Annotated in this window: 79 protein-coding genes and 3 tRNA genes; 40 read left to right on the top strand and 42 right to left on the bottom strand. The window is 68.9% G+C overall.

Going from position 1 to position 86,013, the window contains the following annotated elements; all coding sequences use genetic code 11:
* Positions 1–346: hypothetical protein (locus A5648_RS06985; RefSeq protein ID WP_065023821.1), on the top strand; the 346-nt coding region annotated here is incomplete at its 5' end.
* Positions 347–364: 18 nt separating this feature from the next.
* Here the strand turns inward: A5648_RS06985 and A5648_RS06980 are convergent.
* Complete coding sequence (locus A5648_RS06980; RefSeq protein WP_064854029.1) at positions 365–970, bottom strand: YqgE/AlgH family protein; 606 nt, start codon at positions 968–970, stop codon at positions 365–367.
* Between the two features lie 131 nt (positions 971–1,101).
* Between A5648_RS06980 and A5648_RS06975 the strand changes: the two genes are divergently transcribed.
* Both A5648_RS06975 and A5648_RS06970 read left to right on the top strand, forming a co-directional pair.
* Positions 1,102–2,412: an MFS transporter gene (locus tag A5648_RS06975; protein ID WP_065023820.1), complete on the top strand. Its 1,311-nt coding sequence runs from the start codon at positions 1,102–1,104 to the stop codon at positions 2,410–2,412.
* Positions 2,399–3,172 (top strand): TIGR03084 family metal-binding protein, encoded by a 774-nt coding sequence (locus A5648_RS06970; RefSeq protein ID WP_065023819.1) that lies wholly within the window; start codon positions 2,399–2,401, stop codon positions 3,170–3,172. The genes A5648_RS06975 and A5648_RS06970 overlap by 14 nt, the downstream gene beginning before the upstream one ends.
* Positions 3,173–3,206: 34 nt before the next feature.
* Here A5648_RS06970 and A5648_RS06965 read toward each other — a convergent pair whose 3' ends face one another.
* The 3 genes from A5648_RS06965 to A5648_RS06955 all read right to left on the bottom strand — a co-directional run bounded on the left by A5648_RS06965 (position 3,207) and on the right by A5648_RS06955 (position 6,407).
* The gene (locus A5648_RS06965; RefSeq protein WP_065023818.1) at positions 3,207–4,061 is read right to left on the bottom strand and encodes a PE-PPE domain-containing protein; all 855 of its coding nucleotides are present in this window, start codon (positions 4,059–4,061) and stop codon (positions 3,207–3,209) included.
* Positions 4,062–4,393: 332 nt separating this feature from the next.
* On the bottom strand, positions 4,394–4,933 hold the full coding sequence (locus A5648_RS06960; RefSeq protein WP_065023817.1) for a pullulanase: 540 nt from the start codon (positions 4,931–4,933) through the stop codon (positions 4,394–4,396).
* Positions 4,934–4,958: 25 nt separating this feature from the next.
* The gene (locus A5648_RS06955) at positions 4,959–6,407 is read right to left on the bottom strand and encodes a CCA tRNA nucleotidyltransferase (protein ID WP_065023816.1); all 1,449 of its coding nucleotides are present in this window, start codon (positions 6,405–6,407) and stop codon (positions 4,959–4,961) included.
* Between the two features lie 142 nt (positions 6,408–6,549).
* On the opposite strand from A5648_RS06955, the gene A5648_RS06950 reads away from it, so the two are divergent.
* The 8 genes from A5648_RS06950 (at position 6,550) to A5648_RS06915 (ending at position 17,141) form a co-directional block, all read left to right on the top strand.
* A complete protein-coding gene (locus A5648_RS06950) occupies positions 6,550–7,314 on the top strand; it encodes an NUDIX hydrolase (protein ID WP_234787315.1) in 765 nt (254 codons plus the stop codon).
* Between the two features lie 86 nt (positions 7,315–7,400).
* Complete coding sequence (locus A5648_RS06945; protein ID WP_065023849.1) at positions 7,401–9,737, top strand: hypothetical protein; 2,337 nt, start codon at positions 7,401–7,403, stop codon at positions 9,735–9,737.
* Positions 9,734–13,132 (top strand): murein biosynthesis integral membrane protein MurJ, encoded by a 3,399-nt coding sequence (murJ, locus tag A5648_RS06940; RefSeq protein WP_065023848.1) that lies wholly within the window; start codon positions 9,734–9,736, stop codon positions 13,130–13,132. Before A5648_RS06945 ends, murJ begins: the two co-directional genes overlap by 4 nt.
* A 54-nt stretch (positions 13,133–13,186) precedes the next feature.
* On the top strand, positions 13,187–13,807 hold the full coding sequence (gene sigM, locus A5648_RS06935) for an RNA polymerase sigma factor SigM (RefSeq protein WP_065023815.1): 621 nt from the start codon (positions 13,187–13,189) through the stop codon (positions 13,805–13,807).
* Between the two features lie 30 nt (positions 13,808–13,837).
* Positions 13,838–14,344: a hypothetical protein gene (locus tag A5648_RS06930; RefSeq protein WP_065023814.1), complete on the top strand. Its 507-nt coding sequence runs from the start codon at positions 13,838–13,840 to the stop codon at positions 14,342–14,344.
* 82 nt (positions 14,345–14,426) lie between these two features.
* The gene (gene trxB / locus A5648_RS06925) at positions 14,427–15,419 is read left to right on the top strand and encodes a thioredoxin-disulfide reductase (RefSeq protein ID WP_234787314.1); all 993 of its coding nucleotides are present in this window, start codon (positions 14,427–14,429) and stop codon (positions 15,417–15,419) included.
* Complete coding sequence (trxA, locus tag A5648_RS06920) at positions 15,416–15,751, top strand: thioredoxin (protein ID WP_065023812.1); 336 nt, start codon at positions 15,416–15,418, stop codon at positions 15,749–15,751. The genes trxB and trxA overlap by 4 nt, the downstream gene beginning before the upstream one ends.
* 169 nt (positions 15,752–15,920) lie before the next feature.
* Positions 15,921–17,141 (top strand): N-acetylmuramoyl-L-alanine amidase, encoded by a 1,221-nt coding sequence (locus A5648_RS06915; RefSeq protein WP_065023811.1) that lies wholly within the window; start codon positions 15,921–15,923, stop codon positions 17,139–17,141.
* A gap of 39 nt (positions 17,142–17,180) precedes the next feature.
* On the opposite strand, the gene A5648_RS06910 is transcribed toward A5648_RS06915, so the two are convergent.
* The 9 genes from A5648_RS06910 to rpmH all read right to left on the bottom strand — a co-directional run bounded on the left by A5648_RS06910 (position 17,181) and on the right by rpmH (position 23,623).
* On the bottom strand, positions 17,181–17,996 hold the full coding sequence (locus tag A5648_RS06910; RefSeq protein WP_065023810.1) for an acetyltransferase: 816 nt from the start codon (positions 17,994–17,996) through the stop codon (positions 17,181–17,183).
* Between the two features lie 224 nt (positions 17,997–18,220).
* Positions 18,221–19,237 (bottom strand): ParB/RepB/Spo0J family partition protein, encoded by a 1,017-nt coding sequence (locus A5648_RS06905; RefSeq protein WP_065023809.1) that lies wholly within the window; start codon positions 19,235–19,237, stop codon positions 18,221–18,223.
* A gap of 31 nt (positions 19,238–19,268) precedes the next feature.
* Positions 19,269–20,267 (bottom strand): ParA family protein, encoded by a 999-nt coding sequence (locus A5648_RS06900; protein ID WP_082966350.1) that lies wholly within the window; start codon positions 20,265–20,267, stop codon positions 19,269–19,271.
* Positions 20,264–20,992 (bottom strand): 16S rRNA (guanine(527)-N(7))-methyltransferase RsmG, encoded by a 729-nt coding sequence (rsmG, locus tag A5648_RS06895; RefSeq protein ID WP_109470703.1) that lies wholly within the window; start codon positions 20,990–20,992, stop codon positions 20,264–20,266. Before rsmG ends, A5648_RS06900 begins: the two co-directional genes overlap by 4 nt.
* A 66-nt stretch (positions 20,993–21,058) precedes the next feature.
* Positions 21,059–21,601, bottom strand: a complete 543-nt coding sequence (locus tag A5648_RS06890) for a protein jag (RefSeq protein ID WP_065023846.1) — start codon at positions 21,599–21,601, stop codon at positions 21,059–21,061.
* A gap of 73 nt (positions 21,602–21,674) precedes the next feature.
* Positions 21,675–22,721: a membrane protein insertase YidC gene (gene yidC / locus A5648_RS06885; RefSeq protein ID WP_065023845.1), complete on the bottom strand. Its 1,047-nt coding sequence runs from the start codon at positions 22,719–22,721 to the stop codon at positions 21,675–21,677.
* Between the two features lie 43 nt (positions 22,722–22,764).
* Positions 22,765–23,082 (bottom strand): membrane protein insertion efficiency factor YidD, encoded by a 318-nt coding sequence (gene yidD, locus A5648_RS22490; protein ID WP_082966347.1) that lies wholly within the window; start codon positions 23,080–23,082, stop codon positions 22,765–22,767.
* Positions 23,079–23,462 (bottom strand): ribonuclease P protein component, encoded by a 384-nt coding sequence (gene rnpA / locus A5648_RS06880; RefSeq protein ID WP_065023808.1) that lies wholly within the window; start codon positions 23,460–23,462, stop codon positions 23,079–23,081. The genes yidD and rnpA overlap by 4 nt, the downstream gene beginning before the upstream one ends.
* A gap of 17 nt (positions 23,463–23,479) precedes the next feature.
* Positions 23,480–23,623 (bottom strand): 50S ribosomal protein L34, encoded by a 144-nt coding sequence (gene rpmH, locus A5648_RS22485; RefSeq protein ID WP_005142265.1) that lies wholly within the window; start codon positions 23,621–23,623, stop codon positions 23,480–23,482.
* A gap of 603 nt (positions 23,624–24,226) precedes the next feature.
* Here rpmH and dnaA point away from each other — a divergent pair.
* From dnaA to A5648_RS06835, 9 genes are all read left to right on the top strand, one after another.
* On the top strand, positions 24,227–25,696 hold the full coding sequence (dnaA, locus tag A5648_RS06875) for a chromosomal replication initiator protein DnaA (protein ID WP_065023807.1): 1,470 nt from the start codon (positions 24,227–24,229) through the stop codon (positions 25,694–25,696).
* Between the two features lie 531 nt (positions 25,697–26,227).
* A complete protein-coding gene (gene dnaN, locus A5648_RS06870; protein ID WP_065023806.1) occupies positions 26,228–27,424 on the top strand; it encodes a DNA polymerase III subunit beta in 1,197 nt (398 codons plus the stop codon).
* A gap of 37 nt (positions 27,425–27,461) precedes the next feature.
* A complete protein-coding gene (gene recF, locus A5648_RS06865) occupies positions 27,462–28,622 on the top strand; it encodes a DNA replication/repair protein RecF (protein WP_065023805.1) in 1,161 nt (386 codons plus the stop codon).
* A complete protein-coding gene (locus A5648_RS06860; RefSeq protein WP_065023804.1) occupies positions 28,619–29,176 on the top strand; it encodes a DUF721 family protein in 558 nt (185 codons plus the stop codon). Before recF ends, A5648_RS06860 begins: the two co-directional genes overlap by 4 nt.
* A 246-nt stretch (positions 29,177–29,422) precedes the next feature.
* Positions 29,423–31,438 carry a DNA topoisomerase (ATP-hydrolyzing) subunit B gene (gyrB, locus tag A5648_RS06855; RefSeq protein ID WP_065023803.1) on the top strand — a complete coding sequence of 672 codons (2,016 nt, stop codon included), beginning with the start codon at positions 29,423–29,425 and terminating at the stop codon, positions 31,436–31,438.
* Between the two features lie 41 nt (positions 31,439–31,479).
* Positions 31,480–33,975 carry a DNA gyrase subunit A gene (gene gyrA / locus A5648_RS06850; RefSeq protein ID WP_065023802.1) on the top strand — a complete coding sequence of 832 codons (2,496 nt, stop codon included), beginning with the start codon at positions 31,480–31,482 and terminating at the stop codon, positions 33,973–33,975.
* Between the two features lie 55 nt (positions 33,976–34,030).
* Positions 34,031–34,861, top strand: a complete 831-nt coding sequence (locus A5648_RS06845) for a DUF3566 domain-containing protein (protein WP_065023801.1) — start codon at positions 34,031–34,033, stop codon at positions 34,859–34,861.
* A 62-nt stretch (positions 34,862–34,923) separates the two neighbouring features.
* Positions 34,924–34,997, top strand: a tRNA-Ile gene (locus tag A5648_RS06840).
* Positions 34,998–35,009: 12 nt separating this feature from the next.
* Positions 35,010–35,082 (top strand) — tRNA-Ala (locus A5648_RS06835).
* 8 nt (positions 35,083–35,090) lie between these two features.
* Here A5648_RS06835 and cwsA read toward each other — a convergent pair.
* A complete protein-coding gene (gene cwsA / locus A5648_RS06830) occupies positions 35,091–35,516 on the bottom strand; it encodes a cell wall synthesis protein CwsA (protein WP_065023844.1) in 426 nt (141 codons plus the stop codon).
* 40 nt (positions 35,517–35,556) lie between these two features.
* Here cwsA and A5648_RS06825 point away from each other — a divergent pair, with 40 nt between their 5' ends.
* The gene (locus tag A5648_RS06825; protein WP_109470706.1) at positions 35,557–36,111 is read left to right on the top strand and encodes a peptidylprolyl isomerase; all 555 of its coding nucleotides are present in this window, start codon (positions 35,557–35,559) and stop codon (positions 36,109–36,111) included.
* A gap of 10 nt (positions 36,112–36,121) precedes the next feature.
* Here A5648_RS06825 and A5648_RS06820 read toward each other — a convergent pair whose 3' ends face one another.
* Together A5648_RS06820 and crgA are read right to left on the bottom strand one after the other, a co-directional pair.
* Positions 36,122–36,553, bottom strand: a complete 432-nt coding sequence (locus tag A5648_RS06820) for a PH domain-containing protein (protein WP_065023799.1) — start codon at positions 36,551–36,553, stop codon at positions 36,122–36,124.
* A gap of 140 nt (positions 36,554–36,693) precedes the next feature.
* Positions 36,694–36,975, bottom strand: coding sequence for a cell division protein CrgA (gene crgA / locus A5648_RS06815; RefSeq protein ID WP_065023798.1), 282 nt, complete (start codon positions 36,973–36,975; stop codon positions 36,694–36,696).
* Positions 36,976–37,067: 92 nt separating this feature from the next.
* Between crgA and A5648_RS06810 the strand changes: the two genes are divergently transcribed.
* A complete protein-coding gene (locus A5648_RS06810) occupies positions 37,068–37,820 on the top strand; it encodes a DUF881 domain-containing protein (protein WP_065023797.1) in 753 nt (250 codons plus the stop codon).
* A gap of 20 nt (positions 37,821–37,840) precedes the next feature.
* Positions 37,841–38,521, top strand: coding sequence for an aminodeoxychorismate/anthranilate synthase component II (locus A5648_RS06805; RefSeq protein WP_065023843.1), 681 nt, complete (start codon positions 37,841–37,843; stop codon positions 38,519–38,521).
* A 4-nt stretch (positions 38,522–38,525) separates the two neighbouring features.
* Here the strand turns inward: A5648_RS06805 and pknB are convergent, their stop codons facing one another.
* The 7 genes from pknB to A5648_RS06770 form a co-directional block, all read right to left on the bottom strand.
* A complete protein-coding gene (gene pknB, locus A5648_RS06800; protein WP_065023796.1) occupies positions 38,526–40,400 on the bottom strand; it encodes a Stk1 family PASTA domain-containing Ser/Thr kinase in 1,875 nt (624 codons plus the stop codon).
* Positions 40,397–41,632, bottom strand: coding sequence for a protein kinase domain-containing protein (locus tag A5648_RS06795; RefSeq protein ID WP_065023795.1), 1,236 nt, complete (start codon positions 41,630–41,632; stop codon positions 40,397–40,399). Before A5648_RS06795 ends, pknB begins: the two co-directional genes overlap by 4 nt.
* Positions 41,629–43,107: a D,D-transpeptidase PbpA gene (pbpA, locus tag A5648_RS06790; protein WP_065023794.1), complete on the bottom strand. Its 1,479-nt coding sequence runs from the start codon at positions 43,105–43,107 to the stop codon at positions 41,629–41,631. The genes A5648_RS06795 and pbpA overlap by 4 nt, the downstream gene beginning before the upstream one ends.
* A complete protein-coding gene (locus A5648_RS06785) occupies positions 43,104–44,513 on the bottom strand; it encodes an FtsW/RodA/SpoVE family cell cycle protein (RefSeq protein ID WP_065023793.1) in 1,410 nt (469 codons plus the stop codon). Before A5648_RS06785 ends, pbpA begins: the two co-directional genes overlap by 4 nt.
* Complete coding sequence (locus tag A5648_RS06780) at positions 44,510–45,976, bottom strand: PP2C family protein-serine/threonine phosphatase (RefSeq protein ID WP_065023792.1); 1,467 nt, start codon at positions 45,974–45,976, stop codon at positions 44,510–44,512. The genes A5648_RS06785 and A5648_RS06780 overlap by 4 nt, the downstream gene beginning before the upstream one ends.
* Complete coding sequence (locus tag A5648_RS06775) at positions 45,973–46,440, bottom strand: FHA domain-containing protein FhaB/FipA (RefSeq protein ID WP_065023791.1); 468 nt, start codon at positions 46,438–46,440, stop codon at positions 45,973–45,975. Before A5648_RS06775 ends, A5648_RS06780 begins: the two co-directional genes overlap by 4 nt.
* 141 nt (positions 46,441–46,581) lie before the next feature.
* Entirely contained in the window at positions 46,582–48,168 is a 1,587-nt protein-coding gene (locus A5648_RS06770; RefSeq protein WP_065023790.1) for an FhaA domain-containing protein, read from the bottom strand.
* A gap of 249 nt (positions 48,169–48,417) precedes the next feature.
* Between A5648_RS06770 and A5648_RS06765 the strand changes: the two genes are divergently transcribed.
* Positions 48,418–48,500, top strand: a tRNA-Leu gene (locus A5648_RS06765).
* A gap of 95 nt (positions 48,501–48,595) precedes the next feature.
* On the opposite strand, the gene A5648_RS06760 is transcribed toward A5648_RS06765, so the two are convergent.
* Positions 48,596–49,204 (bottom strand): TetR/AcrR family transcriptional regulator, encoded by a 609-nt coding sequence (locus A5648_RS06760; RefSeq protein ID WP_065023789.1) that lies wholly within the window; start codon positions 49,202–49,204, stop codon positions 48,596–48,598.
* A 128-nt stretch (positions 49,205–49,332) separates the two neighbouring features.
* Here A5648_RS06760 and A5648_RS06755 point away from each other — a divergent pair, with 128 nt between their 5' ends.
* From A5648_RS06755 to A5648_RS06735, 5 genes are read left to right on the top strand one after another with little or no spacing between them, the layout of a single operon-like run.
* Positions 49,333–50,697 carry a flavin-containing monooxygenase gene (locus A5648_RS06755; RefSeq protein WP_065023788.1) on the top strand — a complete coding sequence of 455 codons (1,365 nt, stop codon included), beginning with the start codon at positions 49,333–49,335 and terminating at the stop codon, positions 50,695–50,697.
* Complete coding sequence (locus tag A5648_RS06750) at positions 50,688–51,614, top strand: alpha/beta hydrolase (RefSeq protein WP_428844314.1); 927 nt, start codon at positions 50,688–50,690, stop codon at positions 51,612–51,614. Before A5648_RS06755 ends, A5648_RS06750 begins: the two co-directional genes overlap by 10 nt.
* A 9-nt stretch (positions 51,615–51,623) precedes the next feature.
* On the top strand, positions 51,624–53,228 hold the full coding sequence (gene fadD1 / locus A5648_RS06745; RefSeq protein WP_065023786.1) for a fatty-acid--CoA ligase FadD1: 1,605 nt from the start codon (positions 51,624–51,626) through the stop codon (positions 53,226–53,228).
* Entirely contained in the window at positions 53,225–53,995 is a 771-nt protein-coding gene (locus A5648_RS06740) for an SDR family NAD(P)-dependent oxidoreductase (RefSeq protein WP_207511610.1), read from the top strand. Before fadD1 ends, A5648_RS06740 begins: the two co-directional genes overlap by 4 nt.
* Before the next feature lie 4 nt (positions 53,996–53,999).
* Positions 54,000–55,025, top strand: a complete 1,026-nt coding sequence (locus A5648_RS06735; protein ID WP_065023785.1) for a zinc-binding dehydrogenase — start codon at positions 54,000–54,002, stop codon at positions 55,023–55,025.
* 128 nt (positions 55,026–55,153) lie between these two features.
* On the opposite strand, the gene A5648_RS06730 is transcribed toward A5648_RS06735, so the two are convergent.
* Positions 55,154–56,131: a pirin family protein gene (locus tag A5648_RS06730; RefSeq protein ID WP_065023784.1), complete on the bottom strand. Its 978-nt coding sequence runs from the start codon at positions 56,129–56,131 to the stop codon at positions 55,154–55,156.
* A gap of 48 nt (positions 56,132–56,179) precedes the next feature.
* Positions 56,180–56,596, bottom strand: a complete 417-nt coding sequence (locus A5648_RS06725) for a WhiB family transcriptional regulator (protein ID WP_065023783.1) — start codon at positions 56,594–56,596, stop codon at positions 56,180–56,182.
* A gap of 153 nt (positions 56,597–56,749) precedes the next feature.
* Between A5648_RS06725 and A5648_RS06720 the strand changes: the two genes are divergently transcribed.
* From A5648_RS06720 to A5648_RS06690, 7 genes are all read left to right on the top strand, one after another.
* Positions 56,750–57,538 carry a helix-turn-helix domain-containing protein gene (locus A5648_RS06720; protein ID WP_065023782.1) on the top strand — a complete coding sequence of 263 codons (789 nt, stop codon included), beginning with the start codon at positions 56,750–56,752 and terminating at the stop codon, positions 57,536–57,538.
* Positions 57,535–58,365 (top strand): C40 family peptidase, encoded by an 831-nt coding sequence (locus tag A5648_RS06715; RefSeq protein ID WP_065023781.1) that lies wholly within the window; start codon positions 57,535–57,537, stop codon positions 58,363–58,365. The genes A5648_RS06720 and A5648_RS06715 overlap by 4 nt, the downstream gene beginning before the upstream one ends.
* 123 nt (positions 58,366–58,488) lie before the next feature.
* Entirely contained in the window at positions 58,489–59,727 is a 1,239-nt protein-coding gene (locus A5648_RS06710; protein WP_082966345.1) for a DUF4226 domain-containing protein, read from the top strand.
* 15 nt (positions 59,728–59,742) lie between these two features.
* On the top strand, positions 59,743–60,057 hold the full coding sequence (locus A5648_RS06705) for a type VII secretion target (protein ID WP_065023780.1): 315 nt from the start codon (positions 59,743–59,745) through the stop codon (positions 60,055–60,057).
* Positions 60,057–60,383: a DUF2694 family protein gene (locus tag A5648_RS06700; protein WP_065023779.1), complete on the top strand. Its 327-nt coding sequence runs from the start codon at positions 60,057–60,059 to the stop codon at positions 60,381–60,383. The genes A5648_RS06705 and A5648_RS06700 overlap by 1 nt, the downstream gene beginning before the upstream one ends.
* 405 nt (positions 60,384–60,788) lie before the next feature.
* Complete coding sequence (locus A5648_RS06695; RefSeq protein WP_234787312.1) at positions 60,789–62,348, top strand: DUF5631 domain-containing protein; 1,560 nt, start codon at positions 60,789–60,791, stop codon at positions 62,346–62,348.
* 49 nt (positions 62,349–62,397) lie between these two features.
* Positions 62,398–62,715, top strand: coding sequence for a DUF2710 family protein (locus A5648_RS06690; protein ID WP_065023777.1), 318 nt, complete (start codon positions 62,398–62,400; stop codon positions 62,713–62,715).
* Between the two features lie 7 nt (positions 62,716–62,722).
* On the opposite strand, the gene eccA is transcribed toward A5648_RS06690, so the two are convergent.
* The 12 genes from eccA to eccB all read right to left on the bottom strand — a co-directional run bounded on the left by eccA (position 62,723) and on the right by eccB (position 79,602).
* Positions 62,723–64,522: a type VII secretion AAA-ATPase EccA gene (gene eccA / locus A5648_RS06685; protein WP_065023776.1), complete on the bottom strand. Its 1,800-nt coding sequence runs from the start codon at positions 64,520–64,522 to the stop codon at positions 62,723–62,725.
* 73 nt (positions 64,523–64,595) lie between these two features.
* Complete coding sequence (gene eccE / locus A5648_RS06680) at positions 64,596–66,155, bottom strand: type VII secretion protein EccE (protein ID WP_065023775.1); 1,560 nt, start codon at positions 66,153–66,155, stop codon at positions 64,596–64,598.
* Positions 66,152–67,855, bottom strand: a complete 1,704-nt coding sequence (mycP, locus tag A5648_RS06675) for a type VII secretion-associated serine protease mycosin (protein ID WP_065023774.1) — start codon at positions 67,853–67,855, stop codon at positions 66,152–66,154. Before mycP ends, eccE begins: the two co-directional genes overlap by 4 nt.
* The gene (gene eccD / locus A5648_RS06670) at positions 67,819–69,417 is read right to left on the bottom strand and encodes a type VII secretion integral membrane protein EccD (RefSeq protein ID WP_082966344.1); all 1,599 of its coding nucleotides are present in this window, start codon (positions 69,415–69,417) and stop codon (positions 67,819–67,821) included. The genes mycP and eccD overlap by 37 nt, the downstream gene beginning before the upstream one ends.
* A gap of 5 nt (positions 69,418–69,422) precedes the next feature.
* Positions 69,423–70,439 carry a MinD/ParA family ATP-binding protein gene (locus A5648_RS06665; protein WP_109470700.1) on the bottom strand — a complete coding sequence of 339 codons (1,017 nt, stop codon included), beginning with the start codon at positions 70,437–70,439 and terminating at the stop codon, positions 69,423–69,425.
* 94 nt (positions 70,440–70,533) lie between these two features.
* The gene (locus tag A5648_RS06660; protein WP_065023772.1) at positions 70,534–71,382 is read right to left on the bottom strand and encodes an ESX secretion-associated protein EspG; all 849 of its coding nucleotides are present in this window, start codon (positions 71,380–71,382) and stop codon (positions 70,534–70,536) included.
* 144 nt (positions 71,383–71,526) lie between these two features.
* Positions 71,527–71,814: a WXG100 family type VII secretion target gene (locus A5648_RS06655; RefSeq protein WP_064854434.1), complete on the bottom strand. Its 288-nt coding sequence runs from the start codon at positions 71,812–71,814 to the stop codon at positions 71,527–71,529.
* A 40-nt stretch (positions 71,815–71,854) separates the two neighbouring features.
* Positions 71,855–72,172 (bottom strand): WXG100 family type VII secretion target, encoded by a 318-nt coding sequence (locus A5648_RS06650; protein WP_064854433.1) that lies wholly within the window; start codon positions 72,170–72,172, stop codon positions 71,855–71,857.
* A 114-nt stretch (positions 72,173–72,286) separates the two neighbouring features.
* On the bottom strand, positions 72,287–73,477 hold the full coding sequence (locus A5648_RS06645) for a PPE family protein (RefSeq protein ID WP_065023771.1): 1,191 nt from the start codon (positions 73,475–73,477) through the stop codon (positions 72,287–72,289).
* 3 nt (positions 73,478–73,480) lie between these two features.
* Complete coding sequence (locus A5648_RS06640) at positions 73,481–73,783, bottom strand: PE domain-containing protein (RefSeq protein ID WP_064854431.1); 303 nt, start codon at positions 73,781–73,783, stop codon at positions 73,481–73,483.
* Positions 73,784–73,887: 104 nt separating this feature from the next.
* A complete protein-coding gene (eccCa, locus tag A5648_RS06635) occupies positions 73,888–78,099 on the bottom strand; it encodes a type VII secretion protein EccCa (RefSeq protein WP_065023770.1) in 4,212 nt (1,403 codons plus the stop codon).
* 3 nt (positions 78,100–78,102) lie between these two features.
* Positions 78,103–79,602, bottom strand: coding sequence for a type VII secretion protein EccB (eccB, locus tag A5648_RS06630; protein ID WP_065023769.1), 1,500 nt, complete (start codon positions 79,600–79,602; stop codon positions 78,103–78,105).
* 121 nt (positions 79,603–79,723) lie between these two features.
* Here eccB and A5648_RS22480 point away from each other — a divergent pair, with 121 nt between their 5' ends.
* The 4 genes from A5648_RS22480 (at position 79,724) to A5648_RS24400 (ending at position 82,493) form a co-directional block, all read left to right on the top strand.
* Complete coding sequence (locus A5648_RS22480) at positions 79,724–80,794, top strand: DUF4226 domain-containing protein (RefSeq protein WP_082966343.1); 1,071 nt, start codon at positions 79,724–79,726, stop codon at positions 80,792–80,794.
* A 92-nt stretch (positions 80,795–80,886) separates the two neighbouring features.
* On the top strand, positions 80,887–81,252 hold the full coding sequence (locus A5648_RS06620) for a hypothetical protein (RefSeq protein ID WP_065023768.1): 366 nt from the start codon (positions 80,887–80,889) through the stop codon (positions 81,250–81,252).
* A 37-nt stretch (positions 81,253–81,289) separates the two neighbouring features.
* A complete protein-coding gene (locus tag A5648_RS06615) occupies positions 81,290–81,556 on the top strand; it encodes a hypothetical protein (protein ID WP_065023767.1) in 267 nt (88 codons plus the stop codon).
* Between the two features lie 496 nt (positions 81,557–82,052).
* Entirely contained in the window at positions 82,053–82,493 is a 441-nt protein-coding gene (locus A5648_RS24400) for a hypothetical protein (RefSeq protein WP_234787310.1), read from the top strand.
* A gap of 24 nt (positions 82,494–82,517) precedes the next feature.
* Here A5648_RS24400 and A5648_RS06605 read toward each other — a convergent pair whose 3' ends face one another.
* Genes A5648_RS06605 through A5648_RS24395 form a run of 4 tightly spaced genes read right to left on the bottom strand, consistent with a single transcriptional unit; the run spans position 82,518 to position 84,867 of the window.
* Entirely contained in the window at positions 82,518–82,931 is a 414-nt protein-coding gene (locus tag A5648_RS06605) for a type II toxin-antitoxin system VapC family toxin (RefSeq protein ID WP_267887785.1), read from the bottom strand.
* The gene (locus tag A5648_RS06600) at positions 82,928–83,152 is read right to left on the bottom strand and encodes a type II toxin-antitoxin system CcdA family antitoxin (protein ID WP_234787308.1); all 225 of its coding nucleotides are present in this window, start codon (positions 83,150–83,152) and stop codon (positions 82,928–82,930) included. The genes A5648_RS06605 and A5648_RS06600 overlap by 4 nt, the downstream gene beginning before the upstream one ends.
* Positions 83,153–83,197: 45 nt before the next feature.
* The gene (locus tag A5648_RS06595) at positions 83,198–84,163 is read right to left on the bottom strand and encodes a hypothetical protein (RefSeq protein WP_065023763.1); all 966 of its coding nucleotides are present in this window, start codon (positions 84,161–84,163) and stop codon (positions 83,198–83,200) included.
* Positions 84,160–84,867: a DUF5631 domain-containing protein gene (locus A5648_RS24395; protein WP_065023762.1), complete on the bottom strand. Its 708-nt coding sequence runs from the start codon at positions 84,865–84,867 to the stop codon at positions 84,160–84,162. The genes A5648_RS06595 and A5648_RS24395 overlap by 4 nt, the downstream gene beginning before the upstream one ends.
* Positions 84,868–86,013 lie beyond the last annotated feature (1,146 nt).

Raw genomic sequence — 86,013 nt, 5'->3', positions numbered from 1 at the left:
CGAACAGCTGGTGCTGCGGGCGGTCGCTCCCGCGCAGGTCGCCGTCGGGGTGATTCTGGCGGTAGGCGGTGCGCTGGTGCTGGCCGGCCCGCCGGCGGTGGCGCTGCTGGCGCTGATCATCTCGGTCAGCGGCGCGCTGGCCATCCTGGCCGCCGGTGCCTGGCAGGGGGCGCGCTATGCGGCACGCCAGTCCGAGGCGGCCGGCTCGGGTGGCTGCGGGTCCGGCTGCGGTTGTGGCGACAGCGCCCCCAGCGAGGACGTCGGTTGCGGTCCCGGCTGCGGTTGCGCGGCCAGCGCACCGCCGGAGCCGGCATCGGGCTGCGGCAGCGGTTGCGGCTGCTCGTAACCGTCGTGATGAGGCCGCTCAGTTGCGGCTGATGTCAATCGGGTGGGTGGCCAGCAGTGCGGTGGGCCAGGGCTGGCGGCGCAGCGCCCGGCCCCATAGATCCACCCGCGGCGGCACCAGCACGTCGGACGGCAACGCCGACAGCACGATCCAGTCGTCTCGCTCGATCTCGCCCTCGAGCTGGCCGATGGTCCAGCCGGCATAACCGGCGAAGATCCGCACGCCCTCCACGTGGGGCGCGATCGACTCCGGCTCGGCGTCCAGATCGACCATCACCAGCCGGCCGTCGATGTGCCGCAGGCCCGGCACGCCATCGGGTTCCGCTCCGACACGCAACAACCCGACGCACAATGCCGCGTCGCGTTTCACCGGCCCGCCGATGAACATCGTCTTGGGCTTGGCGGCCAGGTCGGACCACTGCGGCAGCACGTTGTAGACCGCGGTCTCGCTGGGGCGGTTGAGCACCACGCCCAGTGTGCCGCCGTCGTTGTGTTCGACCACGTAGATCACCGTGCGGCGAAAGGTGGGTTCGAGCAGGTCGGTGTTGGCCAGCAGCAGCGTGCCGGCCCTGACCCGATGCGCAGCGGGCGCGACGTAGTCCTCGGGGTCTTCGGGATGCGCCACCCTCCCATAATGGCACCCGAGTCCGGTGTTCGTAGCCGAGCTGTGCCGAACGCCAAGCGACCTCGAAGATTTGTACTCTGGTTTGGGGCCGACGCCGCAGTGTCAGCCGCCCGCGTCCGGAGGTAGGTCTTGTGGTGGACACCCGCGCACCCGTATCGCTATGGCGGTCGGCGCGCAGCCTGCCGGAATTCTGGCGGCTGCTGGAACTTCGGGCCGCAAGCCAATTCGGCGACGGCTTGTTTCAGGCCGGCCTGGCCGGCGCGCTGTTGTTCAACCCGGACCGGGCCGCCGCACCGTGGGCGATCGCCGGGGCCTTCGCCGTGCTGTTCCTGCCGTATTCGGTGCTGGGGCCGTTCGCCGGCGCGCTACTGGACCGCTGGGATCGGCGGCTGGTGCTGGTGGTGGCCAACCTGGCCCGGCTGTTGCTGGTGCTGGGGATCGCCGCGCTGTTGGCCACCGGCGCCGGTGAGCTGCCGGTGCTGTGTGCGGCGCTGATCGCCAACGGGTTCACCCGGTTCATCGCCTCGGGGCTATCGGCAGCGCTGCCGCACGTGGTGCCGCGCGACCAGGTCGTCACGATGAACGCGCTCGCGATCGCCACCGGTGCGGTGGCGGCGTTCCTGGGCGCCAACTTCATGCTGCTGCCGCGCTGGCTGGTGGGCGCCGACGATCGCGGTGCGGCGTCCATCATCGCCGCGGTGGCGGTCCCGGTCACGATCGCGCTGGTGCTCGCGCTGCGCTTCGGCGCCCACGTGCTCGGGCCCGACGACACCAAGCGCGCCATCCACGGCTCGGTGTTCTACGCGGTGACGACGGGCTGGCTGCACGGCATCCGGACGGTGCGGGCCAGGCCCACCGTCGCGGCGACCCTGTCCGGGCTGGTCGCACACCGGATGGCGTTCGGGGTCAACACTTTGCTGGTGCTGGTGCTGGTGCGCCACGTCGGCGAACATACGGTTTCCGGTCTGGGGACCACGGCGTTGTTCGTCGCCTCGGCCGGCGTCGGATCATTTCTGGCCACGCTGCTCACCCCGCCGGCGGTGCACCGCTGGGGCCGGTACGCCACCGCCAACGGGGCGCTGGCGGCGGCGGCGGTGATACAGCTCGCTGGGCTCGGGCTGTACCTGCCGGTGTTGGTGCTGTGCGGTTTCCTGCTCGGGATGGCCGGGCAGGTGGTCAAGCTGTGCGCCGACACCGCCATGCAGATCGACGTCGACGACGCCCTGCGCGGGCATGTGTTCGCGGTACAGGACTCGCTGTTCTGGGCGGCGTTCATTCTCGCGGTGGCCGGCACCGCGGCGGTGATTCCGCCCGACGGGCACGCGCCGGCGCTGATCGTGGCCGGGACGCTGCTGTATCTGGCCGGTCTGGCCGGGCACAGCCTGATCGGGCGGCAGCGGGATCCGGTGGGCGGCATACAGTACGGGCATGGCCGAAACTGAACCGATCGTCGCCGACCTGAGCGCCGAGAGCGACGACCTGGACACCCTGGTGGCCCCGCTCACCGACGGTCAGTGGGGTGCTCCCACGCCGGCGGCGGGCTGGACCATCGCCCATCAGATCGCGCATCTGCTGTGGACCGATCGGCTCTCGCTGATCGCCATCACCGATGAGGCAGGCTTCGCCGATGAGCTCGCGGCGGCGATGGGCGATCCGACCGGTTTCGTCGACGCCGGTGCCGCCGAGCTGGCGACGCTGCCGCCGGCTGAGCTGCTGGCGGAGTGGCGCTCGACCCGGTCGCGGCTGCACGCGGCGCTGCGCGACGTGCCCGACGGTCGCAAGCTGCCGTGGTTCGGTCCACCCATGAGCGCGGCGTCGATGGCCACCGCCCGGCTGATGGAGACGTGGGCGCACGGCCTGGATGTCGCTGATGCACTGGGGATTCGCCGGACCCCCACCGCGCGGTTGCGGTCGATCGCGCACCTGGGGGTGCGAACCCGCGACTATGCGTTCACCGTCAACAACCTGGCCCCGCCGGCAGAGCCGTTTCACGTGGAACTGCACGCACCCGGCGGCGGAGTCTGGGCGTGGGGACCGGTCAATGCCGAGCAGCGGGTGACCGGATCGGCCGAGCATTTCTGTTTCCTGGTCACGCAACGTCGTGCGCTGGCTGATCTGGACGTCGCGGCGCACGGGGACGACGCGCAGCGCTGGCTGGAGATCGCTCAAGCATTCGCGGGGCCTCCCGGCACCGGTCGATGAGCGCGCCAGCGCGAAGCGAGACCCGGCCGCCGGGTCAGAACCAGGCGATGATCCCGCCCAGGATCATGTCGAAGGAGTTCATCAACGCCTGGAACATGTTCACGTCGGCGGTGTCGATCATGTGATAGGTCGTGTTCCCGATTGTCTCGTCGGTCGCGGAGGCGATCTCCGCCGGCGACAAGCCCAGGTAGGCCAGGTGGTCGCTGAACATGCCGCCCATCTGGTTGCCGTTGTCCCAGTTAGCGAACCCGTCACTGGACAGGGTGTAGACATCGGTCGGGTACAGATCGTCCGGCGTCACCAGCCCGATGACCGAGTCGATGTGCATCATCTCGGCGAACTGATAAACCATCTTGGTGATGTCGTCGTGCCACGATTCCGGGAACCAGGACAGCAGCGTGGGCAGGAACCCGCTCAGGAACCCGCCCTGCGCCGCGCTGTCCCCCACCATGACGAAATGCAGTGCGTCCAGGGGCATGTCGGGATACTGCTGGTGGAGTTGTTCGGCAGCCAGTCCCGCTGCGACGTTGGCCTGCGAGTAGCCGAAGATGTACAGCGGGTCTTCAGAGCTGAAGTCGCCAGTTTGCCACCGCTCCGCGATTGCATCGACCAGGATCTTGGTGCCTCCGCTGATGCTCGCGTTCAGGTCGGAGGTCTCGGGCACCTGCAGGAACGTCGCGGTGCCGTCGGTGGGGAATCCGTTCGGTTCCAGATACAGGCTCTTGCTCAGGTCGAGCCAGTTCTGGTTCATCGCCGGGATCATCACGAGGGCTTCACTGAGCAGGTCGAGGTCGAAGTGCACAGCGCTGGCGGCCGATACCGGAGAAGCCGTCACTCCCGCCACGATTACCGGGGCAGCCAACAGCGCCCCCACGGTCGTCTTGTTCACTGACCCTCCCGACATTGCGGCTTTGATTCCCAGCCATTCCCAAAAGCGAACAGGAAGTGCCGACGCGTCATTAACTTAGTCGGTTCGTGGCTCAGAGTCCACTTAAGCGCCCCTACGCCGCTGGGATTAGCCGAACTCCCACAAAAATGGGGATAAGTCTCGTATGCGCGCTCGTGCGCCCCGACTGGCGTCGGGTCGAAGCCGCCAGCCGCCGGGCCGAACCGGCGTTGTGGAGTTGTTTCGCGTCGGCTACGTAAAGCCGGCCGCGCGACCAAGTATCCATCCCTGAAGCGCTGCTATCAACCGTTGCGGCGAAGAGGCGGCTCCCGGTCTCACAAGAGCGCGGCCCCATCGGCGGCACCGTCACCGTCGGTATCGGTGAGCTTGAGATCCCACCGTCCGTCGCCGTCGGTGTCGACGTAAGCCGCGCTGTAGCCGCCGGGCCCTTCCAGTGCCGTGCCGATCAGTACCCGATCGGCGCGCCCGTTCCCGTCAGCGTCGAGCAACAGGTCGTTGATGCGGCCATCGCCGTCGAAGTCCACCAGCGGCCCACCGGTGTGCTCGACATCGTCGAGGCCCATCCAGCGCAGCCCACCGGATCGGTCTGCTGAGCCCGCCGCGACACCGTGGCCCCAGGTACCGGAGCCGTCGTCGGTGAAAGAGGCTTCCGGGGTTCCGTCGTCGTCGAGGTCGAGCATCAGGTGGTCGGCGGCACCGTCGCCGTCGAGGTCGACCAAGGCGTCGTCGCGCAGACCGTCGCCGTCGAAATCGAGGCCGATCGCATCGGCGAGCCCGTCGCCGTCGAGATCGAGATCGGGCGGACCGGTCCACATCGTGGCCGCGCCGTCCCCATCGCCCAGGCAGTAGTCCATACCCGTATCAGACGAGGCGGCGGCGCTATTGGTTCCCCTGGGTCTGCCACCACGCCAGCAGCTCGGCGGTGGCCTCCTCACGCGTCAACGGTCCCCGCTCCAGGCGCAGCTCCTTGAGATAGCTCCAGGCGCGACCCACCTGCGGGCCGGCCGGGATTCCCAGCAGCGTCATGATCTCGTTGCCGTCCAGGTCCGGCCGCACCCGTTGCAGATCCTCCTGCTCGGCCAGCACGGCGATCCGCTCTTCCAGCTGGTCGTAGCTGGCCTGCAGGCGCGCCGCGCGCCGCTTGTTGCGGGTCGTGCAATCCGCGCGGACCAGCTTGTGCAGCCGGCCCAGCAGCGGTCCGGCATCGGTGACGTAGCGCCGCACCGCCGAATCGGTCCACTTGCCGTCGCCGTACCCGTGGAAACGCAGATGCAGATAGACCAGCTGCGAGACGTCGTCGACCATCTGCTTGGAGTAGCGCAGCGCGCGCATCCGCTTGCGGACCATCTTCGCGCCGACCACCTCATGATGGTGGAAACTCACCCTGCCGTCGGCCTCGTGGCGCCGGGTGTCCGGCTTGCCGATGTCGTGCAGCAGCGCCGCCCAGCGCAAAACCAAATCGGGACCACCCTCGGGCCCGGGATCCTCGAGGTCGATCGCCTGGCGCAGCACCGTCAGGGAATGCTGGTAGACGTCCTTGTGCTGGTGGTGCTCGTCGATCGCCATCTGCATGGCACCGACCTCGGGCAGCACCACCTCGCCCATCCCGGTGGCCACCATCAGGTCGATGCCGGCGGCCGGGTCGGCGCCCACCAGCAGCTTGTCCAGTTCGGCGGCAACGCGCTCGGCGGTGATGCGGGACAGCTCCTGGGCCATCTCCTCGATCGCGGCGCGTACCCGCGGCGCCACGGTGAACCCGAGTTGGGAGACGAACCGGGCAGCGCGCAGCATCCGCAACGGATCGTCGCCGAATGAGTCCTGCGGCGCGGTCGGCGTGTCCAGCACCCCGGCTTGCAACGCCGCCAGGCCGCCCAGCGGGTCGAGGAACTCCCCCGGCCCAGCGGGGGTGATGCGGACCGCCATCGCGTTGGCGGTGAAATCGCGACGGACCAGGTCCTCGTCGAGCGAATCACCGAAGCGCACTTCGGGATTGCGCGAGACCCGGTCGTACTGGTCGGCGCGGAAGGTGGTGATCTCCAGCCGTTGGCCGCCCAGGGCGGCGCCGACGGTGCCGAACTCGATCCCGGTGTCCCACATCGCCTCGGCCCGGCCCCGCAGGATGCGTTGCACCTGCTCGGGGCGGGCGTCGGTGGTGAAGTCCAGGTCCGGGCCAGGCCGGCCCAGCAAGGCGTCGCGGACTGATCCGCCGACCAGGTAGAGCTGATGGCCGGCCGCGTCGAACATGGCGCCGAGTTCACTCAGCAGCTCGGCGTGCCGGTTCAGCACGACGGCGGCCGAGGTCAGCAAGTCCTGGTGGGCTTCGGGCACGTTCGATGAGCTTAGCGGCGGTCGCAAGCGCAGCGGAGCCGGGCGCAGCGGGCCACCGCCATCGGCGCAGCGGTCGGCGCGGCCAGGCCCGGCCCGGCGAGGGAGGCGGGTCGGCCCGCCGGTGCCAGCTACTATCACATGGGTGTCGGCCGACGGCGGAGAAGCCAATTCGGGACGGCGCCGCAGGCGGCGCCGTGGTCGACGCACGTCAGGTCCGAAAACCAGCCACACCGAAGCCGCGGCCCCCGACAACACCGCCGGTACGGCGGCGACACCCGTCCGCTCGGCGCAACGCCGTCCCCGCAGCGCCCGGCACGGACCGGAGCGGCTGCGCACGGTGCACGAGACGTCGGCCGGCGGACTGGTCGTCGACGGCATCGACGGGCCTCGGGAGGATCAGGTCGCCGCATTGATCGGGCGCATCGACCGCCGGGGCAGGATGCTGTGGTCGCTGCCCAAGGGGCACATCGAGGTCGGTGAGACCGCCGAGCAGACCGCGATCCGCGAGGTCGCCGAGGAAACCGGCGTCCAGGGCGACGTGCTGGCCGCCCTGGGCAGCATCGACTACTGGTTCGTCACCGACGGCCGCCGGGTGCACAAGACCGTGCATCACTACCTGTTGCGGTTCTCCAGCGGAGAACTGTGCGATGACGACGTGGAGGTCACCGAGGTGGCTTGGGTGCCGATCCGGGAGCTGCCGTCCCGGTTGGCCTACGCCGACGAGCGCCGCCTGGCCGTGGTCGCCGACGAATTGATCGACCGACTGAAGGCCGACGGCCCGGCCGCGCTGCCGCCGCTGCCGGTAAGCGCGCCCTGGCGGCGCCCACAGACCCATTCCCGCACCCGTCACTCTCGCCCCGACGAGCAAGATCCGCACCGGAAGAACGGTCGCGGGCTGGACCCGTGACCCGCACCCGACGAAGCGGTGGGGGCCGCGTACCCACCTTGTCGCGGCCCCGCACGGCCCCTCTGGCGGTGGTTGCCGCCGTCCTGATGGCGCTCGGCATGGCTCTGGGCGCTGCCGCCGCCCCGCCCGCAACGGCCGGCGAGCCCGGCGCGGCGCAGTTCGTCCAGGTCCGCATCGACCGGGTCACCCCGGAGGTCGTCACCACCTCCAGCGTGCCGGTCGTCACCGTCGCCGGCACCGTGAGCAACGTCGGCGACCGGCCGGTGCGCGACGTGATGGTGCGCCTCGAACAGGCCGGTGCCGTCGCATCATCGGCCGGACTGCGCACCAACCTCAGCGGCGCCAACGACCAGTACCGGCCGGTGGGCACCTTCAGCACGGTCGCCACCGAACTGCAGCGCGGGCAGGACGCCCGCTTTACGCTGTCGGCCCCGTTGCGCGCGACCAGCCCACCGGCGCTGAACGTCGACCGTCCCGGCGTGTATCCGTTGCTGGTCAATGTCAACGGCACCCCGGACTATGGCGAACCGGCCCGCCTCGACGACGCCCGCTTCCTGCTGCCGGTAGCCGGGCTGCCGAAGACCGAGGCCGACTCCGATCCACTGGCCGGCGCCGTTGCGCCCGACACCTCCCAACCGGTGCAGCTCACCATGCTGTGGCCGCTGGCCGATCGTCCCCGGCTGACTCCGGGAGCGCCCGGTGGCACCCTGCCGGTGCGGCTCACCGACGATGACCTGGCCACTTCGTTGGCCCCGGGGGGCCGGCTCGACGCCCTGCTGTCGGCCGCCGAATTCGCCACCAGCCCGACCGTCGACGGCGACGGGGTCGTCAACCGGGCGCTGTGCCTGGCAATCGACCCCGACCTGTTGGTTACGGTCAACGCGATGACCGGCGGCTACGTCGTCGCCGACTCCCCCGAGGGCGCCACCTCCCACCCGGGCGCCGGTCGCGCGGCGGCCACCACGTGGCTGGAGCGGCTGCGCCGGCTGGCAGGCCACACCTGTGTCACGGCAACCCCTTACGCGCAGGCCGACCTCGACGCGCTGGCCCGCGTCGGCGACCCGAAGCTCAACGCGATCGCGGTGAGCCGGCCCGCCGACATCGTCGACCGCATCCTGCAGGTGTCGTCGACCCGCGGCGCCCTGGTGCTCGGCGACGGGAAACTCACGGCCGGTGCCGCCAAACTGATCAGCGCACAGGGCGCAGAGGGCGTAGCGGTGGTGATCACCGCCGGCGACTGTTCGGCTCAGGACTCGGTCACCGGTGCGTCGGCCACCGCCGACCTCACCCCGCGGCGACTGTCCCCGCAACTGGTGGCCGCTCCCTACGATCCCGCCGTCGGCGCGGCGCTGGCGGCGATGGGCACCGATCCGGTGGCCCCGACCTACCTCGACGGCTCCCTGGCGATCCGGCTGCACCACGACTCCGCCCTGGCCCGCCGGCAGGACGCCCTCGGATCGATGCTGTGGCGGGGGCTGGAATCCCCGGACAGTCCCGGCGGACCGCGCGTCGAGATCCTGGTGCCGCCGGCGTACTGGAAGCCGCGGGCCGACGACGCCCAGGCCGTGCTGACCACGTTGGCCACCGCGCTGCGCTCCGGGCTGGCCGAACCCCGGTCGCTGGGCGCGGTGATCGCCGACGCCCAGGGCGTCACCACCGCACCGGCGCATCCGCTGCCCGCCGAGCAGTCAGCGGGCGGCTTCGCACCGGACATCATCGCCGCGGTCACCGGCGACATCGGCCGGCTGTGGGGACTGACGTCGGCGCTGACCACCGATGTCCGCACCGGCCTGACCGGCGAGGCCTACACCGCCCCGCTCGCCGAGGACATGCTCCGCGCGCTGAGCCAGTCCGAGCCGCTCGCCGTGCGCGGCGGCGTGGCGGGACAGCGGCTGGCGATCGTCGGCGACACCGTCGCGGATCTGATCGCCGCGGTCACCATCGTCAACCCGGCCGGCTCCTACACGCTGGCCACCGAGCACAGCCCGCTGCCGCTGGCCCTGCGTAACGATCTGGCGGTGCCGATCCGGGTCCGCCTGCACGTCGACGCACCCCCCGGGATGACGGTGGACGATATGGGGGATCTGGAGCTGCCGCCGGGTTACTTGCCGCTGCGGGTGCCGGTGGAGGTACGGGTCAACCAGCACTTCGTCGTCGACGTCGCCCTGCAGACTCCCGACGGGCTGCCGCTGGGCGAGTCCGCCCGGTTGGCAGTGCATGCGAACGCCTACGGCCTGGTGCTGTTCATGATCACCATGACGGCGGCGGCGGCGCTGACGGTGCTGACCGGGCGGCGGCTGTGGCACCGTTTCCGCGGACAGCCCGACCGCGCCGACTTGGACCGGCCGCCCCCACCCGGCCGGGAGCACCCGGCTCCGCCCGCGGCGACCGCCGGCCGGCCCGACCGGGGTGCGGGCCGGTGAACGCACCGGCGCCGCAGCCCGCGCGCCCGGAGCTGACCGACGCCGCGGTGGTGTCGCGATCGTGGGGCATGGCGCTGGCCACCTTGGTCAGCCGACTCACCGGGTTCGTCCGCATCGTGCTGCTGGCCGCGATCCTGGGGGCCGCGTTGTCCAGCGCCTTCTCGGTGGCCAACCAGCTGCCCAACCAGATCGCCGCGCTGGTGCTCGAGGCGACATTCACCGCGATCTTCGTGCCGGTGCTGGCCCGCGCCGAACGCGACGACCCCGACGGCGGCACCGCCTTCGTGCGGCGCCTGGTCACGCTGGCCACCGCGCTGCTGTTGGCCACCACCGTGGTCTCGGTGGCGGCGGCGCCACTGCTGGTCAAGCTGATGCTGGGCGGCGACCCGCAGGTCAACGAGCCACTGACCACCGCGTTCGCCTATCTGTTGCTGCCGCAGGTGATCTGCTACGGGCTGTCCTCGGTGTTCATGGCAATCCTGAACACCCGCAACATCTTCGGGGCGCCGGCCTGGGCGCCGGTGGTCAACAACGTCGTCGCGATCGCCACGCTGGTGGTCTATTTGCTGGTTCCCGGCGAACTGTCGGTCGACCCGGTGCGGATGGGCAACGCCAAGCTGCTGGTGCTGGGCCTCGGCACCACCGCGGGGGTGGTCGCCCAGACCGCGGTACTGCTGGTGGCGATCCGGCGGGAGCGGATCAGCCTACGCCCGCTGTGGGGAATCGACGACCGGCTCAAGCGCTTCGGAGCGATGGCCGCCGCGATGGTGCTCTACGTCCTGATCAGCCAGATCGGCCTGGTGGTGACCAACCAGATCGCGGCCACCTCCGCTGCGTCCGGCCCGGCGATCTACTACTACGCCTGGCTGTTGTTGCAGCTGCCGTTCGGGATCATCGGGGTGACAGTGCTGACGGTGGTGATGCCGCGGCTGAGCCGTAACGCCGCCGCCGGCGACGACCCCGCGGTGCTCGCCGACCTGTCGCTGGCAACCCGGCTGATGATGATCACGCTGATCCCGGTGGTGGCGCTGATGACCGTCGGCGGCCCAGCGATCGGCAGCGCCCTGTTCGCCTACGGCAACTTCGGCGACGTCGACGCCGGGTATCTCGGCATCACAGTCGCCATGTCGGCGTTCACGTTGATTCCCTACGCCATGGTGCTGCTGCAGCTGCGGGTCTTCTACGCCCGGGAGCAGCCCTGGATCCCGATCGCGATGATCGTGGTGATCACCGGGGTGAAGATCATCGCCTCTCTGGCCGCCCCGCACCTGACCGACAACCCCGATCTGGTGGCCGCCTACCTCGGCTTTGCCAACGGCCTGGGCTTTTTGGCCGGCGCAGCCGTCGGTCACCTCCTGTTGCGGCGCGCGCTGCGCCCGGTCAGCGGGCACCTGCTCGGGCCGACCGTGGTCCGCACCGTGCTGGTCACCGTGACGGCGTCGTTGCTGGCCGGTCTGGTCGCCGAGATCCTCGACCGGGTGCTCGGCCTGCGCGGGTTGACCGATCACGGCGCGGCCGGGTCGATGCTGCGGCTGTTCGTGCTCGCCATGGTGATGCTGCCGATCATCGCGGCGGTCATGGTGGGCGCCCAGGTCCCCGAAGCCACCGCGGCACTGGACACGGTGCGCCGCAGGCTCGGTGCGCAGCGCGCACATATCAGCCCGGCAAACCCGCCGTCTCCCGCTCCCCCCGTCCCGTACGCTGAGCACAACCGTTTGCCCACACTGGGCGGGGACGTGACGAACGGCTCCGCCCGGCACATGCCACCGGAGCACATCGCCGGTGGCTGGACACCGAAAGGTATGGGGGTGACCAACAAACCTTCGGAGAGTCCCGGGGCTCGCGCGGCGTCGCGATCGGTTGCTCCGCCGCCATCCCAGCGCCCCGCCGGCGGCTCGGCCTCCCCCGAGCCCACCGCCGATGCCCAGGCCGGGGATCAGCTGACACCAGGCCTGAGCATCGCCGGCGGACGCTACCGGCTGCTGGTGCGCCACGGCGGCACCCCGGTGCTGCAGTTCTGGCAAGCCCTGGACACCGCGCTGGACCGGCAGGTGGCGCTGACGTTCGTCGACCCGGACCAGACCATGCCCGAGGAGCAGCTCACCGGCGTCCTGTCGCGCACTCAGCGGCTCAGCCAGATCGACCTCCCCGGGATCGCCCGGGTGCTCGACGTGGTGCGGATCGGCGCCGGCGGGCTCGTCGTCTCCGAATGGGTCCGCGGCGCCTCCCTGCAGGAGGTAGCCGGCACGGCACCGTCGCCGATCGGCGCAGCCCGCGCGATGCGGGCCCTGACCGCCGCCGCCGAGGCCGCCCACCACACCGGCGTCGCCCTGTCGATCGACCACCCCGCCCGGGTCCGGGTCAGCATCGACGGCGACGTCACCTTGGCGTTCCCCGCGACGCTGCCCGACGCCCAGCCCGAGGACGACATCCGGGGCATCGGCGCCACCTTGTACGCGCTGCTGGTCAACCGATGGCCGCTGGATGCCGGTGCCGACGGCGGACTCGCCCCGGCCGACCGGGACGCCGCCGGTAATCCGGTCAAACCGGACGCGGTCAATCCGGAGATCCCGTTCCAGATCTCCGCGGCCGCCAGCCACGCGATCCAGTCGGACGGCGGGATCCGCGGCGCCTCCACGTTGTCGAACCTGCTGCAGCAGGCCACGGCGCTACACGAACAGACCGAGCTGCTGGGTCCGGTCGACGACGAGCGGCCCGCGCCGCGTCGCGAACCGGCACCATTGGATGAGGAGATGCGCGCGGAGCGGCGCCGCCGGCTGCTGATCGGTGCCGGAATCGGCGGCGCCGTCATCCTGGTCGCCCTGCTGGTGCTGGCCTCAGTGCTCAACCGGATCTTCGGCGACGTCAACGGGCTGGACAAGACGGAGCTGGGCTTGAGCAGCCCCTCGGCGTCGTCCTCCCAGTCGGCCTCCGCCACGCCCGGCAGCACGGTGAAACCGGTGCAGGCGACGGTCTTCTCCCCCGGCGGCGAGGCCGACCGGCCCCAGGACGCCGGGCTGGCCATCGACGGGAACCCGGCCACCTTCTGGTCGACGGACACCTACTCGGATGCGGTGCCGTTCCCCAATTTCAAGAGTGGTGTCGGGTTGGTACTGCAGTTGCCCAAGCCGACGGTGATCGGCAGCGTCGGGATCAACGTCTCCAGCACCGGTACCCGGGTGGAGCTGCGTTCGGCCTCGACACCGAAGCCCACCCGGCTCGAGGACACCACGCTGCTGGCGCCCGCCAAGGCGCTGCAGCCCGGTGCCAACAAGATCTCGGCCGACTCGTCGTCGCCGACATCCAACCTGCTGGTGTGGATCACCACGATGGGCAGCACCGGCGGCGAGAGCCGCGCCCAGATCTCCGAGATCACCGTGCAGGCGGCGTCCTAACCTCCTGTGCATAACTGAAGTGCCGTGCGGCCGCGGGCTGGTTAATGTCCGCCCATGGGGCACCCGAACCGCAGCGACGCCGAGCTGCTGGCCGCGCATGTCGCCGGTGACCGCTTCGCCTTCGGGGAGCTCTACGGCCGCCACCAGCGCCGGCTACGCCGGCTGGCCCGGCTCACCACCGGCTGCCCCGAAGACGCCGAAGATGCCCTGCAGGAGGCGATGCTCTCGGCACACCGGGGTGCGGGGGCGTTTCGCTACAACGCCGCCGTCGGCAGCTGGCTGCACCGCATCGTGGTCAATGCCTGTCTGGATCGGTTGCGCCACAGCAGGATTCAACCCACCGAACCGCTCGGCGAGTATTCTGCCGTCGGTGACCGTACCGCCGAGGTAGAGACCGCGCTGGAAGTGCATGCCGCGCTGCGCCGGTTGCCGGCCGAACAGCGTGCCGCAGTGGTGGCCGTCGACCTGCACGGCTACTCGGTCGCCGATGCCGCCGACGCTCTCGGGGTGCCCCAGGGCACGGTGAAAAGCCGCTGCGCCCGCGGCCGGGCCCGGCTCGCGGTACTGCTGGGCCGAGACCACACCGGTCCCGCCGGCAGCGTCGCGCCGGGCGGGCGACGGATAACCTTGGCACCCGACGGTGCCATGCGAAGTCGGGTCGACGACTGCGCATAGCCAGGATGTGAGCGGAAGCAGCGCACTGCGATGGATGCGGGTGATCGGGACGAAGACCGGGACGGCGCTGGACGCCCGGCCCATTCGAGCCGGCCGCTGCCCCGGCTCAACCGGATCGCCCTGGTGGCCGGCAGCGCGGCCGCGCTGCTGGCGATCGCGTTGGGCACGGCGGCGCTGATTCGCTCCCCCGGCGACACCACCAGCGGCCCGCGGTCCTTCGACGCCATCACGGTGGCCTCCGAGCCGGCGCCGGCGCTGCCGCTGACCGAATCGGAGCTCCTCGAGCTATTGGACCGCAGCCCCGAATACGGTGCGCTGGCCGACCCCGGGCGCCGGACCGGCTGCCTGGCCGGACTGGGCTATCCCGCCTCCACCCGCGTCCTGGGTGCGCGCGAGATCACCGTCAACGGTCATCGCGGGGTGGTGCTGCTGCTGCCCGGCGACTCGACCGGCACAATCGTCGCGCTGGCGGTGGCCCCCACCTGCAATTCCGCCGATACCGGGCTGCTGGCCGACACGACCGTTCGCCGTCCGTAGTGCTTCTCCGGAACAATCGCCGCCTACGCTGACGTTGATAGCCCTGTTACCGATCCGAGCGGAAAGGCTCTCGATGTCCTCGATGCCTGAGACACCGACCATCCACGATGTGATCGTCATCGGTTCCGGCCCGGCCGGGTACACCGCCGCGATCTACGCCGCCCGGGCGCAACTGGCGCCGCTGGTATTCGAAGGGACCTCGTTCGGCGGGGCGCTGATGACCACCACCGAGGTGGAGAACTACCCCGGCTTCCGCAACGGCATCATGGGGCCCGACCTGATGGACGAGATGCGCGAGCAGGCGCTGCGCTTCGGCGCCGACCTGCGCATGGAAGACGTCGAATCGGTCGATCTGGACGGCCCGGTCAAGTCCGTCGTCACCGCCGAAGGCGAGACGCACCGGGCGCGGGCGGTCATCCTGGCCATGGGTGCTGCCGCCCGCTACCTACACATCCCCGGCGAGCAGGAACTGCTGGGCCGGGGGGTGAGCTCGTGTGCCACCTGCGACGGATTCTTCTTCCGCGACCAGGACATCGCCGTCATCGGCGGCGGCGACTCGGCGATGGAGGAAGCCACCTTCTTGACCCGATTCGCCCGCAGCGTGACCCTGGTGCACCGCCGCGAAGAGTTCCGCGCCTCCAAGATCATGCTCAACCGCGCGCGCGAGAACGACAAGATCCGCTTCCTGACCAATACCGTCCCCGTCGCGGTGGAGGGTGAGAACACGGTGACCGGCCTGCGGGTGCGCGACACCGTGACCGGCGAGGAGACCACTCTGCCGGTGACCGGAGTGTTCGTCGCGATCGGCCACGACCCCCGCTCGGAGCTGGTGCGCGAAACGGTCCAGCTGGACTCCGATGGCTACGTGCTGGTCCAGCAGCCGAGCTCGCGCACCTCCGTGGCCGGGGTGTTCGCCGCCGGCGACCTGGTGGACCGCAGTTACCGGCAGGCGATCACCGCCGCCGGCACCGGATGTACGGCCGCGATCGACGCCGAACGCTGGCTGGCCGAATCGGCCGAGATCGCCTACCCGCAGGAAACCACCACCGAAACCTTGATGGGAGCACCCCAGTGACAGACAACGGCCACCACACCGTCACCGTCTCCGACGCCACCTTCGCCACCGACGTCCTGGCCAACAGCACGCCGGTGCTGGTGGACTTCTGGGCGACCTGGTGCGGCCCCTGCAAGATGGTCGCCCCGGTACTCGAGGAGATCGCCGCCGAGCAGGCCGGGCAACTCACCGTCGCCAAGCTCGACGTGGACGCCAACCCCGAGACCGCCCGCGAGTTCAACGTGGTCTCGATCCCGACACTGATCCTGTTCAAGGACGGTCAGCCGGTCAAGCGGATCGTCGGCGCCAAGGGCAAGGCGGCCCTGCTACGAGAGCTCTCCGACGTCAGCTAGTCGTCAGCTGGCCCTCCGCTGGTGATCGTGTCGGCCCGGCTCGATCACCCATCGTTCTCGCCTTGTCGTTTTCAATAATTCGGGCAGCATCTGAGACAATGCTGGGTAATCAGCTGGTGACCGCCAGCGACGTTTTCGCTGCCAACACCAACGACCGGAGGGCTCAGTGATGTCGGGTCGGCACCGCGGCGCAGACGACGCGCTGCGCCGCGGCGACCGCAACAGTGCCGTTGTCGAGATCCGTGCGGCGCTGGCCGCGCTGGGTCTGGTGGACAGCCCCGACGCCGATCTGACCACCGGCAAACACGTCGCGCTGGATGTGTTCGACGACGACCTCGACCAGGCGGTGCGCGCCTTTCAGCAGCAGCGCGGACTGCTCGTCGACGGCATCATCGGCGAGGCCACCTACCGCGCACTCAAAGAGGCGTCCTACCGGCTGGGCGCGCGCATCCTCAATCACCAGTTCGGCGCACCGATGTACGGCGACGACGTGGCCACTTTGCAAGCCCGCCTGCAGGATCTGGGCTTCTACACCGGAATGGTCGACGGCTACTTCGGCATTCAGACCCACAATGCGCTGATGTCCTATCAGCGGGAGTACGGCCTGTACGCCGACGGCATCTGCGGCCCGGAAACGTTGCGCTCGTTGAACTTCCTGGCCTCGCGGGTGACCGGCGGCTCACCGCATGCGATCCGCGAAGAAGAGTTGGTGCGGCGCTCGGGACCGCGGTTGTCCGGCAAGCGCATCGTCATCGATCCGGGCCGGGGCGGCAGTGACCACGGGCTGATCACCCAGACACCGTCGGGCCCGATCAGCGAAGCAGACATCTTGTGGGACTTGGCAAGTCGTCTCGAGGGCCGGATGACGGCTATCGGGATGGAGACCTTCCTGTCCCGACCGAACGGCCGCAGCCCGTCGGATGCCGAACGCGCGGCCACCGCGAACGCCGTCGGCGCCGACTTGATGATCAGCCTGCGCTGCGCGACCCACACCAGTCCGGCGGCCAACGGGGTGGCGTCATTTCACTTCGGGAACTCCCACGGATCGGTGTCCACCATCGGCCGCAACCTCGCTGACTTCATTCAACGAGAAATCGTGGCGCGCAGCGGTTTACAGGACTGCCGCGCCCACGGCCGGACGTGGGACCTGCTGCGCCTGACCCGGATGCCCACCGTCGAGGTCGACGTCGGCTACATCACCAGCCCGCGTGATCGCGGCATGCTGGTCTCCCCGGCCACGCGCGACGCCATCGCCGAGGGGATGCTGGCCGCGGTCAAGCGGCTGTACCTGCTCGGCAAGAACGACCGGCCCACCGGCACATTCACGTTCGCGGAATTGCTGGCCCATGAGCTGTCGGTTGAGCGGACCGGCCGGCTCGGCGGCGGTTAGCAAGGCTCGACGAAGGAGAGCCGAAGCTGAACCGCCGCATCAAACCCCGCGGTTAGCAAGGCTCGACGAAGGAGAGCCGAAGCTGGACCGCCGCATGAAACCCGGTTCCGGACCCTCAATCGCAGACGCTGAGCCCGACGCCGCCGGGGAACCCGCCCCCACCGGCTGCTCCAGCTGCGAGGTTTCCAGCAGCCGCTCCAGCGCCGCCTCCACCTCCGCCTTCCATCCCAGCCCCTTGTCGAGCTCCAGGCGCAGCCGGGGGAAGTACCGGTGCGGTGCCACCACGGTGAACCCGGCGTCGGTCAAGAAGTCCGCCCCGATGATGCAGTGCTCCACCGAGCAGTCACCGAGGGCGTCGAGTACCGGTGCGACATCGGGCTGCACGTTGACCGGATCCAGCAGCTCCCCGACCGCCGCGGTCCGCCCGAATGCCTCCAGGGCCCGGACGCCGCGGCGGACCAACTCGTCGACCGCACTGGCGATCAGTTCTCGCGGCAGCCCGTCGGCCAGCGGCGCCGGTTCGACACCCATAGAGGTCAGCAGCACCGCGTCGGCCGATACCGGTGCCGTCGGGAACCGGTGCGCCCGCGGCACCGCTCGGGGCGGGGCGTACAGCACGTAGCCGACACAGGGCGGATCCCCCGCGACAGGGGACGTTGGTGTGGCGACCTGGCCGCAGCACCCCCACTCCAGCATCACCATCGACAGCCAAGCTTCTTTCTCGAACTCCGGATCCGAGAGGTGATCGTCGCGGCCGAGGGTCGCCGGATCGACTTCCCAGAAGACGCACCGGCGCGCGTGCTTGGGAAGCTGCTCGAATCCCTCGAGCTTCAGCGGTGCGATTCGGACAGACACTGAACTCCCGGTCTCAACCCGTGCTGCCACCGGCGACAGCCCTTTAAGGATAGGAGGGTTGAGCCGCCGGATGCCACCATCGGCGCCAGCCGGCGTCCTCGTCCCCCGGAAATCCGAAAAGCGTTGCCGGTCAGCATGTTTCGCACCGATCCTGGCCGCAGGCAGGCCCTAGCGTCACAGTGACGTAATTGCCGCTTGTCATAGGTCGTGGCTGAACGCCGGTGTCAGGTGGCCGTGGAGTCCATCAGCGCGATGATGCGCTGCAGGTCGTCGACGGACCCGAACTCGACCACGATCTTGCCCTTACGCTTGCCGAGACTGACCGTCACGCGGGTGTCGAAGGCCGTCGACAGCCGCTCCGCGACGTCCTGGAGACCGGGCATCTGGATCGGCTTGCGCCGGGGCGCCACGGGAGTCGAGGTGCCCTCGCGGTTGGCCAGCGTGACCGCCTCCTCGGTCGCCCGCACCGACAGCCCCTCCGCGACGATGCGCGCCGCCAGCTCCTCCTGCGCCTCGGAGCCGCCCTCCAGGGACAGCAGCGCGCGAGCATGGCCGGCGGACAAGACCCCGGCGGCCACTCGGCGTTGGACCGCGATCGGCAGCCGCAGCAACCGGATCATGTTGGTCACCAGCGGCCGGGACCGACCGAGCCGGGTAGCCAGCTCGTCGTGCGTGACGCCGAACTCGTCGAGCAGCTGTTGATAGGCCGCCGCCTCTTCCAGCGGGTTCAGCTGCACCCGGTGGATGTTTTCCAGCAGCGCATCGCGCAGCAGATTGTCGTCCTCGGTCTCCCGCACGATCGCCGGGATCGTCTCCAGGCCGGCCTGTTGGGAAGCCCGCCAGCGCCGCTCCCCCATCACCAACTGGTAGCGCGGCGCCCCGGGTGCGGCCCCCGAAAGCTCCCGCACCACGATCGGCTGCATCAGCCCGAACTCGCGGATCGAGTGCACCAGCTCGGCCAGCGCCTCATCGTCGAAGACCTGGCGGGGCTGGCGCGGGTTCGGCTCGATGGCGGCCGGACTGATCTCCCGGTAGACCGCGCCCACATCGGCGGCGGAATCAACCGGCGGGACACTGACCCGGCTTCCGCCGAGCACCACGTCTGCCGCGGCGTCGCCCATCCGCGGCCCGATGCCGGCTCCACGCTCAGCGGCGGACCCCGAGCCCTCGCCGGGCCCGGTCGGGATGAGCGATGCCAGGCCGCGGCCCAAGCCGCCCTTCTTACGCGACGGTCCGGTCATGTGCGTCGTTCCTTCTCACTCACGGCGGTCATCAACGCCGCCCCTCCTGGGCGCTGGCCGCGTCCCGCTCGACGAGTTCGCGGCTGGCGTCCAAGTAGCTCATCGCGCCGCGCGAACCCGGGTCGTAGTCGATGATCGTCATGCTGTAGCCCGGGGCCTCCGACACCTTGACGCTGCGCGGGATCACCGTCCGCAGCACCCGGTCACCGAAGTACCGCCGGACTTCGTCGGCGACTTGGTCGGCGAGCTTGGTGCGCCCGTCATACATCGTCAGCAGCACCGTCGTCACCTCCAGGCGCGGGTTGAGGTGCGCCTTCACCATCTCGATGTTGCGCATCAGCTGGGACACGCCCTCCAGCGCGTAGTACTCGCACTGGATCGGGATCATCACCTCCGGCGCCGCGACCAACGCGTTCACGGTGAGCAAGCCGAGCGACGGCGGACAGTCGATGAAGACGTAGTCGAAGTCGGAGTCGTCAAGCTCTGCCAGCGCGTTGCGCAGCCGGTTCTCCCGCGCCACCATGCTTACCAATTCGATCTCGGCGCCGGCCAGGTCGATGGTGGCCGGGATGCAGAACAGACGTTCATTGTGCGGGCTCTGCTGGAGCGCGGCGTGCACCGGCATCTCCCCGATCAACACTTCGTACGACGACGGGGTGCCGGATTGGCGATCGGCGATCCCCAGCGCGGTGCTGGCGTTGCCTTGGGGGTCGAGGTCGATCACCAAGGTCTTGATGCCCTGGACCGCGAGGGCGGCCGCAAGGTTGACCGCGGTGGTGGTCTTGCCGACACCACCCTTCTGGTTGGCGACGGTGAACACCCGGCGCCGCTTCGGGCGTGGCAGGCGGTTGTGGGTGTGCAGCACCTGCATGGCGCGTTCGGCCGCCGCACCGATCGGAGTATCGAACTCCGAGGATGTTTCACGTGAAACCGAACGGGTCGATGTTTCACGTGAAACTGCGCCGCGGGACCGGTCGGCATGCTTCGCCGACGCCGGTGGGGAGGCGGCCGGGCCGGCTGGTCTGCTCATGTTGGCCTCCTGGTGGTCCGTCGCGCCGGGCCTGCCGCGCGACGCGGGCGCGCCGTCTTGGGCTCTGCCCGCAGTGCCCGCACCACGGTCGCGGGCGGGGTTAAATAGTTCACGCCACATCTCACCACCCTTACGTCGGTCGCGCCTAGTCGGATCATCACACGCCGGTGCTCGTCGACCTCGGCCTGTGCCCGCTCACCCTTCATCGCCACCATTCGGCCGCCCGCCCGCAGCAGCGGCAGGCTCCATCGGCTGATCTTGTCGAGGCTGGCGACCGCTCGGGAGACGACGACATCGCGCTCCCCTGCCTCGGCGCGCACCGACGGATCTTCGGCGCGCCCGCGGATCACCGTCACATCGTCGAGGCCCAACTCTTCGACCGCCTCGCGCAGAAACTCGCTGCGGCGCAGCAGCGGCTCCACGAGCACCAGGTGCAGATCCGGCCGAGCGAGGGCCAGCGGTATCCCCGGTAGGCCGGCGCCGCTGCCGATATCGGCAACCCGCTCGGCCGGGTCCAGAAGTTCGCCGACTGCCGCGCAGTTGAGCAGATGCCGCTCCCAGAGCCGGTCGACTTCCCTTGGCCCCAGCAGGCCGCGCTCCACGCCGGGACCCGCCAAGAGTTCCGCGTAGCGCCGAGCGGTCGAGAGCCGGTCGCCGAAGACGTCGGCTGCCGCCTGTGGCGGCGCGGGCGCCGGTGCTCCCTCGACATGTTTCACGTGAAACATTCCTCCGGCTGTAGAACGGGCCGCCGTGAGGAATTACCTTGATGTAATTCCGCGCGGTGAATCCGGTTAGTCCCGCCGAACCACGACGCGGCGCGACGGCTCGACGCCCTGGCTCTCGCTGTGCACGCCGGCGACGGCGGCCACCGCATCGTGGACGATCTTACGTTCGAAGGGGCTCATCGGGGCCAGTTCCTCATCGGCCCCGCTCTCCAGTACCCGGCGGGCCACCTCGTCGCCCAGCGCGGTGAGATCGTCCCTACGCCGGCGCCGCCAGCCAGCGATGTCCAGCATCAGGCGGCTGCGCTCACCGGTCTTCTGGTGCACCGCCAACCGCGTCAGCTCCTGCAGGGCGTCGAGCACCTCGCCCTTGCGGCCGACCAGCTTGGTGAGGTCGTTGCCGCCGTCAATGCTGACGACCGCGCGCCGGCCTTCGACGTCCAGGTCGATGTCACCGTCGAAGTCCAACAGGTCGAGCAACTCCTCCAGATAGTCGCCTGCGATCTCCCCCTCGGCGACCAGTCGCTCTTCGAGGTCGGCCGCCGGCGTAGTAGCGCCCTGGCCCTCCGGCTGCTCCCCAGCTTCCCGCTCGCTGGTCTCTGCGTCGTTCATCTCTGTCATGTCGGTCATGTCGTCTCCCTCTGTGCCCGGCAGCTGACGCGCCGGTTGGCTTGGTGGCGGTGGGTCACCGCTTGCGTTTCTTCGGCTTCGCCCCGGCGCCGGAACGGCCACCTCGGGGCGCGGGCCGGCCCGGGTTCCGCTTGGCCGACTCGGCCTTCGGGGGCTGGTCCGCTTCGGGCGCAGACGCGTCGGTCACCGGCGCCTCGGTTTCGTCGGTCTCGGAGACGTCGGCGTCCGCGGTCGCCGTGCGGCTGGCTCGCTTGGGCTTGGCGCCGGGCGCCGGTGCGTTGGCCGATCGCCGGCGCAGCGCCTCCTCCTTCTTCGCCTCCTCCTCCTTGGCGATCAGGCCGAAGACATAGTGCTGCTGGGCGAAGGTCCAGATGTTGTTGGAGAACCAGTACAAGATGATCGCCAGTGGCAGGAACGGTCCGCCGACGACCACGCCGAGCGGGAACACATACAGCGCCAGCTTGTTCATCATCGCGGTCTGCGGGTTGGCCGCCGCCTCCGGGCTCTGGCGTGCCACTGACGCCCGGCTGTTGAAGTAGGTCGCGATACCGGCCGCGATCATGATCGGTACGCCGACCGCGATCACCGAGAACCGGTTGAATTCAGCGAAGGCGTCCAGCCCGGTCCGCTGGATCATCGTCGCGCCCAGCGGCGCACCGAACAGGTTGGCGTCCAGGAAGTTACCCACATCGGCGGCGCTGAAGAAGTAGTTGCCCAGTTGCCGGTTCAGGTCCGGCGACAGCCCCAGTTGACCGATCCCGGAGCTGGTGCGGTTGAACGAACGCAACACATGGAACAGGCCCAGGAACACCGGGATCTGCGCCAGCATCGGCAGGCAGCCCAGGATCGGGTTGAAGCCGTGCTCACGCTGCAGCTTCTGCATCTCCAGGGCCATCCGCTGACGGTCCTTGCCGTACTTCTTCTGCAGCGCCTTGATCTGGGGCTGCAGCTCCTGCATCTGCCGGGTGGTCCGGATCTGCTTGACGAACGGCTTGTAGAGCAGGGCCCGCAGCGTGAAGACCAGGAACGTCACCGACAACGCCCAGGTGAAGAAGCTCGCCGGGCCGAGTAGAAGGCCAAATGCCTTGTACCACAACCACATAATGCCCGACACCGGGTAGTACACGTAGTCCAGACTCCGGGGATCAAAGGACACGTCGTTTACCCTCCGCTCGGTTGTCCGAGGCGTTCCCGGACGGACAATCGCATCCAGCGCCACCCTGGGACCGCTCGGGTATCGGGTCCCAGCCGCCCTGATGCCACGGCCCACACTTTGCCAGGCGCACCGCTGCCAGCCAGGCGCCCCGGATCAGTCCATATTCACTTAAGGCATCCACCGCGTACTGGCTGCAGGTCGGCATGAAGCGGCAACTGGGCAGACGCAACGGCGAGATCATGTGCCGGTAGAGCTGGATGACGAAGATCAGCCCGCGAACCGGGGCCGCCGCGACAGCGTGGGTCACCGCGCCGCACCTCCGGGTCTCTGGACCGCGCGCAGCCCGGCCCGCAACTGGGCGCGCAGGGTCTCCGACTTCGCGCGGTTACTGCCGGGCAGCGCCCGGATCACCACCTGCTGGCCGGCACACAGATCTCCGAGCATCTCGCGGGCCACGTGACGCAGCCGACGAGCCACCCGGTGCCGATCGACCGCCGAGCCTACCGACTTGGCGATGATCAGGCCGACTTGCGGCGGCGTCGCCGCGGAAACAGCTGGGGTGTCGGTTCGCCGGTCACAGATCACCCGGCTGTACACGATGACGTCGGGCTGTACCGCCCTTCGGCCTTGTTTGACCGTCGCACCGAAATCCGCCGACCGTCTCATCCGGAACTGAGCCGGGAGCACCGCGGTGCTGCCTGTGCTCAAGCAGTCAGCGAGCGCCGGCCCTTGCGACGCCGGCCCGTGACGATGGCGCGACCAGCGCGCGTACGCATCCGCAGCCGAAACCCATGCACCCGGGCCCGACGACGGTTGTTGGGCTGGAAGGTCCGCTTGCCCTTGGCCACGGCACACTCTCCTTGTTGCGTCTTGCGCCGCGTCCGCGGGAGACACACCGGAAGCCCGTTGTGCCTGCCGCACGCGACGCACTCGGTAAGCTCGGTGAACTTCTGCGTCTTGCTGGTAACCGGCGCGGTCTCCGGCCAGGAGCCGGTCGCTGCCGTATCGCCGACGTTCGGGCGACTGTTCGAGGGTACTGATGCAGGTTCGCCGGGTCAAACCCCGGCTCCCGGACCCCTCACGCAGCGCTGCAGACGCCCTCGGATGCGGCCCACCATTCACACTGGTCACACCCGCCACGGACGTTCCGGCGGTGCTCGTTTTTGCCGGATTCATCTCCCAGAAAGGAGTAGTCGCCCGAGCGGAAACCTGTTAACTTGCTTGCCAGCGCCGTTTCTCGACTGGAGCGCATCTCGGCCGAAATCGAAGAGGACGAAGCGGCCTGCGCCTCGGGTATCGCCTGACTGTCTGGAGTGGCCGTTGCCGAGCAACTGGCCCGGAGGGCCTCGACGGGGTACACGCACCTCATCCACACCTGTGGATAACTGTGTGGATAGCATGTCACCGCACGAGATCCGTGCAGCACGACTTCGAGCCAGGGGGATGAGTCATTGACCGATGACCCCGGGTCGGCGTTCCTGACCTTGTGGGACGAGGTGGTCGCGGAACTCAACGGCGAAGCCCCCGCGCCCGACGTCTCTGCCCCGGTCCTGACGCCCCAGCAGAAGGCCTGGCTCAACCTGGTACACCCGTTGGCGATTGTCGAAGGCTTCGCGCTGCTCGCGGTTCCGAGCAGCTTCGTGCAGAACGAGATCGAACGGCACCTGCGCACCCAGATCACCGCTGCCCTGAGCCGTCGGCTCGGACACGACATCGAACTCGGTGTGCGCATCGCCCCGGCACCGGCCGACGAGGCATCCCCCTCCCTCGATGGTGCGGCCCCGGCCCGCGCCGGCGAGGACGAAGACGATGACGACACCACCGACGTCGAATACGACTGGCCCAACTACTTCACCGAGCGACCCAGTGACGACTCGGCGGCCGCCGACGGCGCAAGCCTGAACCGGCGCTACACCTTTGACACGTTCGTCATCGGCACGTCCAACCGGTTCGCCCACGCCGCCGCACTGGCCATCGCCGAGGCTCCGGCCCGCGCGTACAACCCGTTGTTCATCTGGGGTGAATCCGGTCTGGGCAAAACCCACCTGTTGCACGCGGCCGGCAACTACACCCAGCGACTCTTTCCCGGGATGCGCGTCAAGTACGTCTCCACCGAAGAGTTCACCAACGACTTCATCAACTCGCTGCGCGACGACCGCAAGGTCGCCTTCAAACGCAGCTACCGCGACATCGATGTCCTGCTCGTCGACGACATCCAGTTCATCGAAGGCAAAGAAGGTATCCAGGAGGAGTTCTTCCATACCTTCAACACCCTGCACAACGCCAACAAGCAGATCGTGATCACCTCCGATCGGGCGCCCAAACAACTTGCCACGCTGGAAGATCGACTCCGGACCCGGTTCGAGTGGGGTCTGATCACCGACGTGCAGCCGCCCGACTTGGAGACCCGCATCGCGATCCTGCGCAAGAAGGCGCAGATGGAACGTCTCGACGTGCCCGGTGACGTACTGGAGTTGATCGCTACCAGCATCGAGCGCAACATCCGCGAACTCGAGGGCGCGCTGATCCGGGTCACCGCGTTCGCCTCGCTCAACAAGACCCCGATCGATCGGGCGCTGGCCGAGATCGTGCTGCGCGATTTGATCGCCGACGCCAGCACCATGCAGATCAGCGCCGCGATCATCATGGCGGTGATCGCCGAGTACTTCGACACCTCCATCGAGGAACTACGCGGGCCCGGCAAGACCCGCCCGCTGGCTCAGTCCCGCCAGATCGCCATGTATCTGTGCCGCGAGCTGACGGACCTGTCCCTGCCCAAGATCGGGCAGGCCTTCGGGCGCGACCACACCACCGTGATGTACGCCGAGCGCAAGATCCGCGGCGAGATGGCCGAGCGTCGCGAGGTCTTCGATCAGGTCAAAGAGCTCACCACCCGGATCCGGCAGCGCGCGAAGCGCTGATTTCGCCGTCCGGCAGCGGACTTGTTGCAAAAAACTTCCGACCCACTCGTATCACCCGTTACGCCCGTCGGCTGTGGATACCGCTGCGGACAACCTGTCGATGATCCGACCACGAACCGGCCCGGGATACACAGCTGCGGTTCCATCCACAGCCGTCCCGGCCGGCCACGGCGTGTTATGCACGGTTGGTCCCCAGCCGGATCGCCGCGTTCAGCAGCGACGATGCGGCGCTGTGCCCAGCATGCACAGGCCTTACTACTAATACTGGGATCTCTTCGTCGTTTCTCTCTCAAAACAGGCCGTTGGGGATTCGCTCCGTGCGGGGCTGTTCACAACCCCTCGCCGTCCGCCATGCGCGGGCCTCTTCCCGGCCCACCGGTGTCATCGATTAACTTTCACGAAGGGCTTCTAGGCTCTACGGTTGGTGACCTACCGCCCTTGCGCTGTGCGAGGGCGTTGCACGGCCGCAGGTGGGGATGTTCACCGGTCGCCGCGGGGTAGAGCTCGATATCGGGGTGACGAGAGGACGCTATGGACGCGGCGACCACGAACGCGGGTCTGACCGATTTGAGATTTCGCCTTGACCGGGACGACTTCGCCGACGCGGTGGCGTGGGTCGCGAAATCCTTGCCGGCTCGGCCCACCGTGCCGTTGCTGGCCGGGGTGCTGCTGACCGGATCCGACAACGGGTTGACCGTCTCCGGGTTCGACTACGAAGTTTCTTCAGAGGTCCAGCTGGCGGCTGAAATCGCCTCTCCCGGAAGTGTTTTGGTCTCCGGACGGCTGCTGTCGGATATCACTCGGGCACTTCCCGCCAAGCCGGTTGAGGTGCAGGTGGAGGCCACCCGGGCGTCATTGACGTGCGGTAATGCCAGGTTCTCGCTGCCGACGATGACCGTTGAGGACTACCCCACGCTGCCGACGTTGCCCGACGAGACCGGGGTGTTGCCCGCCGACCTGTTCGCCGAGGCGATCGGCCAGGTGGCGGTAGCCGCCGGCCGGGATGACACCTTGCCGATGTTGACCGGCATTCGCGTCGAAATCTCCGGCAACACAGTGGTTTTGGCTGCCACCGACCGCTTCCGGCTGGCAGTGCGCGAATTGACCTGGTCATCGGCGCCGGGCACCGAAGCCGCCGTGCTGGTGCCGGCCAAGACCCTCGCCGAAGCCGCCAAAGCCAGCAGCGATGGCACCGAAGTGCATCTGTCGTTGGGTGCAGGACCGGCGGTCGGCAGCGAAGGCCTGCTGGGTATCACCAGCGGCGGCAAGCGCAGCACCACCCGGCTGTTGGACGCAGAATTCCCGAAATTCCGCCAACTGCTGCCCAGCGAGCACCTTGCGGTCGCCACCATCGGTGTGGCCGAGCTGACCGAGGCGATCAAACGTGTTGCGCTGGTCGCCGATCGCGGTGCGCAGGTCCGCATGGAGCTGTCCGAAGGCACCCTGCGGTTGTCCGCCGGCGCCGAGGATGTCGGCCGGGCCGAGGAGGACCTCCCGGTGGACTTCGTCGGTGAGCCGCTGACCATCGCGTTCAACCCGACATATCTGACCGACGGTCTGGGATCGCTGCACAGCGAGAAGGTCTCGATGGGATTCACCGATCCCAAAAAGCCCGCCGTGCTGCGACCGGCCGGTGATGGCGATCCGGTGCACAGCGGTACCGGCCCGTTCCCGGCCGTGGTGTCGGATTACGTCTATCTGTTGATGCCGGTTCGCCTGCCCGGCTGACCGGAGCGGCCGCCACGACGGGAGGGGTGGTTTCGCGGTGTATGTCCGCCACCTGGGCCTGCGCGAGTTCCGGTCCTGGGCGCACGTCGACCTCGAACTGGAACCGGGTGCGACGGTATTGGTCGGCCCCAACGGGTACGGTAAAACCAATCTCGTTGAGGCGCTGTGGTATTCGTCGACTTTGGGCTCGCACCGGGTGGCCACCGACGCCCCGCTGATCAGATCGGGCGCTGGTAGTGCGGTGGTGTCGACGATCGTCGTCAACGAAGGCCGCGAACTGGCGGTCGATGTGGAGATCGCCGCCGGGCGCGCCAACAAGGTCCGGCTGAACCGGGCTCCGGTGCGTCACGCCCGGGAGGTTGTCGGGGTGCTGCGTGCGGTGTTGTTCGCCCCGGAGGACTTGGCGCTGGTCCGCGGCGACCCCGGTGAGCGTCGCCGCTACCTCGACGAACTGGCCAGCGTGCGCCGGCCGCGGGTCGCGGCGGTGCGCGCCGATTACGACAAGGTGCTGCGGCAGCGCACGGCGCTGCTCAAAAGTGCGCCCGGCGCGCTGCACCGTGGTGACCGGTCGGTGTTGGACACCCTCGACGTCTGGGACGCCCAACTCGCCGCGCACGGTGCAGATCTCATGGCCGCCCGGATCGACCTGGTCAATCAGCTCGCACCCGAGGTTGAGAAGGCCTATCAACTACTTGCGCCCGGAACCCGCAACGCGGCGGTGGCCTACCGCCCCAAGGTGGAGATTTCCGCTGAGGATGCCGACGAAGGCCCGGTCCAGCTCCAGGAAGTGCTGCTGGCGGAATTGGCGCGCCGCAGGCGCGCGGAGCTGGAACGCGGCGTGTGTCTGGTCGGTCCGCACCGCGACGAGTTGGAGCTGCGGCTGGGTGACCGGCCGGTGAAAGGCTTTGCCAGCCATGGTGAATCGTGGTCGATGGCGCTGGCGCTGCGGTTGGCGGCGTATCAACTGTTGCGCAGCGAGGGCGCCGAACCGGTGTTGCTGCTCGACGACGTGTTCGCCGAGTTGGACGCTGCTCGCCGCCGCGCGCTCGCCGACGTGGCCGCATCAGCCGAACAGGTGCTGATCACCGCCGCCGTGGCCGAGGACGTGCCGGCGGATTGGCAGGCCCGCCAGATCCACATCGCGGTCACCGAGGGCGATCACGGCAGGGTGTCGGAGCTGATCGGGGGTGGCTCGTGAGCGATTCGGACGTCGAACCGCCGGCGCACCTGGCCGGGATGGCCGGCATGGATCTGGTCCGGCGGACCTTGGCCGAGGCCCGCGAGGCCGCGCGCAGCCAGGGCAAAGACGTCGGGCAGGGGCGCCGGGCGCCGCTGCGCCGGCGAACTCCCGGTAGCGGCGGCGGCCGCCGTAGCTGGTCGGGGCCGGGACCCGATCGCCGCGACCCGCAGACGCTGGGCGCCGCCACCCGCGACCTCGCGCAGGCACGGGGCTGGTCGGCGCAGGTCGCCGAGGGCACCGTCCTGGGCCGCTGGCGCGCGGTGGTCGGCGAGGACATCGCCTCGCATGCCACACCGACCCGGCTCTCCGAGGGGGTGCTGAGCGTGTCGGCGGAATCGACGGCCTGGGCCACCCAGCTGCGGCTGGTGCAGGCACAATTACTGGCGAAGATCGCCGCGGCGGTCGGCGATGGGGTGGTGACGACGCTGAAGATCACCGGCCCGACCGCTCCGTCGTGGCGCAAGGGTCCTCTGCACGTCTCGGGGCGCGGGCCCCGCGACACCTACGGCTAGCCCCCGGCAGAGCCGCCGGGTGATCAGCGGCTCAGCGGCGCTACGAGCCCGAAAATCGCTCCGGCCAGCGGCCGGACACGCCGTTGAGCGCGATATCCGCGTCACGGCGCAATCAGATGGGTGGAAACGCCACAAGAAAATGCCCGCCGTCGGCTCGTCACGGTAGACTGTTGCGGTATCCCCCGCGCATCCTGTGCTGTGGTGCGCCGACTGCTTGCTTGCGACTCTGAGGAGAGCTCCCCGACCGTGGCTGCCCAAAACAAATATGGTGCCGATTCGATCAAGGTTCTCGAAGGCCTCGAAGCCGTCCGTAAACGACCCGGGATGTACATCGGTTCCACCGGTGAACGCGGGCTCCACCACCTGATCTGGGAGGTCGTCGACAACGCCGTCGATGAGGCGATGGCCGGCTTCGCCAGCAAGGTGGCGGTGCGCATCCTCGAGGACGGCGGCGTGGAGGTCACCGACGACGGCCGCGGGATCCCGGTGGCCATGCATTCCACCGGCGTGCCCACCGTGGACGTCGTGATGACCGTGCTGCACGCCGGCGGCAAATTCGAGGAAGGCGCCTACAGCGTCTCCGGCGGTCTGCACGGCGTCGGCGTCTCAGTGGTCAACGCGCTGTCCACCCGGCTGGAAGCCGACATCCGCCGCGACGGCTACGAGTGGTTCCAGACCTACGACAAATCCGAGCCCGGCACCCTGAAAAAGGGTGACAAGACGAAGGCTTCCGGCACCACCATCCGATTCTGGGCCGACCCGGACGTGTTCGAGACCACCAACTACGACTTCGAGACCGTCGCCCGGCGGCTGCAGGAGATGGCCTTCCTCAACAAGGGCCTGACCATCGAGCTCACCGACGAGCGGGTGCGCACCGAAGAGGTCGTCGACGAGGTGGTCAGCGACACCGCCGAGGCGCCGAAGTCCGCCGAGGACCAGGCGGCCGAAGCCCAGGCGCCGCACAAGGTCAAGCACCGCGTCTTCCACTATCCGGGCGGCTTGCGCGATTTCGTCGCGCACATCAACCGGACGAAAACGGCGATCCACCCCACGATCATCGACTTCGACGGCAAGGGAACCGGCCACGAGGTCGAGATCGCGATGCAGTGGAACGGCGGCTACTCCGAATCGGTGCACACCTTCGCCAATACGATCAACACCGCCGAGGGCGGCACCCATGAAGAGGGCTTCCGTTCGGCGCTGACCAGCGTGGTGAACAAGTACGCCAAAGACAAGAAGTTGCTCAAGGACAAAGACCCCAACCTCACCGGCGACGACATCCGCGAGGGGCTGGCGGCGGTCATCTCGGTCAAGGTGGCCCAACCGCAGTTCGAGGGTCAGACCAAGACGAAACTGGGCAACACCGAGGTGAAGTCGTTCGTGCAGAAGGTCTGCAACGAACAGCTCAGCCACTGGTTCGAAGCCAACCCGGCCGAAGCCAAGACGATCATCAACAAGGCGGTGTCGTCGGCGCAGGCCCGGATGGCGGCGCGAAAAGCGCGAGAACTGGTGCGGCGCAAGAGCGCCACCGATCTGGGCGGGTTGCCCGGCAAGCTGGCCGACTGCCGCTCCAACGACCCGACCAAGTGCGAACTGTATGTGGTGGAAGGGGATTCAGCCGGCGGCTCGGCCAAGAGCGGCCGCGACTCGATGTTCCAGGCCATCCTGCCGCTGCGCGGGAAGATCATCAACGTCGAAAAGGCCCGGATCGACCGGGTGCTGAAGAACAACGAGGTCCAGGCGATCATCACCGCGCTGGGCACCGGCATCCACGACGAGTTCGACATCAGCAAGCTGCGCTATCACAAGATCGTGTTGATGGCCGACGCCGACGTTGACGGCCAACACATCTCGACCCTGCTACTGACGTTGCTGTTCCGCTTCATGCGGCCGCTGGTCGAGCACGGCCACGTCTTCCTGGCCCAGCCGCCGCTGTACAAACTCAAGTGGCAGCGAGGTTCTGAGGCCGAGTTCGCCTACTCGGACCGGGAACGCGACGGTCTGTTGGAGGCCGGCAGAGCTGCCGGCAAGAAGATCAACGTGGATGACGGTATTCAGCGGTACAAGGGTCTCGGCGAGATGAACGCCAAGGAGTTGTGGGAGACCACGATGGACCCGACGGTGCGGGTGCTGCGCCAGATCACCCTCGACGATGCCGCGGCGGCCGACGAACTCTTCTCGATCCTGATGGGCGAGGACGTCGAGGCCCGGCGCAGCTTCATCACGCGCAACGCCAAAGACGTTCGCTTCTTGGACGTTTAGCGAAATCTGACCTTCCCGACAGCGGACTGAACGAGGAATAGATGACAGACACCACGCTGCCACCCGGAGACGACTCGGTGGAGCGGATCGAGCCGGTCGACATCCAGCAGGAGATGCAGCGCAGCTACATCGACTACGCGATGAGCGTGATCGTGGGCCGGGCACTGCCCGAGGTGCGCGACGGCCTCAAGCCGGTGCACCGCCGGGTGCTCTACGCGATGTTCGACTCCGGGTTCCGCCCGGACCGCGGCCACGCCAAGTCGGCCCGCTCGGTCGCCGAGACGATGGGTAACTACCACCCACACGGCGACTCGTCGATCTACGACACCCTGGTGCGGATGGCCCAGCCGTGGTCGCTTCGCTACCCGTTGGTCGACGGCCAGGGCAACTTCGGATCACCGGGCAACGACCCGCCAGCCGCGATGCGGTACACCGAGGCGCGACTGACCCCGTTGGCCATGGAGATGCTGCGCGAAATCGACGAGGAGACAGTCGATTTCATCCCGAACTACGACGGTCGGGTGCAGGAGCCGACGGTGCTGCCCAGCCGGTTCCCGAACTTGCTGGCCAACGGCTCCGGTGGCATCGCGGTCGGCATGGCGACCAACATCCCACCGCACAACCTCGGCGAGCTGGCCGAAGCGGTGTTCTGGTGCCTGGAGAACCACGAAGCCGACGAAGAGGCCACCCTGGAAGCGGTGATGGAGCGGGTCAAGGGCCCGGACTTCCCCACCTCCGGCCTGATCGTCGGATCGCAGGGCATCAGCGACGCCTACCGGACCGGCCGAGGGTCCATCCGGATGCGCGGCGTGGTCGAGATCGAAGAGGACTCGCGCGGGCGCTCGCTGCTGGTCATCACCGAGCTGCCCTATCAGGTGAACCACGACAACTTCATCACGTCGATCGCCGAGCAGGTGCGCGACGGAAAGTTGGTCGGAATCGCCAACATCGAGGACCAGAGCAGCGACCGGGAGGGCCTGCGCATCGTCGTCGAGATCAAACGCGACGCGGTGGCGAAGGTGGTGCTGAACAACCTCTACAAGCACACCCAGCTGCAGACCAGCTTCGGCGCCAACATGCTCTCGATCGTCGACGGGGTGCCGCGCACCCTGCGGCTGGATCAGATGATCCGGCACTACGTCGCGCACCAGCTCGATGTGATCGTGCGGCGCACCACCTACCGGCTGCGCAAGGCCAACGAACGGGCGCACATCCTGCGCGGTCTGGTCAAAGCACTCGACGCCCTCGACGAGGTCATCGCGCTGATCCGTCGCTCGGAGACCGTCGACATAGCACGCCAGGGCCTGATCGAGCTGCTCGACATCGATGAGATTCAGGCGCAAGCGATTCTGGACATGCAGCTACGGCGGCTGGCCGCGCTGGAGCGCCAGAAGATCATCGACGACCTGGCCAAGATCGAGGCCGAGATCGCCGACCTCGAAGACATTCTGGCCAAGCCCGAACGGCAACGCGGGATCGTGCGCGACGAGCTCGCCGAGATCGTCGAGAAGTATGGCGACGACCGGCGCAGCCGGATCATCGCCGCCGACGGCGACGTCGCCGACGAGGATCTGATCGCCCGCGAGGACGTCGTCGTCACGATCACCGAGACCGGTTACGCCAAGCGCACCAAGACCGATCTGTACCGCAGCCAGAAACGCGGCGGCAAGGGTGTGCAGGGCGCCGGTCTCAAGCAGGACGACATCGTCGCGCACTTCTTCGTCTGCTCCACCCACGACTGGATCCTGTTCTTCACCACGCAGGGCCGGGTGTACCGGGCCAAGGCCTACGACCTGCCGGAGGCGTTGCGCACCGCACGCGGCCAGCACGTCGCCAACCTGCTGGCCTTCCAGCCCGAGGAGCGCATCGCCCAGGTCATCCAGATCAGGGGCTACGAGGACGCGCCGTATCTGGTGCTGGCCACCCGCAACGGGTTGGTCAAGAAGTCCAAGCTGACCGACTTCGACTCGAACCGGTCCGGCGGCATCGTCGCGATCAACCTGCGCGAGGGCGACGAGCTGGTCGGCGCGATGCTGTGTTCGGCCGAGGACGACCTGCTGCTGGTGTCGGCCCTGGGGCAGTCCATCCGATTCTCGGCGACCGATGAGGCGCTGCGTCCGATGGGCCGCGCGACGTCGGGCGTCCAGGGCATGCGCTTCAACGCCGAGGACTACCTGTTGTCGCTCAACGTGGTCCGCGAAGGCACCTATCTGCTGGTGGCCACCGCCGGCGGGTACGCCAAGCGGACCGCGATCGAGGAGTACACCGCGCAGGGCCGCGGCGGCAAGGGCATCCTGACCGTCCAGTACGACAAACGCCGCGGCCGGTTGGTCGGGGCGCTGATCGTCGACGACGACAGTGAGCTCTACGCGATCACCTCCGGCGGCGGAGTGATCCGCACCGCGGCGCGGCAGGTCCGCAAGGCCGGCCGGCAGACCAAGGGGGTCCGGTTGATGAACTTGGGCGAGGGCGACACACTGATAGCGATCGCGCGGAACGCCGACGAAGAGCCGGCCGACGAGGAGTCGGGTAGCTGAACCGACGAGAATCCCAGCCGCCGGGCGGCTCGGATACACAGCGAAGGAGCCGTGGGTGAGCGCACCGAATGAGCCGGGGCATCCGGGCAACGGCCCGGGTAACACCGAGCCCCCGGGCAGCGGTTCGGCCGACGCCGCAGGCCAGCGGCCCGGGGGACGCTCGGGACGGGTCGCCGAGAGCGGCGACGCGCCGCCCTGGCAGCGCGCGGGCCAGACCCGCCAGCCCGCCCCGGCCCGGGCCGGCGAACCGGCGCGGCCGGCCGAGCCCAACGCGACGGCCCGCTCCGCCGGCGTCGATGAGCGGCTGCGCCGCTTCGTCTCCGGCACGGCCGCGCCCGGCGCTGCGCAGCCGGCACCGGCCAAGCCCGCCAAACCCGCGGCCAAGCCGGCTCAGCAACCGGCCAAGCCGGCCCAGCCCGCCTCACCCGGGCCGTCCGAGGACGCCTACGGCAGCGAGTTGCCGGATCTGTCCGAACCGGCCCAGCGGCGTCCGGCGGCCCGGCGCCCGCAGGTGTCGGCCGGACCGCGCGGCCCGGTGCGGGCCAGCATGCAGATCCGGCGCATCGACCCGTGGAGCGCGCTGAAGGTGTCGCTGCTGTTGTCCACGGCGCTGTTCTTCGTCTGGATGATCGCCGTCGCCGTGCTGTACGTGCTGCTGGGAGCGATGGGTGTCTGGAGCAAGCTGAACAGCAACGTCGGTGATTTGTTGACCAATAACAGTGCCGCGGAACTGGTTTCGGGCAGTTCGATCTTCGGCGGCGCTGCCCTGATCGGGCTGGTGAACGTCGTCGTGCTGACCGCGATGGCCACCCTCGGTGTGGTCATCTACAACCTGAGCACCGATGTGGTCGGCGGTGTCGAGGTAACCCTGGCCGACCGGGATTGACCGGCATTTTGGTCGGGGGGCCTCGGGTGCGGTAATCTCGGCGCTCGGTCGTAGTCGACTACGGGCCTATAGCTCAGGCGGTTAGAGCGCTTCGCTGATAACGAAGAGGTCGGAGGTTCGAGTCCTCCTAGGCCCACGAGTCCCATCAGGGGCCTTAGCTCAGTTGGTAGAGCGCTGCCTTTGCAAGGCAGATGTCAGGAGTTCGAATCTCCTAGGCTCCACACTTTTGTCAAATCTTGTGCTGCGTGTCCACGCTCGGCGGTCGCGGCGAGGATTCTTCCGGCCGATCCGACCGGCGGATCAGCACCACCACCCCACCGGCCAACAGCGCCGCACCGGCCACCCCGGCGATCACCCAGGATCGGCGAATCCGGTGACGCCGCGGCTCGCCGTACGCGAGCACCTCCGGCAGCCCGGCGACCACCTCGCCGGCGGCGACCAATTCGCGGGCGGCGGCATCGGCAGCGTCGGCGACATGGTCGGCCAGCCGGCTCTCCCGGTAGCGCCGGCGCAGTTCCACCGCGCCGCGTTGCACCGCGGCCCCACTGAGCCCGACGGCGCCCCGTGCCACGTCGACCGGCCCGCCCGCGGTGTGTGCCAGGCCCCGGGTCAGGCGTTCACGGTGGGTCAGGTGGTTCTGGGTCGACAGGCGCATGGCTGCAACGCTACCCGTGACGCAGCCCACCACGCCGGGAATGGCACACTGTGATCCCATGACCTCCAGCCCCATCGCCACCGCCACCGCCACCGCCACGCTGCACACCAACCGCGGCGACATCAAGATCGCGCTGTTCGGTAACCACGCCCCCAAGACCGTCGCCAACTTCGTCGGGCTGGCCCAGGGCACCAAGGAGTACTCGACCACCAACGCCTCCGGCGGCTCGTCGGGCCCGTTCTACGACGGCGCGGTGTTCCACCGGGTGATCGGCGGCTTCATGATCCAGGGCGGCGACCCGACCGGCACCGGTCGCGGCGGCCCGGGGTACAAGTTCGAGGACGAGTTCCACCCGGAGCTGGTCTTCGACAAGCCCTACCTGCTGGCGATGGCCAACGCCGGCCCGGGCACCAACGGCTCGCAGTTCTTCATCACCGTGGGCCAGACCCCGCACCTGAACCGTAAGCACACCATCTTCGGTGAGGTCGTCGACCCCGACTCGCAGGGTGTCGTGGACGCCATCGCCACCACCGCGACCGACCGCGCCGACCGGCCCACCGAGCCCGTCGTCATCGAGTCGATCACCGTCTCCTGACGAACACCTCTCAACGGCGGCCGGTGTAACCGGCCGCCGTCAGGGCATCGAAAACGTCGCGGGGATCGGTTCCCAGATCCCACCGGGACAGGATCAGCAGGTCGTCGTCGGTCTCGATCTCGAGCAGCCGATGCGTGCGCCCGATCCGCTGGAACTCGGTGACGCGGACCCGCGTGAGGCTGCCGGGGGCCAGAATCCGGGTGCGCCACCAGCCGCGCACCGCCAGCCCCGCCGGGGTGAGCGCCAGCTTGGGCCGGGCCTGCCAGGAGAAACCGGCAAACACCATCAGGCCGACCCCGGCAATGCCGGCCAGAAGCCGTCCCGGCAGGTCTGTGGCGAGCGTCACAGCGCTGATAGCTAACACCGAGCCGGCAAGCGCGCAACCAGCGATTCCGCCGGCAGGAGGCGACCACTGTGTTTGCTGGCGACGGTCTTCAGTCAATGCGACCTGCGGTTTTGAGGTTATCTACAGGGGTTGTCCACAGTGGGGATAAATCACATCGATGTGATTGAGCAACCGCTTGGTTGCCACGCTGGCATCGCCGACCGCGCCACATATCCGAAATCGCAGGCCAGAGCAGCTCAGCGCCAGCGCATCGTGAGCAACAGCCCGGTGATCATGAAAGCAAACGCGATCGCGTAGTTCCACGGGCCGAGCTCACTCATCCACGTGAGTGCCGCCGGGGTGTCCAACCCGGTGGCCGCCAGCTGGTACACCATCAGCCACACCAGCCCGAACAGCATCAGCCCCAGAAACAGGGCGACGAACCACATGCTCGACGGTCCGCCCTTGACCTTGACCGGCGTGCGGCTCACCGCCGAGGGAGTGAAGCTGGTCTTCTTGCGAACCTTCGACTTGGGCATCAGTACCTCGGGACAGTGCGGCGGTGAAGCTGCGAGTATGGGTCGGTACGAGATTAACCCAGCCGGGCAATCAGCCGAGAATTGGAGAGCCGATGGAGGTCGCGTCTCCCGGCCGCCGCTCCCCCTGGCGGGTCGGTGTTCCCCTGGTGTGTCTGCTGGCCGGTCTGCTGCTGGCGGCCACCCACGGCGTCTCCGGCGGCAAGGAGATCCGCCGCGGCGACGCACCGCGGCTGGTCGACCTGGTCCGTTCCACCCAATCCACCGTGGAGGAACTCACCGACAAACGCGACGCGTTGGCGACCGCGGTGGGGTCGGTGCACGGCCGCGGAGCCGGCGCGGCGCTCTCGGCGATGCGCAACCGCACCGCGCAGATGGCCGAGGCGGCCGGCCTGGAGGCGGTGTATGGGCCGGGCCTGGTCGTGACCCTCACCGATGCCCAGCGCGACGCCAACGGCCGGTTCCCCCGCGACGCCTCCCCCGACGACCTGGTGGTGCACCAGCAGGACATCTCCGCGGTGCTCAACGCGGTGTGGAGCGCCGGCGCCGAGGCCGTCCAGATGCAGGACCAGCGGATCACCGCGGAGTCGGCGCCGCGGTGCGTCGGCAACACCTTGCTGCTGGGCGGCCGGACCTACAGCCCGCCCTATGTCATCACCGCGATCGGCGACCCGGCCGCGATGCAGGCCGCGCTGGCCGACGCTCCCCTGGTCACGCTGTACAAGCAGTATGTGATCCGGTTCGGCCTGGGCTACAGCGAACAGGTCGATGAGGATCTGCAGGTGGTCGAGAGCCCCGGGCCGGCCCGGATGCGCTACGCCGTCCCGGCCGGCCCGGTCGACTACTGAAGTCCCGGTACCCTGTGAGCGTGCGGATCCTGGTCGTCGACAATTACGACAGCTTTGTGTTCAACCTGGTGCAGTACCTGGGCCAGTTGGGCGTGCAGGCTGACGTGTGGCGCAACGACGACGCCCGCCTGGCCGACCCGGCCGCCCTGGACGACGTGGTGACCGGCTTCGACGGAGTGCTGCTCAGCCCGGGGCCGGGCACCCCCGAACGCGCCGGCGCGTCCATCGCCCTGGTCGGCGCGTGCGCCGCGGCGCGGATCCCCCTGCTGGGCGTGTGCCTGGGCCACCAGGCCATCGGCGTCGCCTTCGGCGCCACGGTGGGCCGGGCGCCGGAGCTGCTGCACGGCAAGACCAGCACCGTCTTCCACACCGACACCGGGGTGCTGACGGGCCTACCGGATCCGTTCACCGCCACCCGGTATCACTCGTTGACGATCCTGCCCGAGACGCTGACCGCCGCCCTGGAGGTCACGGCGCGCACCCGCGGCGGGGTGATCATGGGGGTCCGGCACACCGAGCTGCCCATCCACGGGGTGCAGTTCCACCCGGAGTCCATCCTCACCGAGGGCGGCCACCGGATGCTGGCCAACTGGTTGGGGTACTGCGGCTACGCGTGCGAGGACACCTTGGTGCGCCGGTTGGAGGACGAGATCGCCGCCACGGTGCAGACCGCGGTGACACCGGTTCCCGCGATCAGCTGACCGCCTATTGGCCGAAGCGCAGGGTGATGTTGCCGTCGGTGTTGGCGCCCTGGCCCGCCGCCGGGCTCTGGTAGAGCACTCGGTTGTGGCCGGAGCCGCCGGCGTCGACGTCGGCGCCCTTGATCAGCATCCCGGTCCAGCCCAACGCGCGTAGCTGCGGTTCGGCGTCGGTCCAGAACATCCCGGTCACATCCGGCATGACGAACTGATTGCCCCGGGACACCCGCAGTTCGATCACCCCGTCGACCGGCACCGTCTCCCCCGTCGGCGGGCTGGTGGCGATCACCTCGCCGGCCGGGCGCGGGCTGTCCACCGTCACCTCGGTGATCTTGGTGAAGCCGTAGACGGTCAGGTTCTTCTGCGCGAGCTCCACCGTCTGGCCGGTGACGTCGGGAACGGGCTTGGTGGCCGGGCCGCTGCCGATCACGATCACGATCTCATTGGTGATGGCCGTGGTCTGGTTGGCCGGCGGGTTGGTGCCGACCACCTTGTCCTTGAGCTCCGGGGTCGACGGCGAGTCGACCTGCTTGAACCGGCCGAACCCGGCGGCGGTGAGCTTCTTGACCGCTTCGGCGTAGCTCAACGACGCCACGTCGGGCACTTGGCGCTGCTCGGGACCGTAAGACACGTTCACGGTGATCTTGTCGCCCTTGTTCGCCGGGGCGCCGGCCGGCGGATCGGTGCTGATCACATGATCCGGCGGGACGTCGGAGTCAGCACGCTGATCGGTGCGGGTCTTGAAGCCCTTGTTCTGCAGTTCGGCGATCGCATCGACCGACGCCCGACCGCGTACGTCGGGAACCTGGATCTGATGGGTGCGGCCCCCGAAACTGTTGATCGACACCGTGACGATGACGGTCAGTACCGCCAGCACGATCGCGGCGATCAACCACCGGCCCACCGAACCCGGCCGCTCGTGGCCGAAGTCGAGTTCCTGGCGCGGCAGCGGGTCGGTCTGCCCCGCGCCGCCATCCCCCGCCCGGGCCGGCATCAGTGCGGCGCGGTCGGCGTCGGTGAGCACCCGAGGCGCCTCGGGCTTCTCCCCGTTGTGCACCCGAACCAGGTCGGCGCGCATCTCGGCGGCCGTCTGGTAGCGGTTGTCCGGGTTCTTCGCCAGCGCTTTGAGCACCACGGCGTCGAGGTCGGCGGGCAGGCCCGGCAGGCGCTGCGACGGCGGTACCGGGTCTTCGCGGACGTGTTGGTAGGCCACCGCAACCGGTGAATCACCAACGAAAGGTGCGTCGCCGGTGAGGATTTCGTACAGCACGCAGCCCAGTGAGTACACGTCGGAGCGGGCGTCGACGCCCTCGCCGCGGGCCTGCTCGGGGGACAGATACTGGGCGGTGCCGATCACCGCCGCGGTCTGGGTGACACTGTTGCCGGCGTCGGCGACCGCGCGGGCGATGCCGAAGTCCATCACCTTCACCGCGTTGTGCTTGTCGATCATGATGTTGGCCGGCTTGACGTCGCGGTGAATGATGCCGTGCTGGTGGGAAAAGTTCAGCGCCTGACAGGCGTCGGCGATCACCTCGATGGCGCGGGTGGGCGGCATCGGGCCGTCGTTGTGCACGATGTCGCGCAGCGTGACACCCTCGACGAGCTCCATCACGATGTAGGGCAGCGGACCGGCCGGGGTCTCCGCTTCGCCGGTGTCATAAACCGCGACGATCGCCGGGTGATTCAGGGCAGCGGCGTTCTGCGCCTCGCGCCGGAAGCGCAGATAGAAGCTCGGGTCGCGGGCCAGGTCGGCGCGCAGCACCTTGACGGCCACGTCGCGGTGCAGGCGGGTGTCGACCGCCCGGTGCACCTCCGACATGCCGCCGAAGCCGAGGATCTCGCCGAGCTCATAGCGGTCGGAGAGCCGCTGCGGGGTGGTCATCGTGCCGTCCTGGTCCAGGACCAGCCGGAGGAATGCGCGGGGGGCGGCTCAGAGCTCGAGGACTCGACGCTCGACGATTCGACCGGCGGTCCACCGGTGTCGGTGACGGTGGCCGGCGCCAGCGAGCCGCCCGGACTCTTGGCGTTCACCACGATCAGCACCGCGATGATGATCGCCAGCGTGCCCAGCACCCCGGCCGCCCACAGCAGCGCGCGCTGCCCGGCGGTGAAGGTGCGCCGCGGCGCGGGCGGACGGTGGTTACCGGTGCCGGGCCGGGCCCGTCGTGCCGCGGTGGCCCGCGCCGATACCGGCGGCGCCACCCGGGTCGCGGCCGTCGACGGGATCGCCGATGGCGCGGCACGCCCGGGCGGCAGCGATTGGCTGGGCCGGGGCGGTCGCCGGCCCGAGCGCACCGCGGCGACCGCGTCGGAGAAGGGGCCGCCACTGCGATAGCGCATACCGGGGTTCTTGGCCAGCGTGATCTCGATGAGCTCCCGCACGTTGGGCGGCAGCTCGGCCGGCAGCGGCGGGGGCGGCTCCTTGATGTGCTTCATGGCGACGGTCAGCGCGCCGTCACCGGTGAACGGACGGCGCCCGGACAGCACTTCGTAGCCGACCACGCCCAGAGAGTAGACATCGCTGGCCGCGGTGGCGTCCTGGCCCAGGGCCTGCTCGGGGGCGATGTACTGGGCGGTGCCCATCACCATGCCGGTCTGGGTGACCGGTGCGGCGTCGACGGCCTTGGCGATCCCGAAGTCGGTGATCTTCACCTGGCCGGTGGGCGTGATCATGATGTTGCCCGGTTTGACGTCGCGGTGCACCAGCCCGGTGCTGTGTGCCACCTGCAGCGCCCGGCCGGTCTGTTCCAGCATGTCCAGGGCGTGCCGCAGCGACAGCCGCCCGGTCCGTTTGAGTACGGAGTTCAGCGGCTCGCCGTTGACCAGCTCCATCACCAGGAAGGCAGTGCGGCCCTCGCCGTCAAGCTCGGTCTCGCCGTAGTCGTGCACGCTGGCGATGCCCGGGTGGTTGAGCATGGCGGTGTTGCGCGCCTCGGCGCGGAACCGTTCGATGAACTCCGGGTCGGAGGAGAACTCGGGTTTGAGCACCTTGACCGCGACCCGGCGACCCAGCCGGTTGTCGACGGCCTCCCACACCTGACCCATGCCGCCGGTGGCGATGAGCCGCTGCAACCGGTAGCGCCCGGCCAGCGCCGCTCCAACCTGCGGACTCATGATCGCCCCTGAAGTGCTGCTTCGATGACGGCTCGACCGATCGGTGCCGCCAGCGCGCCGCCGGTCGCGGCCAAACGGTCGCCGCCGTCCTCCACGACGACGGCGACGGCCACCTTCGGGGCGCTGGCCGGGGCGAAGGCGATGTACCACGCGTGCGGCGGAGTGTTCCGCGGATCGGGACCGTGCTCAGCGGTGCCCGTCTTCGACGCGATCTGTACGCCCGGGATGGCCCCTTGCTGCTGGGTCACTTTTTCGGCGTCGATCATCAGTTCCGTTAGCTTAGCCGCGACCTGCGAGGACACTGCACGGCGTAGTTCGCGCGGTTGCGTCGTCGCGATGCCGGCCAGATCCGGCCCCTCCAGCCCCTCCACCAGGTAGGGCTGCATGGTCAGCCCACCGTTGGCGATGCTCGCGGCGATCACCGCGTTCTTCAGCGGCGTCACCGCGACATCCTTCTGTCCGATGCTGGTCATTCCCAGTGCGGCGGCGTCGCGGATCGGGCCGACGGTGGACTCGGCCACCTGCAGCGGGATGGCTTCGGGTGTGATGTCCAGACCGAAGCCCTGGGCGGCAGTGCGCAGCGCCTCGGCGCCGGTGCGGATACCGAGCTGGACGAAGGCGGTGTTGCAGGATCGGGCGAACGCAACCCGCAGCGAGACGGTCGCCGCGTTGCCTTCGCAGTTGTTGCCGCCGAAGTTCTCCAGCTTGACGGTGCTGTCGGGCAGCGCGATGCGGGCCGCGTTGGTCAGCTGCTCGTTCTCGCTGACGCCGGACTGCAGCGCGGCCGCGGTGGTGATCAGCTTGAACGTCGAGCCCGGCGGATAGGTCTCACTGATGGCGCGGTTGGTCAGCGGCGAACTGGGGTCGTCGCGCAGCCGCTGCCAGGCCCGGCCCTGCTGCTCCGAATCATGCGAGGACAACTGGTTGGGGTCATACGAGGGCGCCGACACCAGCGCCAGGACCTTGCCGGTGGACGGCTCCAGGGCCACCACCGCGCCGCGGCAGCCACCGGAACAGCCCTTCTGCATCGCCTCCCAGCCGGCCTGCTGCACTCGCGGGCGGATGGTGGTCTCCACGGTGCCGCCGCGGGGACTGCGGCCGGTGAAGAAGTCGGCCAGCCGAAGCCCGAACAGCCGCGGATCCGAGCCATTGAGCACGGTGTCCTCGGCGCGCTCCAGGCCGCTGCTGGAGTAGCGCAGCGAGTAGAAGCCGGTGACCGGCGCATACACCGCCGGGTCGGGGTAGATGCGCTGGTATTTGATCCGGTCGTCGGTGGCCACCGAGTAGGCCAGCAGTTGGCCCGAGGCGGTGATCTGGCCGCGCTGGCGGGAGTATTCGTCGAGCAGCACCCGCTGATTGCGGGGGTCGGCGCGCAGCCCGTCGGCAGCGAAGACCTGGGTCAGCGTGGCGTTACCCAATAGCAGCACGATCAGCGCCATCAGGGTCATCGTGACGCGGCGCAGCGAGGTGTTCATACGCGCTCGATCACCGCCGTGCCGGTATCGCCGATCGCGGCGGTGCGCTGCGGCCGGGTGCTCAGCGGGCGGCGGGCGGCGTGTGAGACGCGCAGCAGGAGCGCCAGCAGCACATAGTTGGCCAGCAGCGACGACCCGCCGTAGGACAGCCACGGCGTGGTGAGCCCGGTCAGCGGAATCAGCTTCGTGACGCCGCCGACCACGATGAACAGCTGGATGCCCAGGGTGGCCGCCAGGCCGGCCGCCAACAGCTTGCCGAAACTGTCGCGCACCGCGATCGCGGTCCGCATGCCGCGCACGATCACGATCGTGTAGAGGATCAGCACGCCGGCCAGCCCGACCAGACCCAGTTCCTCGCCGAACGCGGCGATGATGAAGTCCGTCGACGCCGCGGGCACGTAGCCGGGCTGACCGTTGCCCAGCCCGGTGCCGAAGATGCCGCCGGTGGCGAAGCTGAACAGCGACTGCACCATCTGATAGCCGACGCCCTCGGGGTCGGCGAACGGGTCGAGCCAGGTCTGTACCCGCACCCGGACGTGGCTGAACATGAAGTACGCGGCGATGCTGCCTGCGGCGAACAGCAGCATCCCGATCACCATCCAGCTGAACCGGCGGGTGGCCAGGTACACCATCACCAAAAACGACGCGTACAGCAGCAGCGATGTGCCCAGGTCCTTCTCGAACGCCATCACGCCGACCGAGATCACCCAGGCGGCCAGCAGCGGCGCCAGGTCGCGCGGGCGGGGCAGGTTCATCCCGAGCACGTGCTTGCCGGCGCTGGTGAACAGCTGGCGTTTGGAGACCAGGACCGCGGCGAAGAAGATCAGCAGCAGGATCTTGGAGAACTCGGCGGGCTGAATCGAGAAGCCGGGCAAGCGGATCCAGATCTTGGCGCCCTGTCGCTCCGACAGCGAGGCCGGCAACAGGCCGGGGATCACCAGCAACACCAGGCCCGCCAGCCCGCAGAGGTAACCGCTGCCGGCGAGCTGACGGTGGTCCTTGAGCAGCTCGAGCACGAGGGCGAAGGCGATTACGCCGACCAGCGTCCACAGCATCTGGGAGGTGGCGCCCGGGCGGGTGCCGGCGCCGTCGAGCACAGCGCCCAGATCGATGCGGTGGATCATCACCAGCCCGAGGCCGTTGAGCAGGGCCACCACCGGCAGCAGCAGCGGGTCGGCGTACCGCGCCGAGTGCCGGATGACCAGGTGCGCGAAGACGAACAGCACCAGAAACGCCGTCCCGTAGCCGAGCAGGTCCCAGCGCAGACCCTTCTCGTGGCCGGCCTCGACGATCAGCATCGCCACCGCGATGATCATGGTCGCGAAGCACAGCAGCAGGAGTTCGGCGTTGCGTCGATCGGGCAGCGCCGGGGTCAGCGCCACCGGCGGCTGCGGCGCTGTGGTCATGAGGCCGCCCGGCAGTCGGTCCCCGGTTCGAGCGGGGCCGGCGGCAGGTTGGTCAGAGTGGGCAGGTGCGGCACCCCGGAGTTCGGGGCCGGCTGAGGCGGGCCGGGCCGTGGGCCGGCCGGGGCCGGGCTCGGATCCGGGGCGCGTGAGGGCGTCGCACCGCTGCCGTCGGCCTTCCCGCCGGTGCTCCGCGCCGGGCACAGCGGCAGCAGCGAGTCACGGGCCAGGTTGCGCAGTTGGGTGATCGCGTCGTCGAGGGTGCCGGCAGGCAGGCCGTTGCTGACCTGCTGACGTGCCGGCAGCCGCAGATCCTGCAACGTCATCAGCCGGCAGGCCAGCTTGTCGCCGGACTGGCTGAAGCTGATCTGCACCAGATCGCCGCGGCTGTCGAGGCAGCCGAGCAGGTAGGGCTCCTGCAGCGGCAGACCCAGGATCGAACCTTGCACGCCGCGCATGATCGCCACCGTTCCGCCGTAGGCGGTGACGTAATAGTTGGTGCGCACGATCGCCCGTCCGATCAGCAGCGCGGCGGCCAGCAGGGCCAGCAGCAGCACCGCGATGATGATCTTGCGGCGCCGGGACCGGGGCGGTGCGGTCAGGGTTTCGATCCGCGGCAGCACCCTTTTGGCGACGGTCTTGCGCGGCGAGATCGCCGAGGCCCGCCCGGCGGCGGTGTCCAGGGCGGTGGTGTGGTCGTCGTCGCTGTCGGAGACCGCCCCGGCCAGGATCGGCTGGGTCTGGCCGTAGTCGACGTCGACGACGTCGGCCACCACCACGGTCACGTTGTCCGGTCCCCCGCCGCGCAGCGCCAACTCGATCAGCCGCAGTGCGCTGTCGTTGACGTCGGGGATCTCCAGCGCCTCGTGGATGGTCTCGGTGCTGACCGGGTCGCTCAAACCGTCGGAGCACAGCAGGTAACGGTCGCCGACCTGCGCCTCGCGCATGATCAGCGTCGGCTCCACCTCGTGGCCGGTCAGGGCCCGCATGATCAAGGACCGCTGCGGGTGGCTGTGGGCCTCCTCCAAGGTGATCCGGCCTTCGTCGACCAGGGTCTGAACGAAGGTGTCGTCCTTGGTGATCTGGCTCAGCTCGCCGTCGCGCAGCAGGTAGCCGCGCGAGTCGCCGATGTGGGCCAATCCCAGCCGGGGCGGGGCGAACAGGACCGCGGTCAGCGTGGTGCCCATGCCCTCGAGTTCGGGATGCTCCTCGACGTAGGCCGCGATCGCCGAATTGCCTTCCTGCACAGCTGATTCCAGCTTCGCCAGCAGGTCCCCGCCAGGCTCGTCGTCGTCAAGGTGGGCCAGCGCGGCGATCACCAGCTGGGAGGCGACCTCGCCGGCCGCGTGCCCGCCCATGCCGTCGGCCAGCGCCAGCAGACGCTGGCCGGCGTAGACGGAGTCCTCGTTGTTGGAGCGCACCAGGCCGCGGTCACTGCGGGCGGCATACCGCAGAACCAGGCTCACCGCCGGAGCTCGATCGCGGTCTTGCCGATGCGTATCGGCGTTCCTAGGGGCACCCGTACCGCTGTGGTCACCTTCACCCTGTCAAGGTAGGTGCCGTTGGTCGAGCCGAGGTCTTCGACATACCATTCGGACCCCCGTTGAGATAGTCGGGCGTGTCGGGTGGACGCGTAATCGTCGGTGAGCACCAGGGTCGAATCGTCGGCCCGGCCGATCAGAACCGGCTGATCACTGAGCGCGATGCGGGCCCCGGTCAGCGGTCCCTCGGTCACCACCAGGTGGCGGGCGCCGGTGCGTGGCTGCCGCGAAGGCAGCAGCACGCCCCGGATCGACAGGCCGCGGCGCACCATCACCGCGCCGGCCGGCGCGTAGATGTCGGTCCGCAGGATCCGCAGCACCGACCAGATGAACAGCCACAGCAACGTCAAAAAACCGGCTCGCGTCAGCTGCAGCACGAGTCCCTGCATCCGGCGTCCTCTCCGTCCTTGTGCCGTCCATGTGCGCTCACGGCGGAGCACTTCGGCAAAGTCACGATACTTGGACGTGGGTGGCCGTAGGGCAAAGCGGGAGGGCTTCGCTGCTACCCGGCGGCGTGGGCTCCGTTCCTCCTAGTGAACCCGGACGATGATCTCGGAGTGCCCGAGCCGGATCACGTCGCCGTCGGCCAGCTGCCATTCCTGGACGGGCGCGTTGTTGACCGTGGTGCCGTTGGTGGAGTTCAGGTCGGACAGTAGAGCCACCCGGCCGTCCCAGCGAATCTCGAGGTGACGTCGCGACACCCCGGTGTCCGGCAGCCGGAACTGGGCGTCCTGGCCGCGACCCACCACGTTGGTGCCCTCGTGCAGCTGGTAGGTCCGTCCGCTGCCGTCGTCGAGCTGCAAGGTGACCGAGGCCGGAGCCGAGTAGGCGCGCTGGCCGTAGCCGCCGCCCGGAGCGTCATAGCCGCCGGCGGCCGGCGGCTGGCCGTAGTCATATCCGCCTGGGCCACCCTGGGCGTCGCCGTAGCCGCCCTGCTGGCCGTAGTCATAGCCGGCCGGGGCGCCCTGCGATTCGCCGTAGCGGTAGTCGGGCTGGCCGTAGTCGGGCTGGCCGTAGTCCGGCTGTGCGTAGTCCTGCCGGCCGTAGGACGGCGCACCCTGGTCATAGCCGCCGCCCTGGTCCGGGTAGGAGGGGCGCTGCTCGGGCTGGGCCTCGGGGTAGGCGCCATGCTGGGAGTAGTCGTCGTGGCGGGCCGGGGGGCGCTCGTAGTCGCCGTAACCGGGCTGGCCGCCGCCGCCCGGGTACGCCGGTGCCGGCGGAGGCTGGTGCTGCGGGTAGCCCTGCTCATAACCGGAGGGCGCGCCATACCCGCTCGGCGGGCGCTGCTCGTAGGACTGCGGGTAGCCGCCCTGGCCGCCGGGATAACCGCCCTGCTCGGGGTAGCCGCCCTGCTCGGGGTAGCCGCCGTGCTCGGGGTAGCCGCCGTGCTCGGGGTGACCGCCTTGTTCGGGGTAGCCGCCCTGCTCGGGCCGACGTGGCGGGGCATAACCGCCCTGGCCGCCCGGGCCCTCGGGGTAGCCGCCGCCGCGCTGGTCCTGCTGGTAAGGCTCGGGTTCCGGGGCGTAGTGGCCACGAGGGTCCTGACCGCCCCGAGCGTCGTCGGCCGGGCGGCCGTAACGCGGGTCGTAATAGTCGTCGCCGGGACGGTCCTGTTGCCCGTGGGCGCCGCGGTAGCTCGGGTTATCGGTCATCGGTGGCACTCCTGATTCTGCGGTAAACGCATGATCTGATTCTGGCGGGCGGGATTCACTGACCGTGTGGTGGGGGCGGGCGTCCGGATTGACAGCTCCCCGCGTGCGGACCTGACCGGTACGCAGACTCGGTGACTGCTCGAACCGGACAACCACATCACCATACGTTTGCCACCCCTGTTCGCCGATATACCCCGCTAAATGCCGGGCGAAGGCCTTCGACGTCAAATCCTGGTCGGCGCCCACATTGTCGTAGTCGTCCACACCGAGGGTAATGACGTATTCGTTGGCTGCCAAAAGTTGATTTCCCGCCAACGCCCGCACCCCCGCGGCGGCCTCCCGGCGCAACGCGGCCTCGACCTCCTCGGGGACGACCTCCCCGCCGAAGACCCTGGCCATCGCATCCTCCACGGCGGATTCGAGCCGGCGCTCGATGCGCTGAACCAGCCCGCGCTGGCTGTCCATCCCCTGCCGCCTCACTCGCCGCCGTCAATTCGTCGTGCCGGGGACGCGTCGCCGCGGCGTGTCGCTGCGCTGCATCCGCCCTGGACATGGTATCGACCCGGTGTGCCGCCGCGGCACCCTTGTACGGCGGAGAATCGGATAAGACCAGGTCACGAAGGGGTCACGGCGCGCTGCGCTACGGTGGTCCCCGGGTTCCGAACCGGGTCGGAAGTGCCCTCCAGGAGCCGTGATAGGCTCCCCCGGTCGCTCGGGCGAGTGGCGGAATGGCAGACGCGCTGGCTTCAGGTGCCAGTGTCCTTCGGGACGTGGGGGTTCAAGTCCCCCTTCGCCCACAATTGTTGTTCGGCAGCACCCCGGCCTTTTTCGGCCGGGGTTTTCTGTTTGCTGGGGCTGGGTGCACCGACTTGCTGCACCCAGGTGCTCGGCGCTACTCAGCTCCCCCCGGCGGCTGCCGCAGCCCCGGCAGCACATACCGGCGCAGATGCCGCCGCACCGCCGCCGGGTCGTCGGGATCGATGTGATTGCCCGGGACGCTGCCCAGGGTGATCATCACCCGTGCCACCCACTCGCTGGCCTCCGGCAAGTCGGTGTCGGGATGGATGTCGCCGCTGGCGGCGGCAGCCTCCAGGAACGGGTACCAGAACCCGGCGAGATCCGGCACCAGCCCGCTCACCCCGGCACCGGCGCACGCCGCGAACTCCTCCGGTTCGGCGGTGCGCAGCCGCATCAGCAGGGTGCCCGGATCGTCGTAGGCGCGGCGCCCGATCTGCATGCCGGCCACCAGCTGCTCCTCGAAGCTGCGCAGGGTGGACAGTTCGGCGCGGGACCGAGCCCAACTGGTCTCGACCAGGCGGATGATCGCGGCGCCGACGAGCGCGGGCTTGTCCGGGAATTTCCGGTACAGCCAGGCGCGCGACACCCCGGCGCGCTCGGCGACATCGATCATCGTGGTGGCCCGGATCCCCTTGTCGGCCAACAACTGCTCGGTCGCATCCAGCAGCCGAACGGTCGTCGACGACGCCGGGTTTGCGTTCACGGGTCCACCTCCTGGCCGGCAAGCCTAACAAGCCAGTAGACAGATTCGTGGATCTGTGTACTATTGCCACTCATCGCATAGACACTTGTGCTGAGCCTGTCTACTCCCCCGATGCCGGAGGTTCCCCCTTGTCCGCACCGCGCACCGCGATCATCGGGGCCGGCATCAGCGGCCTGACCGCCGGAAAGATGTTGTCCGACTACGCAATCGACTACACCTGTTTCGAATCCTCGGACCGGATCGGCGGCAACTGGGCCTTCGGCAATCCGAACGGCCATTCCAGCGCCTACCGCTCGCTGCACATCGACACCTCCAAGCACCAGCTGTCCTTCAAGGACTTCCCGATGCCGGCCCACTACCCGGACTTCCTGCACCACACGCTGGTCAAGGAGTACCTGGAGTCCTACGCGCAGGCCTTCGAGCTCAAACGCAACATCGAGTTCAACACCGAGGTCGCCCACGCCCAGCGGCTGCCCGGCGGCGGCTGGGAGCTGGAACTGGCCGGCGGTCAGCGGCGCCGCTTCGATCTGCTGGTGGTCGCCAACGGCCACCACTGGGATCCGCGCCTGCCGGACTTCCCCGGCCAGTTCACCGGCGACACCCTGCATGCGCACCACTACATCGACCCCAAGACGCCGCTGGAGTTCACCGGCAAGCGCATCCTGGTCGTCGGCTTGGGCAACAGCGCCGCCGACATCGCCGTCGAACTGTCGCAGAGGGCGCTGGACAACGAGCTGACCCTGTCGACGCGCTCCGGCGCCTGGATCGTGCCGAAGTATTTGGCCGGCAAACCCGCCGACAAGTACTACCGCACCAGCCCCTATCTGCCGTACTCCTGGCAGCGCAAGTTCGCCCAGTGGGCCCAGCCGTTCATCGCCGGCCAGCCCGAGGACGTCGGACTGCCGACGCCCAACCACAAGTTCTTCGAGGCGCATCCCACCCAATCGGTGGAGCTGCCGTTGCGGCTGGGGTCCGGCGACGTCATCGCCAAGCCCGACATCAGCCGGTTAGATGGCGACACTGTGCATTTCACCGACGGCACCAGCGGTGAATTCGACGTCATCATCTACGCCACCGGCTACAACATCACCTTCCCGTTCTTCGACCCGGAGTTCATCAGCGCACCGGACAACCGGATCGACCTGTACAAGCGGATGTTCTACCCCGGCATCGACGACCTGGTGTTCGCCGGATTCGCCCAAGCCACCCCGACCCTGTTCCCGTTCGTGGAGGCCCAGGCCCGCCTGATCGGCGCCTACGCCGCCGGCCGCTACCGGCTGCCGTCGGTCACCGAGATGCACCGGGTGATCGACGCCGACATGCGCAAGTACACCGGCCACATGCTGGATCGGCCGCGGCACACTCAGCAACTCGACTACTTCCTCTACGAACACGACATCCGCACCGCCGAGATCCCGCGCGGGGCAAAGCGGGCCGCCGAACTCGGCGCGCCGGGCTGGGCCGGAGTGCACCGGACGGGGGCATCCGCGTGAGCACGGTCCGGTTCGACAGCGACGGCACCACCTGTGTCGCCCAATTCTTCCCGGCGGCCGGCGGCACCGGCGATTCCGCCGGCGCACCGGTGGTGGTGCTCGGACACGGCTTCGGCGGCACCGTCGACTCCGGATTGGTCCCGTTCGCCGAACGGTTGAGCGCCGCCGGCTTCGCCGCGTTCGCCTTCGACTACCGCTATTTCGGGGCCTCCGAGGGCCTACCGCGGCAACGGATTTCGATCAGGGAACAGATCGCCGACTTCCGTGCCGCCTGCACCGCGGCGGCGGCGCAGCCGGGCGTCGACGCGCGGCGGCTGGTGGTGTGGGGCGTCTCGCTGGCCGGCGGCCATGTCTTCGAGGTGGCGGCCACCACGCCCGGTGTCGCGGCCGCCGTCGCGCTCACCCCGCTGGTCAGCGGCCCGGCTGCCGCCGTCGCGGCGCTGCCGCAGCACCGGCCGTCGACCATGCTGCGTTCGACGGTGACCGGGTGGCGCAGCGCGCTGGCTCAGCGGGCGGGCCGCGGGCCCGCGACGATCCCCCTGGTGGGCCGGCCCGGCGAGCTGGCCACTCTGACGGCCGACGGCTACTACGAGGCCTACCTCGCGATGGCCGGGCCTACCTGGCGCAACGAGGTCGACGCCGGAGTCGGCATGCAGTTGGGCGGCTACCGCCCGGCCGCCAAGCACGCCAAGTCGATTCGCTGCCCGATGCTGGTGCAGATCGCCGACTTCGACCGCGGCGCTCCCCCGCAGGCCGCGGCGAAGGCGGCGTTCGCCGCGCGCGCCGAAGTCCGCCACTATCCGTGCGATCACTTCGACGTCTTCGCCGGCGGCGCCTGGTTCGACCACGTCGTCGACCACCAGATCGCGTTCTTGGTCAGGCATCTGGGGGCACCGACCGCTAGCGTCACGGGTTAGGAGGGCGCCATGGCCGAGACGATGCAGGAATTGCTTGCCGAACGCGCGGATGCCGACGGGCCGGCGGTGCTTTACAACGACGCCCGCGGCGGCCAGATCCGTTGGACCTGGCGCGAGTACGTCGCCCGCGCGTCCCGGCATGCCGCCGCGGTGCTCGCCCGCGCCGAGACCGCCCGGCCGATGCACGTCGGTGCGCTGTTGGGCAATACCCCGGCGATGCTCACCGCGGTGGCCGGCGCCGCGCTCGGCGGCTATGTGCTCTGCGGGGTCAACGACACCCGTCGCGGATCGGCGCTGGCCGCCGACCTGCGCACCGCCGACGTGCAGGTCCTGCTGGTCGACGCCGATCACCGGGCCCTGCTGCACGGCTTGGACCTGACCGGTGTCGTCGTCATCGATGTCGACGACCCGGGCTGGCGACAGATTTGCGACGGCGCCGGCGAACTGACCCCGCACCGGCGGGTCCAGGCAGCGGATCCGTTCATGTTGATCTTCACCTCTGGTACCAGCGGCGACCCGAAAGCGGTCCTGGTCAACCACCTGATGGTGCTGGTCGCCGGGCAGGCTTTGACCGAACGGTTCGGACTCGGACCCGATGACGTCGCCTACCTGTCCATGCCGCTGTTTCACTCCAACGCGATCGCCGCCGGCTTCGGGCCCGCGGTGGCCGCCGGCGCGGCGATGGCGCCGGCGAGGTTCTCCGCCTCCCGCTTTCTGGCCGATATTCGTTGCTACGGCGCCACTTACATGAATTATGTCGGTAAGCCGCTCGCCTACGTGTTGGCCCACCCCGAACAACCCGACGACGCCGACAACCCGCTGCGGGTCGCCTTCGGCAACGAAGCCTCCGAGCGCGACATCGGCGAATTCGCCCGGCGGTTCGGCGTCCAGGTGGTCGACGCGTTCGGCTCGACCGAGAACGCCGTCACCATCACCCGCGACGAGGGCACCCCGCCCGGTTCGGTGGGCCGGGGATTTCCCGGCGTGGCGATCTACCGCAGCGATCCGGTCGCCGAGTGCCCGCCCGCGGTCTTCGACGAGCACGGGAGGCTGGCCAACCCCGACGAGGCGATCGGAGAACTGGTCAACACCACTGGCGCCGGCTTCTTCTCGGGCTACTACAACAACGAACAGGCGACCTCCGAGCGGATGCGCGGCGGCATGTACTGGTCGGGCGACCTGGCCTACGCCGACGCCGACGGCTGGATCTATCTGGCCGGCCGCACCGCCGACTGGATGCGGGTCGACGGTGAAAATCTCGCCGCTGCGCCGATCGAACGCATCCTGATGCGGCACCCGGAGATCAACCAGGCCGCGGTATACGCGGTGCCCGACGGGAATGTCGGCGATCAGGTGATGGCCGCGCTGGTGCTGCGCGACGGCGCGGAGCTGACCGACACCGAATTCTCCGATTTTCTTGCTGCCCAAGAGGATCTGTCACCCAAAGCCTGGCCCCGCTATGTCCGGGTAGCCGCGGCACTGCCCGCCACGGCGACCAACAAGATCCTCAAACGCGTACTGGTGGCCGAGGGCACCGAGGTCGGCGCGGACAGCTTATGGGTACGCCCGGATCGGCAACGCGCCTACGGCACGACGGCAGGAGGCAGGCGATGACCCAACCGGTCGCCCTGATCGTGGGCGGTGCCTCCGGCATCGGCCTGGCCACCGCGCACGCCCTGGCCGCGCGCGGCGATCACGTGGTGATCGCCGACCTCAATGCCGAAGCAGCACAACAACGGGCGGCTGAATTCGGCGACTCGGCCAGCGCCGTGGCCGCCGACGTGACCGACGAAGACAGCGTCGCCGCGGCCTTCGCGGCCGCCGGCGCGGCCGGACCGCTGCGCACCGTGGTCAGCTGCGCGGGAATGTCGGTCATCGGCGCCATCCCCGACATCGAGCTGGCCGGCTGGCAGGCCACCATCGACGTCTGCCTGACCGGCACCATGCTGGTGATCAAGCACGCGGCCCGGGGCCTGCAAGACGGCGGCAGCATCGTCGCGATCTCCTCGTTGAACGGCCGGCAGCCCGGGACCGCGATGGCCGCCTACTGCAGCGCCAAGGCCGGGGTCAACATGCTGGTCGAAGTGGCCGCCCTGGAATTGGCCGCCCGCGGCATCCGGGTGAACGCGGTCTCCCCCGGCCTGGTCGACACTCCCCTGGTCGCCGGGCTGGCGATGGTGCCCGGCCTGACCGACGAATACCTCGAGAACACCCCGCTCGGGCGGGCCGGCGTCCCCGACGACATCGCCGACGCCGTGGAGTTCTTGACCTCACCGCGTGCGGCGTGGATCACCGGGTCCGCCTTCGACATCAACGGCGGCGCCCACCTCAAGCGCTACCCCGACGTGCTCGGCAAAGTGCAAGCGCTAACTGAAGGATGAACGTATGCGCAGTGTGGTAATCGACGCACCCGGATCGATCCGGATCGACACCCGCCCCGACGCGGTGCTGCCCGGCGCCGACGGAGCCGTGGTCGCGGTGACAGCGACCGCGATCTGCGGCTCGGATCTGCACTTCTACGAGGCCGACTTTCCCATCGTCGACCCGGTGCCGCTGGGCCACGAAGCGATCGGCACCGTCGTCGAGACCGGCCCCGAGGTGGCTTCGGTGCGCGTCGGCGACCGGGTGATGGTGTCGTCGGTGGCCGGCTGCGGGCACTGCGGCGGGTGTGCCACCCGCGACCCGATCCGCTGCCACTCCGGCCCGCTGATCTTCGGATCGGGCGCCCTGGGCGGGGCGCAATCGGAGCTACTTGCCGTGCCGGGGGCGGACTTTCAGCTCGCCCGCATCCCCGACGGGCTGTGCGACGAGGAAGCCCTGCTGCTGACCGACAACCTCGCCACCGGGTGGGCGGCAGCGTTGCGCGCCGACATTCCGGTCGGCGGGACCGTGGCCGTGATCGGGCTGGGGGCGGTCGGGCTGTGCGCGGCGCGAAGCGCGCTATTCCTCGGCGCGGCAACGGTTCTCGGCATCGACCCGGTGGCGCGGCGCCGCGAGCGGGTGGTGGCCATGGGGATCACCCCTGCGGAGCCGTCGGCAACGACCGCGGCGATGGAGCTGACCGGTGGGCTCGGCGTGGACGCGGTCATCGATGCCGTCGGTTCCGATGTGACGATGTCGGATGCACTCACCGCGGTCCGGGCCGGGGGAACGGTGTCGGTGGTGGGAGTGCATGACCTGCAGCCGTTTCCGTTCCCGGCGTTGCCGGCGCTGGTGCGCAGCATCACGTTGCGGATGACCACCGCCCCGGTGCAGCAGACCTGGCCGCAACTGATTCCGCTGCTGCAGTCCGGCCGGCTGTCGGTCGACGGGATCTTCACCACCGAGATGCCGCTGGATGCCGCGGCCGACGCCTACCGGGCTGTCGCCGCCCGATCTGGCGATGTGGTGAAAGTGCTGCTCACGCCGTAGCGATTAGCCCCGTAGCTGTCGCCGGTGTCCAGGGCGAGGATGTGGCTGACCAAACGGTCTTCCTCAGGCCGCTCTAGCCGCCGGGTTGATTCGGCGGTCCAGCTTCGCCTCTCCTTCCACGAGCCTCGCTAGCCGCCGCCTGCCCGCCGCGGCCGCAGCCGCACCGGGGGCAGGGGCGGTGCCGGCAGCCGGTCCAGCCGGCCTTGGTAGCCGACGACCGCGCCGAAGCGCTCGTCGTTGTCCTGCCACTGCCGTCGATACTCGACGATTTCCTCGTGGCTGCGGCCGATGAAGTTCCACCACAGCACCAGTTCCTCGCCGAACGGAACTCCGCCCAGCACCAGCACCCGGGCGGGGGAGTCGCCGGCGTTGCGCAGTGGCAGCACGGTGCGGCCCGGGCCCTGATAGGCCACTTCGCCGACGCCCAGAGCGGCCCCGCCCAGAACCACGGCGCCGCGGTCACACAGCACGCCGTGCTCGAAGGCCGCATCGACGTCAAGCGCGAGTTCGCTGCGGGGATCCAGATCGACTTGGGCGCCGAGCAGGGGAGTGAAGGACGGGACGGGGGAGCGGTGCCCGGCCAGCTCGCCGAGGAACACCAGCGCTGTGCCGCCGGGCAGCGAAACCGGTTCCGGGGCGAAGTGGTTGAAGGCGCGCGCGGTATGACGCGCGGAGTCCGGTAGCGCCACCCACAGCTGCACGCCGCGCAGGATCGGCGCCGTCTCGGAATCGACGGAGACCTCGGAGTGGCAGATGCCCGCGCCCGCGGTCATCAGGTTCAGTTCGCCGGGCCGTACCAGGGCGTGCACGCCGGCGCTATCGCGGTGTTCGACCAGTCCGCTGAACAGCCAGGTCGCCGTCTGCAGACCGGTGTGCGGGTGCGGCGGCACATCCATGCCGCCGTCGCGGCCGAGGTCCTGCGGCCCGTAGTGGTCGATGAAACACCAAGCGCCGATCAGCGAGCGTTCCCGCCGCGGCAATGTGCGGCGCACCCGCATGGCCCGCGGCCCGCCCAGGGGCACCTCCCGCGGGTGCAGCACCTCAATGCCATCGGCAGGCCCTGCGGCACAGGCGAATTCGGGCGAACGAATCTCCAGGTTGCTCAACCGCCCACCTCCGCGCCGGGTACCAAGCCGCGCCGGTGACACTACCGGTCATGCCGCGGACGGGGAGCCGATCCGGCCGGAGGGCAGGTGAAACACCGCGGCTGCCACCGGCAGCTGCTCTCGTTCGTGGTTGGCCAGCAACGCCTGGTTCTCGGGCAGCTCGCGGGTGTTGATCTCACCGGCGGCGATGGCCCGTAGGACCGCGTGGGCGCGGGCGAGTTCCGCGCGCTTGCGATACTGGCCACCGGGGAGTTTCACGCCCGCCCACACCCCGTACTCCTCGCTGCGTTCGACGGCGAGGGCGGCGCACCGGCGCTGCTGGGCCAGCGGGCAGCGGCGCAGGCACAGCAGCCGCGCCTCGGTCGAGGACTGTTCATAGGCGCGGGCCTTGGCGGCCCCGTCGGCCCCGTCGGCGTCGGGGTAGCCGAACCACAGTTCTGGGTTCACGGAGCAGGGGAGTGGCATCGGGAGGACCTCCTGGGTGAGAACCGATCGGATAACGTAGATGGAAACGTATACGAACCGGGCCGAGAATCGCAACAGAAAGGGGATAAAAACATATATGTAAGTAGCGAGCGGCCAGCCTGTGTAGTATCCGGACATGGTCGGGGCGCGACGGTGAGCCGCGAGTCAGCGGGCGCGGCCATTCGGGCGCTGCGCGAGGCACGGGACTGGTCGCTGGCCGACCTCGCCGCGGCCACCGGCGTCAGCATCATGGGCTTGAGCTACCTGGAGCGCGGCGCCCGCAAACCCCACAAAGGCACAGTTCAGAAGGTTGAAAACGGCCTCGGTCTGCCGCCGGGTACTTATTCTCGGCTCCTGGTAGCCGACGATGCCGACGCCGAACTGGCTCAGCTGATGCCCGCGAGCGGCCCGGGAGTATCGCCGGCGCCGCCCGCCGGCGCCGTCGTCGTCGACCGCCACAGCGACGCCGAAGTGCTCGAGGGCTACGCCGAGGCGCAGCTCGATGCGTTGCGTTCGGTGATCGCGAGATTGCCGTCGGAAGCGTCAGACGAATACGAGACGTATATTCTTTCCGTGATCACGCAGTGCGTGAAGGCGGAGATGTTAGCGGCCAGCTCCTGGCGGGTCGCAGTCAACGCGGGCGGGGACCACGCCGCCCGGCTGATGGCCCACCTGCAGGCGCTGGAGGCCACTCGGGCCGACCTGCTGCAGCGCATGCCCGCCAGCTTGACCGCTCGGTTCGACGATGCGTGCGCGCGGTCGTCATTGCCCGAGCCGGTGATCGCCGCATTGCTCGGTGTCAGCGTCGAGGAGATGTGGGACATCCGCAACAGGGGAGTGATCCCGGCGGGGGCGCTGGCCCGGGTGCGCGCGTTCGCCGACGGGGCCTCGGACGCGGCCTCAGCGAGTTCAGTGGCTGCCGATGGAGGGAGGCAACGATGACCGACGGTGAGGTGGAGGTGCTGACCCGCGCCTACCGGTTGTTCGCGGCCCGACCGCAGCCCGTGTCCTTGGATGCCGGGCTCGATCGTTACGTCGACCTGCTCGACCGGACCACGCATCCGGGTACCGCACCGGGCCACGATCGTTACCGGCAGGCGGTGCTCGCTCAGCGGGATCGGTTGCTGGCGAACGCCCACACTGATGCCGCCGCAACGGCTGTGCTTGCCGCCGCGGTCGCCGAGCATGCCCGGGCCGGCCAGCAGACCAAGGGCGTCGTCGCGGCGGCCCGCGCCGACGCTGCCGTCGTGCATGACACCCCGCTGGCACAGCGGGAGGCGATGCGCCGGCGAGCGGCTCGGTTGCGAGCCCAGCGGACCCACGTGCTGGCGGCCCGGCACCGTGCCCAGATACATCGAGCGGGGTTGCGACGACTCCGCTACCGGTCCCGGCGCCGGGCGCCGAGCTTGGATCGGCTGCGGCTACCCAATACTCGCGCCGGACTGGCGGTTCGTGCGGCGCTGTCCAGGCTCGGGAAGCCCTACGTCTGGGGCGCCACCGGCCCGGACCGATTCGACTGCTCGGGGCTGACTCAGTGGGCCTATCACCAGGCCGGAGTGCGGCTTTCGCGCACCACCTACACCCAGATTCACGACGGAATCCCAGTGCCGCGTTCCCAAATTCGTCCCGGCGACCTGGTATTCCCCAGCGCCGGCCACGTCCAGCTTGCGATCGGCGGCAACATGGTGGTCGAAGCCCCGCACGCCGGGGCCACCGTCCAGATCAGCCCGCTGGGCGCCCAGGTGGCTATCCGGCGCCCGGTACCGTGATCGGCCTGTTCACAGCTGGTCGGCGAGTGAATTGTCGGCCGGTCAGGACATCGGTACAGTCACCGGCCATGAAGTGGTCAGCGCCTGAACAGCGTTACAGCGCACCGGCGTTGGGCTGAGGGCATGACGTCCCTGCCCCTGCCGGAAGCGGGTTACGACCGCATCCTGAACGGGCCGCGATCAGTTCAGCCGAGCCCGGGCGAGGAGCAGCAAGGTCGTGCGGCGCAAGCGATGAAGTCTGCTGAAGCCGCACTGGCGCAACAGTTGTCGTCGACTGCGGAGTTCGACCGGCAGATCATCGAAGCGCTGCGGCACGCACACAAGACCACCGATGAGGGCCGCCGCCGCCTGGACAACCTGGAGGCGGAGATCGTAGGTGCCGCACAAGGCTGGGATCTGGGCACCGCTGCGGGGGCGCGCGAGTTTCAGCGGTTCCTGATCGCCAAACTCGCCGAGATCGTCAGAGTGGTCGAAGAGGCCAACGACGACGACACCTCCAAACGGGCGTTGGCCGCCGCGTTGACCGCTCTGTATGCCACACCGGCCGATCGTGACACCGCCGCACCGGCCGAAAAGCAGTCCGAACCTCCCGACGATCCGGCGTCTCCATCGCTCGCGGCGACAGACGGTGAGGAGGCCTACCTCGATCCGCTGCCGGACGACGAGCCGGAGGCAAGTTATTCGCTGTCGCCCCAGCGGCCGCCGGAGGCACCCGCCCTGCCGATGGTCCCCGGTCTCGGCGGCGAGGGCCCGGGGTTCGGTGCGATGCCGGCCGCCATGCCGGCCGGGTTTCCATCGGCAGGCCTGCTGCCCGGACCGGAGGGCGGCGATGCAGCCGCCGGCGACGAGTCAGAACCAGCGGAGACGACTCCGGCAGACGCCGTCTTCGACGACGACAAGGCCGAGGCGGACGCGCCGCCGGAGACCGGGGACGACAAGAGTCTGGTCACCGTGACGTTGCCCGACGGCGCGACGACCACCGTCACCGATCCGCGACTCGCTGCAGCGATGCAGGCCGCCGCCGATGGGACGCCGGTAGCGGAGGCGTTCCGCCGCCAAGGGATTGACATTCCCCCGCCAGGCATTCCGGTGACGGCGCCGGTCGACCAGGCCAGCCTGCGGCCCGGTGACATCGGCGTCTTCACCGACCGTCATGCGGTGGCCGTCGGCGACGGCAAGGCATTGCTCGACGGACAGGTTCACCTCGCCGGCAATCTGCGCGGTCCCGGATTCCTGGGCTGGCAGCATCTGCGAATCGCGGAGTCCGCCCCGACGGGTGAACCGGCTCCGACCCGGCCGGCGGGACTTCTGCGAGGTCCCATGAGCTTGAAAATTCGCGTTTCACCGGTCATCGTCGACTAGCCAGGGAGGTAACAGATGTCAGAGAAGATCCACGTCGACCAGGACGTTCTGACCAACGCTGCCGGAAACCACCAGCAGGCGTCGGATTACCTGGCCACCGCAGCGGCATCCCACGAGGCAATTCAGACCACGTTGACTGCGCTCGGGCCGATCTACGGCGATTTTCGTCGCGCGGCCGGCGCGTTGCTCGACGCCCGCAAGAACTGCTACGACGATCAGTCGAGCGAACATGCGGAGATGTCAAACAATCTGAACCTGGCCGTGGCAACGTGGAACAAGCATGAAGACGACGCGGCCAAAGCCTTCCGGCACCTCCCCGATGGGCGCTGATGACTGAACCGAATCCGGCGTTCGACACCACCCATCCCAGCGGTGACGTGATGTTCCGGTCCTGTCGCGGCGGCTATTTGCACAGTGTGGTGCTGAGCGAGGCGGCCATGTCAGCCGACGCGCAACGGCTGGCGGAGGCGGTCGTCTTGGCGGCGGACGTGTCGTTTCTCAAGGCCGCGTTGGAGATCCGCGGCGAGATCGTCAGCACCGGCCACGTTCCCTCGGCGGCGGTGCCGACCCACGAAGACCTCCGAGTGGCCACCGAGCGCCTGCTGAGCCACCAGCTGCACGCCGGCCACCAGTCCGGTGACGGCGTCAGGCGTTAAACCACCCAGCGCCCGGCGGCGTCGGCCCGGGGTGTGAAGTCAGCGGGAGGATCAACCAACATGTCGCCGAACAGGTTTCGAGCACGGGCCAGTAGGGCGAGCACTTCGTTCAGCTGTGCTGCACACCCGGTTGCGGGGGACCCGACGTCGGCCATGGTTTGCACGCTACCGACCTGCTGTGGGGCTGACAATTCACGGCGCGCAGCGGGTGTGGATGACCGGCTGAGGCTGTGGCGCGGCGGGTTCGGCGGAGGCGAAATTCCGGCGGGGCCCCAAAGACGGCAACGGTAGGCTTGCGCGGTGGCAATCTTCGGTCGACGGTCGGCGCGCCAGCGCCTCCGGAACGCGGCCCGGGAATCACTCGCGATCCCGGCCTTCAGCGCTCCGGTCGACTGTAGTGCCTGGGTGCTAGGCGGCCTGTGGCCGGCAGAACTGGCGACGATCACCCCAGCGACGGCCCCACTCGCGGACTACCTGAACGCGGATCTGCGGCGCATCGCGAATTCGGCGAACGAGAAGCTCCATGCGATCGGCCGATCCGGTCTTGCCGGGCAGGCGCGACAGACCGCGGAGGCCAGGGTCATCAACGTCGCCAGGGCGTTCGCGGTCCTGCGGGTGGAGTCGACGGTCCGGCAACTCCACAAGGAAGCCCTGGAGATCCGCACCGAATATGTCAGTCTGAATGCGGCCCCGGTGCCCGTCGAGGTCCGCGAGCAGACTCCGCCCGCCCCTCCGAGTCCGCCGCGCCCGCCCGAACCCGAGCAGGTCCGTCCGCCCGAGCCTTCCCTGGCCAGCGGCAACCGGCGCAGGGGAAGGGCCCGCCATCGGCTTCCCGAGCCGGTCATCGCCGAGCCGCCCCGGAATCCCGCGCCGCCGCCACCGGTCGAAGTGGCCCCGCCGCCGGCCCCGGTTGAAGTGGCCCCGCCGCCACCGCCGGTTCCTGCGGTCGGCGAGGTGTTCGACGCGGTGGATCAGGATCGGCCCGACCTGCCGTTCGGGGCGGGTCCGCTGGTCATCGACAGCGTCGAGGAGGAATCGCCGACCACCGCATTCCCGGCGGAACCGGTTGTACCGCTGGCCGAGGCGCAGGAGGACCTGACCGCCGTCATTCCCGCGGCCCCCGAGCTGGCACCGATCCCCGAACCGACTCCGGCCCCCGAACCGCCTCCGGCCCCCGAACCGCGTCCGGTCCCCGAACCGGCATCGGCTCTCGAACAGCCCTCGGTCGCCGAACCGGCACCGGTCCCGGCGTCAGCACCGCCACCCGTGCCGCCGCCGCCCGCCGAACCCGCCCCGACGCCCCCCGCCCAACCTGCGGTCGCCGAGTCCAGCGAACAGCGCTTGCAACGCCTGCTGGCCTTCGTGGCCCGTCAGGAACCCGCGCTGCGCTGGGCCATCGGCACCTTCGCCGACGGAAGAACGCTGCTGGTCACCGATATCGCTGACGGGTGGATCCCGTCCGGGATCGAGCTACCGGCCGGCGTGCAGCTGCTGGAGCCGGGCCGGCGGTCCGGGACGGCCACCGCGATGCTGGGCACCCCGACCGAGTCGGCCTCCTACCATCCCGGCGACCGTCTCGGCTGGGCAAGTGACTTCGGTGAGACGGACGCTTCGGTGCAGCCCCGCGAGCTGGCGCCTATCGCCGATCTCGGCTGGCAGCTCAGCGAGGCCACCCACTGGCGTGACGGGCTGCCCCGGATGGCCAACACGCTGGCGAAGGCCGGGTCCGCCGGAACCGGTGTGGCCGACGCCGAAATCGACTTGCTGCGGGTACATCTGGACACCATGCGCTACCAACTGTTGGCGCAGTATCCCGACACCGATACTGCCGTGGTGCTGAACTGCATGCTGCTGGCCGCCACCGAAGGCGTTGCGACGGGTGACGCGGTGTCGGCGAACTACCACTACAGCTGGTTCCGGACCCTCAGTGCGCCGCCAGCCAGCCAGTGGGATCCGCAGACCTGATCGCGATGATGAATTGACGCTACTCACACCGGCTCGACATACTTAGCCAATGTCGGGGCCGGACAGCCGCGCGGAACTCAGCGACAAGGACCTCGTTGAGGCCGTCCTGCGGGATCTTCGTGAGGCTGCGGAGAAATGGGAAGCCCTGGTCGCCGAGGCCGAGAACACCACCTACAGCGTCGATCTCGGAGATGTCCGCGCCGTCGCGAACTCCGACGGCCGACTGCTGGAATTGACGCTGCACCCCTGCGTGGTGAGCGATTACACCTACAGCGAACTGGCGGATCGGCTCAATGTCGTCTTCACCGCGCTGCGTGAAGAGGCCGAGTCCGACTTCGCCGCCAGATACGGCAGCAGCCCGGTCTGAGCGTGGGTTACCAGCTGACCGCGGCCATCTCGCGTTTGGTGTCGCACACGGCACGCACCGCGGCGTCGATGTCGACGGCGGTAATCGTCTTGAGGTCATCGATCGTCACCGGATGGCCGGCGCGCTTCTGGGCCGCCACCCGGGTGTCGCGGGCCAGTTCGGCTTCCTCGATCACGTTGCGGGCGAATCGGCCGTTGTGCATGATGTTGATGCCGTGCTCGCCGCGCGGGCTGACGTAGGCGCGGATCGTGGTCACCATCTCCAGGAACCGCTGTCGCGCCTCCGCATTCAGCTCGGTGGCCCGGCTGGATCCGTACCGCTCACCGATCTCGACGATCTCTTCCGGGGAGTAGGACTCGAACCGGATCTTGCGGTTGAAGCGGCTCGCCAGGCCGGGGTTGACGGTAAGGAACTCGTCGACCTGATCCTCGTAGCCGGCGGCCAGGAAGCAGAAGTCGAAGCGGTGCTTCTCCAGCGCGATCAGCAGCTGGTTGACGGCCTCCATGCCGATCATGTCCGGCGTCCCGTCCTGGTGGCGTTCCACCAAAGAATAGAACTCGTCCATGAAAAGGATGCCGCCCAAGGCCTTTTCGATCAACTCGTTGGTCTTCGGACCTGACGAGCCGATGTGTTCACCGCAGAAGTCGGAACGCCGCACCTCGGTGATCTCCGGATTGCGGACGATGCCCATTCCCGCGTAGATCTTGCCCAGCGCCTCGGCGGTGGTGGTCTTACCGGTGCCGGGCGGGCCGACCAGCAGCATGTGGTTGGTTTGGCCCTCCACTGGCAGACCGTGTTCCAGACGCATGGCCCGGATTTCGAGTTGATCCTCCAGGGCCTTCACCGCCCGTTTCACCTCGGCCAGCCCGACCTGCTTCTCCAGCTCGGCGCGGCCCTGCGCCAGCAGCTCGGCGCGGCGGTCCAGCGCATTGTCTTCGTCGAGTTCTGCCCGGCTTTTCGCCGAGTCGGCATCCCAGCGATCGGCGCGGCTGTCGATGATCTGCTCCTCGGTGACCACCAGGCGCAGATTCGGCTCGGCGAGTGCGGCTTTGGCCGGTTCGGTCAGCACACCGTTGATGGCGGCCTTGGACAACCAGACCTGGGCCTTGTCCTCCTCGCCGAGCTGACGGTGCACCATCCCACGGACGTAGGCCAGATCCGCTGCCAGCAAAGGGATCTCACTGGGGTTGATCGACGCGGTCAAGACGCCGGCGGAGAACCGTTCCGAGGAGCGGGCCTGCCCGGCGATGTCGACGCGATCCAGCCAGTCCAACGCCACCCGGCCCTGCCCGAGATGCGCTGCCGCGTAAGCGGCGAGCGCGCAGACCGACGCGGTTACCGCGGGCATGACGATCGCCCGTTCGGGCAGCTCCTCGGCGGCGACGGTCAGCAGATCCGGCCACCGCTGCGTGACGAACATCAGATAGGCACGGGCCAGCTGGTGCCACTGGTGGTTGATCCAGCTGTCCAGCAGACCTCGATCGGCCAGCAGTGTGTCGGCGCGTTCGTATTCGCCGGCCACCGTCAGGGCCGACGCCAGGGCCAGCCCCACGTGCGAGGCGTCGGTGACCGTGATCGACAGGTACGGGCCCAACGGAATCTGGGCGGCCAGGTGGCGGCCCAGCCGGGTGGTCTCCTTGTGCAGCCAGTCGCTGTTGGAGTAGAGCCGCTTGAGCGTGTCGAGAGCGGTGTCACCGCAGGCGATGCGGCCCAGCCAGGCGTCGGCCATGGAAGGATCGGCTTCGGTCGCCGCCACGAACTCGGTGCGCGCTTCGGGGGAGCCGTACCGTCCGTCCATGCTCGCCATGGCTCGGTCGAAGTGCCGACGGGCCGCCAGCAAGTCACTCAATGTCTGTCGTCCTCTGTCGCATGTACGGGGGTCATCGTGACGGCATCGGCGCCAGCGCCTCCGGGCTGCAGTACCGGTTTTCCGCCCGGAACAACTCCACCGTAGCCAGCCACGATTTTCCGCCGGCGGCAACCCGTACCGCGGTCCGGTCGATCTGCTCGATACACACCTCGACGGCGTCCGGCGGCGGCGGGGGCGTACCGGGCGGCGCGACGGTGATGACGGTGGCCGGACGCGGTGACGGGGCGATTGGTCCGTCGACCACGCTGACCGTGCTGCGCGGCGTCGGCCTCGACTCGCCGACCACCGACACTTCGGGCATCCGGACGCTGGCCCAGCGCGCCTTGTCGCCGGTGTGCACACACACCCGTTCGCCGGCGCCGGCGGCACGGATGATGATCCGTTTCGCGATCAGGTCCTCGGCGGCGATGAACACCCGGCTCAGCTCGCCCGAGTCGGTCAGCGGAACCATCAGCCGATCGCCGTTGGCCAGCTTTCCGATCAGGACGCCCGACGGGCCGATCTCGACGGGCAGGGTATCGGGCAGCGGCCCCGGCCGCAGTCCACGCAGCCGCGGGCGGGGAGCGCACATGTTGGCCTCCACGGCGGCGGCCTGCTCGCCGTTGAGCCGCCGCAACACCACCGCCGGAGGGGTCGGCGCTGGCTGCGGGGTCTGCAGAGTGACGGTGGCTGTACACGTCGCATCGGGGAAAACCGTGATGTTCTGGACCACCTCGTCGACGGGCAGGGTCCACACCTGGGCCAGCAGCTGGGCGTTGATCTCGTGGGCCGGGTAGGCGTAGGTGGTCACCCAGCCACCTTCGGTGCGCAGCGTCTTCCACCGCTCGGCGTCGGCCAGCAGCAAAGCGCCGCCCAGCCGCCGGTCCAGTTCCACCAGATCACTGGCGGTGGCGACCCGCGCGCGCAGGCCTTCGCACCGCAGCAAGCCGGCGATCCGCTGGGCGACGGCGACCGCGGTTGCGCCCAGGGTGGTGCGCCAACGCAGTGCGGCGGTGTTGTCGATGACCCGCAACCGCAGCAGCAGCCAGGTCTCGCGTTGGCCGGCGTAGGGCGGGGTGCCGATCTCGGTGTCGTAGACCCGGGGATAGTCGCCGGTGGTGGCGCGGCGTGCTCCGATGCTGATCACACTCATCGAATCCAGCGTCAGCCCGAGCGCATGCCGCAGCATCGGCAGCAGGGCGGTGACGTCGATGACGTTGTCGGTCTCCACGTTCACCGATCCGGTGGCGACGGTGGCGGCATGTGCCCTGCCCAGCAGGTGCACCGCCACCACCGCCACGCCGTCGGCGATGCGGACCCCGCCGCCGGCGCGGTTGTTGGCCACCGTGATCGGTTCGGCCCAGCCGGTCGTCGCCCGTCGCCGAAGTCGCAGTGCGGCCCACGACCATGCCGGCTGGCCCCACCAGGGCACCAGCACCAGCAGTACCGCCAGCGTCACAGCAATCGCGACACCGATCAGACCGCCCAGCGCCCACCCCGCCAACCCGAACAGTGCGATTGCCCCGGCGCTGAGCAGCCGCCGGTTGCTCGAGGCGCTGAACCCGGTCAGCCGGACCCGGTCCTGACTCACTTGAGGGACCTTCGGATCCGCGCGGTGACGGCGGCGGTCAGCACCGCGACGGCGATCGCGCCGAGGAATCCAAGGGCGACGGTCCGGGCGCGATGGTCCGGCGGTGGTGGCGGTGCCGCCGGGGTGATGACGCGGCTCTGCGATCCCGGTGCCACCGGCTCACCCGGCGGCACGTTGAACGTCAGCGCCGCCACCGGGTCAACCAGCCCGTAGCCCACCCGGTTGTCCACCCCGGCGGGCGGGTTGTGCGCGGTCTGCACGATCCGGTTGATCACCTGGTGGGCGGTGAGCTGGGGATATTTGGCCCGAACCAAAGCGGCAACCCCACTGACGTAGGCCGCGGAGAAGCTGGTTCCCCAGAACGGCATGTTCTTCTCGCCGACCCGGACCGGCGGATAGGCGTTGACCGGTCCGCCGCCCTGCGGGGACAGCCCCATGACGTGGGTGGCGGGCGCGGCCACCCCCACCCAGGGCCCGGACATGCTCTTGTCGATCGGCGCCCCGGTGGCGTCCACGCCGCCGACGGACAAGACGTAGTCGGAGAACCACGACGGGCTGGAGATCACCTTGACCTGGTTCCAGTCCCGGGGATCGCCGGGGTTGAGCGGGTCGAACATCGGGTTGTTGGCGCAGCCGGCTTCGCCGACGTTGCCGGCGGCGGTGACGATCACCGCGTCCTTGACGGTCGACGCGTACCACAGCGCGGCCCCCAGGGCCCGCTGGTCGAGCGCGGCCGCCACCTGCACGCACGAGGTCACCGAGATGTTGATGACCTTGGCGCCCATGTCGGCCGCGTGAACGACGGCGCGGGCCAGCGTGGCCAGCGTGCCGGCCTTGATCCGCTCGTCGTCGTAGCCGAACCGCTGCGGATTGACCGGCTCAAAGGCCCGGGAGGACTGGCGGATCGAGATGATCGTCGCGTGCGGAGCGACCCCGACGACGCCGTCCGGGGCGCCCGGCGGGGGCGGCGGGACGGCGGGTTCGTCCTCGGTCTGCGGGTCCGGCGGTCCCGAGGCCGGTGCCATGGCGCCCTCTTCCGGCGGGGGTGGCGGTGGCGGAGGCGGAGGCGGCGCGGTCTGGGTGATGGTCACTGGAACCGGTGCCGGGGGAGGCGCCGGTGGCCCGGGAATGTCAGCGGGCGGCGGTGGTTCGCCGATGCTCGGCGGCGGGCCGGCCGGTGGCGGGAAGGCGGGAACCTCGGGCATCGGGCGGGGCATCGGCAATACGCCCAGCGGGGCCGCAGCGATGATCGAGGCGGCGATCGTGCCGTGGGCATCGCAGTCCTGCAAGCCGTGTAGGCCCTCGGCGCCACCCATGATGTAGTCGCCGCCGGCAACCGCCGGCAACCGCGGATTCGGGGTGACCCCGGTATCGATGACCGCCACCGGTACGCCGTGGCCTGTGGAGTACTGCCAGGCCGCGGCGATGCCGAGCATGTCGAATCCGGGCGCGAGCTGCGCCACGTCGGGGTTGCTGACCGTGATCGGGACGCTGCAGGAGTTCGAGCGCCGCATCGGCTGATCGGGACCGGGCGGCCCGTCGGGCGGCGCCATCGCAGGATCGACCGACGGTGGCTCGATCGCCCGGGCCAAGGGCGGGACGTCGGCGAGCCCCGCCAGCAGTACCACGGCGGTCAGCGCGACGGCCCGGGTGCGCAGCCGACTCAGTTGCGCACCCACACGAACAGTCCTCCCAGCCATGCGCCGAGCACCCCCACCACGATGAACGCCAGCACTTCCAGCCATTCGACGGCCAACCGGATCCACGGGACGAACTTCGTCTCGGGAACCAGCAGGCCCGCGGCCAGGCCCAGCCCGGCGAAGACCGCCACGGCCGCGGCCGGCCAAAGGAAACCGCCCGCGCTGTAACCGGGGGCCGCCAGTGCGTATTTGGTGATCCCGACGAGCACCGCAGCGCATGCCCCGCCGACCAGGGCGATCGCCTGCACCCGGCCGGCGAACCCGCGTCCCTGGGTGATGAACAACCCGGCCACCAGCCCGCACAGTGCCACCGCGCCGCGCTGGTGGGTCGAGCCCGGCGCCAGCACCATCCACACCGCGATCGGCAGCGCCACCGCGATCGCCACGCACATACCGACCTGGACCGCGTTGATCAGCCGCGCCGACGCCGCGATCGCTGCCCCCCGCGCCGAGATGTCGACCAGGTCGTCCTCGTCGTCCTCGCCGTCCTCGGGGGCGACCGGGGAGACGGTGTCGATCGGCATATTGGCGCGGCGGGCGAACAGATCCCGCCCGGTGATCGATCCGAAGTACGGTGGCCGCACCCGGGCCACCCACAGGGCGATCGTCGGGGACATGCGCACCAGCATCAGCAGGCCGAGCAGCATGCAGATGCCGATCACCGGGGCGGACACCGGATGCCACATCCGCGCCGCGGCAACCGCCCCGCCGATTCCGCTGGCGGTGACGACCGCGGTGGCCACCGCGGTCTGCGACCGCAGCAGGACGCTGAGCGCGACCGCGCCCATGGCCAGGACCGTCACGCCGATCAGCAGATGCGGCGCCCCCAACGGCCCGGGCGCCGCGCACAGCGCCGCACCGGACAGCGCGATCACCGCCAGCCAACCGAATCCGCTGAACAGATCGGCACGCGCGGGCCAGTTCCGGCGGACCACCGTGGCACCGAGCGTCAGCAGTCCGCCCAGGCCGGCCAAAACTGCTGCGGGCGGCCAACTGTCGCTGAACGTGCGGGCGCGCACCGCCAGCGCGAAGAGCACAACGACCGCCATCGCCAGCAGGCCGATCGCGGTGTGCGCCGCGGTCACCGCGGTGATCGGGGCGAACATCCGATCAACCTTGACGTTGAGCAACCGGGTGACAGTCTGTTCGTCGGCCTTGTGTCCGCATTCGGCGCACTGGATCTCGGGTTGGGTACCCAGTCGGCGGGCCGTGGCGGCCAACGCACTCGACAGCGACTCGTATTGCGGTTCGAACGAGTCACCGCCGACCACCGGCACCAGAACCAGGGTGTCGCCGTCCTGTACGCCGAGGTCATCGAGGCTGCGGGTGATGTCCAGTCGCACCCCGTTGACTTTATGGAGTTCGTAACTCCCGGGCGGAAGGGCGACGCCGTCAAAGCCGTGGTGCTTCAAATCCTCGTCGAGTAGTTCGACCATTCCCTCGAAGAATTCCTCGACCGGAATTCCGGCCGGGAAGACTTGCGATACGAGGTGCTTGTCGTAAGCGAGGCTGACCGCGCAGCGTGCCGGAAATGCGACTTTAGCCGGCGTCGGGGTGGTCACCGCGACTACCTTTCGGTGTCCGGCACGAATTTGTCGGCCAAACCGGCAGTTATTTCAAATAGTCGCAGGCGCGTCTTTTTCTTGACCTCATGGTGGACATCGATGATGCCGCCCTTGGCCAGATGGGCGTCATAAGGCATGACTTCCACGGTGGCACCGGTTTTGCTGAACCGCTCAGTCAGATAGGCGACCGCGGCGCTGTCCTCGATGGGAGAGGAGTGGTTCAGGATCACCGTCGCCCGCGACACCAGCTCGTGATAACCCTGGGCGGCCAGATAGTCGACCGCGCGCAGCACGGGCCGCGACCGGTCGGCGGTGATCCCGGAGACGAAGACCAGCGTGTCGGTGTTCTCCAGCACCGGCTTCATCACCGGGTGCTCCAAGTCGGCCGCGGTGTCGACGATGATCACGTTGTGGGTCCGGCGCAGCCGGGACAACACCCCACTGAACATGGCGGGGACGAGCGGTCGGAGCTGATCCGAGGTGCGGTTGCCGGCCAGCACGTCCAAGCCGACGGCATTTTGCCCGAGGTGTTCCCGGATATCGGAATATCCCTGCACATCGGTGTCGCTCAGAACGGCCGAGTAGTCGCCCGGCGGGTGCTCATCGATGCGATCCGACAGCGTCCCGAACCCCGGGACTGCGTCAATGGCGATCACATTTTCGGGTCGGCATTCGCGGAAGACACTGCCGATGGAGGCGGCCATCGTCGTCACGCCGGTACCGCCTTTTCCGGACACCAGTGTGACGACATACTGCCGGCGGATGTGCCGCCGAATTCTATTCCGCAGGTCACGGTAATGACGTTCGCGTGGGGATTCGCCCGGATTGATCACCTTCGCCGACGCCAAATACACCAGTTTGCGCCAGCCCGAGCCGGGCGGAATCTTGCGTGGTGTCGCCAGGTCCGAAATGCGCATGGAGTCCGATACGGAATCCCGGTAGCGGTGGCCGGTTGCCGGATCCCGCCGCCCGGATGCGCCTTCGTCAGGCATATTGGGGCTATTCCATGGGCTCGTCACGTGCGTGATGTTAACACGGTGGCGGATACCTTGTTTACGGCCTTTCTAACGACCGGCAGTAATACTCGATAATGGTGCGCAGGCAAATTCACTGTTACACAACCCGTCGGTGTGAATGCCAGTCCGCACCGGCCGGCAGCCGGCGGATGAGCCGCAGGATCGCATTGGCGACATCAGCGCGCGATCCGGGGGAGACGATCTGGTAGCGCCGCCCACCGTTGTCGACGTTCTCCACACAGACCCGGCCGGCGGGGGTGTCGGAGATCAGGACCGCTGTGTCGCCGATGGCCATCCGGGCCAATTCCTCCGGCCCGGCGCCGGGCTGAATCGCGACGATATTGGCCTGACCGGACACCTCCGGGTCGGCGGCCATCAGAACGAGCTGCTGCTGGTCGATGTCGAGCCGCTGAGCCGCCAGGTACTTGCGCAGGCTGTCGGAGTCCCGAACCCGTTCGAGCAGCTCGTTGGTGTCCAGGGTGACCGGCCGCAGCGGCGCGGCTTCGGTGACACCGCACAGCCGCTCGATCTGACCGACGACCAGATCACCCGCGGCCGCCTGATCGGTGGCACTGCCGGCCGGGTACAGCCGTACTTCCTGGTCGTGGCGTTCCAGCACCACCCACCAGGAGGCGAACCGATTGATCGAGACCCGGGTCATGTGCAGGGCGTCGCCATATGGCCGGCCGGGGAAGTTCAGCTGCAGCATCAACGCGATGTCGCGGCGCATGATCACCGTCAGCCATTCCCGGATCATCGGATCTGCCTCGCCTTGGCCGTCGAGTGCGCCGATCGCGGTCAATTCCTCGGCGATCGGATGCTGCCGGGCCCGTTCGGCGGTATCCAGCCGCGGCAGCAGTGGTCGCAGGCCCAACTCCGGGCAGAGCGTTTCGATCCCGGTCACAGCCTGCAGCACCCACAGACCGTCGAGGGTCGTCGTCAACATGTCACTGCCGCCTCATCCCTGAGTCCCCAGTCTGAAACGCGAAGTGGGGTGTCTGCGCGACAGGCGCAGACACCCCACTTCGTCATCGCTGCATGATCACCACCCGCGATGGGCACCTGCGATCACCGGTGCCCGCGGCGGTGGTCAGAAAAGGCTGTTGATCGTCTGGTCGGTCTGCATGGCCCCTTCCAGCACGGAGCCGATGGTCGAACCGTGCTGGCCGATGGTCTCGATCAGGCCCTGCAGACCCGAGAGCATCTGCGCCTGCGCTTCAAAGAAACCGGTGGCGCCGTGACCGGCGAAGTACTCGGTCAGCATCTGGGTGAGCTGGTGCGAGTCAGAGTGGATCTGGTCGAGGGTTCCGGCGCTGCTGATCACGCTGTGGGCTTGGTCGGAAACGGGACCGGGGTTGTAGGTAATGCCGTCAGCCATGGGGATCGGTGTCCTTTCGAGTACGGGGAGTCAAGGAGGGCTAGGCGGACTGTCCGCCGAACAGCGAGTGGAAAGCGTGCTCCGAGTGGGACTCGTGGGATTCCATCAGGGCAGCGGCCTGGTTGAGGCCCTCGGTCAGGCGGGTGCCGCCGATGAGGACTTTCTGCATGTCTTCGTGGATCTGGGCGGCGGTGGCATACGAGGCCTTGGAGCCCGCGCCATCCCACGTCCCGGCGCCCAAGATGTTCTCGTGGTCGGCCAGGTACTGGTTTGCGATCGCTTGAGCGTGTTCGATGTGCTGGCTCAACTTCGATGCGGTGTTCCGCATCAGTTCGGGCGTGACGACAATGGCTGCCATCGTTTCCTCCTTGGTTGTAGAACAACCCCCCGGGATCGGCGGGATCTGCCTTGCGGTAGTGTATTGACTTCTCTGGAATGTGTCGATTCACCCTGTGGACGGCGAATGCCCAGCTCACACCCGGTCATCGACCACTCGCACCGTGTTGGCTCGGTCGGAGGAGCGGTCGCCCTGTCCCCGTCCGCCGGCCCCGGCGCCATGACCGATCGGCATCCCGCCCATCCCGCCGGCACTGGCGGTAGTCACCCGTTGCGACTCGACGGAACCCAGCGCACCACTGGGCCGCAAGCCCACCGGCCGGCCGCCGCCGGATTCGAACGCGCTGACGGGCCGGGTGAACGCCGACACCGGCGCACCTGAGCCGCCGAAGCCGCCACCGCCGACCCCGGCGCCCGGCGTCGCTGTCGCGCTGGTCAACATCGCCGTCGCCGGAACCCCGCCTGCGCCAGCGGAATTGAGCGCACCGCCGAGCATGCTCGGGTTCATGAACATGCCCATCATCGACTGCATCGGGCCCATCATGGTCTGCGGCACCTGGGTGAGCATTTGGGGCGCCTGCATGAGCGTCGAGCCGATCTGCTGCACCGGGCCCAGCATGGAGCTCATCTGGCTTCCCATGCCCTGGGCCGCTGACGCGCCCTGTCCGGCGGCGTTGCTCGCCGTCGAGGTGCCCGTGTAGGCGGCGCGCATGGCGCCGCCGGCCGCCACCTGTGATGTCGCTTCGCCGACAGCGCTGGCCGCCGCCGCCGGGGCAGCCGGCGAGGCGCCCATCCCGGCCACCGGCGCGGGAACGGTCAGGCTGGACGTGAGGGCGGTCAGCGTCGCGCCGTACGAGGCACCCACCGCGGCGTTGTTGGGCCAGAACAGCCCGAAGTACTCGAACTCCAGGGAGGCGATCCGCGGCGTCAGCGCGCCGAGCACCGCCCAGTTGATGCTGTTGTCGAACTCGGTCTCGACCCGGTTCTCCACGCACTCCTGCGCCGTGCGCATGCTTCCGTAGGCCAGCTGATAGGCCTCGACGGCCGCCGCCACGATGGGGGCCTTGACGTCCACCCAGCCCGCCAGGCCATGCAGGGCGACGTTCAGCATTGTCGCGTTGAGCGCCGAGCCCGCCGAGCCGGCGCCGATCCAGCCGACCGAGGTCATCGCGGTGTTGATCGCCGACGCTATTCCCGACGCGTGGTGTGCCGCACCCAACGTCGCCCATGCGGTGCCGTTGGCCAGCATGGTCGGAAGACCCGCGCCGGACTTGATCAACGTGTCGTTGGTCTCCGGCGTGCGGGCGGCCCACCCCGGGTCTGCCACCGGCTAGCCGCCGATTGCGGCGGTGGCTGCCCGCAGCGCCTCGGTGGCGCTGTAGACACCGGCCGCGGTGGCCTGCGCCCCGGAGAACAACCCGCGTTGCGCCGAGTGCTCGGCGACGATGCCGAGGTATTCGGTGCCCGAGGCGAGCAGGGCCGCCTGGAACGCGATCGAATCAGGATCGTTGCCCATGGGTAGCACGCCGAGCAGTGCCGGGCTGGCCGAGGACGCGGCCGCAGCCGTTTCCGCGGTGATGCCCGCCTCGACGCCGGATGATGCCAGGACAGCTTCCGGTTCCACAGAGAACATGTTTTCCTCCCGATGCCTCATCGCCGATGTGCCGACGCTGGCAGGTCGGGCTAAATCCTAAACCGAAGAAGCGGCGCTCGTCACTTCACCGAGGTAATAAAAGGCTACTGCTGCTCGAAATTGTGCATCATCGATGACGGCACGCCCACCAGCACACCTTCCACGTCGGAGTCGTCGGTGACCAGCAGACCGCGGCCGGCCGGCAGCGCCTGAGCACGCACCATCCGGCTGACCTTGTTTTGTGGGTCGTTGTCCATGAACAGGGTCGGCACCTTGGCGGCGCGCTGCGTTTTGACCCACGGATCCATCTCCAGCTGGCCGAAGTTCGACGAGTTCCTGGTGGTGAAGACGTGCAACCCGATCTGGCGCCCGCGTTCCATCAGCTTCCACAGCGCCGCACCCACCGGTGGCCTGGCCGGGTGGATCTGCGCCGGGCGCAGGTCCTGGACGTCGTCGATCAAGATGAAGTGGCGCGGGCCCTCCCAGGGCTTGAGCGCCCGCAGCTCCTCCTGGCTCAAACCTTTGGCGGGCAGCCGGGGGAGTAGGACCTGCTGTGCCAGCGTGGTCAGCACCTCGTCGATCTCGTCCTGGTCATAGGCGTAGGCGTTGACGTAGCCGGGGCCCTGCAGGTCGCGCAACGGCCCGGTCTTCGGGTCGATGATGGTGATCTGTGCCTGCTCGGGGCCGAATCGGGCCATCACCGCTTCGCCGATCGCGGCCAGGGTGGCGCTCTTGCCGCACAACGCACGGCCCAGGATCATCATGCCGGGATGTTCGGCCAGCTCGAGCGGGACCGGCAGCAGATCGTGCTGCTCGCCGATCATGAACGCGATCGACGGGGCGGTCTGAGCGGGCGGACGCTGCGCGACGTCGTAGGCGAGCACCTCCGACAGCGCCACTGCCGGGGGGAGCCGCTTGAGGGTGGCGTGCTTGGTGACGCCGGCGACCTCGGCGACCCGGGCGCCGAGCTCGCGGGTACCGATCCGAGTGCCGTCCTGCGCGGTCAGCTCCGGCATTCCGATGAGCATCTCGTGCAGGGACTCGGTGAGCCCGAAGCCGGGCCGGTTCACGGTGCGCTTGGCCGCATCGCGCGCGTCGAGGGAAGCGGTGCCCATCTCGTTCTCGCCCGGGTTCTGCAGCCGCAGCTGGACGCGCACGTCGGAGTTCTGCAGCAAGGTCTGGCGCTGGCCGTGGATCCAGCCCGACGCGCTGGTCATCAGGTGCACGCCGTATTCCGGACCGACACCGCTGAGCGCGATGATCCGGTCGCCGAGGATGGTGTCGGCGGCGTAGAGATCGGAGAAGTCGTCGATGACGAGGAAGACGTCGCCGTACGGGTCGTTCGGGTCGGTGCCGCCCAGGCCGTCGCCGCCGGAACCGAACCGCCGCTCCCGGAACTCGTTGATGTCGATCTTGTCGCGGCGGAAGGTGTCCTGGCGGGCGCTGACCAGCGCGGCCATCGTCGCCACGGTGCGTTCGACGCCCTCGCGGTCGGCCGGCGAGACGATGTCGGCCACGTGCGGCAGCGTCTCGGCGTAGCCCAGGGTGGCGCCACCGACGCAGAAGAAGGTCAGCCGTGCCGGGGTGTACATCAGTGCCGCCGAGCACATCAGCGTCATCAGCGCCGTGGTCTTGCCGCGGCTCTTGGCCCCGACCACCATGATGTTGCTGCGCAGCACGTCGACGCAGTGCACCAGCTGCTGGGCGTCTTCGGGGATGTCCTTGATCGCCAGTGGCCACACCAGCCCGGTATTGCGGCCGTAGTCGACGTCCCAGGCCTTGCCCCGGTACAGCGCAACCAGGGAGTCGGCCGACTCGGAGATCTCCAGCGGGGGCAGCCACGGCAGGTGGGGCGCCTTGCGGTCCGCGGCGATCAGTGACTCGCGCAACACGTCGACGATCTTTTTCTTCTTAAAGCCGTCGTCGTGCAACAGGAACTCGTCGGGTTCGGCGTCGGTGGCCGACATGTCTTGCAGCGCTTGGGCGTCCGCTTCGTCCAGCGGTTGGTATTGCCAGGTGTAGAGGCGGGGTTTGGTCAACGTCATGTCGAGAGTCTTGGCTGTCGACGCCTTGCGTTTCGGCACGATGAACGGGGCCGACAGGTAGAAGCAGCGGAACGGGTCCAGATCCCGCGGGCCGACCTTGAGCAGTCCGAAGCCGTTCTCTTTCGACGGCAGGTGGTACGCGGCGTCCGAGCCGATCACCTCGCGGCTGTCGTCACCGGATTCAGCGCGCAACGCGACGCGGAAAGCGATGTTGGACTTGACTTTCTGCAATGAGGACAGGTCCAGGCGCTGACCGCCGAGCATGAAGAAGACGTTGGCGCCGCGGCCTTCCTGGCCGATGTGGATGATGAGGTCGATCCACTTGCCGTGGTTCTGGAAGAGTTCCAGGTATTCGTCGATCACGACCAGCAGGATCGGCACCGGCTCCAGATCGCGTCCGGCCAGCCGGATCTCCTCGTAGTCGTTGGCATCACGCGCGCCCACCGAGTTGAAGAGCCGGTAGCGCCGGGCGATCTCGCCGTCGATGGCGCGCCGCATCCGCTCAGCAAGGTGCCGATCGTCTTTGCCGAGGTTGGACAACGCCGCCGATACGTGCGGGATGCCGAGAATATCTTGGGCGGCGGACTCGAACTTCATGTCGACGAAGATGACGTTGAAGGTCTCCGGCGAGTGGGTCAGCGCGATGCCGTACACCAGCGACAGGAAGAACTCCGACTTGCCCGAACCGCTGGTGCCGATCACCACCGAGTGGAAGCCGAAGCCGCCGAAGTCTTTTGCGCGCAGCACGACGTTCTGCAACTCGCCGTTGGGTTTGGCTCCCACCGGGATCTCGGCCCACCGCTCGTCCCCGCGGCTGCGCCGCTCGGCCCAGAGCCGGTCGACGTTGAGCTCGCGCGCGTCGTCGATTCCCAGCGCGCGCAGCAGTTCCAGTGCGCCGCTGCCCGAATCAGTGACGTCCACGCTCGCCGTCGGCGACCAGCGCGCCATCGCGCGGGCGTAGCGGTAGGCGCGTGGCACCGACAGTTGATCGGCGTGCGCGAAGAACTTGCCGCCGGCGCGCAACATCGGCGGTTGGGACGGCGCGACGCCGCGGCCGTTTCTGCGGTGGGCCGCGGGCGGCTCGTCGGTGCGGCTGTGCCGGGTCGGATGGTCGACGAGCTCGAAGATCTCGTCACGGGCGAACCCGACCCCGGTGCCGAGCCGGGAGGCCACCCGCAAGACGGTGATGCCCTCTTTGCCGACGCGCCCGACCACGCTCTCCCAGGCTTCGGGGCTGCCGGTGTTGTCGTCGACGATCACCCAGTGCGGCCCGAGATCGTGCCCGTCGCCGCCGGTCTCCAGCGGCGAGCCCATGGTCGTCGGACTCGGCGCCGACGGGGGCCGCCACGCGCCGCGCTTGCCCTTCATGTGCAGGTCGGCCCCGAGCGTCGACTCCAGCTCGGTGGGGGTGGTGAACACCAGCCGGCGCCAGCCGCAGGCGTCGAACAGTTCGTCGTGCTGGTTGTGCGGCAACCACACCATCCACGACCACAGCTCGGGGTGACGGGTCACCACCATCAGCTTGACGTCGAGCGGATTGTGGAACACCGCCAGCGCGCTGAGCACCGATCGCAGCAGGGAACGGACCCGGTCGAGGTCCTCGCCGATGAAGCTGAATCCCGGGCGGGAGCGCAGGTTGACCACCTTGGCGATGTCGCGAATCTTGCGCTGTTCCAGGATGAAGTCGCGCAGCGCCTGCCCGGTGACCGGCTCGAGCTCCTCATCGACCGGGATCTCCGGCCACTGCACCGACAACACCGAATCGGGAGCGTGTTGCACACCGACGCCCACCCGGACGTCGAGGAAATCCGGGTCGGAGCGGCGGCGCTCCCACATCTGCGGTCCGCCGATGACCGCACCGAGCCCTTGCGGGTGGGAGTGCACCATCTCCTGGGCGCTGCGCTGGGCGCAGACCGCCTTCTGGATCTCGTCGCGTTCGCCGTCGAGCGAACGCAGGTAGCTGCGCCGGTTCTTCTCCTGCTCGCCCCAGCTGATCTTGCGCGCCCGCCCGAACCGCCCGGAGAACATCAGCATGCCCAGGCCGGCCATGCCCACCATCGGGAACATGCCCGAGCCCAGGCTGCGCACGCCGGAGACGTACAGCATCACGATCGTGCCGATCAGCGCGACCACCAGCGCGGGAAGACCGATCATCACCCACAGGTTGCGCGGTTCACGTTCGGGCAGAGCATCGGGCGCCCGGGGGGCGACCCGCACCGGCTTGGGCTCGGGAACCTGCAGGCGCACCGGAACGAATGCTCGTTTCGACATCGGTCAGTGCCCTCCCGGGACGGCCTGCTGATTGTTGGGTGCCACCGGCATCACCGCGCCGGTGGACGCCACGGTGTCGCGTGCCAGCAGAGCGGCATGCCGGGACAGTTCCGGGCCGGCCGCGAAGCTGCGCAGCAGCGGCCACGGCGCCTGCTGCGCCGAGGACGGGTCCAGTCCGAGGCCACGCAGCGTCTCGTCCTCGGCGGCGATCCCGTACCGAACCCCGTTGGGAGACACCCAGAACAGGGTCTCGCGGGTGTCGGAGTCGAGCAGTGCGCTGGTCGATGTGACGAGATTGGTCGCACCCGGCAACACCAGCACCTGGTTGGCCACCACCGATGCCGGGGTGCGATCGTCGCGCACCAGCCGGACGATCCGGTTATCCATCCCCGGCGACACCGGCAGGCCCCGGCCGTTGAACACGGTGATCCGGGCCTGGCGATCGGTTGAGGCCTTCTCCCATCCGACGCAGGTCGTCGGGTCGGCGGCGGTGTCGACGAACTTGAGCCGGCTGTTCGGGTAGTACTCGACCGGCAGGGTGCCCACTTCGGGGATGTTGACCAGTTTGTCGGGGCTGATCACCAGCGGCGCCACCGATCCGAACGAGTTGGCGCTGCGGATCAGGTCGGCCACGAAGCTGGTGATCTTCTGTACCCCGTCGGGCAGCAGCACGTAGAACTGTGAGCCGCCGCCGGCTGTTCGGGTCTCCAGGACGGCGCCGACCTGGGAGCCGGGCACCCACTGCGACGGTGTGCCGGCCAACGGGATCACCGGAACGCGCAGGGGTTCGGTGCTGGGCAGCGCGTCGAACAGCGCCCGCGACATCTCCACCGGGACGGTCGTGCCCGGGTCGATGCCCAGACTCAGGGTGATCGCCCGGGCCGCCGGGTCGATCTGGGCGCGTTTGCCGCCCCAGATGACATAGGTGGCGCCCTGAAAGCGGGTCAACACCGCGGCATCCGACGCCAGCGGTGCCGCGCGTCCGACACGGCTCAAGGTTCCCGCGATCGCGGTCACCACCGGCGGCTCGGCCCGCCGCGGGGACCCCGCGGTGTCGCAGACCGCCCACGCCGACGGTGCGCCGGTGCTGGCGATCAACGACGCCGGCGCGCCGGGGATGCCGATCATCGGGCCGGTCGGGTACTTGGCGATCTCCGCGGGCTTGACCCAGGTGGGCAGCTCGGCGTTACCGACGGCGAGCCGGGCCGAGGTCATGTTGAGTGCCGGATAGAGCCGGCCGTTGATACGGGCGTAGATCGCCCCGGAGTCACGGTCACCCACGATCGCCGACGTCCGCACGATTCCGGCCGGACGCAGCACGTTCAGCAGCAGCATCCAGCCCATGCCGATGAAGATCAACACGATGGACAGCACGATCGCGGCGGTCTGCTTGCGGTCGTCGTGCTTCATGCGCACCGAGAATTTGGTGGTGGCCGCGCGCAACCGACGGTTGTAGAACAGGTGACCGGAATTCTGGTCCCGGTTCGACAGGCTCAGCGGCATGACCTAGCTGCTCCTTTTACGCACGCGCAACAACCGCACGCGACGACAATACTGGCGTCAGCCAGCGGGAACCAGTCACTACCGGTGACGCGATGACGCCGATACGCGTAGCTTTTGCGCTATGCCGGAGGTGTTAGGGGCGTTCGCCGACGCGGCGCGGGTGCGGGAAGGGCAGCTGGTGCAGCGGTTGGCGACGTCGGTTCAGCTCGACCGGTCTTTCGAGGGTATCCTGCGCGACGCCCACCAATACAACCTGCAGTCGCGGCAGCGTCTTGACGCGCTGGAAGCCGAGATCCGTCAGACGGCCGCCAGCTGGCCGGGCCTGGATACCCCGGCGGGTGCTAGGCAATTCCAGGCGTACCTGGCCGGCAAGACGCGCGAGATACACAGGATCGTCGCCGACGCCGCCGCCGACAGCCAGCGCCGCGCGGCGCAGGTGCAGGCGCTGACGGGGCGGTATCCGCTTCGTGGAGACCGAACTATCCAATCGGTCGATTTCCCGCTACACGGCCCGCCACCGGTCGACCCGCTTGAACAGATCTTGAAGAAGTACCAGGTGTCGGAGGATCCAGATGGCGAACGCGATTGGGAGCCGCCGTGGCCACTTAGTTTGGCCACCGACCCCGTGCACGTGACCGCGGGAGAGGCGCGCATGCTCGAGGACCTCTCACCGTTTGCGCTGCGGGATCTGAACCAGATCAAGGAAGCTGCCGCAACCGAAGCCAAGGTGCGCTTCCCGCCCCAGAATGGGGCCAACGACACCGCCGACAACCACACCGACGCCTTCCGGCACGCGTACTGGAACGCTCTGATGACGCAACGATTCGGCGAGGACTGGACCCGCGACTTTGCGACCGCGCACGAACGACTCCCCAACAACCCCGCCACCGCCGAGGCGATGGATCTGTACAACAACGAAGTCGGACGAGAAATCGCAGCAGCTAACCCAAGCGCCACCCCGGCGCAGCTTGCCGACCTAGTGCAGCAGGCTGTGGACAGGGGCGACACCGTCGTGATTGCGCCCGGCGGCGAGAAGCTGGCCTGGAGCAATACCGTTGCCTGGGGCGAGGCCGGTACGACGACGCAAGTGGCGGTACCGGGTCAGGCGCCAACACCAACCGGCGCCGGGCCTGGAGGAGTCTACGATCCGGGCCAGCCTGGCGGCTACGGAACGTCGGCAGGAGGGTACTGACCGTGGTGAGCAGAGCAACGCCGATACGCAGTGCGCTCAGTGTCCTATTGCTGTGCATGTTGGTGACGAGTTGCGGGCTGACGAGGAAATCGATGGACATCGACTACAACGATCAACGGCTCAACAACGGCTTGGAAGGCCTTCTGCATCAAGGTAAGTCGGGCAGACTGAGCGACTTCACCCCGTGGCCCTGGGATGAGGTGCATCTGTTTCATGAATACACCGAGCGGGAGTTCATCGAGAAAACCGTCGGCGCACCGGTGATCCGGTCGAATTTCTTTGAATCCAAAGCCAGTCTGTTGGTCTTCGAGGACCACGGGAAGCCCGTCAAGGCTGTCGGTGTCAGCGGCGACTACCTGCGGGGGCAGGACCATCGAGTGAGTTGGCCCGCCGACGTGATGCTGCAACCGTGGGGTGGAGGGTTTCTGCAGCTGACGTTGCCACGGGCTGGAGGGTAGATTCCCGTTCTCGATGTCTGCGAAGGCGAGGTGACGGATGTTGCGTGAGCTGTTCCAGGTAGTACTGCCGTTATTGGTGGTGGCAGGAATATTGCCCAGTCTCGATGAGAAGCCTGGCCGCGCAGAAGCTTTCGGAATTGTGCTCGTAATTTTGGGGCTATTAGCGCTGCCGTTCTTCATCAACGACTTATCCGCGTCGAACGGGATGGCGGTTTTAGCTGCGCTGCGCATGGTGGCCTGCTTACTCGGTGGCGCCTACCTGCTGCTCCGAGTACATCTGTCGCGGCGCGAGCCGAACCGATGACGCGAGCGGCGTCGTTGCCCTTGAACACATCTCCGCCTCGACGCGTGTGTACGGCGTCCGCAGTGGTTGTCGCTGCAGCCGTCGCTTGCGGAGTGGCGGGTTGCGGAGGAAGTGACCCAGAAGGCGCTTCGGCTGAAACGGGATCGCTCGGAACGGCAACGTAATCAGCCGATATGCTGCCGCCAGGGGTCAACAAGGCGGTGGTGTTCCCCAGACCGGTGTCGCGATTACATCCCGGGATGCAGGTACTCGTTGGCGAAGGAACCAGGACGACGGTGTGTACCGCCGGTCTCTACGTGAGCCTTCCCGACCCGAGCGATCCGGGCACGAGACTCAACGGATTCGTGACCGCGGCACAATGCGCCCGCGGTGGCGGGAAGGCCCCGGTCGCGGTCATGAAAGTCGAAGCCGCTGGAATGGCTCCGACTCAGACGAAGGTCGGTCAGATGACTTACCTGGCTTCCGGGGAGATGAGGCCCGGGGTGGCAGGTGAGCCGTGGACGATGCCGGTATCTCCTTTCGCGCGTTCAGTTCCGTGCCCGGTGGTTGGCCCCTGGCCGTCGACGTAGCAATCAACGACGAGCCGCCGGCAGCTCAGGTCGTTCAGACAGCTGAGGCAGTAGAAAACAGCCGGGCTCTTGCCGCCTGGACCGGTTTGGACGGGCGGGTTGCCGCGGGACATGTACTCGATCCCGCAACGACACCGGAGTTGCGAGACCTGTCCGCCGGCGGTGAGCGGGTGGTCGTCGCCGTGGACGATACGGCGACGCCGATCGGTGAGCAGCTAGTCGGCGCTCCCGTGACGGCACAGGTAGCCGGATCCACCCACAACCTCGGAATCATCACCGGCATCGATGAGGCGCGGCACTGGGTCGTCGTCGACTTGATCGGCTCGTTCCTCTTGCGCCAGAACGCCGAGCTCGTCCTGGACCGTTGAGCGGCGAAAGAAGTCGGACTGTTGTCAGCCGATGGCCTCGGCTGCAGGCCACGCGCGTGCCAACCGCTGGTCCGTGGTTAGCAACACCAGGCCTGCGGTGTCGGCTAGCTCTACGTAGAGGGCGTCGGTGAGGCGCAGAAGGTCACGGCGCGCCCATGCTCCAGAAAGCAACGGCGCGACCTCGTGTCGAGTCACCGGTGCCTGCCCGAGCTCATCCAGCGCCGCTTCGACCTGCGCAACGGTGAGTACGCCAGCGCGATGCATGCGCCCCAGCGCCGATAGCACCTCAGCGTCAAAGTGTGCTGGCGCGTGGATCCCGGTGCCGACCAGTCGCGCACGCACCGCGTGGAACCGATCAGGGGTGCGGGCAAGTAGATCCACCATGGCACTGGCATCGACAACCACTTGCCTGGCCGACGGGGCGGAAGGTGCGGTCACGCTCCGAACTCATCGCGGGCGGCGTCGAGCGCATCCAGCACGTCGTCGTGTCGAGCGCCGGTACTCCTGACCTCCAAGCCGTCGAGCCAGGTGTTGGTTGCAGAATTTGCCAGCTCGGCGCTGATTGCGGCCTGGGTGAGTGCCGAGACGTTGAGCCCGCGGGCCCTGGCTCGCTCCGCCAAGTCATCCGGGACGTACACGTTCAACCGAGCCATACACATCAATATACACACTGGGTGCCGAGTAGTGCATCGCCCCGCGAGCCGCTACTTCGACGAATCGTCCTTGTCGACGATGCGTTTCAGCGGTGTCAGGCCGGTCGGACCGGCATCCTTCGCCACCGACTTGGTCACGGGTACGTTCGGCGGGGCCGTGGTGCGGCCTTTGACGGGCTGGCCGTTGGGGACTCCGGGCGCAGCGATCCGCTTCTCGCCGGCCTTGTCGTCTTTGCCGCCCTTGCCGCCGGCACCGGCCCCGCCCGGCATCATCGGCATCATTCCGCCGCCGCCCGCACCGCCGGTTGCGGGCGTGCCGCCGGTGGGACCGGCCGCGCCGGTGCTCGCCAGCGAGCTGGTGGGCGTCGTGGGTGTCGAGGTTCCGGGCACCGGGGGCGGCCCGAGGTTGCTGGCGGGGGTGGTGCCCATACCCAGCCCGCCGCCGCCACCTCCGCCGGTGCCGAAGTCACTGCCACCCAAGCCGGGCTCGGGACTGATGTCGGAGGCAAGCGTGGCGCCGGCGCCGCCGAGTCCTGCCTTCCCCAGGGACTGCGCCGCACTCATCAGCGGCGAGAGCGCACCCTGGCCGGCCTGCATCAAGCCCTGCGGCAGCTTGCTCACCGAGCCGAGCGCGCCGCTGAGTGCGCTGGTGATGCCCTGCATCGCCCCCGTCATGCCCTGCATCGCTCCGCCCATGGCTTCCTGGGAACCTTGCTGCGCCACGGTGGCGTCGCCCTGGCCGGCGACGTCCTGGAACTTCGACACGGCGTCGGCTTCGTTGGTAGCGAATTTTTGGGCCGCGTCGGTGGCATGGCCGGTGCGATCGGCATGGTCTTCGGCCAGGTGGGTGTTTGTCTCGACCAGGTTCAGGTTGGTTGCAGCACCAAAGGCCGCCATCGTGGCGTCAACCGGCGACGTTCCGCCCGGGTGGACCGGGCCCGGCGGGATCGGCAGCGGCGGCAGGCCGGCGGCGATGGCCAGGTAGTCCAGCGGGTTGACTTCGATCGGGTCTGTCATGGCGTAAACCCTCCATGCGGTACCGCCACCGCCTGGTGCCACGCCAGGTGATAGCGGGCGAGTTCCTCGCTTCCCTCGATCAGGGCATCGATGGCGGCCAACAGCATCCAGTCGGCGACATCCCTGGGGGCGTGCTCGGGATAGGCCGACAGTACTCGCGCCGCGGTGTCGCTGGCCACCTGCCGGAACAGCTCGACCTCGTTATCGGCAACACCGGATCTGCGGGCCATCGCTTGTGCGACGGTCTGCACGATGCGCGGCAACCGGTTACTGGCCCCGGCGGCGTCGATCAGGGTCGGACCCAGTTCGTCGAGATGCTGGCCGTAGCGGGCGCGTTCCCCGGACCCGGGAACCGGATCGTGCGGGGCGGCCTCGGTGATGTAAGTGTTCGGCTCGTGGGTTGCTGCGGCAATCACCGCACCGAGCAGATCGACCGCGCTCGTGCCACGGCGGCGGTGCGCTGGATCAAGCAGAGCGACTCCGGGCGGGAGCTTGACCGTAGGTGGAATCCAGCCGCCGGCCAAATCGGTCACCACCACGGTGGTGGTCTCGTCATCGCGTAATCCGGCTGCCCACACAAGGTTCGGTGCCTGACGAGCGACGGCGTCAACCTTGCGCTGCAGGTCCTGGTGCTCGGCCAAGCGCTTGGCGGCGGTGCCGGCGCCAGCCCCGGCAGTGCTCGCCGCAGCCATACCGCCGGCCATCGCCGCGCCTGACTGCCCGCCGGGACCAGGGGTCGGCCTTCCCGGTGTCGAACGATCGCCGGAGGAGGCCACCGTGGTTCCACCCGAAGCTGGGGCGGTGGGGCCACCAGGCGCCGACGGCGATGTCGGCGCCGCAGGCCCACCACCAGCCGCTGTGGGCACTCCCGGGGCTGCCCCGGCTGCCGGGCGCAGATCCGCCCCGTAGCCGGGCAACGGACCCGAGGGCGCGGCCGGACCCGCGCTGATAGGTGCCGATGACACCGGGGTCGGTCCGGCAGTCACGGGCGGAGACGCTGGAGTGGGCGTCGCCGCCGTCGCGCCCGCGGTCTGAGCTGTAGGGGCGACCTCCGGGGTGGAGCCGGCCAGATGGCTCAGGTTGCCGAGCATGCCGCCCGCCATCGGCGTTGACGACGGCGACGGCGGAACCTGTGGAGCCGACGACTGGGAAAGCCCAGAGCCCTCCATCCCCCCGTGCAGCGGCGAAGTCGGCCCGCCCGGTCCTGCGGGCCCACCGGGCATTCCCGAGGCGAACGCCTGGGCTGGAACACCACCCGAAATTGCGGGCGACGTAGCGGGAGTACCGCTGCCTCCACCGCCGAGCCCTGGCATGGAGGACGTGAGGGGCGACATCCCGCCACTCGCTGGTGCGCCGCCGGGGATGCCGCCCAGCCCGGATCCGCCGCCGCCCGGTATGCCGCTGATGCCAGATCCTCCGCTACCGGCGCCGGCCGCGGTGCTGTCCAGTCCCCGACTGGCGTTTCCGGCTGCGGGTCCGCTGCTGGCGTTGCTGATCCCTCCGTTGCTGCTGGTTCCCCGGCTGGCGTTTCCGGCTGCGGGTCCGCTGCTGGCGTTGCTGATCCCTCCGCTGCTACCGGTCCCGTGGCTGGCGCTTCCTGCTGCTGTTCCACCATTTGTGTCGTTGCCGGCGGCGGCGCCGTTGCCGCCACCCGAGCCGGTAGCTCCCGCCGGAACGGTGACTGGGCCAGAGGCGCTCGCTGCGTCCGCCGGATTAGATGCACCGCCTTGTCCTGCTGCCGGCCCTACGGCGCTGTCGCCACCGACTTTCGGTGGGATCGAGTCTGCGCCCGCCTGGCCGTCTCCGCCGTTCCCGAACGGGAACGGTAGACCGTCGTTGCCGGCTCGCCC

This window comes from Mycolicibacter sinensis (genome assembly GCF_001673565.1).
In the GTDB taxonomy this organism is placed as follows: domain Bacteria; phylum Actinomycetota; class Actinomycetes; order Mycobacteriales; family Mycobacteriaceae; genus Mycobacterium; species Mycobacterium sinense_C.
The sequence above is the reverse complement of the archived record's forward strand: the minus strand, read 5'-3'. Positions and strand labels throughout refer to the sequence as shown.

Excerpts from the sequence above, each read along its gene's own strand:
- A5648_RS06620 (WP_065023768.1), top strand. The coding sequence starts at position 80,887 with ATGGACATCGACTACAACGATCAACGGCTCAACAACGGCTTGGAAGGC.
- A5648_RS06825 (WP_109470706.1), top strand. The coding sequence starts at position 35,557 with ATGGCACACTGTGATCCCATGACCTCCAGCCCCATCGCCACCGCCACC.
- A5648_RS06960 (WP_065023817.1), bottom strand. The coding sequence starts at position 4,933 with ATGGACTACTGCCTGGGCGATGGGGACGGCGCGGCCACGATGTGGACC.
- A5648_RS06795 (WP_065023795.1), bottom strand. The coding sequence starts at position 41,632 with ATGAGTCCGCAGGTTGGAGCGGCGCTGGCCGGGCGCTACCGGTTGCAG.
- yidC (WP_065023845.1), bottom strand. The coding sequence starts at position 22,721 with ATGTGGTTGTGGTACAAGGCATTTGGCCTTCTACTCGGCCCGGCGAGC.
- sigM (WP_065023815.1), top strand. The coding sequence starts at position 13,187 with ATGGGGCACCCGAACCGCAGCGACGCCGAGCTGCTGGCCGCGCATGTC.
- mycP (WP_065023774.1), bottom strand. The coding sequence starts at position 67,855 with ATGGCTGGGAGGACTGTTCGTGTGGGTGCGCAACTGAGTCGGCTGCGC.
- A5648_RS06785 (WP_065023793.1), bottom strand. The coding sequence starts at position 44,513 with ATGACCACAGCGCCGCAGCCGCCGGTGGCGCTGACCCCGGCGCTGCCC.
- A5648_RS06945 (WP_065023849.1), top strand. The coding sequence starts at position 7,401 with ATGGCGCTCGGCATGGCTCTGGGCGCTGCCGCCGCCCCGCCCGCAACG.
- A5648_RS24395 (WP_065023762.1), bottom strand. The coding sequence starts at position 84,867 with ATGGCCGGCGGTATGGCTGCGGCGAGCACTGCCGGGGCTGGCGCCGGC.
- eccB (WP_065023769.1), bottom strand. The coding sequence starts at position 79,602 with ATGCCGCTGAGCCTGTCGAACCGGGACCAGAATTCCGGTCACCTGTTC.
- A5648_RS06655 (WP_064854434.1), bottom strand. The coding sequence starts at position 71,814 with ATGGCTGACGGCATTACCTACAACCCCGGTCCCGTTTCCGACCAAGCC.
- A5648_RS06770 (WP_065023790.1), bottom strand. The coding sequence starts at position 48,168 with ATGGACAGCCAGCGCGGGCTGGTTCAGCGCATCGAGCGCCGGCTCGAA.
- A5648_RS06740 (WP_207511610.1), top strand. The coding sequence starts at position 53,225 with ATGACCCAACCGGTCGCCCTGATCGTGGGCGGTGCCTCCGGCATCGGC.
- pknB (WP_065023796.1), bottom strand. The coding sequence starts at position 40,400 with ATGACCACCCCGCAGCGGCTCTCCGACCGCTATGAGCTCGGCGAGATC.
- A5648_RS06650 (WP_064854433.1), bottom strand. The coding sequence starts at position 72,172 with ATGGCAGCCATTGTCGTCACGCCCGAACTGATGCGGAACACCGCATCG.
- eccA (WP_065023776.1), bottom strand. The coding sequence starts at position 64,522 with ATGGCGAGCATGGACGGACGGTACGGCTCCCCCGAAGCGCGCACCGAG.
- cwsA (WP_065023844.1), bottom strand. The coding sequence starts at position 35,516 with ATGCGCCTGTCGACCCAGAACCACCTGACCCACCGTGAACGCCTGACC.
- A5648_RS06725 (WP_065023783.1), bottom strand. The coding sequence starts at position 56,596 with ATGCCACTCCCCTGCTCCGTGAACCCAGAACTGTGGTTCGGCTACCCC.
- A5648_RS06735 (WP_065023785.1), top strand. The coding sequence starts at position 54,000 with ATGCGCAGTGTGGTAATCGACGCACCCGGATCGATCCGGATCGACACC.
- A5648_RS06615 (WP_065023767.1), top strand. The coding sequence starts at position 81,290 with ATGTTGCGTGAGCTGTTCCAGGTAGTACTGCCGTTATTGGTGGTGGCA.
- A5648_RS06915 (WP_065023811.1), top strand. The coding sequence starts at position 15,921 with ATGTCGGGTCGGCACCGCGGCGCAGACGACGCGCTGCGCCGCGGCGAC.
- A5648_RS06700 (WP_065023779.1), top strand. The coding sequence starts at position 60,057 with ATGACTGAACCGAATCCGGCGTTCGACACCACCCATCCCAGCGGTGAC.
- crgA (WP_065023798.1), bottom strand. The coding sequence starts at position 36,975 with ATGCCCAAGTCGAAGGTTCGCAAGAAGACCAGCTTCACTCCCTCGGCG.
- fadD1 (WP_065023786.1), top strand. The coding sequence starts at position 51,624 with ATGGCCGAGACGATGCAGGAATTGCTTGCCGAACGCGCGGATGCCGAC.
- A5648_RS06905 (WP_065023809.1), bottom strand. The coding sequence starts at position 19,237 with ATGACCGGACCGTCGCGTAAGAAGGGCGGCTTGGGCCGCGGCCTGGCA.
- A5648_RS06600 (WP_234787308.1), bottom strand. The coding sequence starts at position 83,152 with ATGTGTATGGCTCGGTTGAACGTGTACGTCCCGGATGACTTGGCGGAG.
- A5648_RS06595 (WP_065023763.1), bottom strand. The coding sequence starts at position 84,163 with ATGACAGACCCGATCGAAGTCAACCCGCTGGACTACCTGGCCATCGCC.
- gyrA (WP_065023802.1), top strand. The coding sequence starts at position 31,480 with ATGACAGACACCACGCTGCCACCCGGAGACGACTCGGTGGAGCGGATC.
- eccCa (WP_065023770.1), bottom strand. The coding sequence starts at position 78,099 with ATGTCGAAACGAGCATTCGTTCCGGTGCGCCTGCAGGTTCCCGAGCCC.
- trxB (WP_234787314.1), top strand. The coding sequence starts at position 14,427 with ATGCCTGAGACACCGACCATCCACGATGTGATCGTCATCGGTTCCGGC.
- A5648_RS06890 (WP_065023846.1), bottom strand. The coding sequence starts at position 21,601 with ATGAACGACGCAGAGACCAGCGAGCGGGAAGCTGGGGAGCAGCCGGAG.
- pbpA (WP_065023794.1), bottom strand. The coding sequence starts at position 43,107 with ATGAACACCTCGCTGCGCCGCGTCACGATGACCCTGATGGCGCTGATC.
- A5648_RS06690 (WP_065023777.1), top strand. The coding sequence starts at position 62,398 with ATGTCGGGGCCGGACAGCCGCGCGGAACTCAGCGACAAGGACCTCGTT.
- A5648_RS06640 (WP_064854431.1), bottom strand. The coding sequence starts at position 73,783 with ATGTTCTCTGTGGAACCGGAAGCTGTCCTGGCATCATCCGGCGTCGAG.
- rsmG (WP_109470703.1), bottom strand. The coding sequence starts at position 20,992 with ATGTTTCACGTGAAACATGTCGAGGGAGCACCGGCGCCCGCGCCGCCA.
- A5648_RS06810 (WP_065023797.1), top strand. The coding sequence starts at position 37,068 with ATGGAGGTCGCGTCTCCCGGCCGCCGCTCCCCCTGGCGGGTCGGTGTT.
- A5648_RS06710 (WP_082966345.1), top strand. The coding sequence starts at position 58,489 with ATGACGTCCCTGCCCCTGCCGGAAGCGGGTTACGACCGCATCCTGAAC.
- A5648_RS06715 (WP_065023781.1), top strand. The coding sequence starts at position 57,535 with ATGACCGACGGTGAGGTGGAGGTGCTGACCCGCGCCTACCGGTTGTTC.
- A5648_RS06775 (WP_065023791.1), bottom strand. The coding sequence starts at position 46,440 with ATGCAGGGACTCGTGCTGCAGCTGACGCGAGCCGGTTTTTTGACGTTG.
- A5648_RS06930 (WP_065023814.1), top strand. The coding sequence starts at position 13,838 with ATGGATGCGGGTGATCGGGACGAAGACCGGGACGGCGCTGGACGCCCG.
- A5648_RS06970 (WP_065023819.1), top strand. The coding sequence starts at position 2,399 with ATGGCCGAAACTGAACCGATCGTCGCCGACCTGAGCGCCGAGAGCGAC.
- dnaN (WP_065023806.1), top strand. The coding sequence starts at position 26,228 with ATGGACGCGGCGACCACGAACGCGGGTCTGACCGATTTGAGATTTCGC.
- A5648_RS06900 (WP_082966350.1), bottom strand. The coding sequence starts at position 20,267 with ATGAGCAGACCAGCCGGCCCGGCCGCCTCCCCACCGGCGTCGGCGAAG.
- A5648_RS22480 (WP_082966343.1), top strand. The coding sequence starts at position 79,724 with ATGCCGGAGGTGTTAGGGGCGTTCGCCGACGCGGCGCGGGTGCGGGAA.
- A5648_RS06705 (WP_065023780.1), top strand. The coding sequence starts at position 59,743 with ATGTCAGAGAAGATCCACGTCGACCAGGACGTTCTGACCAACGCTGCC.
- A5648_RS06660 (WP_065023772.1), bottom strand. The coding sequence starts at position 71,382 with ATGTTGACGACGACCCTCGACGGTCTGTGGGTGCTGCAGGCTGTGACC.